Annotated in this window: 96 protein-coding genes, 2 tRNA genes and 1 pseudogene; 54 read left to right on the forward strand and 45 right to left on the reverse strand. The window is 53.4% G+C overall.

From position 1 onward, the window contains the following. The 7 genes from AC2FI9_RS19020 to AC2FI9_RS19050 form a co-directional block, all read left to right on the forward strand. Positions 1-1,233, forward strand: a 1,233-nt coding sequence (locus AC2FI9_RS19020; protein ID WP_496769817.1) for a metal-dependent hydrolase family protein, incomplete at its 5' end; no start/stop codon positions are given. A gap of 62 nt (positions 1,234-1,295) precedes the next feature. After that, positions 1,296-2,687 carry a metal-dependent hydrolase family protein gene (locus AC2FI9_RS19025; RefSeq protein ID WP_496769819.1) on the forward strand — a complete coding sequence of 464 codons (1,392 nt, stop codon included), beginning with the start codon at positions 1,296-1,298 and terminating at the stop codon, positions 2,685-2,687. A 72-nt stretch (positions 2,688-2,759) separates the two neighbouring features. Further along, complete coding sequence (locus AC2FI9_RS19030) at positions 2,760-3,161, forward strand: hypothetical protein (protein WP_496769821.1); 402 nt, start codon at positions 2,760-2,762, stop codon at positions 3,159-3,161. A gap of 227 nt (positions 3,162-3,388) precedes the next feature. Next, the gene (locus tag AC2FI9_RS19035) at positions 3,389-4,447 is read left to right on the forward strand and encodes a carbohydrate porin (RefSeq protein ID WP_496769823.1); all 1,059 of its coding nucleotides are present in this window, start codon (positions 3,389-3,391) and stop codon (positions 4,445-4,447) included. Between the two features lie 150 nt (positions 4,448-4,597). Then, complete coding sequence (locus tag AC2FI9_RS19040) at positions 4,598-5,920, forward strand: mechanosensitive ion channel family protein (RefSeq protein WP_496769825.1); 1,323 nt, start codon at positions 4,598-4,600, stop codon at positions 5,918-5,920. Continuing rightward, positions 5,917-7,530: a mechanosensitive ion channel family protein gene (locus AC2FI9_RS19045; RefSeq protein ID WP_496769827.1), complete on the forward strand. Its 1,614-nt coding sequence runs from the start codon at positions 5,917-5,919 to the stop codon at positions 7,528-7,530. The genes AC2FI9_RS19040 and AC2FI9_RS19045 overlap by 4 nt, the downstream gene beginning before the upstream one ends. A gap of 124 nt (positions 7,531-7,654) precedes the next feature. Beyond that, positions 7,655-8,155, forward strand: a complete 501-nt coding sequence (locus tag AC2FI9_RS19050) for a hypothetical protein (protein WP_282171046.1) — start codon at positions 7,655-7,657, stop codon at positions 8,153-8,155. Positions 8,156-8,166: 11 nt separating this feature from the next. Here the strand turns inward: AC2FI9_RS19050 and AC2FI9_RS19055 are convergent, their stop codons facing one another. Together AC2FI9_RS19055 and AC2FI9_RS19060 are read right to left on the reverse strand one after the other, a co-directional pair. Beyond that, positions 8,167-10,911 carry an AsmA family protein gene (locus tag AC2FI9_RS19055; RefSeq protein WP_496769829.1) on the reverse strand — a complete coding sequence of 915 codons (2,745 nt, stop codon included), beginning with the start codon at positions 10,909-10,911 and terminating at the stop codon, positions 8,167-8,169. 112 nt (positions 10,912-11,023) lie between these two features. After that, a complete protein-coding gene (locus tag AC2FI9_RS19060) occupies positions 11,024-12,649 on the reverse strand; it encodes a L,D-transpeptidase family protein (protein ID WP_496769831.1) in 1,626 nt (541 codons plus the stop codon). Between the two features lie 228 nt (positions 12,650-12,877). Here AC2FI9_RS19060 and AC2FI9_RS19065 point away from each other — a divergent pair, with 228 nt between their 5' ends. After that, positions 12,878-13,573, forward strand: coding sequence for an alpha/beta fold hydrolase (locus tag AC2FI9_RS19065; protein WP_496705767.1), 696 nt, complete (start codon positions 12,878-12,880; stop codon positions 13,571-13,573). A gap of 989 nt (positions 13,574-14,562) precedes the next feature. On the opposite strand, the gene AC2FI9_RS19070 is transcribed toward AC2FI9_RS19065, so the two are convergent. Genes AC2FI9_RS19070 through AC2FI9_RS19080 form a run of 3 tightly spaced genes read right to left on the reverse strand, consistent with a single transcriptional unit; the run spans position 14,563 to position 17,196 of the window. Then, complete coding sequence (locus tag AC2FI9_RS19070) at positions 14,563-15,474, reverse strand: PhzF family phenazine biosynthesis protein (RefSeq protein WP_496769832.1); 912 nt, start codon at positions 15,472-15,474, stop codon at positions 14,563-14,565. Positions 15,475-15,528: 54 nt separating this feature from the next. After that, positions 15,529-16,509: an alpha/beta fold hydrolase gene (locus tag AC2FI9_RS19075; RefSeq protein ID WP_281995597.1), complete on the reverse strand. Its 981-nt coding sequence runs from the start codon at positions 16,507-16,509 to the stop codon at positions 15,529-15,531. A gap of 60 nt (positions 16,510-16,569) precedes the next feature. Then, entirely contained in the window at positions 16,570-17,196 is a 627-nt protein-coding gene (locus AC2FI9_RS19080; RefSeq protein WP_496769834.1) for a pyridoxamine 5'-phosphate oxidase family protein, read from the reverse strand. An 82-nt stretch (positions 17,197-17,278) separates the two neighbouring features. Between AC2FI9_RS19080 and AC2FI9_RS19085 the strand changes: the two genes are divergently transcribed. After that, entirely contained in the window at positions 17,279-18,244 is a 966-nt protein-coding gene (locus AC2FI9_RS19085; protein WP_496769836.1) for a LysR family transcriptional regulator, read from the forward strand. 19 nt (positions 18,245-18,263) lie between these two features. Here the strand turns inward: AC2FI9_RS19085 and AC2FI9_RS19090 are convergent, their stop codons facing one another. The 4 genes from AC2FI9_RS19090 to AC2FI9_RS19105 form a co-directional block, all read right to left on the reverse strand. Further along, entirely contained in the window at positions 18,264-18,833 is a 570-nt protein-coding gene (locus AC2FI9_RS19090) for a carboxymuconolactone decarboxylase family protein (protein ID WP_496769838.1), read from the reverse strand. Between the two features lie 137 nt (positions 18,834-18,970). After that, positions 18,971-19,456: a YHS domain-containing (seleno)protein gene (locus tag AC2FI9_RS19095; protein ID WP_010443192.1), complete on the reverse strand. Its 486-nt coding sequence runs from the start codon at positions 19,454-19,456 to the stop codon at positions 18,971-18,973. A gap of 48 nt (positions 19,457-19,504) precedes the next feature. Continuing rightward, a complete protein-coding gene (locus AC2FI9_RS19100; RefSeq protein ID WP_010443191.1) occupies positions 19,505-20,371 on the reverse strand; it encodes a cysteine hydrolase family protein in 867 nt (288 codons plus the stop codon). Positions 20,372-20,532: 161 nt separating this feature from the next. Continuing rightward, positions 20,533-21,543 (reverse strand): AraC family transcriptional regulator, encoded by a 1,011-nt coding sequence (locus tag AC2FI9_RS19105; RefSeq protein ID WP_170686482.1) that lies wholly within the window; start codon positions 21,541-21,543, stop codon positions 20,533-20,535. Positions 21,544-21,737: 194 nt separating this feature from the next. On the opposite strand from AC2FI9_RS19105, the gene AC2FI9_RS19110 reads away from it, so the two are divergent. Continuing rightward, a complete protein-coding gene (locus AC2FI9_RS19110) occupies positions 21,738-22,610 on the forward strand; it encodes a bile acid:sodium symporter family protein (protein WP_496769840.1) in 873 nt (290 codons plus the stop codon). Between the two features lie 520 nt (positions 22,611-23,130). Here AC2FI9_RS19110 and AC2FI9_RS19115 read toward each other — a convergent pair. Next, on the reverse strand, positions 23,131-23,712 hold the full coding sequence (locus AC2FI9_RS19115) for a TetR/AcrR family transcriptional regulator (protein ID WP_496769842.1): 582 nt from the start codon (positions 23,710-23,712) through the stop codon (positions 23,131-23,133). Positions 23,713-23,836: 124 nt separating this feature from the next. Between AC2FI9_RS19115 and AC2FI9_RS19120 the strand changes: the two genes are divergently transcribed. The 3 genes from AC2FI9_RS19120 (at position 23,837) to AC2FI9_RS19130 (ending at position 26,875) form a co-directional block, all read left to right on the forward strand. Then, the gene (locus AC2FI9_RS19120; RefSeq protein WP_496726648.1) at positions 23,837-24,427 is read left to right on the forward strand and encodes a YceI family protein; all 591 of its coding nucleotides are present in this window, start codon (positions 23,837-23,839) and stop codon (positions 24,425-24,427) included. 65 nt (positions 24,428-24,492) lie between these two features. Continuing rightward, positions 24,493-25,032: a luciferase domain-containing protein gene (locus tag AC2FI9_RS19125; protein ID WP_029622210.1), complete on the forward strand. Its 540-nt coding sequence runs from the start codon at positions 24,493-24,495 to the stop codon at positions 25,030-25,032. A gap of 478 nt (positions 25,033-25,510) precedes the next feature. Next, positions 25,511-26,875, forward strand: coding sequence for an alpha/beta fold hydrolase (locus tag AC2FI9_RS19130; RefSeq protein ID WP_170806685.1), 1,365 nt, complete (start codon positions 25,511-25,513; stop codon positions 26,873-26,875). Positions 26,876-27,236: 361 nt separating this feature from the next. On the opposite strand, the gene AC2FI9_RS19135 is transcribed toward AC2FI9_RS19130, so the two are convergent. The 9 genes from AC2FI9_RS19135 to AC2FI9_RS19175 all read right to left on the reverse strand — a co-directional run bounded on the left by AC2FI9_RS19135 (position 27,237) and on the right by AC2FI9_RS19175 (position 30,503). Continuing rightward, the gene (locus AC2FI9_RS19135) at positions 27,237-27,488 is read right to left on the reverse strand and encodes a hypothetical protein (RefSeq protein WP_496769846.1); all 252 of its coding nucleotides are present in this window, start codon (positions 27,486-27,488) and stop codon (positions 27,237-27,239) included. Positions 27,489-27,530: 42 nt separating this feature from the next. Then, positions 27,531-27,833, reverse strand: a complete 303-nt coding sequence (locus AC2FI9_RS19140; RefSeq protein ID WP_496769848.1) for a hypothetical protein — start codon at positions 27,831-27,833, stop codon at positions 27,531-27,533. Between the two features lie 195 nt (positions 27,834-28,028). Beyond that, entirely contained in the window at positions 28,029-28,340 is a 312-nt protein-coding gene (locus tag AC2FI9_RS19145; protein ID WP_496769850.1) for a hypothetical protein, read from the reverse strand. After that, the gene (locus AC2FI9_RS19150) at positions 28,337-28,492 is read right to left on the reverse strand and encodes a hypothetical protein (RefSeq protein WP_496769854.1); all 156 of its coding nucleotides are present in this window, start codon (positions 28,490-28,492) and stop codon (positions 28,337-28,339) included. The genes AC2FI9_RS19145 and AC2FI9_RS19150 overlap by 4 nt, the downstream gene beginning before the upstream one ends. Then, positions 28,485-28,649: a hypothetical protein gene (locus AC2FI9_RS19155; RefSeq protein ID WP_170334772.1), complete on the reverse strand. Its 165-nt coding sequence runs from the start codon at positions 28,647-28,649 to the stop codon at positions 28,485-28,487. Before AC2FI9_RS19155 ends, AC2FI9_RS19150 begins: the two co-directional genes overlap by 8 nt. 416 nt (positions 28,650-29,065) lie before the next feature. Beyond that, entirely contained in the window at positions 29,066-29,701 is a 636-nt protein-coding gene (locus tag AC2FI9_RS19160) for a hypothetical protein (protein ID WP_496769855.1), read from the reverse strand. Positions 29,702-29,704: 3 nt separating this feature from the next. Next, on the reverse strand, positions 29,705-29,905 hold the full coding sequence (locus AC2FI9_RS19165; protein WP_496769857.1) for a hypothetical protein: 201 nt from the start codon (positions 29,903-29,905) through the stop codon (positions 29,705-29,707). Beyond that, complete coding sequence (locus tag AC2FI9_RS19170; protein ID WP_496769859.1) at positions 29,884-30,390, reverse strand: hypothetical protein; 507 nt, start codon at positions 30,388-30,390, stop codon at positions 29,884-29,886. The genes AC2FI9_RS19165 and AC2FI9_RS19170 overlap by 22 nt, the downstream gene beginning before the upstream one ends. A gap of 19 nt (positions 30,391-30,409) precedes the next feature. Continuing rightward, positions 30,410-30,503 (reverse strand) — tRNA-OTHER (locus AC2FI9_RS19175). 464 nt (positions 30,504-30,967) lie between these two features. On the opposite strand from AC2FI9_RS19175, the gene AC2FI9_RS19180 reads away from it, so the two are divergent. The 3 genes from AC2FI9_RS19180 to AC2FI9_RS19190 all read left to right on the forward strand — a co-directional run bounded on the left by AC2FI9_RS19180 (position 30,968) and on the right by AC2FI9_RS19190 (position 33,442). Then, complete coding sequence (locus AC2FI9_RS19180) at positions 30,968-31,942, forward strand: adenylate/guanylate cyclase domain-containing protein (protein ID WP_496769860.1); 975 nt, start codon at positions 30,968-30,970, stop codon at positions 31,940-31,942. Positions 31,943-32,206: 264 nt separating this feature from the next. Next, the gene (locus AC2FI9_RS19185; RefSeq protein ID WP_496769862.1) at positions 32,207-32,524 is read left to right on the forward strand and encodes a hypothetical protein; all 318 of its coding nucleotides are present in this window, start codon (positions 32,207-32,209) and stop codon (positions 32,522-32,524) included. A 141-nt stretch (positions 32,525-32,665) separates the two neighbouring features. Next, the gene (locus tag AC2FI9_RS19190; RefSeq protein WP_496769864.1) at positions 32,666-33,442 is read left to right on the forward strand and encodes an adenylate/guanylate cyclase domain-containing protein; all 777 of its coding nucleotides are present in this window, start codon (positions 32,666-32,668) and stop codon (positions 33,440-33,442) included. A gap of 204 nt (positions 33,443-33,646) precedes the next feature. Here the strand turns inward: AC2FI9_RS19190 and AC2FI9_RS19195 are convergent, their stop codons facing one another. From AC2FI9_RS19195 to AC2FI9_RS19210, 4 genes are all read right to left on the reverse strand, one after another. Beyond that, complete coding sequence (locus AC2FI9_RS19195; RefSeq protein ID WP_321250554.1) at positions 33,647-34,267, reverse strand: isochorismatase family protein; 621 nt, start codon at positions 34,265-34,267, stop codon at positions 33,647-33,649. A gap of 276 nt (positions 34,268-34,543) precedes the next feature. Then, complete coding sequence (locus AC2FI9_RS19200; protein WP_496769866.1) at positions 34,544-35,374, reverse strand: DUF302 domain-containing protein; 831 nt, start codon at positions 35,372-35,374, stop codon at positions 34,544-34,546. A 43-nt stretch (positions 35,375-35,417) separates the two neighbouring features. Further along, positions 35,418-35,792 carry a DUF4345 domain-containing protein gene (locus AC2FI9_RS19205; RefSeq protein ID WP_496769868.1) on the reverse strand — a complete coding sequence of 125 codons (375 nt, stop codon included), beginning with the start codon at positions 35,790-35,792 and terminating at the stop codon, positions 35,418-35,420. Positions 35,793-35,977: 185 nt separating this feature from the next. Then, positions 35,978-36,277, reverse strand: a complete 300-nt coding sequence (locus tag AC2FI9_RS19210) for a hypothetical protein (RefSeq protein ID WP_117870867.1) — start codon at positions 36,275-36,277, stop codon at positions 35,978-35,980. Between the two features lie 560 nt (positions 36,278-36,837). On the opposite strand from AC2FI9_RS19210, the gene AC2FI9_RS19215 reads away from it, so the two are divergent. The 3 genes from AC2FI9_RS19215 (at position 36,838) to AC2FI9_RS19225 (ending at position 39,498) form a co-directional block, all read left to right on the forward strand. Further along, positions 36,838-37,353: a DUF805 domain-containing protein gene (locus AC2FI9_RS19215; protein ID WP_496769870.1), complete on the forward strand. Its 516-nt coding sequence runs from the start codon at positions 36,838-36,840 to the stop codon at positions 37,351-37,353. A 74-nt stretch (positions 37,354-37,427) separates the two neighbouring features. Beyond that, positions 37,428-38,198, forward strand: a complete 771-nt coding sequence (locus AC2FI9_RS19220) for a hypothetical protein (RefSeq protein ID WP_496769872.1) — start codon at positions 37,428-37,430, stop codon at positions 38,196-38,198. Positions 38,199-38,727: 529 nt separating this feature from the next. Next, positions 38,728-39,498 (forward strand): lysophospholipid acyltransferase family protein, encoded by a 771-nt coding sequence (locus tag AC2FI9_RS19225; protein ID WP_058282256.1) that lies wholly within the window; start codon positions 38,728-38,730, stop codon positions 39,496-39,498. 329 nt (positions 39,499-39,827) lie between these two features. Here the strand turns inward: AC2FI9_RS19225 and AC2FI9_RS19230 are convergent, their stop codons facing one another. Beyond that, positions 39,828-40,196 carry a hypothetical protein gene (locus tag AC2FI9_RS19230; protein WP_298855186.1) on the reverse strand — a complete coding sequence of 123 codons (369 nt, stop codon included), beginning with the start codon at positions 40,194-40,196 and terminating at the stop codon, positions 39,828-39,830. A 621-nt stretch (positions 40,197-40,817) separates the two neighbouring features. Here AC2FI9_RS19230 and AC2FI9_RS19235 point away from each other — a divergent pair. The 5 genes from AC2FI9_RS19235 (at position 40,818) to AC2FI9_RS19255 (ending at position 45,856) form a co-directional block, all read left to right on the forward strand. Beyond that, entirely contained in the window at positions 40,818-41,414 is a 597-nt protein-coding gene (locus tag AC2FI9_RS19235; RefSeq protein ID WP_209834485.1) for a TetR/AcrR family transcriptional regulator, read from the forward strand. 122 nt (positions 41,415-41,536) lie between these two features. Next, on the forward strand, positions 41,537-42,643 hold the full coding sequence (locus AC2FI9_RS19240; RefSeq protein ID WP_496769875.1) for an alkene reductase: 1,107 nt from the start codon (positions 41,537-41,539) through the stop codon (positions 42,641-42,643). Positions 42,644-42,983: 340 nt separating this feature from the next. Next, complete coding sequence (locus AC2FI9_RS19245) at positions 42,984-44,873, forward strand: SLC13 family permease (RefSeq protein ID WP_496741305.1); 1,890 nt, start codon at positions 42,984-42,986, stop codon at positions 44,871-44,873. A gap of 254 nt (positions 44,874-45,127) precedes the next feature. Continuing rightward, positions 45,128-45,493 (forward strand): alpha/beta fold hydrolase, encoded by a 366-nt coding sequence (locus AC2FI9_RS19250; RefSeq protein WP_496769877.1) that lies wholly within the window; start codon positions 45,128-45,130, stop codon positions 45,491-45,493. Between the two features lie 21 nt (positions 45,494-45,514). Further along, a complete protein-coding gene (locus tag AC2FI9_RS19255) occupies positions 45,515-45,856 on the forward strand; it encodes an alpha/beta hydrolase family protein (protein WP_496769879.1) in 342 nt (113 codons plus the stop codon). Positions 45,857-46,242: 386 nt separating this feature from the next. Here the strand turns inward: AC2FI9_RS19255 and AC2FI9_RS19260 are convergent, their stop codons facing one another. Further along, a complete protein-coding gene (locus AC2FI9_RS19260; RefSeq protein ID WP_496769880.1) occupies positions 46,243-47,130 on the reverse strand; it encodes a LysR family transcriptional regulator in 888 nt (295 codons plus the stop codon). A gap of 104 nt (positions 47,131-47,234) precedes the next feature. On the opposite strand from AC2FI9_RS19260, the gene AC2FI9_RS19265 reads away from it, so the two are divergent. The 8 genes from AC2FI9_RS19265 to AC2FI9_RS19300 all read left to right on the forward strand — a co-directional run bounded on the left by AC2FI9_RS19265 (position 47,235) and on the right by AC2FI9_RS19300 (position 52,437). Continuing rightward, complete coding sequence (locus AC2FI9_RS19265; RefSeq protein WP_496769882.1) at positions 47,235-47,525, forward strand: putative quinol monooxygenase; 291 nt, start codon at positions 47,235-47,237, stop codon at positions 47,523-47,525. 26 nt (positions 47,526-47,551) lie between these two features. Next, entirely contained in the window at positions 47,552-48,565 is a 1,014-nt protein-coding gene (locus tag AC2FI9_RS19270) for a zinc-binding alcohol dehydrogenase family protein (RefSeq protein ID WP_496769885.1), read from the forward strand. Next, a complete protein-coding gene (locus AC2FI9_RS19275) occupies positions 48,566-48,946 on the forward strand; it encodes a VOC family protein (RefSeq protein ID WP_496727397.1) in 381 nt (126 codons plus the stop codon). A gap of 136 nt (positions 48,947-49,082) precedes the next feature. After that, positions 49,083-49,466 (forward strand): nuclear transport factor 2 family protein, encoded by a 384-nt coding sequence (locus AC2FI9_RS19280; RefSeq protein ID WP_496769887.1) that lies wholly within the window; start codon positions 49,083-49,085, stop codon positions 49,464-49,466. A gap of 136 nt (positions 49,467-49,602) precedes the next feature. Next, entirely contained in the window at positions 49,603-50,106 is a 504-nt protein-coding gene (locus AC2FI9_RS19285) for an aggregation factor core (RefSeq protein ID WP_496769889.1), read from the forward strand. Between the two features lie 13 nt (positions 50,107-50,119). After that, positions 50,120-50,572 carry a TspO/MBR family protein gene (locus AC2FI9_RS19290; protein ID WP_496769891.1) on the forward strand — a complete coding sequence of 151 codons (453 nt, stop codon included), beginning with the start codon at positions 50,120-50,122 and terminating at the stop codon, positions 50,570-50,572. Between the two features lie 11 nt (positions 50,573-50,583). Continuing rightward, positions 50,584-51,138: a CIA30 family protein gene (locus AC2FI9_RS19295; RefSeq protein ID WP_496769893.1), complete on the forward strand. Its 555-nt coding sequence runs from the start codon at positions 50,584-50,586 to the stop codon at positions 51,136-51,138. Between the two features lie 126 nt (positions 51,139-51,264). Then, complete coding sequence (locus AC2FI9_RS19300; protein ID WP_496769895.1) at positions 51,265-52,437, forward strand: adenylate/guanylate cyclase domain-containing protein; 1,173 nt, start codon at positions 51,265-51,267, stop codon at positions 52,435-52,437. A 216-nt stretch (positions 52,438-52,653) separates the two neighbouring features. On the opposite strand, the gene AC2FI9_RS19305 is transcribed toward AC2FI9_RS19300, so the two are convergent. The 5 genes from AC2FI9_RS19305 to AC2FI9_RS19325 form a co-directional block, all read right to left on the reverse strand. Then, the gene (locus tag AC2FI9_RS19305; protein WP_496769897.1) at positions 52,654-53,103 is read right to left on the reverse strand and encodes a MarR family winged helix-turn-helix transcriptional regulator; all 450 of its coding nucleotides are present in this window, start codon (positions 53,101-53,103) and stop codon (positions 52,654-52,656) included. Further along, entirely contained in the window at positions 53,093-54,193 is a 1,101-nt protein-coding gene (locus tag AC2FI9_RS19310; RefSeq protein WP_496769899.1) for an Acg family FMN-binding oxidoreductase, read from the reverse strand. Before AC2FI9_RS19310 ends, AC2FI9_RS19305 begins: the two co-directional genes overlap by 11 nt. Positions 54,194-54,408: 215 nt before the next feature. Then, positions 54,409-55,086, reverse strand: a complete 678-nt coding sequence (locus AC2FI9_RS19315; protein ID WP_496769901.1) for a GntR family transcriptional regulator — start codon at positions 55,084-55,086, stop codon at positions 54,409-54,411. Further along, positions 55,083-56,114, reverse strand: a complete 1,032-nt coding sequence (locus AC2FI9_RS19320) for a Gfo/Idh/MocA family protein (protein WP_496769903.1) — start codon at positions 56,112-56,114, stop codon at positions 55,083-55,085. The genes AC2FI9_RS19315 and AC2FI9_RS19320 overlap by 4 nt, the downstream gene beginning before the upstream one ends. Next, positions 56,111-57,199 carry an isocitrate/isopropylmalate dehydrogenase family protein gene (locus AC2FI9_RS19325; RefSeq protein ID WP_496705754.1) on the reverse strand — a complete coding sequence of 363 codons (1,089 nt, stop codon included), beginning with the start codon at positions 57,197-57,199 and terminating at the stop codon, positions 56,111-56,113. The genes AC2FI9_RS19320 and AC2FI9_RS19325 overlap by 4 nt, the downstream gene beginning before the upstream one ends. Positions 57,200-57,334: 135 nt before the next feature. Between AC2FI9_RS19325 and AC2FI9_RS19330 the strand changes: the two genes are divergently transcribed. From AC2FI9_RS19330 to otnC, 7 genes are read left to right on the forward strand one after another with little or no spacing between them, the layout of a single operon-like run. Continuing rightward, on the forward strand, positions 57,335-58,342 hold the full coding sequence (locus AC2FI9_RS19330) for a Bug family tripartite tricarboxylate transporter substrate binding protein (RefSeq protein WP_496769905.1): 1,008 nt from the start codon (positions 57,335-57,337) through the stop codon (positions 58,340-58,342). Between the two features lie 57 nt (positions 58,343-58,399). Continuing rightward, positions 58,400-59,149, forward strand: a complete 750-nt coding sequence (locus AC2FI9_RS19335; protein ID WP_496769907.1) for a hypothetical protein — start codon at positions 58,400-58,402, stop codon at positions 59,147-59,149. 4 nt (positions 59,150-59,153) lie between these two features. Next, positions 59,154-60,665, forward strand: coding sequence for a tripartite tricarboxylate transporter permease (locus AC2FI9_RS19340; protein WP_282121321.1), 1,512 nt, complete (start codon positions 59,154-59,156; stop codon positions 60,663-60,665). Continuing rightward, a complete protein-coding gene (locus AC2FI9_RS19345; protein WP_496769909.1) occupies positions 60,665-60,952 on the forward strand; it encodes a putative quinol monooxygenase in 288 nt (95 codons plus the stop codon). The genes AC2FI9_RS19340 and AC2FI9_RS19345 overlap by 1 nt, the downstream gene beginning before the upstream one ends. Continuing rightward, on the forward strand, positions 60,949-61,746 hold the full coding sequence (locus tag AC2FI9_RS19350; RefSeq protein WP_496769911.1) for an N-acyl homoserine lactonase family protein: 798 nt from the start codon (positions 60,949-60,951) through the stop codon (positions 61,744-61,746). Before AC2FI9_RS19345 ends, AC2FI9_RS19350 begins: the two co-directional genes overlap by 4 nt. Then, positions 61,743-63,020, forward strand: coding sequence for a 3-oxo-tetronate kinase (gene otnK, locus AC2FI9_RS19355; RefSeq protein ID WP_496769912.1), 1,278 nt, complete (start codon positions 61,743-61,745; stop codon positions 63,018-63,020). Before AC2FI9_RS19350 ends, otnK begins: the two co-directional genes overlap by 4 nt. A gap of 17 nt (positions 63,021-63,037) precedes the next feature. Continuing rightward, positions 63,038-63,658: a 3-oxo-tetronate 4-phosphate decarboxylase gene (otnC, locus tag AC2FI9_RS19360; protein ID WP_496769914.1), complete on the forward strand. Its 621-nt coding sequence runs from the start codon at positions 63,038-63,040 to the stop codon at positions 63,656-63,658. A 581-nt stretch (positions 63,659-64,239) separates the two neighbouring features. Here the strand turns inward: otnC and AC2FI9_RS19365 are convergent. From AC2FI9_RS19365 to AC2FI9_RS19380, 4 genes are all read right to left on the reverse strand, one after another. Beyond that, complete coding sequence (locus AC2FI9_RS19365) at positions 64,240-64,395, reverse strand: hypothetical protein (RefSeq protein ID WP_496769916.1); 156 nt, start codon at positions 64,393-64,395, stop codon at positions 64,240-64,242. Between the two features lie 529 nt (positions 64,396-64,924). Next, complete coding sequence (locus AC2FI9_RS19370; protein WP_496769918.1) at positions 64,925-66,097, reverse strand: saccharopine dehydrogenase family protein; 1,173 nt, start codon at positions 66,095-66,097, stop codon at positions 64,925-64,927. After that, a complete protein-coding gene (locus tag AC2FI9_RS19375; RefSeq protein WP_496769920.1) occupies positions 66,094-66,795 on the reverse strand; it encodes a DUF4166 domain-containing protein in 702 nt (233 codons plus the stop codon). Before AC2FI9_RS19375 ends, AC2FI9_RS19370 begins: the two co-directional genes overlap by 4 nt. A 40-nt stretch (positions 66,796-66,835) precedes the next feature. Continuing rightward, complete coding sequence (locus AC2FI9_RS19380; protein WP_496769922.1) at positions 66,836-67,399, reverse strand: GbsR/MarR family transcriptional regulator; 564 nt, start codon at positions 67,397-67,399, stop codon at positions 66,836-66,838. Positions 67,400-67,918: 519 nt separating this feature from the next. Between AC2FI9_RS19380 and AC2FI9_RS19385 the strand changes: the two genes are divergently transcribed. The 5 genes from AC2FI9_RS19385 (at position 67,919) to AC2FI9_RS19405 (ending at position 71,782) form a co-directional block, all read left to right on the forward strand. Next, positions 67,919-68,299: a hypothetical protein gene (locus AC2FI9_RS19385; protein ID WP_496769961.1), complete on the forward strand. Its 381-nt coding sequence runs from the start codon at positions 67,919-67,921 to the stop codon at positions 68,297-68,299. Between the two features lie 79 nt (positions 68,300-68,378). Beyond that, the gene (locus AC2FI9_RS19390; protein ID WP_496769925.1) at positions 68,379-68,810 is read left to right on the forward strand and encodes a TetR-like C-terminal domain-containing protein; all 432 of its coding nucleotides are present in this window, start codon (positions 68,379-68,381) and stop codon (positions 68,808-68,810) included. Between the two features lie 115 nt (positions 68,811-68,925). Then, positions 68,926-69,915: a TRAP transporter substrate-binding protein gene (locus tag AC2FI9_RS19395; protein ID WP_496769927.1), complete on the forward strand. Its 990-nt coding sequence runs from the start codon at positions 68,926-68,928 to the stop codon at positions 69,913-69,915. 73 nt (positions 69,916-69,988) lie between these two features. Next, positions 69,989-70,507 carry a TRAP transporter small permease gene (locus AC2FI9_RS19400; protein WP_496769928.1) on the forward strand — a complete coding sequence of 173 codons (519 nt, stop codon included), beginning with the start codon at positions 69,989-69,991 and terminating at the stop codon, positions 70,505-70,507. Positions 70,508-70,510: 3 nt separating this feature from the next. Continuing rightward, complete coding sequence (locus AC2FI9_RS19405; protein ID WP_496769930.1) at positions 70,511-71,782, forward strand: TRAP transporter large permease; 1,272 nt, start codon at positions 70,511-70,513, stop codon at positions 71,780-71,782. 127 nt (positions 71,783-71,909) lie between these two features. Here AC2FI9_RS19405 and AC2FI9_RS19410 read toward each other — a convergent pair whose 3' ends face one another. The 3 genes from AC2FI9_RS19410 to AC2FI9_RS19420 all read right to left on the reverse strand — a co-directional run bounded on the left by AC2FI9_RS19410 (position 71,910) and on the right by AC2FI9_RS19420 (position 74,390). Further along, on the reverse strand, positions 71,910-72,275 hold the full coding sequence (locus tag AC2FI9_RS19410; protein ID WP_496769932.1) for a cupin domain-containing protein: 366 nt from the start codon (positions 72,273-72,275) through the stop codon (positions 71,910-71,912). Between the two features lie 73 nt (positions 72,276-72,348). Next, on the reverse strand, positions 72,349-73,881 hold the full coding sequence (locus AC2FI9_RS19415) for a phospholipase D family protein (protein ID WP_496769934.1): 1,533 nt from the start codon (positions 73,879-73,881) through the stop codon (positions 72,349-72,351). 293 nt (positions 73,882-74,174) lie between these two features. Beyond that, on the reverse strand, positions 74,175-74,390 hold the full coding sequence (locus tag AC2FI9_RS19420) for a hypothetical protein (protein WP_496737020.1): 216 nt from the start codon (positions 74,388-74,390) through the stop codon (positions 74,175-74,177). Between the two features lie 241 nt (positions 74,391-74,631). On the opposite strand from AC2FI9_RS19420, the gene AC2FI9_RS19425 reads away from it, so the two are divergent. After that, positions 74,632-75,561, forward strand: a complete 930-nt coding sequence (locus tag AC2FI9_RS19425) for an autotransporter domain-containing protein (protein ID WP_496769936.1) — start codon at positions 74,632-74,634, stop codon at positions 75,559-75,561. A gap of 67 nt (positions 75,562-75,628) precedes the next feature. Here the strand turns inward: AC2FI9_RS19425 and AC2FI9_RS19430 are convergent, their stop codons facing one another. Together AC2FI9_RS19430 and AC2FI9_RS19435 are read right to left on the reverse strand one after the other, a co-directional pair. After that, a complete protein-coding gene (locus AC2FI9_RS19430) occupies positions 75,629-76,645 on the reverse strand; it encodes a Fe(3+) ABC transporter substrate-binding protein (protein WP_496769938.1) in 1,017 nt (338 codons plus the stop codon). A 478-nt stretch (positions 76,646-77,123) separates the two neighbouring features. Then, complete coding sequence (locus AC2FI9_RS19435) at positions 77,124-78,023, reverse strand: LysR family transcriptional regulator (RefSeq protein WP_496769940.1); 900 nt, start codon at positions 78,021-78,023, stop codon at positions 77,124-77,126. Between the two features lie 157 nt (positions 78,024-78,180). On the opposite strand from AC2FI9_RS19435, the gene AC2FI9_RS19440 reads away from it, so the two are divergent. The 3 genes and pseudogenes from AC2FI9_RS19440 (at position 78,181) to AC2FI9_RS19450 (ending at position 81,037) form a co-directional block, all read left to right on the forward strand. Then, positions 78,181-79,755: an arylsulfatase gene (locus AC2FI9_RS19440; RefSeq protein ID WP_496769942.1), complete on the forward strand. Its 1,575-nt coding sequence runs from the start codon at positions 78,181-78,183 to the stop codon at positions 79,753-79,755. Between the two features lie 210 nt (positions 79,756-79,965). Next, positions 79,966-80,120, forward strand: a pseudogene (locus tag AC2FI9_RS19445) (integrase); the annotation flags it as partial. 254 nt (positions 80,121-80,374) lie between these two features. Next, positions 80,375-81,037, forward strand: coding sequence for a hypothetical protein (locus AC2FI9_RS19450; protein WP_496769946.1), 663 nt, complete (start codon positions 80,375-80,377; stop codon positions 81,035-81,037). Positions 81,038-81,155: 118 nt separating this feature from the next. On the opposite strand, the gene ykgO is transcribed toward AC2FI9_RS19450, so the two are convergent. Both ykgO and AC2FI9_RS19460 read right to left on the reverse strand, forming a co-directional pair. Continuing rightward, on the reverse strand, positions 81,156-81,281 hold the full coding sequence (gene ykgO / locus AC2FI9_RS19455) for a type B 50S ribosomal protein L36 (RefSeq protein WP_005648635.1): 126 nt from the start codon (positions 81,279-81,281) through the stop codon (positions 81,156-81,158). Between the two features lie 93 nt (positions 81,282-81,374). Then, positions 81,375-81,449, reverse strand: a tRNA-Val gene (locus AC2FI9_RS19460). 149 nt (positions 81,450-81,598) lie between these two features. On the opposite strand from AC2FI9_RS19460, the gene AC2FI9_RS19465 reads away from it, so the two are divergent. Next, complete coding sequence (locus AC2FI9_RS19465; protein WP_496699870.1) at positions 81,599-82,459, forward strand: N-formylglutamate amidohydrolase; 861 nt, start codon at positions 81,599-81,601, stop codon at positions 82,457-82,459. A gap of 2 nt (positions 82,460-82,461) precedes the next feature. Here the strand turns inward: AC2FI9_RS19465 and AC2FI9_RS19470 are convergent, their stop codons facing one another. Continuing rightward, positions 82,462-83,715 (reverse strand): DNA polymerase IV, encoded by a 1,254-nt coding sequence (locus tag AC2FI9_RS19470; protein WP_496769947.1) that lies wholly within the window; start codon positions 83,713-83,715, stop codon positions 82,462-82,464. A gap of 88 nt (positions 83,716-83,803) precedes the next feature. Between AC2FI9_RS19470 and AC2FI9_RS19475 the strand changes: the two genes are divergently transcribed. Continuing rightward, entirely contained in the window at positions 83,804-84,211 is a 408-nt protein-coding gene (locus AC2FI9_RS19475; protein ID WP_496769949.1) for an NUDIX domain-containing protein, read from the forward strand. Between the two features lie 308 nt (positions 84,212-84,519). Here the strand turns inward: AC2FI9_RS19475 and pyrF are convergent, their stop codons facing one another. Further along, a complete protein-coding gene (gene pyrF / locus AC2FI9_RS19480) occupies positions 84,520-85,239 on the reverse strand; it encodes an orotidine-5'-phosphate decarboxylase (protein WP_496769951.1) in 720 nt (239 codons plus the stop codon). A gap of 148 nt (positions 85,240-85,387) precedes the next feature. On the opposite strand from pyrF, the gene AC2FI9_RS19485 reads away from it, so the two are divergent. Further along, a complete protein-coding gene (locus tag AC2FI9_RS19485) occupies positions 85,388-85,708 on the forward strand; it encodes a hypothetical protein (RefSeq protein ID WP_496769952.1) in 321 nt (106 codons plus the stop codon). A gap of 127 nt (positions 85,709-85,835) precedes the next feature. Next, positions 85,836-88,454 carry an ATP-dependent chaperone ClpB gene (gene clpB / locus AC2FI9_RS19490; RefSeq protein ID WP_496769954.1) on the forward strand — a complete coding sequence of 873 codons (2,619 nt, stop codon included), beginning with the start codon at positions 85,836-85,838 and terminating at the stop codon, positions 88,452-88,454. 63 nt (positions 88,455-88,517) lie between these two features. Here clpB and AC2FI9_RS19495 read toward each other — a convergent pair whose 3' ends face one another. Beyond that, positions 88,518-89,444 carry a class I SAM-dependent methyltransferase gene (locus AC2FI9_RS19495; protein ID WP_496769956.1) on the reverse strand — a complete coding sequence of 309 codons (927 nt, stop codon included), beginning with the start codon at positions 89,442-89,444 and terminating at the stop codon, positions 88,518-88,520. A 130-nt stretch (positions 89,445-89,574) separates the two neighbouring features. Next, entirely contained in the window at positions 89,575-90,390 is an 816-nt protein-coding gene (locus tag AC2FI9_RS19500; RefSeq protein ID WP_496727428.1) for a cyclase family protein, read from the reverse strand. 337 nt (positions 90,391-90,727) lie between these two features. Here AC2FI9_RS19500 and msrP point away from each other — a divergent pair, with 337 nt between their 5' ends. Continuing rightward, positions 90,728-91,630, forward strand: coding sequence for a protein-methionine-sulfoxide reductase catalytic subunit MsrP (gene msrP / locus AC2FI9_RS19505; protein WP_496769958.1), 903 nt, complete (start codon positions 90,728-90,730; stop codon positions 91,628-91,630). A gap of 4 nt (positions 91,631-91,634) precedes the next feature. Beyond that, entirely contained in the window at positions 91,635-92,249 is a 615-nt protein-coding gene (msrQ, locus tag AC2FI9_RS19510; protein WP_496769960.1) for a protein-methionine-sulfoxide reductase heme-binding subunit MsrQ, read from the forward strand. Positions 92,250-92,516: the final 267 nt, after the last annotated feature.

Here is a 92,516-nt window from a genome sequence, read left to right on the forward strand (position 1 = left end):
GTTCTGGTCGTTGATAACCTGATCGCCGAGGTCTCGACTAAGCCGCTTGCCGTCGCCAATGCGCAAATCATCGACGGTGGTGGGCGCACACTGATGCCCGGAATGCATGATCAACACGTGCATCTTACGGTGTTCAACCCTCTCAGCGATGGGTTGCGCCAGAATATCACACCCTTTCATCTTGGCGGCGTCGCGACAATTCGGTCTGAACGCATCCTGATGAATGGGTTCACCACTGTCCGGGACCTGGGCGGACCAGCAAAATCCATCGCTCGCATTATAGATTCCGGCATGTTTCCCGGGCCGCGCATTTACTCCTCTGAAGCCTTCATCACCCAGACATCCGGGCACGCGGACTTCCGTAAACTGAACGACCGGCATCCCACACTGTCTGGGCAAGGACCATCACATTGGGTCGAAAGTGAAATGAGCTTTATAGCCGATGGGCCGGATCAGATCCGGATGGCCGTACGCGAGAACCTGCGCCGCGGGGCAACCCAGATCAAAATTATGGTCAGCGGCGGTGTTACGTCCGAGTTCGACCCCCTGCATTCGCTTCAGTACCAAGCCGATGAAATCCAGATGGCAGTCAAAACCGCCGAACAGTGGGGCACATATGTGACCTGCCATGTGTTCACTGAACAGGCGATCCGAAACTGTATCGACAATGGCGCGAAGACCGTCGAACACATCCCGTTTCTGACTCCGGAAGTGGCCGAGGTCATGGTTCAAAAACAGATCATGTTTGCGACCGCCGTGGCTCCGGTCTACTCGGTCTCCACCGAGCAGGCCGAAGCATTTTACACACCAGCGTCGTTTGCGAAGTGGAAGACGGTGCGGGATGCCGCGGCCAACATGATTGAAGTAATTCAAACCACGCCAGGCATGATCGACCTCTATACCCTGGGCACTGACCTCATCAACAACTGGGACCAAACACTAGAGCAGGACAAGAAGATGAGCGACGAGTTCAAATACCTGCTTGAAGCGAATTTCACACCCTTCGACATATTGCGCATCGCAACTTCAAACGGCGCGCGCATGAACCGTCTTACTGGTTTGAACAATCCTTATCAGGACGGCCCGCTGGGTGTGGTCGAAGTGGGTGCATACGCCGATCTTCTATTGGTCGACGGGAACCCGCTGGAGGACATCCTGCTGCTGTCCGATCCCGACACCAATCTGAAGATCATCATGAAGGATGGCGTGATCTACAAGAACACACTCGACTGAGTGTCGCGTGGGGTGAACTTACCTCGGCACCCCGCGCACTAAATTTTAAGGGAGAGAAGGACATGAATATTTCGACAAAGACGGGTGCCGTCGCGAGCCTGGTTTTTTTCACGGCCACTGCCGCGTTTGCGCAGGACACCCTGCCACAAACCCTGTTCACCAACGTCCATGTCTTTGACGGAGTAAATGAGGCGCGGATCGAGAACGCCAGCGTTTTGGTTGAAGGCAACTTGATCAAAGAAGTGTCCACCGAGGCCATCGACGCACCTGGCGCGACGGTTGTGGATGGAGGTGGTCGCACATTGATGCCGGGGCTGATCGACAGCCACGTCCACCTGAACCTAACCGGTCTGTTCACAAGCTTTGGCGGCGCGGAATATGCGAATTGGGACGGCGTCGGCGCGATGGCAGTCGCAAACGCGCGTGATTACCTTATGGATGGGTACACAACGGTTCGCGATGCCTGTGGCCAAGGCGATGCGATGAAAAAGCTGATCGATCAGGATATTCTTGTCGGGCCACGGATTTACCCGAGTGGTGCGTGCATCGGTCCACAATCTGGTCACACGGACTGGCGCAGCCCTCGTGCCCGGGCTGAAGGTGGCCCCGTCGCACAGGTGGAAGAACTCAATCTCGCGGTCGTTGCAGACGGCGTAGACGAAATTAGAACGGCCGCGCGCCGGAACCTCAGCTATGGGGCCACGCAAATCAAACTAACCGTCGGCGGCGGAGTTTCTTCGGAATTAGACCCGCTTTGGTCTGTTGGATACGGCGTGGAAGAGATCAGGGCGGCCGTAGAGGTCGCAGCCTTTTTTGATACTTACGCCTTTACGCATGCATACACGGACGAAACTGTCCAAATGGCACTGGATGCGGGCGTCAAAGTCATTGAGCACGGCCAGATGGTCACAGAAGAAACCGTGAAACGAATGGCTGATGAAGGGATATTCTGGTCCCTCAACACCGCCGGGTTCTCACCGATCCTGTTTGAGCACCCGAACTTTGCACCGGGTACGCCAGCAGGCATCAAGCTTGCGGTTGCACATGACCAAAGCAAGGATCTCATCGCGCTTGTCAAGAAATACAAACCCAAGGTCGTGCACAACGTTGATACAGTACTGTCAACGCTCGATCAGGGCCGTGCCCATCGCGATTTCGAAAAGTACCAGTTTGCTGATTGGTTCGGCAATCATGCCATGCTGGTCTCCGCTACGTCGACCGCGGGCGAACTGGCGCAGCTGACTGGCCAACGTAATCCTTATCCGGAGCAGTTGGGGGTGATCCAAGAAGGAGCCTACGCCGATATCCTGATCGTCGATGGCAACCCGCTGGAAGATCTTTCTGTCTTGGGGGCCCAACCGAAATGGTTTGACGCGGAACCGCGTGAAGAAGGTTTCGACACCATCCGTGTCATCATGAAGGACGGCAAATTCTACAAGAATACGCTGGAATAAAAGGAAAGTGGGGTGGTCTATCTTTGATAACCCCACACTTCAGCCAAGAAACCTTCCCTGAAAGGAAAGACTGTGAAACATCTCAGCCTTGGCGTCTTTATGGCGATCTGTGGTTCAATTGCCGCAGCTGAAGACGCCGAAAGCATTCGTACGTTTTTGTTCATTGGCACGTCCAATAGCACCGCTTGGGAAATGCAGATCGCCAATCCGGGGGATCGCACAGCCTCGGTGAAGGGCGGGATCGAAGCGCTCGGTGGAGAGCTTTTGAGCTATTACTGGGGGCTTGGAAACGGGAAGAACTACATCACCGTTTCCCTGCCAGACGATCCAACCTTTATCCAGGCCTTCTATGTCAGCCGCCTCGGCGATGGCCTGCTTGATGATTACCAGATGATCGAGTTGATGAGCAGCGCCGACATGGCTGCGGCGCTGGAACGTGTTCCCGAAATCAAAGCAGTGGATGACGTAAAGTGATTGGAGGTTTGTCGCACCAGAGGTCGTATCTTCCACCACGACCGACCCTTGCCGCCGCGTTATTGAGCGCCTTTGCACTTTTTAGTAGTGCTGCTGATGCCCAGGAAAATGCTGCTCAGGCGAAACTGGAGGCCGCAGCCCAGGTTTCGTTGGGCGGCCCGGGATCAGCCAGTGCGCAACAGGAGCAAGATAGGCTGCGCAGACTTGAAGACTCTCGATGGCCCGGTTTGGACCGTGCCATTGATCCAACCGAAACCGCTTTGGGTCGATTTAGGGAAAACACCGGATTGGCGCTCAGCTTTGATTACCAAGCGCAATACCAACGCAGTTCTCACAGTCTGACCGGGCAGGACGAATCTGCATCCGGTCAGCTCAGGATGATTGGGACGTGGGAATTGGCAAACCGGGGTGGTGAAAACCCGGGTAGCCTTGTCTTTATTCTGGAGAACCGACACCGGTTGGGCCAGTCCATTGCACCCTCAGCACTGCCTGCGCAAATTGGATATCAAGGGGCAACCGCGGTCACGTTTGGGGACACAAACACGACCTTGTCGGTAGCTTACTGGCAACAAGCCTTCGCAAACGGACGCGGAGGAGTGGTGGCGGGTCGGATCGATCCGGGCGACTACTCCGACATTCTTGGGTACGTGAACCCAAGAACGACCTTTTCGAACTATTCAATCCTGTTTAGCCCTGTACTGCCAATCCCAGATCCAGGCTTTGGCGTCACGGTCGGCGGCTATCTGACGGATCAGATTTACGCGTTAGGGGTGGTCAGCGACGCCAATGGGTCTCTCACAGACATCGAGTGGTTTTCCGGGGGTAGCGAATTTTACAAATACGCCGAGATCGGCTGGACGCCCGAAAAATCAAAACGATTTCTAACAAACGTTCATCTGGGGATGTTTCACACGGATGCGCGCCAACAAGTTGGCGTACCGGAAACATATGGAGCCACACTTTCTGCCAACCATACATTCGACAACCAACTGATGATCTTCGGACGGCTGGGATGGTCCAATGGCGGCGGTGCGTTGGCCAGGCGTGCAGTCAACGCAGGCTTGATGTGGCGACCTGGCACCTATGATGATCTCCTTGGCATAGCGGCCACTGTTGCCGACCTGACGACACCAGGATTGCCCAATCAAACGACACTTGAAGCTTTCTACCGTTTGGACTTGGCCGACAATCTGGCACTGACGGCAGACGTGCAATACCTGAATAATCCCGGATCAAACTCGAACGACCCGCTGGTCTTGGGACTGAGACTGAGGGTCAATCTTTGATGAATGCCGGGTAGCAGTTTCCGTTCGGGCTTCATTTTGGCCGGAACGGGCGGGGGCGGCAAGTGAGTGGGTCGCCCCCAACCATTTGGATGGCAGACCTTTTCGGTCTCCTTATGATCTCTTCAGTCTTTATGTGGGAGCTTTAGTGTCATGACGCGATACATCTACGGTTTGGTTATTTTGCTCTTTGCTGCGGCGGTTTCGACGTCAAACGCTGTTCCAGCGTACGCACAGAACGCGGCGAGTGAACAGGAACCTGCCGAGGTACAGCAAGAAGATCTCTTAACTCAGGTTGCCGACAAATCAATTTCTGCCGGTGACCTGGAGATACTGCTTGTTCCGCTGACGACTGATGAGCTTTCAGAAATTGCTGTTGCCTGGCAAGACCATGTTCGCAACCAACTTGAAGAAATTGCCCGTATCAATCTTAGCCTTCAGGACGGAAACGAAGCGCAAGAAGATGACCTGAGATCACAGCTTTCTTTGATAAACGACACTGGCACTGTAATTTTGGATAATTACACACTGGTCTTGAACGAATGGGCCCTAAAGGGTGCCGCCGAAGAAGACCTGAAACCGCACACCGATTATCTTTTAGCGCTCAAAACTGGCGTGCTTAAAACAACGGATTTACAGACGTTATTTCACAACGCTCTCCAATGGTTGGTTTCCTGGGAGGGAGGCGCTGGTCTTCTATTGGCTGGGTTGGGTGTTTTGGCTGCTGTTTGGGTTATGATGTTTGTAGCCAAAATGGTGCGTCGTTTAACTGAGCGCGGTCTTGAAAAAATACCAACAATATCGCGGATGCTTAAGAAATTCATTGCGACCGCAGTGTTTTGGGCGGTCTTTATTCTCGGAATTCTGGTTGTACTTGCCTTGTTCGGTGTGAACGTCACTCCTTTGTTTGCAATATTTGGTGGTTTGTCTTTCATTCTTGGCTTTGCGCTTCAGGAAACGCTAGGCAATCTCGCCAGCGGTCTGATGATCATGGTTTTGAAGCCATTCGATACCGGAGACTATATTCAGGTTGGCGGGTCATCTGGTTTTGTTGACGACATGTCGGTCGTTTCGACAAAAATCCGAACCTTCGACAACCAGATCATCATTGTGCCGAATAGTAAGATCTGGGGTGACGTAATCACAAATGTCAGCGCATCTGATGAGCGTCGCGTCGATCTGGTTTTTGGGATCGCGTATTCAGACAACGCTGCTCACGCAATCGATGTTCTGAAGGAATTGGTCGCAAGACATGAACTATGCCTGAAGTCGCCTGATCCAGAAATATTTGTTGGTGAACTTGGCGACAATTCAGTCAATATCTTTTGTCGACCGTGGTCCAAGTCTGACGACTATTGGACTGTCTATTGGGACCTCACAGGACAAGCCAAGGAGCGGTTTGACCAAGAGGGAATATCAATACCGTTCCCGCAGCGCGATGTTCACCTGATCCCAGTGGAAGGAGTAAAGACATGAGAGCATTAGTAATGTTGATGATGTCCTTTCTGCTTCTTTGCAGTGTAGCCTCGGCTCAGTCAGAAGAAGTTTTGCTGCCACAGCAGGAGCGAGAAGATCCCGAATTCATAGCACCGGTCATTGTCGACGGGGATGAGCTTTTTGTCGTCCGCGGATCCAGCGCATTGCCCGCAACGGACAGGGCCGCAAAGATTGAAGAAAGAATTGCTCAAGTTGCTGATAGATCAGAGAGCAAAACGGTCGACATCCAAATCTCCCGGGCTGAATTTGGACAACTCGTACGCGTCGACGGCCATATGGTCACTATTACCACTCAGGCTGATGCCGACCACGAACAGATGGACATTGAAGTTCTGGCCGGGCTGCAAGCAGAGGCCATCGAAAATGCCATTTTAAAGTACCGGGAAGCGCGATCCAGCGAAGGCCGCGTTGACAGCGCCTTGGCCGCTGTTGCTTGGACGGCGTTGTTTGCACTGGTGTCATACTTCTTCTTTGCCAAACGGAAGAAGTTTCTGGGCTACGTCAGAAACAACTTGGAAAAGAGAGCGGAAAGCGTCGAGGAAGCTACAAAGTCAATCCTACGAAGCAGGGCAATCGCGTCTATCATCGTTTATTCAATTCATGCTTTGATGTGGGTGCTGTTTCTGTTTTTTCTCTATTACTACCTGTCCTTGGTTTTGCTGTCTTTCGCGGAAACCCAGGCCATCGCTCAAGTTCTTCTAAAGTACGTTAGTGAGCCATTGATAAATGTTGTGCTGGCTGTCGTTGGGTACATCCCAAACCTGATCATGCTGGTGATTATTGCAGCCTTATGTCGATTTGCGATCCGCGGCCTCGATCTGTTCTTTGACAACCTGGAGAACGGTGCATTCGAAATCAAAGATTTCGAGGCGCACTGGATCGCGCCAACGAACATGCTGTTCAGGGCTTTGATCATCGTGATCGCACTGGTGTTCGCCTACCCATACATTCCGGGCTCAGGTTCCCGGGCGTTTCAAGGCCTGACAATTCTTGCCGGTATCATGGTCTCGTTGGGATCTAACACAGTTGTATCGAACATGATGGCAGGTCTGTTTGTCATCTATCGGCGCAGCACGAATGTTGGTGATCGAATAATGGTTGGCGACAAGATAGGGGACGTAACCGAAATCAAGCTTATGGAAACACTTATCAAATCCATCAAAAACGAAATGATCAGTATTCCAAACGCTCAGTTGTTGAACTCAGAGGTCGTGAATTATTCGCGCAAAGTCGATGGTCGAGGCCTTCTCGTGCACACGACGGTCGGGATCGGGTACGAGGAGCCGCCAAAAAAAATCACGGCAATGTTGATAGAGGCGGCTCATCGCACACAGAGTTTGAAGAAAAACCCGGAGCCCTTTGTACTTTGGACACAGTTGGCTGACTATGCCATCAATTACGAAATTAACGCATACACATCTCGAGGATCGAGTTTGCCTAAGATTCTGTCTGATCTACACCAAAACATCGTGGAAGTGTTCAACGAGAACGGTACGCAAATTATGACACCGTCCTACATGGCCGACCCGCCAAGTCCTAAGATTCCCACTGAGGAATGGGATGGAAAGCTTGCTCATATAGCGGAGTAAAAGAATACCAAGTCCACTCTGGGTCTACTAAACCCCGCCCTTGCAGGTTGTCGGATTAGTTTGATTGATCCAGAGCAATGGGTAGGATTAATGCAATAGTTTTCAGAACGTTTTGGGGTTCCAGATGATCAATTGGACATTTACCGCAATAGTAACGCTTCTCGCGAGTGGCGCTCTTGCCGCTGGTATGGAGCGGTGGGGTGAGTCTGGCGACTGGACAATTTTGATCGACCTCGAGAAAGGAAACGGCTGCCTCGCGTGGAAGCCCTTCGAAGACGACATGACAGTTGAAATTGGTGTCGCACCCAATCAGGCTGGCGGTTTCTTTGCCGCCTACAATCCGGCCTGGGTTCAGATTGAGGACGGATCAACCGGTATCGTGAACTTCGATTTCGGTGACGCAAAGTTTGAAGGCGAAGCCGTAGGTGTTTTTAAAAATGGCGTCCCCGGGGGTTACGCCTTTTTCGACAACCCCGCGTTTGTAACCGAATTCGGCAAGCGCCAAAGCGTCACGATAATTGGTGAAAGTGGAACCGAAGTAGAACTTGATCTGAGTGGGTCTTCGAAAGCCATCGAGGCCGTTTTGGCATGTCAGGCAGAACAGCCTGAACCACTCAAGAACTAGGTCGTGACCGACTATTGAAGCTGATTCATGTCTGGCACGCACGGTTGCCTGTCTGCTGGCATCGCATCAGCACCTTCCGGAGCCTTGTTTCTGGATCCACCGACATCCAACTTGAACTTCGGTGACGAAAGTTGACCGGTCACATCAAACGGCCACGCGCTACGGGATAACGGTTTGCCAACTCGACGAGGTTCTGCCCTGATCGCAATAATATCTTTGACCCAATCCACTTGGCCCTTGGCCACCAATTGAACAGAACCCGTTTCAACCACGATGGAGTCTGAGCTTACCCGGCCGGCTTCGATTTTAATTGGTGCCACAACGCATGTTATGTCCGTGTAACCTTGACGGAGTTCCTCTGAAAACAGCCATGGGAAAATACCAAGCCCTGCCAACTCCAGAAGGCTGGTGCTGACATAGCCTTGTGACATCGATAAAGAAGCAGTGCCGCGCATGGAATTCACAAACGCATTGCCAGACGCGGTACTGCCTGAAACGTTGAACTCACCACTCAATCGCCCATATGCATCTATCCCGATACCCAGTTCATCGAGAATCTCTCCGAATTCCCATCCTGAGGTTGACCCCGACAAGGAGAGCCAATCAGGTGAGTCAATCAGATCCATCACTGCCCGTAGGCTGAAGTTTCCACCGCCATAAGCCATCTGGAGCGGGCCAAAATCTACGGTCCCTTCTTTTGCAGACAATTGGCTGGAAACAGAAGTTACGCCTTGTTGGCCAACAATCTCCTTAAAGTCGATCTGTACCTGAACGTCAGCCTCTCTCAGTACGCGCTGCACATCCAGAAGATCGGCTGGCTTTCCTTTCTCCTTTGGTAAAACCAGGGGCTGTACGTTGGTTTCCTTCGGTAGAACCAAGGGCTGTACGTCGGTTTCAGGATCTTTTGAAGCGTCGCCTACCAAGCTTTTAAGCTGGTCCAGCGTAGCGGTCAGGTTTTTTAGATCGTTTAAATCGAGCCTTTTACTCGCAACGTTTCCGCGAATTACAGAAGCGCCCTCGGGAAATTTTGCATCCAAAGCGGCCAGAAGGTGTGACGAACCGGCTTCAAACTCGATTGAGGCAGTGAAGTCCTCGCCCTGCTTCGACGTCACTGCATCGACGGCAAGTGCGCCAATCTCGACAGGTTGCAATTTAAGCGCAGTCAGAAAACTAGCTCCGTCGCTGACATCCAGTTCCACGTCAAAATCAAGGCCTGACAGCCCTTTCAATTCGCTGACCGATAGCGCGAGGTCAAGCGCCCAAATATCTGTGCCATAGGTGGTTGCATTAAACCTGTTGAGCGAAACAGGCCCTCCTTCATTGGACAAGCTGAAGTCGGCATTTATGCCACCGAGCTGATCGACAAAATCTTCATCCATATTTGGCAAAATCAATTTGGCCGGCCCGTTGAGTATGCCTTCGAAAGTCACGTCCTGAAGCTGAAGCAGGTCGAGAATTTCGCCGTCGGCCTTTAGAATTGGGTCCTCAATGGGTCCAGCCTGTAAGGCGATGCCCAGCATCGCAAGCCGACCATCGGGCATGCGGCGAATGCGTTCGATAGAGGCTGGCCCGATCACGTCCAGGCCTTGATCAAATGCGTTAGTTTGGAACAGAAGTTTCTCGAACTCGAAAGACGCAAGTGATCCTACCATGTGCATTTCAAAGGCTGTGAACTTCAGCTCCTGGAAACTCTTTGCTGCGTTCGGCGGCTGCCCCTCAGGATAAAGCCGCGCGTCGAATAGCAGATCAACGCCCCGAGCTGTGTAGAGGTCTTCTATCGATCCTTCTGCTGTAAGTTGCTGTCCGTCCTCAAGGTTTACGGTGGTCGTAAAGGTCTCGATTTTCAGAGCATCCTGAGAAACAAGCTCTGCTTGCAACTGGCCATTCCCTTCCAGAACTCGCTCCAGCCCAATGACTTCAAGAAAGTCACCGAATTCACCAGTGTCCATCTGCAAGACAGCACGATAGCCACCTCCCTCGCTTTCCGAAAAAGGTTCGCCGTCGTAGCTTACCGTCATTTCGCCAAAATTGGCGCGCGTCGCAAACGGCGCACTATGAGGATAGTCACCCTCGATTTCGAAACTTTGGCCGTTGACGGAGCCTGTCCCCGAGACCTTTGTTCTTTGCCCTTTGTCTACCTGTTCCAGAGCGAGAGACTGGAGGTCAAACACGAACGAAAAGCCAGAGGATTGATCATCAATGTTCAACCCAATGGATGTGAAAGTTACATTCTTGTCGCTCAGGAATGAGAGGATTCCACTACCTTCTGGGTCGCCCTCATTGGATCCGCCGGTCTCAGCTATAGCCTCTTGATTGTCCTCTTCCGTGGCGTTTTCGGGTTCAGGTTTTGGCGTCGGTCGGCCTTTTCGCCAACTTGTAGTGCCGTCAGCAGCTGTAAGGAAATTCGCCTGGAGACCGTCAACGACGAGGTTGTCAAAGTGCAGACGTCGATTGGCCAAAGCAGCAACATCCACTTCCAGTTCCAGAAGGTTCAATTCTGCAAGAGATGTTTCCGGCATAGTTTGGCTCGGGATAACCACACCACCGACGTAAATGTGGGTAATGCGTCCAAGCGCGACACTTACATCGTCATTAACCACAATCGGCTGTCCGATTTGTTCAGAAAGGACTTTTTCGACCAGGTCACGTCGCATCTCCGAGAATAGCGGCGCAGCAAGTAGCAACCAAACAAATCCGATTGTTGCAAACACAAGTAGTACGACAATCCCAATTGATCTAAGAAGCCAAGTCCTCATGCATCCCCCTGTCGTCGCCTACGCCGTTTGGTCTATCTGCAATTCGGCGTTCGCCAATCTGCTGGACTAGATGGGCACATAATTCGGTTCGCGCGCGCCGCGCATTTAGTGCTCATCGGTCCAAAGCCGCCAGGATACGAGCATCCCGCTCGTATGGGTCCTCGCGGAAATGAACGACCCCGTCTTCGACCCACGCTGTCCAGTATGTTAAAAGAACCGGCATTGGCTCAGGTAGATCAACGCGCGTTGTCTTTCCGCTATCCAAAATGGACTGCATCTTCTGTCGGCTCCAATCTGGCTCTCCCTCCATCAGAAGGCTCGCGAACTCGAACGGATACTCAAGGCGAACGCAGCCGGAACTGAGATTTCTCTCGTTTCGGTCAAAAAGGGTTTTGTCGTTTGTGTCGTGCAAGTATACAGCGTATTTGTTTGGAAACATGAACTTAACCAAACCCAGCGCATTGTCTGGGCCCGGTTGCTGAACCAGGGTCACGCCGGGGTTCTTCGCCCCCCAGTTTACAGCGTTTGCGGGGATTGTCTGGCCATCCTTGTTCCGAACGACATAATTGTTGCGTGTCAGATAGGCTGGATCCTTGCGGATGCGCGAAAGTTTGTCCTTACGAAAAATCGAGGCGGGAACGGTCCAGGTGGGATTGAATTCCATGTACTCAATTTCATCTCGAAACACCGGGGTCTTTCGATAGGCTGACCCTGTGATTGATCTAGTGGTCCAAAGCGTGCCATCCGATGTAACCAAATATGTGCGGGCTCCTGCAATGTTCACCAGCACGAATTCGTCGTCGACTTCCCGCATAAGCCAGCGGCCGCGTTCCAAGCTGAGACGCAACTTGTTTATGCGATCTTCCACCGGTTTGTTTAGCGATGCGAACGTCTTACCGCCAATGACCCCATCGGCTTCTAATCCATGCCGACTCTGAAAGGATTTGACTATTTTCACCAAGCTATCGTCGTAAACCCAAGCTGGGTTTGTGCCGTTTTCGCCATCTTCAGAAGAACCGCTTGTTTCAACGTAGCCTTCTGCCGCCAGCCTTTCGCGCAGCTTAGCGACGGCAGGGTCCACCATCTCTGGTTTAAGAACGGTTTCATCCGGAACATTGGTCCAACCGCCCTGTAAAGCAATGGCCCTATACTTACTCAGTGCTTCGACAAGCATCACGTACTGCGCATTGTCGATATCAATACGTGCGATTAACGCGCTAAAACCTTCACCTTTAAGAAACTGATTCAGGGCAACGGCTGGGTCTTGTTGAATTACCGGTTTTGAGAAGTTCCAATCGTCGTCCAGTGCATTTGGGTCTACTTTTCCAAACACCAAATGATGGACCAGTTTCACCGCAGCGTCCGTTGCCAGAATATCGAACAAAGCTTGATTAGAAACATCGCCAGTTTGGGCGGCCTTAAATGCGGTTTGAAGCTCCGCTAAGTCAAAATCTTCCGGTCTGAAGCCCTGTTCTATTGCACTATCCAACTCATCAAAGAGTTCGTCTGACAATTCATCGCGTGTCCACGCAGGAGTGAAGTCCCTCTCTTCGTAAAAACGCGGCACTAGGATTTCAGCATCCAAGCTCTTGCTGTCAGGTAGCGTGCTACTCACTTCCAACTCGGCACCGAGTAGAGCAGCAATCTGCTCTGAGATCTCGTTTGCGACGCTTGGGTTGGGGAATATTGTTACCAATGCAGTTAGCGAAATCGCGACTAACGACTTAACGTGACCCACCAATACCTCCTGCGGCTTCGCGCTATATGCTGTCTCTATGTGGAAGGATACTCATACATAATGTATAATCAAATCGTAATTTATGATTTTAGTATGGCCATTTGATTGGAGGGCTCGAGAGCCGTGTGTATATGCAGGGGATCGGCGCTGAACGTCCAAACGATCCTGTGGACGAGGCGGCCCTGTTGAATCTACTGTCATTGCAGTATCGACGGAGTTGGGCGGGTTATGGCGACATTTGTATTGGTCCATGGAGCGTGGCAAGGGGGATGGTGCTGGGCTCGCGTAGCCGCGCTTCTGCGCAGGGAGGGCCACGACGTTTTTACCCCTACACTGACAGGTCTGGGCGAGCGTGCTCATCTCGAGAGTGACGAAACCGATCTGGCCATGCATATCGAGGATGTCCTGGGGGTGATCACGTGCGAAGAACTCTCTGACATTGTTTTGTGCGGTCATAGCTATGGCGGCATGGTTGTCACCGGAGTCGCAAATAGAGCGCCCGACCACATTCGCTCACTTGTGTACCTCGATGCGCTCGTGCCGGGCGATGGGCAGGCCGCCTTGGATGTGTTGCCTGCGGATATCGCGGCAGGGCTTCGTGACAGTGCCGTCGATGGCAAAGTCGCGCCGGGCCCAGCGGAGGCTTTTTCGGTGAATGGAGCAGACTGTGCGTGGGTAGACCGCCGAAATGTCGCGCAACCACTCAAGACATTTGAGCAACCGATTCAACTGGTGAGCGGCGGAACCAAGGTGTTAAAGCGGACCTACATCTATGCCACTGGCTGGGTCCCAGGGCTTGGCCAACCGTTTTTTGAGCGATACCAGCATCAGTCGGGGTGGACAGCGGTTTCGGTGCCATTCGGGCACTACGTGATGATCGATAGGCCTGACGACTTGGCCCGAATGCTAATGTCCGCGATTTGAATTTGGCCGCCGGATCCTGCACGAGCGCGCGGACAGCGAAATCGCCCGCATAGGAATAGTTATTGCTTCTATCCCGATTGTCCTACTTCAATCAGCGCTTCGGGCGAGATGCGCCGTAGCTCCGCAAGTGAATCCGCGTCTCGACTGATCAGCTGGCATTGATCTCAAACCGAAGCTTCAGCTTCAATGGCAGGCAACCGATCTCGGCGCCGTCACTTTCGGATGCTCGATAATGAGTATGCGGTACTAGCTAGGAAAATAAGATCGGCTCAGACAAGGCGCTCGACGTTATCTTGGCCAACAAGTCTCTCACAATTGCCTTAGAACTGTTTCCCACTGACTAGGGTTGAATTTTTTCGACCAGAGTGCACTCTTGATTGTGGATGAGCGTCTAAAGTCGATTGAGCTGAGAGAGGACTACTATAAATTGAACGAATTCTACGCACCGCGCAAACTTATGGGCAAAAAATGCAAACTTATGCGCAAATCTCGCGCAAGGTTATGGGCGTAGAATCCGTAATTTTCTGAATGTAATCAGTGTTGGGCGCGCAACGATATGCGCGCGCCTACAGATTTTTGTAGGTGCGCCCAAAGCTTTGCATTTCGCCTAAAGATTTGCATCTTTGGCCCAAAACATTGGGCGCAAAAGCCGCGCACAGAATTTAGAATTCAAAGCTAATTGCGCACAGCGCAAATTTTGGTTGGTCCCATACCATAGACGTGGCCTCCGTGAAGCTTGAAGTTTGCCGCTTCCAACCCAAAGTGGACAAGAATGATCTACGTCAAGAGCGGAATGCGGACTTCCGCCGTAGTTTTCTCAGATGGCGGCTGTAGGCTACAAGATAAGCGGGTGCTATTGCTTAAGGTCAGCGATGCCCAGGAATCCGGACTTTGCAAAATTTAGCGGACGGCCCAATTCGGACGTGGCCCGATGGGCGTCGTTGCTGCGGTGCAGCCCGCCAAGCCAGCCATTCGCCGCGAGCGCAACGCTAGAAACTAATTCGACGCGAGCACATGACCTTGCCGAAACCACCTGCCAAGAGGCCGGAGATTGTTCCATTGTCGATTTCCAGATCGACTTTTATCAGGCTCGGACTCGCCGGGTTCATAAACACCCCTTGTTCGATTTGAAATGACCGTTGAGATGATACGACAAAGTCGTGCAATACACATGCTAAGGGCCCCGCAGCCATCCCCGTCGCGGCTTCTTCCTCAATCGCGTATCGGGGCGCAAACATGCGGGTTGTAGCGTCTCGGTCGGTCGCCGATGGGTCTCTTGTGAAGACGTAGTAGCCGATCAAATCCAGTCGTTCGCTGATTTGCGTGATTTTGGCAAAATCTGGTTTCACATTGGCAAGACCATCGGCATCAGCGAGGCCGATGACAATGAAACTGTTACCGGTATTGACTAAAACCGGTGGTATTTCCTGATCAAGATGATGTCTGTTGATCCCAAGGGAGTTCAGTACATCGTCGATGCTTACACCTTTTTCCACCCATTCCTCTGGTATCGCGTATTTTGGGGCCAGCTGTTCCATATAGGCGGCACCCTCTTTCATTAGTATGCGCCTTGGCCCATCAACTGTCTCCTTCGAGGTGTTGGGATTGGGAATCCGGCCCAGCGCGTCAAGGTGAGAGAAGGCGGCAATTGTTGCATGACCGCAATGAGCGATGCGCCTGTTCGGTGTGAAGAAATCCAGTTTGAAGCCCTCTGTCTTGGACTGCGACACAAAGGCCGTTTCGGACAATCCAACCCTTGCCGCGACGGTTTGCATATCCTGTTCGCCCAATTCATCAGCATCCAGGACGACGCCTGCGGGATTTCCACCGGCGCCACTGTCGACAAAGCCGTGTACGATTTCAACCGTTACCTGTCTGACAGTATTTGCTTGCGTATTCATTGGTTTTCTCCATGCGTCGGCCGCACCTTTGAGCATGGTGCGGCCAGTTTTACGTCAGTTGCTGGCGGCGGTGATGCGGTTCAGAAAGGCGGTCATTTGCGCCGCAATCTCGGGCCCATATTCTTCCAGCGCGAAGTGACCCGTATCGAGCAGATGAAACTCGAGATCATTCAGATCGCGTTCATAGGGATAGGCGCCTTCGACCGGAAAGATGTGATCATTCTTACCCCACATCAGTAGCGCCGGGGGTTGATGCTTCCGAAACAGCGCTTGCCATTTTGGGTACTCGGCAACATTGGTGCCGTAGTCTAGGAAGAGTTCAAGTTGCACCTCTTGATTACCTTCGCGGTCGAGCAGGTATTGGACATGCCAATAATTGTCGGGACTGATCAGTTCCGGTTTTTTAACGCCGTGGGTGAACTGCCATTTGGTTGCATCCAGAGTGAGGAATCCACGAAGCTGGTCGCCGTTCTCTTGCGATGGCTCGGCCCAATAGGCTTTGATTGGATCCCAGAACTCGCGCAGCCCTTCCTCGTAAGCATTCCCGTTTTGAATGATGAAGCCGGTTACCCGCTCGGGCTGTTCCGCAAACATTCGGAAACCAACCGGGGCACCATAGTCCATCAAATAGACCGAGTACTGTTCGACTCCCTTCCGGTCGAGCAGCGATGTCATCATTTCGGAGATATTCGCGAAGGAATACTCGAAGCCTTCGGCCTTTGGCATCTCCGACGCTCCAAATCCGGGAAAATCGGGTGCGATCACGTGGTAGTGCTTGGCCAGTTCAGGGATAAGGTTGCGGAACATATGTGATGAGGTCGGAAAGCCGTGAAGCAGCAGGACAGTAGGTCTGTTTGGATCTCCTGCTTCACGATAGGCGATAGCGATGTCGCCGATTTCTTCCGTGCGGAAGCTGACAGCCTGCGTAGCTTCAATTCCAGTCTCTGCGGCGATTGCTGGCGCCGGTGTAAATGGCGCAGCAATGGAAAGTGCGAGAATGCTGGCGCTCAGGACGGATTTCAGATTGCGCGACATGGATGTTTCCTTTCTTCAGGTTACGGCGTGCGTGCTTGAACGCGCGGGGCTTGATATCGGTCAGTTTTGCTGACCCAGTGCCTCTTCGAGCCTTGCGTTTCGAGCTTTCAGTGCTTCCAACTCAGTGCGAAGCGGGACGAGGTAATCTTCAAATTCTTCAAGGGTCAGGCGTTGGGGGATGTGCTGCGGGCAGTTCCAGTCCATCGCCTCAAACTTGATCACAATCGCCCGCTCAGGATGAGCGCGATAGCCCGGCTCACTCAGGCGTTGCATCAGCGCCGGATCGGCATTGGCATCAATGAGTTTCGCCCGACCCCAGATCTTGAGGCGCCGCTGATTGGGATAATCCATCAGGATCAGCGAGATTCGGTCATTGCCCAGCAGATTCCCAGTGCTGAGATATTGCCGGTTGCCGCGGAAATCGGCGTAGGCAAGTGTCCGTTCATCCAACACTTTCAGAAAACCCGCTGGTCCACCGCGAAATTGTACATAGGGCCAGCCGGTTTCCGAGACTGTTGCCTGATAGAAGCCGTCTCTTTGCCCGATGAACCTGGCCTCGACCGGGCTGATTGAGTCCTCCTGACGCGTGCCGTCCAGAAACTTCGCGTAGCCGTTAGCTGACCCGTTTTTGGCCTGCGTTTCGCGAACGGAGGACGTGAAGCTGATCTCTGCAAAGGGTCGTGCCATTGAATTCTCCATCTCGGCCTGGGCGATGCCCTGGGACTGAGGTGAAGTTAGTTGGAGCTTTCAAGTTGCGGAATTTGGATACTTGGCAATATATTATTCAAAAATATGGAATAATATCTTGGACAGATTTCACGCGTTAAAAGTCTTTGTGAAGGTCGCCGAACTAAAAGGTTTCGCTGCTGCGGCCCGCGACCTCAACATGTCACCACCGACAGTGACCCGAATGGTTTCTATGCTTGAGGACAGCCTCGGGCTACGTCTTTTTGTACGCACAACGCGCTCAGTGATGCTGACTGATAGCGGGCAAAGGTTTTTTGAGGATGCCAGACGTATTCTGGCTGACCTTGAAGAGGCCGAGCGCGCCGCTGTCGGTTCCTATGCCGAACCGACCGGGGAAATTAGTGTTACTGCATCAGTCCTGTTTGGCCGTATGTTCGTCACTCCAATTTTGGGCGAATTTCTGGATCTGTATCCAAAGCTCTCAGCGCGCACGCTCTATGTGGACCGAGTGGTCAATCTGATTGATGAGGGTCTCGACGTCGGGATCAGAATTGGCAACCTCGCTGATTCCAGTTTGATGGCTGTCAGGTGTGGTACGGTGAGGCAGGTCGCGTTTGCTTCCTGTAAATATCTTGACCAATATGGCGAACCAGATACGCCCGATGATTTATCCTGCCATGCAATCATTAATTCAACTGCCTTGAATGCATCGGCCCAATGGCATTTTCAACGGGGCAGAAAGACTGTCACCAAACGCATGAGCCCACGCATCAGCATGAACACAAATGACGCTGTGATCGAGTTGGCCTTGCAAGGTCATGGTGTCGGGCGGCTTCTGTCCTATCAAGTCGCACCCTACATTGCAGATGGGCGGCTCAAGACTGTTCTAAAGTCGTATGAACCACCCGAAGTCCCCATCCATCTTGTGCATCAAGAGGGACGAACCGTGTCTGCGAAGGTGCGCACCTTTGTTGACTTTGCTGTCGGACGTCTAAAATCAGATCCCCTTCTTGTCGGGAATCAAACACAGGTCCAAAAGCAAGATTAACAAATGGGCGGGCGTCGCGCTATTCAGCCACTGCCGCGACCGAGGCGATCCATGCATTTGGCACAAAGGCATCATCCAACGCGGTGTCCGCCACATGGTTCGTATAGTTCGACAGGGTTTTCAACGCTGTGCCGAGGATGACTTCCAGCATAGATTGGCGTGTGTAACCAGCCGTCAGAAACGCCTCGACCTGTGCGTCGCTGGGCCAGCCTCGGCTTTCGTTGATCACGATGGCGAATTTGCGCAGTGCTTCCAATTTGGGGTCGGCGATAGGGCTGCCATCGCGTAACGCTGCGATCACGTCTTCGGGGATACCAGCCATCTGTGAAAGAGTGGTATGGGCGGCCATGCAGTACTTGCACCCGTTCAACCGGTTGTTAGTCATAAGGATGATCTGGCGCTCAGTCTCTGACAGGCTGGTCTTTCCAAAGATGTTGGCAAGTGTCGTATAGCCTTCCAAAATCGCGGGCGCTTCGGCCATGGCCGCATAAAGGTTGGGCACAAAACCATATCCTTTCAGCGATGCTTCCAGAATTGGTTTCGCGGCATCAGGGGCTGAGGCGATTGTATATGTCTCAAAATCAGTCATGTCTGGTTTCCTTTGGGAAGAGTTTTCGACACACGCGAATTGTCATTGCGGACAGGGCGTCTTGGAGAAATGCCGGCCTTTTGGGGAGGGGAGAGGCAGCGGCGGCTCCGACCGGCAAAAGCCACCAAATTCCTCGATCAAAGGCTGCCGACAGGCGTGTGGTGGATGTCTGCCCACTTGGCATGGGCGCCTTGGATCACGGTCTCTTTGTCCTCAAGGTACTTCTTGAAGATTTCCTCATTCACAAAGAGATAGAGCTTGTCGTCCACGATATCGGCATACCGAACATCGCCATCAAGCTTCTTGCCTACATAGACGCCAAAGGCGCAGAACCCGCCGAATTGAGGCAGATGTGCAGTCGGATCCGCCTCGAATGTGGCTTTCGCTGCCTGCGACGCAAAATAGTAGTCCACTCCATCATGGGCCGATGTAAAAGTGGCGTTGCCCATTTCGGGTTTTTCGGCTTCAAACATCGATACAGGATCGACGCCATGCATGCCGAGGGGCTGCCCGGTCAAGGTAAGACTGTTCGAAACGTTGTATTCATCGTCAGCCAATGCCGCCGCCGCCAGGGCGAGAGTCAACGCTGTTGTAAGCGCGGGAAATGTAAAGATGCGTGTCATGATATGTCCTTTCAGGATGTCAGGATCAAATTTGAAGATCGATTTGGGTCAGGCCGATTGGCCAATGCGCTCAACCGCGTCGTCGGTCCACCAGACGCCGTTGGCGACCATACGGAAGTTGATGATGGCGGCGAGATACCCGTCACCTTCAGGCACCTTAGCCCCGGCTGTGGCATCGCGAACGACAGCGACTTCGTAGCCTAGCTCCAGCAGCTCGTAGAGATGCGCCTGCGTACAAAGGTTCGCCGACATCCCCGCGAGGATAACCTTGTCGATCTTGCGTTTACGCAATTGCAGGTTCAGGTCATTCTGAGCAGGGCTGTAAACCTTGTGTGGCGAGCAAATGATGGTTTCGCCATCCTCGATGTACTTCTTGTATTGCGGCATCCAGTCGGCACCTGAGCCCTCGAAGTTGTCCAAATTGAGCGGTCCCAGGCGGTCAAACATGCCGATGCTGTGCATCGTGGCTTCCAGAGTGCCCTCGAACTCCCACTTGTGGTCATGTGGGTAGTAATAGTGGGGCGAGATGAAGACCGGCATCCCGGCAGCCTTGGCGGCAATGAAAAGCCGTTCGATATTGTCGACCGTGCCCTGTTCGGTCACGCTTTCGCCAACGACACCCCACGTCACACCGTCCTCTGACAAAAAATCAATCTGGGGGTCGGTCACCACAAGCGCAGTACGCCCCGGCTCGATGGTCATGTCGATTTGGGGAAGGCCTGGATTTTCCGGGTCAGCATAGTAGGCGCGTGCTTCGTCGGTCGCGGCATGGGCCTGCCCGCCAGCCACTATTGTTGTACCTGCCGCGGCCGCACCGGCGGCTTGTTGCAAGAGTCGCCGGCGCGCCATATCAACGCGTTCGGGCGTGACGTCGCAAGCGCAGCTTGCTCCATGTTTGTGGTCATGATTGCTCATTGCAAATTTCCTTTGTCTGAGAGGGGCAAATGGGTTTGCTTTACTCGGCAACGCCCCAGGTGGATCTGACAAAGAAGAAGTTATGCACCACATCGATTGAGGTATCGGCCCGCCCTGCCAAGGTTTTGGCCGAACCTGCCATGTGGTCTTGAGGTATGTGCCTAGTCGGAGGTCGCTTGCTGCCTGAATCGTGCCGGAGCCTGGCCAACCCAGCGCTTGAAGGCGCGGCTGAACGTGCTCTGTTCCGAAAACCCGGTCATAAAGGCGATCTCGGCTATGGAAGCCTTACCGTCACGGAGCAGGTCACGGGCAAGTGCAACTTGCGCCTGACCAAGAACGTCGCGATAGGTCAGCCCTTCTTCGGCCAACCTGCGGTAAAGCGTGCGCTCGCTCATTCCCATCTCTTGTGCGACATGCGCTGCTTGCGGCGCGCCGTTACTCAAGGCCGGTGTAAGCCGGTGGACAATTGCTTGGCTCAGTGAGGTGTCGTCATCGCGAGAGTTGAACTCCTCATCCAGGTGCTTCGTCATGAAATCTGACAAGCCCGGATCGCCAAGACGATTTTCGCTTTCCAGCATAGCAGGGCGCATAGCAATGGCGTTGTGGGCGCTCCCAAATCGAACCGGGCACCCGAAATATTCGGCGTAACGCTCTGGTTCTTGTCTGCATGGATGCTGAAACGTGACATATGCAAGCGACAACCCATCACCCACAAACCGATGCATGTTCCTCGCAAAGGCCGCAAGCGCGCATTCGTTGCGCAGCTCCAAGGCAGCGCGATGTGATGTTTGTCCCTCAAAAATCCAAAGGACCGGATCGCCGGTTTCATCAAGTCTGTAAACTGCGGTGTCCGTTACGAGACGAAAATAACGCTCGATCCGTTGCAAAGATTGCCGCAAGGTCGGAGCTGTCTTTACGGCTAGGCCAAGGACGCCGAGATCATCGGTTGCAATCGCGTTCGCATAGGCCTCAACCAACGCGGCCTCGTCCGCTTGTTGCGCACGAATCCAATCGATCAGATCGAAATACGCATCATCCGCCAATTGGCCGTCTTGAGCTTCTGGTAGACGCAGCACGACAGCGCCATTCGAAATCAGGGCGCCATCGTCGTTTAGCGTCATCCCGGCGGCGTTGGCCATCGCGCGGGCGAATGCGTAAGTTACACTTGCCATACAGTGAGATTAGCACTGGAAAGCTCTTTCGCGCCAGATCGTCCAACCCTGTGATAGGTATAATAAATAGAGACAGCCTCGATCTTCGGGCGCTTGAGGATAAATGCGCCAAACTGATAACACTCGTCATCAGGTTTTCTGAACGGTATCGTCCGAAAGCGTGCGGAAGCATGCAGCCATAGAGGTCATGGTAGATGGGCGAAATTTTCATATCTGTGCTGCTGCCGCTCGCAGTTGTTGTCATCATGTTCTGCCTTGGCCTCGGACTCACAGCGGCTGACTTTCAACGTATCGGACGACGTCCACGGGCCTTTTGCGTCGGCGCTCTCAACCAGATCATTTTGCTGCCTTGCATCGCTTTAATGGTGACTTTTATCTTTGGAATTTCCGCTGAGGCAGCCGTTGGCATCATGATTTTAGCGGCCTGTCCGGGCGGGGCGATCAGTAACATCGTGACCAAGCTTTCGAATTGGGATGTCGCTTTGTCCGTTACTCTTACAGCAGTCTTCAGTCTGACTTGTGTCGTTACCTTACCGCTCATCCTGGGGTTTTCGATGCAGATGTTCATGGGGGCAACTGCGCCCGCTATCGACATTTCTTCGACGGCTTTAGCAATGTTTTTTTTAACAGCTTCACCGATCCTAGCCGGGGTGATCGCGCGATCCTTGGCGCCGCGAATTGTAGCTGCGGTCGAACCAATCTTTAGCAAGGTCTCTATGCTACTTTTTGCGATGGTCATCGGAGGCGCTATCATTTCAAACTGGGTGGTGGTCGCGGATAACTACCTTAGGCTTGGACCCGCACTTTTTGTTGTAGGTGCGTCACTCACGTTTATTGGCATCATGAGTTCAGGGATGCTCGGATGCACAGACATCGAGGCGAAGACGATTTCAATTGAGACCGGCGTTCAAAACGGAGCTTTGGGAATCGCAATTGCCACTTTGCTGTTGCCTAACACCAATGGGTTAAGCGAATATGCCATACCATCCGCAATTTATAGCGTGGTCTGGATCGTAACAATGTTGCCTGTCTTCGCCCTGCTTGCGCGAAGAAGCCCAAATTCATGATCCTGACGCCTATTCGCTAGCTTTGGTTATGCGCTGAGCCAAGCCCCTTTGTTTCCATGCCAGAGCGCCGTCTGGTCAAAGAGCGATCAAGGAGCTCCAAAGCCCGTTGTGGAACGGCCGCTTTGGCGATTTTCCCTGTTGAAGGGAAGAGCTGTTGCTGCCAGTGCGGTGGATCCTGCGTCAGCGAAGGTGTAGACGCCAAGGTCAGTTTTGTCCGCAAGTCGGAATTGCAAAGTCTTGGATTAAGTGTCCGGATTGGGCTGGACCTGCCAAACATGCAAGCCGCGGAGAATGGCCGCATAGAGCCCACTTTGGCCGATGCCGCGCGTTGTCCGAATTACAGAAATGCGCAGAACGCGGACTTTGCAAAATTCGAAGAACGATCATTGCGAGTCTTTGCCGAGACCTTTTGGAGCAACCGCTATTGGGAACTAGCTGGATATGCTTTTGATCTAATCTGCTGCTCTGCCGAAATCTCGCGCCTGTTGCAGGTCGCTTTGATTGCAAAGTCAGGCGATGGTCACTGTCCCGAATTGGTTTTCGCGATACTGCAAAGCAGATCAACATGTCGATCCAACCAATCCTCGTCCAGTGCTTCGTGACGTATGAGCTTGCGGAAATAAGGTGCCGCGACTGCTAGTTCTATAAGCTGTTCAACCGGAACATCCGCGGCGATCTCACCGCGGTCTATTGCGGCTGCAAATACTGCTTCAACACTTGCGAACCTGTCTTTCATGAATTCAGTGATCACCAACCGCGCTTCTACGTCGGTGGACGCAGCAGCGACCACCTGAGGCGCGATTTGGCCCCATGGTGTGTCATTCAAGGCTCCCATCAGTACGCCGAGTAACCAGCGCAGGTCAGATCGCAGCGGGCCATCGGTTTTGGGCGGTATGTTCGGCGGTGTGGCGATGCGCCTGAACGCTGCATCACGCAGACTGCGCGCATCTGGCCAGTGCCTGTAAAGTGTGCTGCGCGAAATACCCGTTGCCTTTGAAACCGCGCCATGAGTTACGTGCAACACGCCCTCATCCCTCAGTATCCTTTGCGCCGCATCAAGCGCGGCCTGCCGTGTGGCGATCAGCCTGGGATCTTCTTTCAATCGCCCCTCCTGTAGAACACTTTGTTGCGCTATAGAACATTTTGTTCTATAAGTGTGATCAGCTAAAAACTAAAGCTCAATACTCAATTCCGCAAACAAGTCTTGTCAAAATGGGAGCGTATCAATGTTCAAAGTGGCAGCAACCCCGCTGGCGGTACTCTTATCGATGGGTGCGACAACCGCATTGTCCGAGAGTGGCACCTACGAGCTGGATCCTGGACACAGCCAGGTATTGTTCAGCTACGACCACATCGGGTTCTCAGAAACATTTGGAATGTTCTCAGGTTTTAGCGGCGAGATAGAGTTCAACGAAGATGATCCGTCTGCGTCGTCTGTCACAGTGTCTATGCCTGTAAAATCCATGATCACGGGCTGGGATGCCCGTTTGCAACACTTCATGTCCGATGACTTTTTCAGCGCGAGCGACGGTGACGTGGTCACATTTGCCTCAACCAGCATTGAAGTAACCGGGGACAATTCCGCGGATATTTCTGGCGACTTGACCATGAACGGCGTCACCAAGCCTGTTGTTCTGGAAACAACGCTTAACAAGTCAGCGCCATACCCGTTTGGCCCAAAAGAGGGCACGCCGACCTTGGGGCTGGCTGCCACGGCGACTATCGTGCGGTCTGAATTCGGACTTGGGGCCTTTGCACCTGCGGTGAGCGACGAGATAGAGCTCTTGATCAATATCGAAGCGTTAAAAGCTGAATGATGCGTGCAGGGGCACCGATACGGCGCTGAGCACTCAATCTTTGATTTTGGCGGATGGTCAACACGATGAATGTACACCTGAGAACATTGGCGGTTGCTGTGACGGTAGTGACATTGATGTGCTCGATGGCGTCCGCGCAAGAGCGCTCCTTGCCGGAGCGCATCTCGCCCCGTCCTGAAACGACAAGCGGCGTGCCGCACACTCAGATTGGTGTCGAAATTAATGCCGATTTGGCCCAGCTATTGCTGGAGCGAGTTGCGCAATTCCCGGGGGTCATACTTGGCCCCACACGCATATCATTACCTGGCGCGATTGGCTTTCAGCTTGATCCCGATATGTTGTTGTCCCAACCGAACTCTATCGTCGGTGGGTTTGAGTTTGCGCACATGCATCCTGATGGCAGCTTGCACGCCTCGCTCGACCCAGAAATGGCGCGAAGGGCAATTGAGGCTGGCTGGGCCGTAGCTCACCCTTGGGCCAAGCAACGTCCTGGGTGGAGCGGCTTTGTCATGATCTATACTCCAACCACACCCGAAGAGCTGGATGTCGTCATCGAACTGGTTGAAAGCTCGTACACCTTCATCACCGGAAACACCTTGGGCTAAGCTCGAATTGCGCGAAAGTGTGCGGGGACGCCTGTTTTCTGTCAGAGAGCAGTTTCAGCCACCTTGTTTCTCGCAGTCATTTTTTTCTTAAATTGTCGCCGTGGCGAATGCTCGATACCTTCAAGCCATTCACACTAATGGTAGCTGCCGTCCGCTTGTTAGATTTTGCAAAGCTCGGAGTGGAAGTTCCGCTTCGGGCTGCCATCGGTCACAGATGAGAAGAACTACGGACTGATACCATTAGATTGGATACTTCGAAGTGAACCTTCGTTAGCGACGTGAAATGCGTTAATCATTCACCTTAATTCTAGGTTTCGCCAGCCAATAAGACGTTTTGCTCGGCTGTGTGTTTCAGCGCAAGTTTGGGAACTTGCAGGCTTAGCAAAATGCCCAGGCACAAGTTTTGGTCACAAAAATCTATTCGTCTGTTAATTTTGGTTCAGAGGAATTGGTTTGGCTAAAAGGACCACATCGACTGATGAAGCGGAAAATTGCTGCGATCCTAAGCCTCGATGTCGTCGATTATACCAAGCGCATGTCAGAGGATGCTGAGACCACGCTGAACACTCTACAACGCATTTTGGACGATGTGATCAGACCGTTGGTCCATGAAAACAAAGGACGAATATTCAAGCTGATGGGAGATGGTGCTTTGGTTGAGTTTGTTGCAGCCACAGACGCAATTAATGCTGCCAGCCAGATTTTCAATCAGATGAGAGATGAAGACGTAACACTTCGAGGAGGTCTCCACGTTGGCGACGTAATGCCAAATGGCACAGACTTGTTCGGAGAGGCCGTGAATGTTGCGTCGCGCCTTCAGTCCAGCGCGCATATTGGAAGTTGTCTCGTCAGCAAGACAGCTGCTGAAGTTGCGGGAACTTCGCTGGCGGTTGCTTTGCGACCAGAAAGCTCGATACGGTTGAAGGGAATTCCAAATCCAGTTGAAGCCTACTCTATTGATTTAGATGGTGACAAAAGACGCGCAAAGAACAAGCTGCTGGCTAGCTCTCAAGACGTCCGCTTTGCAAAATCAAAAGACGGTACAACGCTTGCCTGGACATCCACTGGAAGTGGTAGAAAGTTACTGGTCACACCAAACTGGCTTAGGCATCTGGAATACGATTGGACGATGAACACCATCGCCGGGTGGTTGCCGCTGCTTTCTGAAAATCACTGCCTTTATCGGTTTGATGGTAGAAACAATGGCTTGTCCCAGAGGGGCGTGCAGGATGTGTCTTTGAATCGGATCGTCGAAGATGTTGAGGCCGTACTGGACGCAGCCGGGATCGAAAAAGTTCCATTGTTTGGCATTTCTTTTGGGGCAACCATTGCCGCGGCTTTTGCCGCAAATAATCCTGACCGTGTTTCGGGGTTGGTTCTACTCGGTGGATTTGCACAAGGACTCGCGGTGCGTTCACAGCCCGGAATTGCCGCGCTTGGGCAAGCAATGATGGATATGAGTCTTGAAGGCTGGAACGATGAATACCCTTCTGCAAGAGACTTGATGGCGCAATCATTTGCTCCAACCGCAAGTCCGCATGACCAGCGCACTTATGCAGAATTTATGAAAGTGGCAATGGACCATCAGGATTGGCTCAAGATTGGACCACTGGTCGCAGGGGTCGACGTAACCGATCTACTTCTGCGGATCACCTGTCCGGCTCTGGTTATGCACGCTAATCGAGACAGGATGCACAGTGTTGAACAAGGTAGGATTTTCGCCTCCGGTATCCAGAAGGCGCGCTTTATTGGCCTTGAGACAGCAAACAATACGATGCCAGAGTATGATCCTGCCTGGCCTAAAGCCCTAGTGGAAATAGAGCGTTTTTTGAATTCAATTTGAGCAGTGTACGTTGTTCTTCGCCAAAACTTTATTGTTCGAAGGTAAGAGGATGCCGTGCGCCCTTCGATTTTCGATACTGGAATTAAAAAACTCTAGGCTTCTCGTCATCGACCGCTTTGTCCTGATCTCGGAAATTGCAAAGTCTTGTTGCGAATGTCCGGTTTGGGCTGGTTGCGGTCAACCATGCTCATCGTAGAGACTGGTGGTTCATGGTTCCGCAGAGCAGTGTTGGGGAAATGCTTATCCGGGGCGCTTTGGTTCCTAGCAGGAGAGGCGCTTAGAAGAAGCGCGCACTACTACAACGACAGTCGCCATAGACTTCAGATGTCAAAAATTGGGTAATGACGGCAGGTAAGCTGTACTAGCGGTCTGGGTCTGTATCGAGTTTGCCCCAGAAATCGTCAACCAGATCTGAGAAGCCATCATTCGAGGCCGCCTTGGGCAGTAGATCAGCTCCTCGCCGGCGTTCGACCTCGGCCATTAGTTCTTCTTCTGTTACTGTCTCAACCACATCACATCGAAGAGCTTCAATCTCGTCCGCTGTCCACGACTCAAATTTGTCAGTGTAGAAGCCTAGGGAATACGGCTCGTCATCAGAAATCTGCTTGATCACAGCATTCCAATCTTCGCTCTGGTTCGATTCCTTTTCGACCCTCTATTCAGGTTCGCGAATGGACTCACGGATCAACGGCGGCAGCTTTGCCTGAGCGCTTTCCATATCCACTCCGGTTGTTAGCAGCCACATGTCCACGATCTTGCGAACAAGCGACCAAACAGTTTGATTTCGTGGGTGGTCTTCAATTCTGCCGCCAAGGCCTTTTTCCTGAATGCCCAGCTGTTCAGCGGCCCGTTCGTTCATTCGAATATTGTAATCAGACACTTCCGCGAGTTCTGAATCGTTCTCAGCCACAGCTCGGGCGACCTCTTGATCACCAACATAGACAACCACCTTCAACATCCCGCTACCCCTTCCTTCGCCGGTTGATCACTCGGTCCAGGTGGCCGTAGTCCAGATCTCGCATGATCCTTTGCACTTGCTCTGGATCGACTTCGCGATCTTTTCCAGCGGTGTGGACGATGTGTCTGACGTAGATCGCCAACGCGACAATGATCACGGCGGATAAGATCAAGCTGAAATGCTCGGGCCCCATCACTAAGTCTTCTTCCTTGGGTCTTCGTTCCCGAGGTCGTCGAACACGTTGCCGCTACCATCTGTGATCTCAACATCATCGTCGTCAGTCACTAGATCCCAGGTGTTCTCTTTGACCCATTCATCCCGCCATTTGGGCGCGTCGGCCGGACGCTGTGCAAAATCGGCGATTTGCTCGAAAATCATTTTGCGCAATGCAAGCCAGACCTCCGGACCCTCTTTGCGACGAGCTTGCAACTCTGCGATCAAGTCACTTAGAGGAACATCCTTTAACGGGCGCCCGAAGGTCTCTTCTTCTGAAAAATCATCTGTCATCGCTCAACATCCTCGACACTGATCGTCAAGACTAAGATCTTGTTTGGTTTTACAGTGATCTGTTTTCCTTCAATCTCTCGAAGTTGGCCGTTCACCAAAGTCTCGCAGATTACGAAAATTGGGATTTCCTCTTCTGCAGTCTCGTCACTCATCTGGCTTACCCTTCGGATCAGGCACCTTTCGCGACCGGATCTCATCCGAGGTAATCGGCTTGGTAAGTTTTGCTCGACCGGCCGCAATTTCAGCCTCCCGAAGCCTAAGCAAACGCAAGGTTTGTTCATCCAGCTCAACGTCGTCATCATCACCCATCAGACTTCTCCCGAGTACAGTAACAGTGAGAACAGAGCACTTGAGACCTGTCGGCTGTCCGAACGATGTCACCAACGAGGCCCCACTCTTCACACGTCACACCGCATCGAAATTCCATCCAGTCAGCGTACTCCTGGATGAGATCGTGGTATCGACTGAAACCGATGAAAATCTGGCCATCCTGGCCTTTCTTAATATCCGAGATCTGAATAGTTCCAGGGTCCAGTGCCCTGAAATCCTGACTGAAGGAAAGCTTGTGGAGTGCTTGCGAAATCATGGCGAGCCAGCCCTTTCCGACAGCAGGAACAAGAGATGCGCAATCCGGAGAAACGAGGTCTGGATAGTTTTCCACAATGTCTAGCCTAAGGCTGTCGGGCCAGGATTCTTCGGCGCCCTCAAATCGCCGCCGCAGAGCATCATTGTAGCACCAGATGCAAAGCGTCGTCACAAACATCAAGGATGTTCTGGCGTTGGGCAGAATTAGAACAACCTTCACAGGTTTGCTCAATCTGATCGACACGCCATTGAATCTCTTCACTCGCAGCCTGGTTGCAGCCCGGGCGCTCATAGACGCGCAAGCCTCCCCATTTCTGTTTGATCTGAACGATGGACGGGTGTTCATCACCAAACAGGTCGGGCTGCTCGTCGATCAACCTCTTCACTTTCTCAAGTGCAAGCGTAAGCTGCTCCGCCCACCCGGCACGATACTCACCAAGCTGCTTGAAGACGCTTCCATGAATATCATTCCAGCCGACAATACTGCTCATCACTGACCGCCGGGCCCGCGCCTCTTTGAGATCGTGTGAAACCTCCGCCATAGCAGTCATCATACGGTCGACCACTTCGCGGTCATCACACTCGACATGTGGAACCTCGGTCGACCATGTAACGTCAGAGACGTGCGGAGCTGGGTAGTTGTGCGCCATCACCAAACGCATCTCCTCGGCGTACCAGGCGTCAAATGAGCGGAGATCATCTGGCGCTCCATGGTCCTCGATCACACCTCGGACCTTTTCCCGGAATTCCTTCCAGCTCTTTTCGACATCATCCATCAGTCACATTCTCCAGAACTTGGTCTTGTTGAGATGGAAGACCCCTCCCGGGATATGGCAAATGGCAATCGGCGGGACATGACCGGTGGCCCGCGAGCCCGTATTCATGAGCTTCCGGGCGTAGTCCTCATCATCGTAGTCTTCCATAATCTTATTGAAGTTCACTTGTTGTTCGGCGGTCATCACCAGTTCTGCTTCACGCACGCGGGGCACCGATTACGGTCATCCGTTCGGTCGATCTGACCGAAATATCCACAAATTGAGCAGGTCAACCTGTCCCGAACGGGCTTCTTTCGAACGCCAAAGAACCTCTTCCTTTCGGGGTGGCGCTTGCTCGCGACATCATGCGCGCACCAGCAGCAAAGTGTCGTGTACCAGCCGTCCAGAAGTTGGGTCTCAGCAGCGTTTGAGCATCGTTCACAGGTACGAATTGCTCGTGCAATTGTGGCGGTGATCATCGACTGAATTTGTCGATCATCACACCGGTGGTAGATGCGGAGCTCGCCGAGGTTCTCTTTGATCTGGAGGATGAAGGGGTAGGTGGCATCCTTCTGATCACAGTATTCTTTAACCTCTGTGAACAGCGCCGTGACCAAGCCTGACCAGCCTTCGGGTGTGCGACCGAGGCTCTCCTCGACCGATTGCTTGATATCGTTGAAGTCAATTGTGTTAGTAACATCGTCCGCCATGTCGGACTCCTCCAGGGGATGGTAGGAGGCGTCGGAATCGAACCGACTCGTGCACTCTAATCTGGAGCAATTACAAGGATATAAGCCTCGCCCGCATACCAATGCTGCCTCCCACGGATTTTGCGTGGGTTATCGACCTCAGGCCGATATTCGATGGCAGTGGATGCGTGTGAACGTCATGACCGCAAGCTGAACCAGTTCGCATAACCATGTCAAGACAGAGCGTGCTGCACTTAGAAATTCACCGCGTAGTTCTGGGAACCTTCTAGCTTAGCGTGTGCCAAAAAGACTGAAGTATCCTTTTTTGCGGGTCAGTGCAGCGCCGAGTAGCTCTCCGACAGCGAAACGATTCGATACCCTGTGATCCGGACTCGAACTCAGATACTCCGTCGATAGTTCGCTCTGAACCGACGTGCGTCTTTTGATCTGCGTCTTATGCGCTCCGTTTTAGAGAAATACAAAAGTCTTGATCTGACCAAACCTCAGCGGCAGCATTGACCTGCATCTTTCGAAAATGGAGATCCCGGTTGCAAGACCTTGTAAGTCTCATTCCATTTAGCGTCTCGAGTCATTTGTGATGATACGTTCCTCACCTGAACTGCTGGCAGTTTCGAGGCGTTGGTATGAAATACTCAGAACCAAAAAGAATACTGACGAGTTGCAGGATTTTCTGTCGAAGGCAGATGAACTACGGTTTGTTGGGACAGGCGAAGGAGAGTTTTGGAGCGGGCAAGCAGTTCGCGATGGGGTTAGCGGCTTTTTCGCGGAGATCCCCGCTCCCGTCGTTTTCGAAGAAGTTGAAGCTGAGGCCTTCGAAAACGGAGAGACGGGATGGTCATCCTTCGTCCACAAGATTCAGTTTGTCGGCTTTGATGAAGCCGTCTTTTACCGCACCGTTCTGATTTTTGTCCTGGAGGGAGCAGCCTGGAAGATCATCAATCGCCACGCTTCAGTGCCAACTCCAAATATTGAACTCGTGGGTAAAGAGCAGCTGGCCATCCAAAAACTTGTTGATGCTGCGCGCGAAGATGGACCCGAGCTGATCCAAACCGAAGGTTTGGCTTCAGTACTTTTCACTGATGTAGAAGGCAGTACAACGTTGGCGGAGGCGTTGGGCGATCAGCGTTGGTCGGTGCTGATCGAAAATCACTTCCAAGTCTTGGCGGCGATCATTGAAAAGTATCATGGCCAGTTCGTGAAATCCCTTGGAGACGGAACGTTGTCCGTCTTTCCGTCCGCGAAGGAAGCGCTAACGGCCGCTGTCAAGATTCAGAAGGCCATTGCACCGGCTTCCGAGGAGCCGTCTTTCGGTGTGCGGATTGGAATTCACACTGGCGATGTCGTGCAATCTCGTGGAGATTTTTTTGGCACTGTGGTCAACAAAGCTTCACGCATAACCACGGTTGGTGCGGCAGGCGAGATACTCGTTTCAGATGCGACTCGCGCCATGGTCGGAGGACGAACCGATTTCTCATTTTCTGAAATAGAACCCAGACTCCTGAAAGGTCTACGCGGTCACCACGTCTTGTATCGGTTGGAGTGGCAAGATTGAGTATTTCGGTTGCCTCAATGCCGACAGATCACACAGATACCCCGCAAAGCTCAGTCGCAAAAGTCTTGCGGTACGCGCCACAGCTCACATCGCCAGCAATTCCTGATGAATTGCGGCCATTGCCCCGGTGTCGCGTGTGCAATACGCCACAAGATCAGCATATACCTTAGGGCTGCAAGCGCAGTGGGAGAATTGAATTTGATGTGTACTTGAACTGAATTAGACTAGTAACAAACTGTTCAGACATCTCATCGTGAGGTCATCATGGCAGCTCCATTAATCCAAGACTGGGAACTCACAGCCGCCATAAAGGACTTAGCCGATTGGCTGGTTCAACAGGGCTTGGAGAATGCGCCGGTTGAAACCTGGTTGGAAGCATTCTGCAAACGTCTTGTTTCGGCAGGGATTCCGCTTCTGAGAGCAAACATTACTGTGCGCGCTCATCATCCCGAGATTGGGACAGTCGCTTTCCGCTGGCACAGGGATGGCGGTCATGAGCGAGAGAACTTTGTCCGAAGAACGGATGCGCCTGAGGAATACGTTCTAAGCCCGATTTACTATCTTTTGGCAAACAACGTTTAAGAGATCAGACAAGATCTGACAGTCGAAGAACCCGCGCTCAACTTTCCGATCTTCGACGAACTTCGCGAGCGCGGTGCAACTGACTACTTCGCTGTTAAACGGTTTTTCCTTATTCAGGACAATACTACGCCAGTCGATCCAATGCAGGCCTATGAAGGTGCTATAATCTCGTTGACAACCGACGCGAGCGGGGGATTCACAAGCGAGCAACTTGATGGTTTGCGTCAACTGATATCTCCACTTTGCCTGACGCTGAAATGTGGGGCGAACCGACTGATGGCTGAAGACATTACAGCCGCATATCTGGGCAAGGACGCCAGCAGGCGCGTTCTTTCCGGGGACATCACCCGAGGTTCATCGGAAACTATTTCAGCGGTGATTTGGTATTTTGACTTGCAAGGATTTACCAAATTGTCAGAGGCGCTTCCGGGGGACTCAATCATAGAATTGCTAGACGACTACTTCGCGGAAGGTGTTGACGTAGTCGAACGCAATGGCGGTAACGTTTTGAAATTCATGGGAGATGGAATGCTTGCCATCTTCGATATCAATCAAGTTCCGGACGCTCGCCGCGTCGTAATTCACGCGGCAGCGGAGTTGCGAGATACCTTTGAGGAACTCAACCAACGACGGCAAGCGGATGGTTTGCCAATGACCGGCTTCACTCTTTCGTTGCACGCAGGCGATGTTCTTTACGGCAACATCGGCGGTAGATCTCGCTTAGATTTCACAGTGGTCGGCCCAGCGGTAAACACAACTTCGCGCATTTTAGGCATGTGCAGCGCGCTTGATCAGAACATTGTGGTTTCCGATAAGGTGGCAGGCGACTTGGTGGGCTCCATTCCAAGTCTTGTTTCCCTGGGGCAATACAGATTGCGCGGTGTTGCTGAAAGACAGGAGCTGTTCACGATAGACTAGATAAAGCTCAATCCAAAAGTTCTGGCCCATTAGGCCAGGCGCGTAAACAACCGCTAGCGCCGCGCGGGCTTACTCTTGCGACGATCCTACGGTTAAAATCTTCCCATTACTCCAAACCAGAGCCTCATAACAAACCTCGGCTCCTGCGCTTCCGCACCCAAAAAAACTATGCACCCCAACTGGCACTAACGTTTCGATTGCAATTTAGAGCGACGTAATCGCATTGATCACTGCTTCTCGGCTCTGAACAGCGCCAGTTTGTAGATATTCCATAGCTTTGAGAGCAGCTTCATGGGCTTGGACAGATGACCCGCCAACGCAATCTTCTACTACGCGGCAGAAGTAGTCTGATTGGTGGCCATCGACGAATGTGTAGTGCACACAAACATCTGTCAGCCCGCCGCACAACAAAAGTGTGTCTACCTTTAAACCTCGTAGCAGGATTTCGAAATCGGTTCCGAAAAATGCAGAATACCGTCGCTTCGGGACGATGTAGTCACCTTTGCGATATCCCATCTCATCTTTTGCAACCTCCGTTCTTGGATCGCCTTCGAGACAGTGTATGTCTTCGTCACCATCCAGTTCACGGCCGAAGTCTATCCTATCGGGACGATGGACTTCTTGGATGAAAATGACTGGCACATTGTAATCATGTGCGGCATCAACCAAATCACGCGCAGCGATCATGCGCTCTTTGTAGCCCGGCATGTTGTCGATGGAGCGTACTTCGCTGTTATCAATAAACGTGCTCTTTTGAATGTCGATTACGATTAGGGCAGGTCTACCCTCGATCAGTTTCCTAGCTTGTTTGGTTTTAGTTGTCATGTTCGACCTCCAATTTGCCAGGTCGTCCTGAAGAAATGCCCTTGTTGGGCCGGGTCGTCCCAGCGGGCAGATCAATTTTGACTAAATGTGCAACTGAGTATGGTCAAGACCGTGCTGCGTTGTTTTGGAATGAAAACTATATGCTCGCGCCCAGGGCAACATTGCCCGCAAACTGCCGTTAGGGGTTAAGTGTTGCGATGGTCTGTACCCAGCTCAGAATGGGCAGCCAAATACGGAATATAGCAATTCAGAAAAATTGTGACTTCCAACCAGCGGCTACTCAATTGCAGTGCGAAATGTTGCGGTAAGCCGTTTGTTCAAACCGTGATGAGGCTCGGCTGAGGAACCGTAGTGCAACTCTGCCAAGGCAGCGATGTCATTGAAAATGACTACGGAGCCGCCTTCTTCATTCGCGTAAACCAATAGTTTTTGGCAAAAGGCATCCAAACCAATTGCCGGAAAGCCCGCCATAGCCACGCCACCGGGTGCTGGTCCGCCGAACAGTAAGAGAACTGCATCCGGCAGTTCCACCCCCAGATGGGACGCTTCGGTCGCAAAATCGATTTCCCCAAACCAGACAGTATCGTCCTGCCCCATCACGGCTGCCCTGAGACGTTCGACTGCCTCTGGTACGCTGAGCTGAGATCGCAGTTCGATGACCCCATAGTCGGTAAACAACCCGTTGGTCGGCGCTGGTGTTGCATCCAAGTTGTTTAGAACTTCGAGCATCTTGCTATGAAATGTATTTAACGCTTGTGTGTCATTCAGACCATGCCGCACTTTGAGAAACTGAGAGTCTGTATAGGCGATCTGCGGGCGATCATCCTGATCGAAGGAAAGAACGCGAAAAGGAAGGTCCAGACCTGCTCGTACGTTCTCTTCCAGAATGGGCGTGTTTATCTCTGGATCAGAGAAAATGAGTACACGTGATGCTGGCATTGCTACGCCTTCAGCTTTGGCCAAGCGCGCGTGATCTATCGATGCGATTGGAGTAGCTCCCGCTTCGTCAACGGCAGTCTCAAGCGCTAAGAAGTTTTCGTCCACCGCGGTCTGGACAGATGTCGATTGTGCAAAAGCGGATGTCGCAACCGAAAAAGTTGCAATCATCGAGAGAACAAAGCCAAACCTCACCATTTTACCACTTCCTTTTTTATCGTATTTTTGTCAGGGAAACCGCCGCCAGAGCCGCAAAAGCTATCTCGGCCGCAAGGTAAAAGAGAAGTATCCCGTTCGGAACTCCATCGATAAAAATGCTTAGTATGCGTCCAACGGCCAGTCCCGACATAAACAAAAATAGAACCCACAGCGCGGGGCGTTGTAATTCTGGTTTCGAAGCGGCCGCCAACCAAAACAAAGCGTTTGCCAGATAAAGACCCATAATCGCTCGGAACACGTGGGTTTGGTTCGTCCCTTCCACAGGAAAACCCAGCAAAACTGGGATCGAACTGCCGGGCATTAGACCGTATGATAACGCAATTGGCACGAGGCCGACGGCAGCAAGCAGAAGGACAAATCTAGCACTCATGGAGGACTCCTTCTTGTAGAGGTTTCGCTTTGTTTACAAAACTCCTGATCGGTTTATTGAGGCATCCGATGATCCGAAACGGATGCCCACGCTACGCTTTGAAAGGCGTATCCGACAGGCCAAGTCGAGCTTTCTGAAGAGCGAACCGGTACTGCGCAACCGTATTCAGCTGCGCACCAAACAGATCACAATGCGCCTTCGTCGCCCAGGAACTCGATACCAGCTGTCGCGCCATCACTGTAAGCAATGCAATTCCAAGGAGCACGATCCTCGCCAACGCCGACTGTGACCTGTGTTCCCGCCTCGCTAAACGCGGATGAGAGCACCACGACTTGCGAATTGTTTGTCGTATTGGCTACATCTCGCAAACACGCCTGCTGAGCCGGCGTGAGCTCGGCGGACGCGCTTGATGTACTCGTATCGTCGCAGGCCGCAAGCAGTGTGAAACAAGTTGCGCCCGCAATCATCACCATCTTGTTAGACATTTTCTTCTCCCTCTGGTTCCCTTGAAATTAGTGAAATTGGATGCGCTTGTTTGAAGCTCTCGCGCCTGTGCAGCCAATTGAACATACCTTGATCCTGTGACTACCTTTCCCAAAACTTGCCGTGGGGGGCTTGGTCGGCGGGACGATATTTTGTTGACTATCGGGGCCGCCAATAACGTGCGAAGGCTGAATGACGCCACTAGCAAACGCTAGAGCGAATTCAGGAGAGAGGGCGAGTTCGTTAAGTCTAAGCATCGCGTCCTCCCAGCGCTCAATCATTATAAAGTGCCTTCCGACCGCTAGCACTCACTCCAGCAGTCGGAAGGGCTCGGCACAGCGAGCAGCAACGACAACAACGGAAGTAAAATAAAGTTGTGTCGAATTCGCATGTTTGAATCTAATTTTTAATAAATCAATATTTTTTCTGCGCGTAAATTTCTCTACGCTCTCGTACGATAGGCCTCTGCGTTCAAGCAAAAAAGTAAGTGGGAGCTGCGAGTGTGTTCCCCTGAGCAGCGAAGCGATTTGAGGCCGCACAGAAACAATGAAGGGATTGAAAGATGGGATTTGGTGAAGCCGTTAAGACGTGTTTCTCGAAATACTTCCAGTTCTCCGGTCGGGCTATACGCTCAGAATACTGGTGGTTCTTCTTGTTTGTGGTTCTCGTGAGTGCTGGTTTAGCTGTGCTGGATACGATCATATTCGGGACCAACCCAGAAACTGGGCAAGGATCTCGGGTCCTGTCCTCTGTTTTCCAGCTGGCTGTTCTCATACCTATGCTGGCCGCCGGTTGGCGAAGGCTGCATGATACAGGACGACCTGGCTGGTATTTGCTGCTGCCGATGGCGCTCAGCATTACAACGCTATTTGTTATGCTGGGTGGGGTGGCGTTCTTTTCGGTATTGGAGCAAGGGACCGAAAATCCCGATGCATTGCGAGGACCTGCGGCCGTCCTGGGTGTGACCGGTATCGTTGTTGTCTCAATCCTTCAATTGGTTCTGTCCATTCTGATGATCTGGTGGCTGACACGACCTCCCCAAGAAGGCGCAAACGAATACGGCGAACCTGTTTCCTGATCTGGCTGTCCGGGCAATTGGCTGGAACTTCTGCTGAACGACAGTGCGAACCGTAACTCAATGGAGAGAAAAAAATGAGCTGCAAAACCATTTCCATTGGAATGCTACTGATGGCAGTGGCGACCACAGCATCAGCGGAGTGGTCTTTCAGCTCCGGGCCCAACCCCAATGCGTTTATTCAGACAGGAAACATGACGCTGGAACTTCAGTGTGACCGTATTCGCTTTGCTCCGGCTGGATTCGAGGACAGCCAGGACATTGCGGACAAGCAGGGGCTTTCCATTCGTTTCTTGAAGAACGGCACCACCGAAGTTGGAGCATTTCAGGTTGGCGCAGAAAACGCTGCCGTGCAGATCGTCGACAACTATCCCGTCGAGGTCAGTTTCAATAGTCAGCCGGACTATGGTTTTGTTCTGGACCAGCTTGCGGCTAATGCATCGGTTAATCTGTCGATGATTGATCAAGATGTCAGCTACGGAATTTTTGACTTGAAAGGTTCCAGCGCAGCAATTCGGTCCCTTCGTTCTGCGTGCAACTCGGATGTTAGCCAAGAGGCCTCATACGAAGCACCCGAAGGCATCGTCTATTGTGGTGGCGGAGCGATAGAGCGCGTGATCGAACCCGTAATTTTGGACAATCCAGAGGGGGAGTGGGACGCGCGAGTAACGGTTAACGGCGAGCCGATCAGAGCCATGACGGCCTACAGTTACTTCGGAAACTCTGAGCCGCCCGCCGGATTTGTCGTCGCCCTCCTTGGGGAGGACAGGTCCGAGTTTCTGATTTTTAGCGAAGGCTCGGCAAACTGGCTGGAATACGGGGACTACAGGTATGATCAGTGCAATTGATATCTCCTTCCAACCAGCTGCCAAAGTAGTGCGTCAGATGAAATGTTTGGCTTCCGGTATGGTGCTGGTTTCGGGTCTAGGAAGCGTGTGGCATTTCAATTCTCGGGTGGTGATGTCGCCCATGCTCATGCGCATCTGATACCGCTTCTCGACAAGTACGATGTCATCTCGCGACGCTACATCGAGCAAGAAGTAATCACCTTCAAACCAATCCCGAATCCGGGGAACAACGAGCTCCGAACCTTTGCCAAACTAATTGCGGATGCTCTCGACCGATGATGTAACTTTGGGCTCTTACCGATATTCTATGCCAAGGCCGGTCAGTTGTTACTCAAGTCAGACTGAAGCACCAAGATACATTCCGCTACGTCGTCTTTTCTCATTGATCTGGTACTGACTTCGACAGATAGAGAGGTGTGCGGTGGCTGTCTTCCTTCGCAAGTGGCGCATGTCAAAGCGCTGCCGGAGGACCTCCGGTGGCATTTATTCATGGCTTACGCACCAGCCACAGGCCCTATCAGAGGACGTCATGCCCTTTTCACCTGACGGTCAAGACCGCGCTACTCGCGCCATTGACCCATTGCCAATACGCCTTATCAAGCGCGCTATACTGGTTCTTGTCGGCCTGTTTTATTTCCTCTTCGTGGCCTTTGCCCCTCTTCTTTGCGTTCGGCGCAGAGGGTTTCGGGGTTGGTATTGGCGCCTGGTGAAACGGTCATGTTCCCGCCTGCTGTGGCTCCTCAGCATCCGCGTCGAGATGCGTCCTGAGGAAAAGAATGCCCTCGCCGCCGACACCAACAGCATCATCGTGGTTAACCACCGTAGCCATCTCGATGGCTTCAGTCTCATGCATGTGGTGCCCGACACCAAATGGTTCACTTTCGCGGCGAAATCAGAGTTCTGGAACAGCAAACTCCTGCGTACTGGTTTTGATGGAGCGGGTCTCGTCCCTATCAACCGGGATTCCGGTTCAACGGCCATGGATACGCTGACAAAGGCTGTCAGGGAAATGCCTGCCCGTTGTTCCATTGTGCTATTCCCAGAAGGCACCCGGGCCAAAACAGAATCGCTAGGGGACTTTAAGGCGGGTGCTGTATTAGTCGCCCGAGAAACCGGCCGCACGATCACCCCTATTGTCATCCACGACAGCGATAGTCTACTTCCACGCGGCAAACATTTACCGCGCAGCGGGACGATCCGTGTGGAGGCTTTGCCAACATTTACGTGCGATCCTACCGCTAGTGTGGATGAGGATCTGGCGCGATTGCGCAGGCAGATGATGGCTGTATTTGAGCGGTGAAGTCTGTTTGACAGAAATATGCAGAAACCGAGTTTGTTGAGTTTCCGCTACGCGTAGCGGCAGATAACAGATTTGCAGAGCAGTTGTACTTGTTGGTGGGATTTTCTCCAACGGGTATCGATATTCGAAGACCTAGTTAGTACCCGTATTTCAGTATGCTCTTGGCCATTCGTATTTATGGATGGGCTGCTTGGTATTGTCTCTGAATTCTCAGAAGAGAATGGACAATTAAGTGCCCTGATCTCGCGATTCTTGCCGGAGGCAGAAAAAGCAGGGGAGACACGAATTTGCCAGATGCTGTACGACGTATGAGTGACCAAAAGCTAACACTAAGCTGCCATCAGACCACCAGCATCGCCTGCGATACCGACTATGCAATCATCGCCGATCTGAATGCGATTTGCCGGGCTTTCCCCTCCGAGTTCCAGTTTGGGTGAGGTTAACCAGAACGCGCATTGCCACGGGGTCATTTCACGTGGCAGGGCTTTCAACACTTTTTCCATCAAAGGAAGCGGGGTTCCATCCTGAGCAAACTGGAAAGATGGATAGGCGTTGGCTCCTTTGTAAGGTAAAGAAAGTACCTTCCCGGTTCGTGTCCAGATGTCGGCTATCCGCGTGATCTGCCAGGAGCCCTTCTGCCATTGTGCGTGCACGCCTACATCGTCCAGCAACGGATACTCACGCGCAAAGTCATCCATCCGGATGTCATTGACCGCGCAACAATGCCCCTCGAAATTATGCAAATACATCTACTTACTCACTGAACTCACTAACAACTCATGAAACGATACTGCCAAAAAACCGTTCTAACCAAAGTTAAGAAGTTCACATTGGGCAAATTAAACTTCAGCTAACCTCGTTTTTTTTGCCTAACGCGCTGAAATTATTGTTAGTTTGCTTACGACGACCCGCCGTTCTAATGCTCGTAAAACCAGTTCTGAATTCTTGGCTTTGTTACTCATTGGTGTATTAATCCTCACAAGCTGAGGGCATTGGCCATGAATCTACCGAACCAATCTCTGGTTTGTTGGTGATCAACATCATCGCGTTGGACAAAGCCGCCTGTCATTCTGTCCAGTGTTGGAAACTAGTACCGAGCGCGGGCTCTCTTTTCTACGATCACGATCCTCGTCGTCTGACACTCCGGCAAAATGACAAACAGTCCTGATCCTAAGATTAGCGTGACACCAAGCGGGATGGGGAGGTTTTGTATTTCTACCGACCTAAATTCCTTTCTCTGGTCACAATACGGACTGACCATTCCAAAAATTTCCTGCCGCCACCTTGAATTTCTGGACTAATCATTCCAAATCATGCGCATGAGCAAAAAAACTCTCCCAAATGGCGACATCAAATCATCCGCAGGTCCAGGTAGACCTCGTGCCTTTGACGAAGCTGAGGCTTTGGAAAAAGCCTTGTGCGTGTTTTGGCACAAGGGCTACGAGACCGCGTCCGTGGACGATTTGACCAAGGCCATGGGTTTGAGCCGGTCCAGCTTCTATGGAACGTTCGTCAACAAGCAGACTTTATTTCACAAAGCTCTCAGGCACTATTCAAGGCGTGGTTTAAAAAATCTGCGTGACGTTGCAGATGCGAGCGGAAATGACCCCGTTGGTGCGATAATGGAAGCTTTGGCGAACCCACAAGGTGGTCGTGACGGCTGCATGCTGATCAATTGCCTTACGGAGCTTGCTCCTCATGATGATGAAGTGGCGGCTCTCGGGCGACAGCATTTGGAGAGTATTGACGAGATTATTGCGAGAGCGCTTGAGCCTTCAGATCCGGGTGTGGCTCTCGACAAGGCGCGCGCCTATGCCTCCCTTGCAATTGGCACGCTAGCCTTGCGCAAGGCGGGCGTTCCCGATGAGCAGATATCGCAAACCCTGAAACAAGCCCGGTTGGTGATTTCGCCATAAGGCCCCCCGCCACCATAAGGAAATGAAACCTAACACAAACTCAAACAAGAGACAGCGATCCTAATATTGGACTAATTGGTCCAATAATATCTGAACGAAGTTTACCAAAGAAGGAAGCAGCAATGGCTGATGAAAAACTGTTCTCCGGCATCAAAGCTGGTGCAATCGAGCTGAAAAACCGCATTGTCATGGCGCCATTGACCCGCAACCGGGCAAGAGCCGAGGATGACAGTGTCCATGAATTGCAGGCCAAGTACTACGCCCAGCGGGCGGGTGCAGGTCTGATCATCACGGAAGCTTCGCAAGTCTCGCCCCAAGGCAAGGGCTATGCCTGGACGCCCGGCATTTATTCCAAAGCGCAGATCGACGGCTGGAAAAAAGTGACTGAGGCCGTCCATGCCAAGGACGGGAAGATCGTAATCCAGCTTTGGCATGTGGGTCGGATTTCCCATACCAGCTTGCAACAGGACGGTGGCGCCCCTGTTGCACCATCCGCAATTGGAGCTAAGGCCAAGACGTTTGATGGTGAGCAGTTTGTTGAAACATCTGAACCGCGGGCTCTGGCCATCGAAGAAATTGCTGGCATCGTTGCGGACTACCGGAGGGCCGCGGAAAACGCCAAAGAGGCCGGTTTCGACGGTGTCGAGGTCCACGCAGCCAACGGATACCTTATTGATCAATTCCTGCGGGACGAATCCAATAAGCGTGAAGACGAATACGGCGGTCCTGTCGAGAATAGAGCACGGTTCCTGAAAGAGGTCATGGACGTGGTTGTCGATGTCTGGGGCGCCGACCGCGTTGGTGTCCGCCTCAGCCCATTCTCGGACGCCAACAACATCTCCGACAGCGACCCACAGGCGACATTCACCCATGCGGTCAAATTGCTGAATGGTTATGGGCTGGCCTATCTCCATCTCGTGGAGGGACAGACCGGCGGCCCGCGCGATATTCCGGAAGGTGGCGATCTGAAGGCGCTCTATGAATTGTTTGACGGTGCGAAAATGGGCAACAACGCTTATGACCGCGAAATGGCGATTGAATCGGTTAAGACCGGTGCCGTCGATCTGGTGGCTTTCGGCCGACCGTTCATTTCCAACCCGGATCTTGTCAGTCGGCTGGAGAAAGACACCTCGCTGAATGAGCTGGATGCAACTACCCTCTACGGCGGTAATGAAAAAGGATACACCGACTACCCGGCACTGGAAGAGAAAGCGGTTGCCGCAGAGTGATGCATCACTCTTAACTCCTTGGTGACAGGCAATACCAAATAGAGTGAGCGCGCCGGTTTGGACGCGCTCACTTCGCGGGTACGGCAATATCCTTTCTTGAAGCGGGGTTCTGTCAAAAGTCTACGAATGGACTGCTTCTCTCCGATTGCAGCGATTAAGAGAGGCTTTTGAGTTTATCTTCAGCGTCTCTTTGAGTTGGCGAAATCCAGGTTTCAGCAGATACCTCGTCCGAGAAAACGAGCTGCGTAAGTCGGCCTGAAGGATTTTGGCCTTATCTGCTGCGCAGAGTTGGTCCTTCGTATTTGCTGGTAGTCAGGTAACGTTAGGTTGGGAGTACGATATGGAATTACCAACACTGACGTACGAAATGATAGCCGTACTGAGTCTATTGTCTTTTACGGTCTTACTTTTTGTTACCGAGATTATACGAATCGATGTCGCAGCAATTCTTGTAATGGTACTGCTTGGCGCACTGAGCTATCTACCGGGGCTAGGTAATCTAGCCGATGTATCCAAGCTCTTTGAAGGTTTTTCCTCGAACGCCGTGATGTCCATCATCGCAGTTATGGTAATTGGGGCTGGGCTTGATAAGACTGGACTTATGTCAAAGGTCGCTGCCTTGATCCTCAAAAATGGTGGTACGACAGAGGCCCGGATAATTCCCATAATATCAACAACGGTTGGTGTCATCAGTTCTTTCATGCAGAACGTAGGAGCTGCTGCGCTTTTTCTGCCTGTTGTGAGCCGCATCTCAGCACGTACGGAAATCCCGATGAGTAGGTTGCTTATGCCCATGGGGTTTTGCGCGATTCTGGGTGGTACGATCACATTGGTCGGGTCGTCGCCCCTCATCCTGTTGAATGACCTGATTGTTTCGGCAAATTCATCCCTTCCGGCTAATCAACAAATGGAGACATTTGGGTTGTTTTCAGTCACGCCTATCGGTGTGATGCTGGTGCTGACAGGGGTGCTTTATTTTGTGCTCTTTGGTCGTTGGGTTCTCCCTGAACAGCGGGAGCGTGGAGAAGACGCAAGCTCAGCTCGGTCCATGCAGACCTATGTCGAAAACACATATGGGCTCAGGGCTGATATGTTCGAAATTCGTGTTCCTGAAGGCTCGATCTTGATAGGACAAACGCTCGCGGATGTCATGGTCGCCCATAACATTTACATTCTCGGCACATCTTATCGCGGCCACAAGGTCATCGCGCCGATGGCTGATACCAAGATCGAAGCCCCGGCGCGGCTCGCTGTGCTTGGCCTGCGTCGGGTGGTTGAGCAACAGTTCGTTGAGCCTTACGGCTTAGAGATCCTACCGCAACTAGACGTCTTTGCAGATGATTTCGCCGCAACTCAATCGGGGGTGGCAGAGGTTGTTATTCCACCCGGTTCTTCAGTGATCGGCCAGACTCCGATTGATTTGCGTCTCCGTCAGACACATGGGCTATCTTTGTTGGCCATTCAGCGAGGCGAAGAAACACTGAGCCATGTGGAAACTGAAGATCATGCTGCAACGCATATCGGGCAAGTCCCTTTGCAGGCCGGTGATACGTGTGTGGTGCACGTGCAGTGGGACCGTCTGACACGACTGATGTCGGACAGGGATTTTGTCGTCGTAACTTCGGACTTTCCCCAGGAAGAGTTACGGCCACACAAGGTCGGTTGGGCGCTCGCCTTCTTCCTAATAGCGTTGAGCTTAATTCTGTTCTCTGATCTGCGTTTGTCGCTGTGCCTATTAATTGGCGCTGTTGGCATGGTTTTGAGCCGGGTGTTATCGATTGATGAAGCCTACGAGTCGATCAGTTGGAGCACAGTCTTTCTACTGGCTTCGCTGATCCCGTTGGGCCAAGCAGTTCAGAACACTGGCACTGCGGATTGGATTGCCGCGCATGTGTTGGCCCTCCTGAAGGGTTGGCCGATCTGGTCGTTGCAAGCAGGGATCGCCGTTTTGGCGACTGCGTTCACGCTGGTCATGTCCAATGTAGGCGCAACTGTCCTCCTGGTGCCGCTAGCAGTTTCTATTGCCGTATCCGCGGGTGGCAATCCGGCTGTGTTTGCTCTCACCGTGGCAATTTCAACGTCCAACTCATTTTTGATCCCAACACACCAAGTGAACGCGTTGATCATGGGCCCGGCAGGCTACCGGGTGGTCGATTTCGTTCGCTCGGGTGGAATCATGACTCTACTTTTCTTGGTTGTCTCAATGACCGGACTTGCGCTCTTCTTCTGATGCGCTTCTTGGCGATCCGCATTGATGAACTCTGCTTCAGCTGAGAAGAACTGGTAAGATGAGGTCTTTGAGACCAATCCTTTTGTTGGAGCAGCAGATCCGAGATCTATGCAAATGGACCTTCGCTGCGAGCAAGAGAAGAAGGGCGGCGAACAAATGCAAACCTGACGTCGACATACGCTGGTACTGGACCGTTTTTGTTTCATCGATCACTGTTGCTTGGCCAATATCGTCGGCATATTGGAGAGTTCACAATGAAGTTCCTTCGAACACCTGATCATCGGTTTGACGGGTTGCCAGATTTCGCATTCGGCCCGAACTATCTTGATGTGGAAGATACCGAAGGCGGTCGTCTCCGAATGCACTATTGGGACGAGGGACCGGCACAGGCACAGACAGTATTGTTGATGCATGGAGAACCAACCTGGTGCTTCCTGTATCGGCGCATGATTTTGTTGTTCAAAGATGCGGGCCATCGAGTTCTGGCTCCTGATTTGATTGGGTTTGGACGGTCGGACAAGCCAAGTGAGCGATCCGACTTCACCTACCAACGCCATGTAGACTGGATGTCCGAGTGGTTGCGGAAAGTTGACCTAACGGGCATCACATTGATTTGCTAGGAGTGGGGAGGACTCATCGGCTTGCGGCTGGTTGCGAGTATGCCCGAGCGGTTCTCTCGGGTAGTTGTTGCAAACACGGCCTTGCCCACCGGTGACACGCCCTTGGGCGAGGCATTTCTTTCATGGCGGGAATACTCGCAATCCGTTCCTGAATTTAATTCGGGACGCATTGTATTCGGTGGCACAACATCCAAGATTTCCGACGAAGAGGTCGCAGCCTACAACGCACCGTTCCCGGATGCGCGCTATCTGGCATGCGCTCGACAGTTTCCAATGTTGGTGCCCGACAAACCCGACAACCCTGCTTCAGAAGCCAACCGAGCCGCATGGAAAACCCTCAAGACCCTCAACACTCCGTTCTGACCGTTTTTGGAGAAGATGACAGGGTCATGGCAGGAGTAGACAAAGTGTTCCAAAAGTCGATCCCAGGAGCCGCCGGTCGAAACCATACCGTGCTACCAAAAGCCGGGCATTTCATCCAAGAAGATGCTGGCACAGACTTGGTACACGTGACTCTGAAATTCATTGAGCAGTCTTAGCGGCTATCAGTTGGTGCAACCCGCCGGAATGTTCGCCTCTAAAAGATATTCGCCTTTGCAGCAGTTTCCGGCCAAAAGGGCGGTTACTGAAGGTTATCCTGAGCTACGGCTTAGATATTCCTCTTCGATTCAATTGATTCACTAACAGCTAGGACAGGCGTGAACAGCGCAGCCAATCGCAGAAGCGATTTAGTGTCTTCCCCTGCGGCCTTAACTCACACCAAATTTGCGACGCAAATGCTCAGCTAAGGCCGTTATGCGACGTGGTTGGGCTCGGCTAGGCGGAAACATCATTTGCAAAGGTTTCGGCGGTGGGAGGAAGTCGCGCAAGACAGAGACAAGTCTGCCAGATCGAACATCGTCGCCGACATCAAGCTCCGACTTCAATACGACTCCATGGCCTGTAATCGCCCAATCGCGGATGAGTGATCCATCATTGACTATTCGATTTCCTTTTACCGATACGCGCTGGGCACTTGGTCCTGATCCAAACTCCCAAACGTTGTCGATCATGTCGCCAAACCTCATGACCAAGCAGTTGTGGTTTAATAGATCTTCTGGTTTTTCAGGCGTTCCGAATGAGGCCAGGTAACTTGGGGACGCACATACGAAACGTTGGTAGCTTCCTAGATTTCGCAACCTGAGCGAGCTGTCTGTGATGTTGCCGAAGCGAACGGCGAGGTCGAAACCCTGGCCCACAAGGTCGACATAGCCGTCCGAGAGGGACAGTTCGATTGAGACAGCAGGGTTCTCTTCGGTGAATTCGGCAATAACCTCGGAAACAAAGCTACGTCCCAAGTCAATGGGCGCGCTTATGCGAATTGGGCCAGACAGAGTTTCGGCGCCGCGCCGAACAAGTGTATCCAGGTCCGCAACCTCACTGAGTATGCTTCTTGCTCCGTCAGCTAGTGTCCGGCCTTCTTCGGTAAGGCTAATGGAACGGGTGGTGCGGTTGAACAAAACCACTCCGTAATGTGCCTCGAGAGCCGCGAGCCGCTCGGACACTGTCGTGCTCGACATCCCTGTCTCGCGCGCCGCGGCCACAAGACTGCCTTTCTCGGCTATGGTCAGAAACAAGCGAAGATTGTCTAAATGCATTAAACGGAATTTCCGGATTATATGTTCGATTATACCCCGTTTATCCCGAAAGTACTGCGGCGTAAATCTAACGCATCGCGCCAATACACAAGGGACCTATTCTAATGGCCAAGTTGACAATCGTCGCCAACATCAAAGCCAACCCCGACAAGATCGACCTCGTAAAGGGTGAGCTGATCAAGCTCATCGATATAACCTGTGCCGAAGAGGGTTGCATTAACTATGACCTGCACCAGGACAACGACAACCCGGCTCATTTCGTGTTCTACGAAAACTGGGAAAGCCGAGAGCTTTGGCAAACCCACATGGGTGCTCCGCACCTTGCGGCGTACCTGGAAGCAACAGAGGGCGCCGTTGCAGAGTTCACGTTGAATGAGATGACAATCATCAGTTGATACAGAACCGGACAAAGGAGCACGTTATGAAAGCCGTGGGATACCGTGAGACAGGGTCGATTGAGCGGGCGGATGCCTTAATCGACTTCGATACCGACAGACCGACGCCGAAGGGGCACGACTTGTTGGTCAAGGTGCAGGCCGTGTCAGTGAACCCAGTCGATACGAAAATTCGTCAAAAACGAGCGCCTGCAGGTGCAGCACCAGATATTCTGGGGTGGGACGCAGTAGGGATCGTCGAAGCAGTTGGCGAAGCGGTTGAGACTTTTAGTCCGGGACATACAGTTTGGTATGCCGGGGCGATAAACAGACCGGGAACCAATGCTGAGTTTCATCTGGTTGATGAACGTATTGTCGGAGCCGCGCCAAAATCCATACCTGCAAAAGCAGCTGCGGCGATGCCGCTAACGACGCTTACTGCCTTTGAGATGTTGTTCGACCGCTTGCGAGTCCAAGATGCCGTTTTCGGCGGGACCAATACGTTACTGGTTATTGGTGGCGCAGGCGGTGTCGGGTCAATTACCATTCAATTGGCGCGGGCTCTCACTGACTTGACGGTGATTGCCACTGCGTCCCGACCCGAGACACAAGACTGGGTTCGAGAGCTTGGCGCACATCATGTCATCAACCATGCGGAACCTTTTGGCACACAACTCGGGGTTCTCGGTATCGAAAGCGTGGATTTCATCTTTTCAACGAACCATTCCCAGGTTTACGCGGCTCAAGCCGGAGAGGTGATGACACCTCAAGGTCGCTTTGGGTTGATCGATGATCCTGAGACCTTTGACATCGCGCCATTCAAACCCAAATCGATCTCATTGCATTGGGAGTTCATGTACACTCGCTCGCTTTTTGGGACTGAAGATATAAACCGTCAAAGCGAAATTCTGAATCAGGTTGCCGGGTTGATAGACGATGGAAAGATCAGATCCACAGCAACCGATACACTTGGTACAATCAATGCTGCAAACTTAATGAAAGCGCATGCTATCCTCCAAAGTGGCAAGGCCAAAGGAAGGCTCGTGCTTGAGGGTTTTTAGATGAGAATTGAACGTCTAGATCACGTAAATATCGTGACGACAAAATTGCCTGAGATGGTTACTTGGTATGAAGAGGTCCTGGGTTTGAGACCTGGGGCCCGCCCTGATTTTCCGTTTTCCGGGGCTTGGTTGTATGCGGGTAATCACGCCGTGGTTCACCTTGTGGGTCGCGAAGGCACGCCAAATGTCGGCTCCGAAGTGAAGCTCAAGCTCGAGCATTTTGCGCTCTCAGCCACGGGGCTGAGCGCATTCGAAGAAAAACTGATCTCGGGTCAAATCCAGTACCGCAAAACTGACGTCCCAGGGGCTCGAATGGTCCAAATCCATGTGGCCGATCCTGATGGAAATCATATTCATATAGACTTCGAAGAAACCGAGTAAGTGGCTAGCCCTCGAAATAGTTGGAACGCAAAATCAAGCTCCTGCCGACTAGTGGTCGAGATCCTTGCCGGGTTGCTTCCAAGAATTACTCGGACCAACATTTTTGGGCGGTACAAACGTCGATTCGGAGATCAGCATGCCGGACCTCGAAACAAACAAGAAAAACGTCATCGCTTTCTACGAAATGATGTTCAACGAGTGTCGACCTGCCGAGGCCATAGCAACCTTTGTTGGTGAAACCTATACGCAGCACAACCCACATGTTGGCGACGGCAAGCAAGCCTTTGTCGAGTATTTCGAGCGCATGGCTGCCGAATACCCCGGAAAGCGAGTGGACATCAAACGCGCCTTTGCTGAAGACGACCACGTTGTTCTGCATTGCCACCAAATCTGGCCCGATGGTCTTGAGTACGCAGGGATCGATATTTTTCGCCTGGATGTTGAAGGTAAGGTTGTCGAGCACTGGGATGTTCTTCAGGAAATTCCAGCAAAAAGCGCGAATGACAATGGCATGTTTTAACTTAACCGTTCTGACCACGGTGCATGTAACTTTGAAGACTCCTGTCGGCTGAACCACGATAGTCAAACGACGTAAGTCTGATCCAAGAAACCCGCCGAAGCGTATCTATCAAGAACCATTTAGAAAGGAGATAATTATGCTTTCGAAGAGTATTCTTACCGCGACACTTGGATTGTTTGCAGCTACTTCGCTTCAAGCTGGTGTACAAATTCGTTTCATAGAAGGCGCACCCAAGGACCGTTTTGTTTTGACAAATGTCGGAGCGTGCGAAGTAGATGCCTCGACCCTCAAAATCGACTTGTCGCAATCTGCCGGACGTCTGATTTTCGACGTTACCGAAAAAGGCGCAGGTGTAGAGGTATTCCAACCTCTCGAATTCGTTGAGGGTGCAGATGCGCTGCGTCAACTTCCTTCGGTTATGGACGGGCAAAATACAATTGAACTTGAGATCGCCTCCCTCGCAGCCGGAGACACTCTAGCCTTTACCATCGATGTAGATGACACCATCGGGCAACGCGAAATCACCGTAACAGGGTCGGAGATCGAAGGTGCTACGGTGTCTTATTCCGACGCGGATGAGACCTGGACTGCGACCTTCTCTTCGGACGCGCTTGTCCATGTGACGACCAAGGACTGTTGAAAGCTATCCTACAATGTCGAATTGGTTGATCCGCATAACATTTCTTGCGCTTGTGTTGGGAGGTGGCATCCTGATCGGTACACTGACTGCACCTGGCGATTGGTATGCGCAGCTTTCTAAACCTGCTTTCAATCCACCAAATTGGATATTTGGCCCGGTCTGGACGGTGCTTTATGTGTTGATCGCCATGGCGGGTTGGCGCCAGTTCGAAGCAGGCCGAAGCTCCACCAAAATGAAGTTGTGGTGGGCGCAGATGGGTCTGAACTTCTTGTGGTCCCCAACCTTTTTCGTATTGCAAATGCCGTGGGTGGCCCTTGTGGTCATTGTCGCGTTGCTGGCTGTCATCGTCGTGTTCATCGCTGAAGTCAGGCACATTGATCGAGTCTCTGCACTGGCCTTCCTGCCGTATTTAGCATGGGTCGCATTTGCCACGGCGCTTAACCTTTCCATTGCGATATTGAACTGAGGAAGAACAATATGCGTGGCAACTTCGTTGGGCTTGTTTCAGGTCTATTTATCATCGGATCTACTATGGCACAGGCTGATGGAAATCTTGCTGAGGACTTCTCCGAGGCTCCAAAGACGCGTTGGGACTACGTTGCCGACACTGTTATGGGAGGGGTCTCTTCAGGGCAGGTGCAGTTTCGTTCGGAAGGTGAAGTTGCATTCGCGCGGCTGACCGGAACCGTGAGTACAGAAAACAACGGTGGCTTCATCCAGTTTCGACGCAAGTTGCCTGATCGACCAGATGCGAGTGTTTCGGGCGTCAGGCTCTTGGTCCGGGGCAACGGCGAACAATACTTCGTTCACCTCAGGACACGTGGCACGGTGCTTCCATGGCAATACTATCAGGCCCAGTTCGCAACTTCTGAAGAATGGACCGAAGTCTCTTTACCTCTGTCTGACTTCAAGGCTTCAGGTGCTATGTTACGCGCTATTCCCGTTGCTGACGAAATCACTTCAGTTGGAGTTGTAGCCTTCGGGCGCGATCACGAAGTACTCGTAGATATCAGTAGGATTGGTTTCTATTGAAGTTCGCCCAAGCGAGGGGCTGCAATCTTCTGTTGCACCAATCAGATTGGGCGGCTCAATAAATACAAGCGACTATGCAATTTCAATAGTCTTTGCTCATCTTTTTCAAGCGACTAACTTGGTTCCATGGAACAAGTCGCTCGACTAACCGAATGGATGATTACAGAAGGTCGTCGCTCCGGCGATCCCGTAAAGGTGGTGTCACAGTTCTGTTCCTCCTTGATCGAGGCCGGAGTTCCGCTGTGGCGAACAAACATTGGCCAGCGCTTTGCCAACCCATTGCTTATTGCTTGGGGGGTAGTTTGGACGCCTGAAGGCACCGACAGCTACGACGTCACCCATGAGACGATGTTGACAGATGGTTATGTCGGGAGCTCATTCGAGTATATTCTTGCGAACAGAAAGCCACTTCACAAAAGTCTCCGGCAACTGGACTTAGAAACAGAGCATTCATCCTATCTGGAATTTGCAGAGCAGGGCGGCACTGACTACTATGCTACTTTGCTCTATTACGGTGATGGATCGTTGCATGGTTGCACCTTTGTTACGCAGTCGCCGGGCGGATTCTCTCTGGAGCATCTAAGACTGATTGAAGCGGCATTACCGGGCCTTTCTTCCGCTCTTGAGCCCGTAACGATGCGCAAATCGTCTAAAGGTTTACTTCGAACTTATTTAGGAGATGGACCTTCCGAGGCAGTCTGGAGCGGCAATATAAAGCGCGGTGAGCGAACAACTCTGGATGCCGTGGTTATGTTTTCTGATCTGCGAGGCTTTACGGCACTTTCCGAGACCTCTCCGGAAGAAGAAATCTTTGACACGCTTACTGACTATTTTGATCTGGTGGTCAAAGCCGTAGAAGACAACGGTGGAGACGTTCTCAAGTTCATGGGCGACGGCATCCTATCAGTCTTTACTATTGAAACTCAAAATGACCACGCCGACCGATGCCGCATGGCAGCGTTCGCAGCCCAGAGCATATTGAGTGGTTTGACCTCTCTCAATTCACGACGAGACGGCATTCAAAAACCGCCTTTGGACATTGGTGTTGGAATTAACGTTGGGCAGGTCAGTTACGGTAATATCGGCAGCCCCGGCAGGCTTGACTTTACAGTTCTGGGCGGCGCGGTAAACGTCGCAAGCCGAATTGAAGGCTTAACAAAATCAATCGGTCGGAGAGTTTTGGCGACGTCAGCTGTTGCAAGTGCTTCACCAAACATGTTCGTCAGCTGTGGAGATCACGAAATACGTGGCCTTGCTCAGCCAATTGAGCTGTTCTTTCTCTCTGAACGTGCGCCTTAATATGGTTTGTGCTTCTGGTGGTTGTGGCATTGCCAAACGGGAATTGCATACACCATGCGTTGAAGCACATCGTTCATTATCAATTTCCACGTTCTAAGATTGTGACATTTGACTACACGCGCACCTTGCCGGAAGGATCACTGCTGCTTCCCACGGGCGGAGACTTTAAGATGTTTTGAGAATTTTACTGCTTGCTTGAGCTGATGCAGGTTGCGCCTAGTCCCGCTCACGGTCCAATGTTTCGCGAATGAGGGTCAGATTAGGTAAAGAACTGTGAAACGGTTCAGGCCCCAGTTCGAACAAAACTGGACCAAGAGCTTCTGACATCTGCTCCATACAAGCTTTCAATAACTCTACGCCTTCCGGTGTAGACCGAGCAATTTTCGAACGCTTATCATTGGGGTTGGATTCAAGGGTAATCAGGGCATGATTTTCAAGACTGGAGAGCATGTGCGTCATCGAAGTTTTGGGCACTTGAAACGCTTTCGAAAGTTGCAGTGGTGTCTCTCCCTCGGGGCGCCGGACCAGGTGGCCCAATATGCCAAATTGGGTTGCGGTCATTCTGCCAGGTAAGAACGCTTCAAGCTTGGTCGAGATCAACTGATTGATGATCCCGACCTCGGTGAAGAACCGGTAGACTTCGTTGGGCTCATCCTCAGGCTTCATTCAGAATTCGTGTCTCCAGCGGCCAGCGGGGTGTGGCAATTGGTTCAGGCCCATACCCCAAACGCAGCAACATTTGCACCGTGTGGCCCGGCGACGCAAGAAGCTCATGCGCCAGAGCGTATTCATCGGCCATCTCAGGATACTCCTGAAGGGCCTGACTGACCGGATGAACGCCCAGGCCCATTTCGGTTGTCTTCAGATAAAAACGCATCAATTGACGTCCGGCATCGAGTTGATCGCTTCGCGTATTTGTGGCTGTCGTAAGGATTGCGTATTGCGGCGTCGCGTCTAGCATGGCGAAGTAGCCTCGCATGTGTGACTGAGTGCCTGGGTGGTCAACGTTCATAAGGGTCTCATTATCCAACAAGCCGGTAAGTCGCAGCGTTTCCAGCATGGGATCACGTAATTCAATCCCGTCCGGGTTGGCGTTGATTTCTGCTTTCCCGATCCGCATGAGGTCGACGGACTCTTTCAAGGTCTGCGGTGTACGCATTTCGATTTCAAAAGCGCGTTTCGTTAGGTCTCGAACACGGGCCACTAGATCCTCATCGGAAATCAGAGTGGCATAGTTTTCAAGGACCGAGGTTTCCGCCTCGGACAGCCGCTGTTCAGTGTATGGTTCTTTGTTGGAATGCCGTTTGAGGATTTGATCTGATAGTGGATCGGATGTCCCGCCCGGCACGAACACTGCTTCTGCGATGGGTCCGTCATCCCCATCTGGCAGTAACTTGACCTCGGTATCGAACCCGAGAGCACCTGCTGCTAGAATCATCGTCTCAACAAAGGCGCCGAGGCCAATAAAGAGCTGGCGGTGGTAAGGATCGGTTTCCGGAAGCTCGCGATCAGGATCACGTTGGATGCGCACCTTGTCTTGTCCAACCAACTCGACCAGCCAAGGTTGCAAGTTGTGTGGATTGGGGGCGAGAATTGCGTAGGACAAAGCGGCTTTGCGTGGGTCGTCATACGGTTTTGGCGTCCACGGAGCCAGCGCGGCATGCGGCGTGCGTGTAGCGAGGAACGCAACCGCACCGCTTGCCGCCAGTATTGTGCCTCCGCCTAGAATCTTGAGAAAACGTCTTCGGTTTGGCATCTTGACTCTCCAATAGTACGATATCGAACTAATTTAATACGAATCCGTACTATATCAACCCCAATCGATGCAGTGATTGGTTGAGTGACTTGAAAAAAGTAAATCAAAACAGCCGAAGGCAACGGCGGACTGCCGTTGTAGACAAGTATTCGTAGCGCCTTTTATGCCGAAAATAGGCAGTTATTTTAGTTGATTAACGACCGGACACGAGAAGATCAGAGGCTGGTGAGCCGATGCTTTTCGAGTATCCCGCAAAGCATAGCCTGTGCTTGCAGCCTGTGTTCTCGATGACGTTCGCGGGCGGCATCTGGACGACCTTCACTAATCGCTTGAAAAACAACCCGGTGATCTTCATTGGATTTGACGGGCAGGGGTCTGATAAACAACGTCGTTGCGCGCGCGCGACGCACTTGATCGCTCATCATGGCGACAATCGCTTCGACACGTTTGTTGCCGCCCAACCGAACGAGCTCCTGATGAAACAACTCGTCGGCCTCGGCCCAGGCTTCAAGGTCTTCGGCTTCGATGGCTTGGTCCATCTTTGCAATTGATCCGGCAAGTACTGCCAGTTCATCCTCTGAATAACCCGCTTCGGCAGCGCGCTGTGCTGCGAGACTCTCGAGTTCCGTCAGTATGTCGTAAATTTCACGCATATCATCTGATGAAACAGGCAGTATCCGAACGCCCTTTCGGGGCCGCATTTCCAGCAAGCCCTTACTTTCCAACATCAGCGCAGCTTCCCGTATCGGGGTGCGGGACATGCCAAGGGTCTCGGCGAGTTCCGACTCCAGATGGTCAGTTCCGGCTGCAAGTTCGCCGGACAGGATCATCTTTCGCAAATCCCTGACAGCGCGTTGCGTATTGGAAAGAGTTTTTGCGTCCTGATCCTTCACGGCGTCTCCAGGTTGATCTTTCGTCCCTCCGCGGCCGAGAGATAGATGTTCTCTTCGATGCGGATCACGTCCAAATAGTCGCGAGCCGTGTTTTCCAACGGCGTGCCCCGTAGAAGGCCTGAAACGACGTGACTTTGCAAGGCGTGGACACAGTCTCCTCCAAATCCATCGTGATCGCTTGGAGGTAGAATCTGCTGTCGCTCCTGTTTTCCAAAAGCGCGGAGCTCGACTGAACCGTCGCCGTTAAGAACCAGTGATCCTTCCGTTCCTTCGATGAGCGCTTCGCCCATGGTCTGACGCAGGTTTTCGGCGCTGTGGTCAAGGCATCTATTGCCATCGAACAGAGCTCTTAAACCGTTGGCGTGGTCAAACAGGATGTAACCTGCGTCCTCGCCTGCGATAACTGGGTTAACTTGGCGCAAGTCCGCATAAACTGCGCTGGGCGCATCGAATAGAAACCGGAACGTGTCTACCCAGTGAACCGCTGTTTCATGAACCAGGAAACGCGGCATGTCCTGAAAGTACGGCTGCCGGTCTAGGTAGGCTCGTGGTCCCTGTCCGTCGCCGGGCCGAAGCCGGAAAGTAGCTTGGAGAGGTGTACCAATTCGACCCTCGGTCATCGCCTCTTTGATTGCGCGATACCAAGGCTGGAAGCGGAAGTTCTCGTGTACAACAATAGTTGCCCCAACCGCTTCAGCCTCTGAAACAATCTTCTCAGCTTCATCCAGAGATAAGCAAAATGGCTTTTGGCAGATCAGCCACTTGATACCAAATCGCAGTGCCGAGCGGATTGCCTCGGCCTGCGCCACAGGCGGAAGGATAATGTCTACGAGATCCGGTTCTTCCGCCTCCAGCATTTTTGACAGATCATCGTAAGCGGCCAGTCCTGTTTCTTTCGCCTTGTTGATATCACGGTTGCAGGATGCAATCGGAACCGCTCCGGGCATTCGGGACCAGCTTTCGTAGTGGAATTTGCTGAAGTATCCCGCTCCAACACACGCAACCCTGATGGCTTGTTGAGTATTCATGCCCGCAATGCTTCAGATACTGACGCGGCTGCATCCTGCGTTCCGGCGGTGCCACCTAGGTCGCGGGTCAAGTTCTGTCCGTTCGCCGTCACCTTTTCCACGGCTTCACGCAATCGTTCGCCGTCGCTGGACAGGTCTGGATGATCATGGGTGAACCCCAACCATTCAAGCATCATTGCTGCGGACAGGATCATCGCAAACGGGTTGGCAATACCCTGTCCAGCAATGTCCGGAGCGGAGCCGTGGCAGGGTTGGAATACAGCGTGGTTCAACCCGATATCCGCTGACGGAGCCAGTCCAAGACCACCCATGAGACCCGCACCAAGGTCTGAGAGGATGTCTCCGAACATGTTCTCAGTCACCAAGACATCAAATTCCCAAGGCTTCTGGACCATCCACAGAGCGGTAGCATCAACATAAGCATGGTCTGCTTGTAATTCGGGATGGTGGGCGGCTTCTGCATCAAACATCGATCTGAAGAACGCAAAGGCGCGGAATACATTGGCTTTGTCGACACATGTAACTCGACCCCGACCGCGCCCGGTTCTTTTGCGGTTCTGGGCGAGTTCAAACGCGAACCGGAACAGTTTTTCGGACACCTCACGAGTGATCAGCAGAGTTTCACGTGCTTCGTCATCGGTAACTTCGCCAGCGCCTTGGGTGAAGAACAGCCCTTCTGTGCTTTCGCGTATCAAGACAAAGTCGATCTCTTTTCCACTGGGGAGCGACAAAGGGGTCATTTGTCCGCTGCTTACCTTTACTGGCCGCACACCAGCAAAAAGTCCCAGTTGCTTTCGCAGATCAATCTGCGGTGAAATCTCGGTTCCGTCAGGATATCGAACATCCGGCAAACCCATTGCAGACAGCAGAATTGCGTCAGCATTGCGTGCAGTTTCGAGTGATCCAGCCGGAAACGATTCTCCTGTTTTGGCGTAGTGGCCTGCGCCTGCCGGCGCGTCTGTAAACGCCAGCTCGTAGCTGGGACTGTTGCCCGAGAGCTGGCGCAGGATTTCAAGCGTAGGGGCCATAATTTCCGGGCCGATCCCGTCCCCGTGGAACACCGCAACATCGTACATTTTTTTCATCTTGGCCCGTTTCCTTCCCGTTTCGCATTCATAGCGCGATAGCAGCTTCCACTACAGTACGTTGACAATGCATTCTTTAATGTATACGCAAATAAATGCAATAATAAACGCAAAGATGTTTGGGAGGACTTGGAAATGAAACTAAAGCTAGGGCGGTTGGCGGCCGCAGCCGTGATGGCGACCGGGATTGCAGGGGCAGCTGTCGCGCAGGATTACCCCTATCGTGATATCACCACAGCTGTGGTCTGGGGGGCCGGTGGTGGCACGGACACGATCAACCGAATGATTATGGCCGAGATGGAAAAACACCTTCCGGTCTCGATCAATGTGATCAATCAAACAGGTGGTGTCGCAGGCTCCAACGGTATGGTTTATGTGATGAACCAACCAGACGATGGCTATACATTGGTTGGTTTGTCAGAGTCTAACGTCACCGCTGCTGTGCAGGGTGGTTGGGATAAGAAATTTGATTTTTGGTATCCGTTCATTGTTGGCGGATCACCTGATCTGATCTCGGTTCCGGTGGACAGCCCGTACAATACTCTGGAAGAACTGGTCGACGCTGCGAAAGCTGCTCCTGGCACTATTCCCGCGGCGGCTTCCGGCGCAGGTTCGATCCACCACTTGAATCTTCTGGCCATCGAAAAAGGGTCAGGGACTGAGTTCAAATTTGTTCCATACAAAGGCTCAGCGCCCGGGCAGGAAGCAGCGATAGCGGGTGAAGTTGCGTTGGTTGTGACGTCACTGGCTGAACAGGCTCCATTGATTGAAGGCGGTCAACTTAAACCGCTCGCGATGTTGACGCCCGAAGATGCGCAGATTGCAGGGGCAACAGTGCCTTCTGCCTTTGGCATCTATGACGGTCTTGATCAGTATTTGCCGCTCAAACAGGCCATCGGGTTTGCAGTTCACAGTTCAGCCGGGGACGATGTAAAGGCCGCGCTTGGTGATGCCTTCGAGCAAGCTATTGCCTCCGACACCGTCGCCGAATGGGCCTCTGCAAACAACTATGATGTCGGTGGTCAACACGGTGAAGAAGCTCAAGAACTGTTTGCGAACCTCGAGGCTACTTTTGCCTACACCTTGCAGGGCCTTGGCGCTGCCACAGTGGATCCGGCCTCGCTGGGTATCGAGCAGCCCTAATCCGATCAATTTTGAAGGGGCGCGCTTGATCGCGCCCTTTCCCTCAGGAGGCAGGCAATGGACAAACCTGACGAAACACTGGTCATGCGGTCGCGCGACTTTTGGGCAGCAATTGTTCTTATAACAGTGTCCGTCTTTTTTCTTTGGAAGACATCGGACATTCCACTTTGGGGCGAAAACCGCGCAGGTGTAAGTGGATCGGATTGGTACAACTCGGCTGCAATTGTACCGCTGTTCATCTTCGGTGGATTGCTTAGCTTGTCCTTCGTTTTGCTGGCTATTTCAATCCGCTCAGGTGGGGCCCAAAACGCGCTCAGTGCTTTGGGCATCGGATGGGATAAGTCGGAAGCCTATCGAGCTTCTACAATAGGCCTGATCCTTCTTGCATATGTCGTCGGACTGGTTCCCAGAGTGGACTTCATTCTGTGTTCTGGGTTGCTGATTACAGCTCTGACTTACGGCTACTGCGGGGGTCATGCGCGGCGTGCTTTGGTGGCCTGTAGCGCGGTTGTCTCTGCCGGGCTATTTGCGTTTGCTGTATTTCCCGCGCAGGCGGACTGGAACGCACACAGTGATGATTGGTTTACACTGGCCTTATGGGTCTCGCTCACACTTGTGGTGTTGAGCAAGGCGGTTTCCGAACGCGTTTTGCGATTCGTTCCGTTGGTGGCAGTACTTGCCCCGTTCATTCTGGTTTGCGCGATGGCCTTTGTTTTCCGACAGAACGTGCCCGCGCGCGGCGGGCTGATCTTCGAGCAAATCGAATACCACTACTACGTGACGCTTCGTCCGCTATGGAAAGATTGACCGGATGGACTTTATCCTTTCGCAACTGGCTGGATTTGGGACCGCATTCGTGGGCCTGGCAGTAGACCCGCTGACCTATCTGTATTTGATCGCATCCGTGTTCCTGGGCATCACATTCGGCGCATTGCCCGGCCTGACCGCAACGCTGGCAGTGACGATCCTGACGGGTTTCTTCGGCAACAAGATCCCATTGGACTATTCGCTTATCGCTTTGCTCGGGGCCTATGTCGGCGCGATTTACGGTGGCTCTTATCCGTCAATCCTGCTGAACATTCCGGGCACGGCGGCCAGCGCGGCGACAGCCATGGATGGATACCCTCTGGCCAAAGCGGGTCGAGGGGGCGAAGCACTAGGGCTGACCACAACGGCCAGTTTCATTGGCACAGTTATCGGGACCATCACGCTTTTGATTTTCGTGTGGGCGCTGCTTTTGGTTTCAAAGAACATCGCAAGCCCGGAGAAAGCGTTGCTGGCCCTTTTCGGCATTCTGCTTTCTGGCACTTTGATGAGCGAAGACCTGGTGATTAAGGGATGGATCGCTGGTTTGATCGGGCTTGCGATGTCCATGGTGGGACTCGACCCTTTGTTGTCTGAGCCGCGCTATACCTTCGGCTGGTCTTACTTGATGAGCGGGTTTCAGGTCGTGCCAGTTTTGATGGGGGCCTTCGCCATTCCCCAAATCATCGACGGTTTAAGGCACGTTGAGGCCGGGAAAGCTCTGGCCCTGAAAGGTCGCATCCTTCCGAACCTACGCTCCATCCGACGTTACTTGCCGACCATTGGCCGTTCAGGAGTGATCGGGACCGGGGTAGGAGCGCTTCCCGGCGTGGGCGAAGATGTCGCCGGTTGGGTCAGTTACGGTGTCGGCAAGACCGTATCTGCCGAGGGCGACAAGTTTGGAAAAGGCTCTTTGGAAGGTCTGCTGTGCTCTGAAACGGCAAACAACGCCTGCATTGGGGGCGCGCTAATCCCGCTTTTGGTTTTGGGCATTCCCGGCTCACCACCCGCCGCGGCTTTGATGGGGGCTTTCAAGATTAACAACGTGATCCCAGGTCCGACGATAGATCCCGAGATCATTCTGCGCGTGGTTGCAATTTTAGTGCTGGCCTCCCTGACAATGTTCTTGATGGGCCTGTTCACTGCTCGGGTCTTTATCAAAATACTCGCCATCCCGCAGACCATCTTCTTGCCCGTCGTTATGGTTCTGACAACAATTGGGTCTTTCAGCGTTGGTGGTGGTATCAATGATCTTTACCTGATGCTTGGCGTCGGCGCCGTTGCCTATTTCATGAACCTGATGAAATACCCAATCGCGCCGTTGGTGATCGGGGTTATTCTAGGCAGCCTGTTTGACGAAACCTTCCGCCGGTCGCTGTTCTTGTCGGACGGGGATCTTTCGGTCTTCTTTTCGCGGCCCGGTGCGGCCATTCTGCTGGTGCTCAACATTGGTCTGATCCTCAGCCAACTGCCTGTCGCGAAGCGCGCTTTCTCACGTCTGAAAGGACTTTCCGTCTGATGTTTGTGGTTACTGTCACCTTCACTCTCAAGCCCGGTACGAGAGACACCTTTTTGCCGCTGATGGTCGAAAACGCTTCGACCTCTTTGTGTGAAGAGCCCGGATGCCAGCAGTTTGACGTTTGCCTCGGCGACGATCCCGAGACAGTTTTTCTCTATGAGGTTTATGATGACAGCGCGGCCTTCTCTGTACACCTAGAAAGTGCGCATTTTCGGTCCTTCGATACGGCTGTGGCTGATATGATCGCCACCAAGGTGGTTCACCAGTATTCCGAGGTCATCCGATGAACGATTGGGAAATCCATGCCGTGAAATACGCGGATCGCAACGCCCGGACGCGAGCTGATAGTTTCATCATCGATGATAATCACGACGCGTCTCACGCGATGGACTATTTCGTTTGGGTATTGAAGCGCGGCAACGAAGTCATTCTGGTCGATACCGGCTACGACTCCGATGAGGCCGCCGCCCGTGGTCGTCCCATTGCGATGGACCCACGCGAGGCTCTGCGCCCCTTGGACATCACGCCGGAAGCGGTGACAGACATCATCGTGACCCATCTTCATTATGACCACGCGGGGGGGCTGCATATGTTCCCGAGCGCGAAGTTGCATATGCAATCGGCGGAGATGGCCTTCGCCACAGGCCCCTGCATGTGCCACGACGATCTGCGCGCACCTTTCACGGCGGGCCATATTTGCGAGGTCGTAAAGCGTCTCTATTCAGGGAAGGTCGTGTTCTACGATGGAGAAGTCGAGATTATAGATGGGATCACGGTGCACTGCATTGGTGGGCATTCGCGAGGGTTGCAATGCGTTCGCGTAAGGACGGAAGCCGGGTGGATGGTGCTCGCCTCTGATGCCTCGCATTACTATGAGAATTTCATGGCGCGCAAAGCCTTTCCCATTGTCGTCGACCTGCAGGACATGATGGATGGATTTAAGACGCTCGAGAGGTTGGCCTCGCATCCTCGACTTATCGTGCCCGGCCATGATCCACTTGTGCGTGAGGTTTTTCCCGTCGGAGCGGCACCACATATCCATAGGCTGGATTTCGGGCCAACCAGGGACATCGAACTATGAAAATTGGTGTCATAGCGGATGATTTTACTGGTGCGAGTGATATTGCGAACACCTTGGCGAAGGGCATGGAGCCAGAAGGTGGGATACGAACCGCGCAGTTTCCGGGTGTTCCTAATATCCCGGTCGACGAAGAGATCGAAGCGGGTGTGATCTCACTCAAAAGCCGCACTGCACCGGTTGAAGAAGCCATTGCAGACAGTCTGAGTGCTTTGCGGTGGCTCGCGGATCAAGGATGCCAGCAGTTCATCTTCAAGTATTGTTCGACCTTCGATTCCACGACGGAAGGAAATATCGGCCCAGTTGCGAAAGCGCTTGCCGACGAACTGGGCGCGGAAAAAGTGATTTTCTGTCCGGCCTTTCCGACAACGGGGCGTACTATCTATTACAGTCATCTCTTTGTGCTTGGTAAGCTGTTGCACGAGTCTGGGATGGAAAATCACCCTCTTACTCCGATGACGGATGCCAATATCAGGCGATGGTTGCAGTATCAGACTGAAGAAGCGGTTGGGTTGGTGCCAATTGACACTGTGAAGCTAGGTTCAAAGGCGATTGCTGATGCTTTGCAGAAAGCCGACGAACGATTTGTGATTGGCGATGCGATTTCGGATGAAGATTTGTTGGTCTGGGGCAAGGCTCTAAAGGATGCCAAGCTCATTACAGGGGGATCCGGGATAGCGCTGGGGCTACCCAGAAATTTCCTGAGAGAGACTTCATCCAAAAGTGCTGGCAGTGCGTTCACTGGTGTCGCAGGGCCTGCCGCGATCCTTGCGGGTTCTTGTTCAGGTGCGACCCGCGGGCAGATCGATGTTCATGCGAAATCCCATCCAACCTTCGCCATTGATGTTCCGGGTGTCATGGCCGGGGATGTGACCACGCAAACGCTTCTGGATTTCTTTGAAACGCATCCGGGTCAGGCGCCACTCGCGTATTCATCGGGAAGCCCGGATGATGTGGGCGCGATCCAAAACAAATTTGGTCAGGAAGCTGTGGCGAAAAAACTGGATAGTCTCTTTGCAGATACAGCACGAAAACTTGCCGAAACGGGGTACAAGCGCCTTGTGGTGGCAGGAGGAGAGACGTCGGGAGCTGTCGCCAAGGCTGTCTCTGAGGCACTGGGGTCACCGGCCATGTCAATTGGGCCAGAAATTGACCCTGGCGTGCCAGTCCTGAGCGTTGGAAAAACTGAACCCATTGCGATGGCACTAAAGTCTGGGAACTTTGGCGCTCCAGACTTTTTCGCGAAAGCGCTGAGAATGATGGAGGCAGGCCGATGAGTTCGGATGAATGGGCTATGCGGCAGCAGATGTCGGAGTTGTGTGCATCTCTGTTTGCGCGTGGATTTTCTGTCGGTACTGCGGGCAATGTCTCTGCCCGTCTGAACGAAGGCATCCTTATGACACCCACCAATTCGACATTGGGGAATATCGACCCCGAGCGCATTGCCAAAATTGATTTGGATGGCAACCACGTCTCCGGAGACAAGCCGACCAAGGAAGTCTTTCTGCATCACGCCTTCTATGAAACGAGATCGGAAGCGGCTGCCGTAGTTCATCTGCACTCGACCTGGGCGACCGCACTGTCGTGCCTGGAAGACACTGATCCAGATGACTGTATTCCACCGCTGACGCCGTATATGGTCATGCGTGTTGGTACGGTCAAACTGGTTCCATACGTCAAGCCGGGTGACCCGAAATCCGGTGAATTGATCCGCGAACTGGGCGGCAAATATAGTGCTGTTCTATTAGCCAATCACGGTCCCGTCGTATCAGGAAAGGATCTCTTCTCAGCTGTCTGTGCAGCTGAAGAGCTGGAAGAAACGGCTAAGCTGCTAGTGGCTTTGCGCGGCCTGCCAACCCGCCTATTGGATGCTGGACAAGTAGCAGAACTCAATGAGACTTTCAGAAGGATGTAATCAGACACCGAAAGGGGGAGTGTGCCTACTTTTGGGCAAATCGTGCTAAATTATTCGCGAATACCGCGCAAAGTTTTGGGCAAGCACATTTGAATTTAATGCACGAAATCAATAGCAGGAGCGCATCGTTATGAGCGCGCCTACAATCTTGTAGGATTGCGTATGACACTTCGCACACCCCATAGGTTTGCTTAGTTTGCCTATAGTTTTTCGCTGCGCGATTACCTGCCGTACCGATAAACTTAATCAGTTTATGACGTAGTCGTTACGGTTATGGACTCTTGCGGCGCTCGACTCGCTAGGGGCACTCACTGAGGAACATTGGGTTCCATGCGGCCATTTTGCTGGGGTTCTCGTGAACGTCTGCGATGCGCAGAAATCGGAATTTGCAAAGTTTGGCGGGCATGCGTCGAGATACTTCAGCCTGTCCGTTTTGGCGATCACGATCAGCCCGCCATTCGGGAATAACAGCTTTCCGTGATTCTTACCGTGTACGGAATGCGCGCGCGCTTTTACATTCTGGGAAATGATCTTGTTCAAGTCTTTGTCTCTGGAATAGTGCATGTCGCATCCCGACAAGCTCACTTCTTGGAATTGGTCCGGTTGGCGTTTTTTGCGGCGGCGCTTTGCGCGCGTGCGGTGAAACTGCCTTTTGCCAATTGGCCGCCAGTCTTGGTTGAGGTTGCGGATTGAATGCGCGCGGCTGCTTTGGCGGTCATGGCTTTAGTTTTCGGCATCCTGTTTTCCTTTCGAGTTTGAGGATGCCTTGGTTGTCTCAGTTTTAGGCCGGCCATTCACCAGATAAGCTGGGGACACCATTTTGAGATTTTGCAAAGGTAGCGCTATGCACATCGATACAGCTTGAGCCCTGTTCAGTTCCGAAACTTACCAATTGCTTCCAAACGAACCAATGCCCCTTGGTCCAGGCAGCGGAATAACAGCTCCTTTTTGATGCCGTGCCAGATCTACAGTGCTGCGTATTTTGTTGAATCTGTCCTGATAAGCGATGTCGGGTTCGGAAATCTGCGGTCAAACGTTTCATGCCGCTAGAAGTGACCGGCGAATGCGCATTTCCCTTGCCCAAGATTTGCAGATTTTGATGACGTACATCTTAGCAGATGTCCTTGCCGCGACTGTTATCACGACTGAAATATAAGGTGCGCACCAGCCTATCAGTCAAAGCGTCGCATTTGAATTAAATGAACTCTATCGCGTATAATAAAAAGCCCTTTTTCCGCACTGCTTTCGAGTCGAGTTCCAGTGCTCTCAAGGTGTTGCAGGATTTAGGCGCCGCCTGTTCAAATTTCCTGAGCGCTTGCCCTTTTGCACGTCGCCTCTTGGGTCAGTTGTGCCATGATCCATCAGTTCGACGATCTCAGTACGAATTTCCAGATCTGCCATAGCGCCTTCAACCAGGGGCCTTGTCAGCTCTGCCAGGCAGGGTCGCGCACCTGCAATCACGTTGTCATGTTCTCGCAGGATCGCGCGGCACATGACACCGGGAACAAAAGGACCGTGCCCCTTTTCCGCGATCAGCTTCCAATTTCGGGTCAGGCTCTGCCCGGCGCGCTTGCCGGAAACACTTACCTGCATACCGCCTCGGTCACTTCCGAAGGGATAAAGCGCTTTTGAAAGAACGTAGAGCGCAGAATAGGCAATGGCCGGTAATTCAAAGTGCCCGTACTGCCTGAGTTTAGCCAGCAGATGTAATGCCCAGTTCATCAACGGAAGTTCCAGACCCGCACGAAACATGACGCTTTTCGCGCCTGTCATTTCCGGGAGCAATGCGATGTCGGGAACGTCGACGCTGTATCCGGCGCGCCTCATACCCGATTCCAACTCATACAACTTGCGATCTGTCCATCCGCTAGTTGTTTGCCAGGCACCATTGCGCCACACCTGATGCCGCCGTCCGACACCGCTGACAATACTCTTGATAACGGACATGCCTCGCGGTGCCCGGTTACCTGGCAGGATAGCGATGTCGATAACATCAACTTCATCCAGATCTTCGATCAAATCTTCGACGATACAGGAAGACAGACCGGGTACGCTGGATGCACCGGAAAGGGCAAAAACACCTGCGGCCGTTGCTTCGGTGTTCAAAGCACCAATACCCTTCGTGAACGTGGCGCTGTCCGACAGATCAAGATAGTGGCAGCCATGAGCGATACAGAGTTTCGGGACTTTATACGGATCATCACCATAGTGTTGGAACGGTCCTGCCGCATCAATCACAACGTCTGGCTTAACGTCGAAAACAGCCTCTGGTGCTTTGCCAATGTCCAACTTCTGGGTTTGCGCCCCGAGGTCCTGAGCCAGAGAGCGACCTTTTTCAGGGTGTCGCCCGGCCAGCCAAAGCTGATGCCCATCACGTGCCAGCAATCGGGCCGTCAGGGATCCGAAAACACCGTATCCGCCGATAACCACGACCTTCATGACGGGACACTCCCGATAATCTCAGCATCATGAAAGGTTGCGTCCTGCCAGATCAGCTGACCAAAAAGCGGATGCACCAGTTCCAGAGTGAACCGGAACTGCCCACCCCCAAGTTCTTCATGGCCCACCACAAGCCCTCCAGGACAGACCCACCGTGGCAGAGGCAGTCGTTTTTGCCCTAGTTTCAGGAAGTAACGGTCGCTAACGAAATAGAGACCATTCGCTGTGCTTTCGAGCTTTAGCGAGATGCCAATCCCAAAGCCGATATATTCTTCCAATCCGGTTGGCCCGGCAAAGCGTTTTGAGCTGCCGACCATTTGTGGAAAACCGGCCGCCCGACCATATTGCCGGATCCAAAACTGCCCGCCCGTTGCCGCATCTTCGGTGACGGTGACCACAGCGGATCGACCGACAGAGGTGCGATCAAACGGCAGCGGTGCCCCGATCACGCGCAGAGCAAAGGCCAGGGCCCGCCCGACGGGGTTCATCCGCATTTGGGTCACGCGGCCCTGATAGGCAAGGCTGGCATCCCCCCGCAGACGCTTGCTGAACCGGCGTTGAATTGCCTTGGGCAGGCGCGACCATGCCGAAGCCCCCAGCAAGTTCTTGAAGCGATCATCCAGACTGCTGATCGCATCGGATTGCGGTTGAGCCGGCTTCGCACCTGGTGGCGCTATCCTTTTGTTAATTTCGATCATTCTGTTTTTTCCGTCAAAAGAGAAATTAAAGGTCAAATTTTTAGGTGCTTTTTTTGCCTCCGGTGAAGCTGAGCAGGGAAACGACTTTGGTTCCCATTTTCATCAACATCACCAGTTTCGGACGGGGCACCGTAAGCATGTCCCTGAACCACGTATCGGCGGTTGCCAGAAACTCTTGCATGTCCTGCATGCGCCGCAACGCGGTTGGGTCAAGATTGCTTTCGGTTTCAGCCTGAGCCACGCAGGCGCGCAGGGCTTGTGCTGCCGGATCAATCTCGCGTTCCTTGCGCCCTTGGGCGATGCGGATCCCCATTTCCCAGACATCCACTTCGGCCTCATAATGCTCGCGCCGGTCACCTGGCACCGGAATGCGGCGAATGAGGCGCCAACTCACCAATTCTTTGAGCGAGTTGGACACGTTGGATCGCGCAATACCCAACGACTCGGCGATCTGCTCGGCATTAAGGGGTTTGGAGCTAAGATAAAGTAGCGCGTGAATCTGCGCCACAGAGCGATTGACGCCCCATTGATTGCCCATATCACCCCAATAAAGAATGAACTGGCTTGCAGCGTCTGATTTCGTTATGTCATAAATTTCTGTCATAACAGAAATATCAGACAAGATGGAGCAAAAATCAAGACCATTGTTGATTCATGAATGCAAATCACGTGCTGACGCGACGGCCAAATGTCCAAACACGATCAAACAGCTGATTTAAAGGGATTTCTCCCCACAGCATTCATGCAGTCGCTCAACATTAAGACCCGCGCCGGTGAACGACAGGTACAGGTACGGCGGCCATCAACAAGAAATGACATGGCAAGCAACCGGTATGGGCGTCGAAGAGCTGTATCAAGTGATCTTGAATGATTGGGCCAGGCTAACAAAAGAACAATAGGTGGATGTGTCAGTACGATCGCTTGATCAGATCGGTCAGCTAGAAGCACCAGCTGGTGACCCGCCAACAGCGCAAGACTTCACGCGTTTCTAAACAGCCTACCGAAAGTAGTCTTGGGTGCGGGCATATCGCTAGATCTGACTTTTTTGTCCTTCTGGTGCGCAAGCAAGGCTTGGCGATCAATAACAAGCACTCCTGAAAAGACCATCGATCCGAAACTCGGGATGCTGGAACTGGTTGGGCAGCTCGGCAGTGTTTTGCAGACCTGTGAAGTGATGGGATACAGCCGGGACAGTTTCGACCGGTTCAAGGAGCGCCCTATGCTCTACTTGTACTTTGTCAGGGTGGCGAGGTTTGAACGCGAGCCGACAAAAAAGGATGACATTCGGGCGTGCGACTTAGGCAAAAACATCCCTGCCGACCTCCTTTGCTATCCTGCGGTACAAGCAGCGGATATGTCGACGAACTGTTGGTGGCAGAAAGAGAAGCTGGTTGGACGCTGGCGGAATTCAGGACTTGCGCCAAAAAGAAAAAACCAGGTTGATGACGAAGCGATGCGACTGCAGGCAAGGTTGATCTCAGAAATGGGCTTTACCGAAACATAGTTCGGATCCGGAGTTGAGCAGACATTAACGGGAACGGAATTTGATAAGTGCCATAATTAACGCGGCTTCGCAGCGTTACATGGATATTCGTCTGAACTCGCGCACACTGGCGCGTTTGCACGTCTCACTACAAAACGCCCCCGCATCACAAGAGACGCCCAAGGCAAAGCTGCTTGCACTTGCGTTGGCCTACCTGGATTTCGGTAACGAAAACCGAAACCTATGGGCCGCTTTATTCGATCACCGGATGCAGCCGGGTGTACCGGTCCCGCAATGGCACCTTGAGGAACACGCGGTGCTCATCGCCGAGATCATCGCTCCGTTATCGCAATTGAACCCTCAGTTGGATGACGACACATTGGCTTCGCGTGCACGAACTGTGTTTTCTGCTGTGCACGGCATAGTAAAGCTATCGCTGGAAGGCCGGTTCGTCGCGTTGGACGCGGATGCGGTACAAGCTGAATTGTCCGAGTTCATGACCCAATATCTGCAGGGGTATCAGTCAGGGTAAGTGTCCTCGTTTTCTCGAAAGTGATTGCATATGGAATTGACATCAATGCCACCGCATTACGACGCTGCCAAACAAGTTAAGAAAGCGGAAAATCCGAAAATTCGACGGAGGTATCATGCGTAACATGTTTAAGGCGGCGTTGGCTGCAACACTCATAGTGTCTGCTCCGATCATCGTGCAGGCCGAAACCATCATCCGAGTGACGTTACAGTTGCCAGAGACTCATTCGTTGGGACAGAACTGGATCGCGTTCAAGGATATCGTTGAAGAGAAGTCCGGCGGTGAGCTATCGGTTCAGCTGTTCCCGTCAGCGCAGCTTTACAAAGATAAGGAAGTTCCAGAAGCAGTGGGTACAGGCGCTGTCGAGGCCGGTTCGGCGTTTAATGGCCGGTTTACCGGGGCGGTCCCGGCAGTAGACGTCGTGAACCTGCCCTTCTTTTTCCGTGATGAGGACCATCTGCGGGCGGCCGTTGCCACTGGATCACCGATGCGCAACATTCTGGATGCCGCTGTGCTTGAGGAAACGGGGGCCAAGGTTCTGTGGTGGCAGGCGTTTGGGCGTAATGTCTATTTGTCGAACGGGTCTGCCATCCGAACACCCGCCGATCTCAAGGACCAAAAAGTCCGGACCTACGGTAAGGTGATTGGTTGGACCGTCGAGGCGCTTGGTGGCGCACCCACGCTGATGTCGGGGTCAAAACAGTTTCTGGCCTATCAGCAGGGTGCTGTCGATGTGGGCATGACAGGTGCGTCTGCCGTGAAGTCGCGAAAACTGCACGAAGTGATGGATCACATGACCTTGTCATATGACAGCGCCATCGAATTTGTGGCCGTCATGAACAACGACTTTTTCGAAAGCCTTTCGCCCGAGCATCAGCAGATCATTCTGGACGCCGCCGCTGAGGTCGAACAGCAATTGCGTGACGCGATCTACGCAGAAGAAGACGCAACCATTGACGAAATGCGCGGCCTGATGACCGTGGTTGATCTGACCGATGAAGAGCGTCAGCAATGGATTGAGGCGACCTCGAGCGTTTCTCAGCGTTTTGTCGATGACGCAGGCGATACTGCCGCCGAAGTGATTTCAGCCGTGTCCGGAATGTAATCCCTTCTTCATATTGTCAAAGCAAGCGGACATCCCACGTTCGGTTGCTTCTTCTATTGGCGAGGCACCCCGAATGCTGCAAGCCCTGACCAGAACCGTCGATTGGCTGTCTGAACTCTTTGGTATTGTCGCCGGATGGATGTTCTTCGCCATAGGCATATTTGTGGCTTACGAGGTCTTCATGCGCTACGCGCTCACCAGCCCGACGGTCTGGGTGGATGAGATCGCAAGGATCTTTCAGGTTTGGGCTACCTTTGGCGCGACGGCATATGTTCTAAAGCACCGCCAGCACATCGTCATTGATTTGGCGTTCCGGGATGCGAACACGCTTAGGCGCAGGGTTGTCGAGACGTTTTCGTTGCTTGTTATCGTGTTTTTCGGATGCGTCGCCGCGCGATATGGTTGGGACATCTGGCTGAAATCCACGCTCGCCGGGCACACGACGGACAGCTACCTTGCTGTACCCAAGGCCTATACTCAATCCGCGATCTGGGTTGGGTTTGGTTTGCTGTCGCTTCAGGCTTTGGTGGAAATCTACCGAGTGTGGACGAGTCAGGCGAACCTGCAAAACCATGAACTTGGGGGTCACTGACCCTTGGAAACCATTCTGATCATCGGAGCCCTGCTGGGTTTGCTGCTTTTGCGCGTGCCCGTCGCCTTTTCCATGGGCGCCCTCGGGGTTGTGCTGTTATGGCTGAAAGGGCTCCCATTGATTGCCGTGCCGCAGCGCCTGTTCGGGACGATGGACAGTTTTGAACTTTTGGCCGTGCCTTTGTTCCTGCTCATGTCAAACGTGCTGTTGAAAGGCGGCGTCGGACGGGATCTCTTTGCCGGTGTGCAGGCTTGGGTCGGGCATTGGCCCGGGGGATTGGGCGTCGCTACGATCAAAAGCTGCACGCTTTTTTCGGCGATTTCGGGATCCTCGGTGGCGACGGCAGCCACAATTGGCACCGTCGCCATCCCCGAGATGGAAAAGCGCGGCTATGACCGTCCATTCATCTTGGGACAACTCGCCGCCGGAGGAACCCTGGGCATTCTGATCCCCCCATCGATCCCGCTGATCATCTATGGCGTCATTACCGAGACTTCGATTCCAACGCTTTTCCTTGCCGGAATTGGACCTGGATTGTTCCTTGCAACGCTCTTTATCATCTACGCCATGCTTTATGCGCGCGGCAAAAAGAGCTTAAAAGTCGAGCGCATGCCAATGAAACAACGGCTGCTGGTGACATTAAGTGCGCTTCCGACTGTCGTCTTGGCTATAGCAATCATTGGATCGATCTATGCAGGAATAGCGACGCCATCAGAAAGCGCGGGCATCGGGTTCGTGATCGCGATAGTCATAACATTCGCGATGCGAAGAATGACCTTCGCAAAACTGCGAGAAGCCGTGCACGATTCACTGATAACCACTGTGATGATTTTCATCATCGTCGCAGGGGCTAAGGTTTTTTCTTACGCCATTACTTTGTATCTGATTCCGCAATCGATCAGCAGCTTTCTCACTGAAAACATCTCAAACCCGACGATTTTTATTTTCGCGGTCGGGCTCGTGTTGTTGATTATCGGCTTTTTCCTCGAAGCACTTTCCATGATGCTGATTATGGTTCCGGTGCTTTTCCCTGCGCTTGAAGTCATGGGAATTGATCCGATCTGGTTCGGCATCTTTTTCGTCGTCCTGATCGAGACAGCGCTAATCACTCCGCCGGTCGGATTAAACCTGTTTGTCCTTCAAGCTGTCGGAAAGGCGCGCCTTGAAGAGGTTATTCAAGGGGCCATCCCTTTTGCGTTCATCATGTTAGCGACGGCCGTGCTGTTGTGGTTCTGGCAGGATTTGGCGCTTTGGATTCCTTACAAGCTGTTCTGACGGAACAAGCGGCGCACTCAATTGGTTCTTACAAACTGCCATACCGGGATACAGTCAGGCCGAAACGGTGCCATCCTCCAGTGAAGGTTCCGTCTGGGGTTTCGTATATGGCCTCGGATCGGCGAAGTTACTCAAACTGAATTATGACCGCTTCAAAGTCCTGATCGCTTGTGACCCTGGTGTGGTGACCCTTTCCCACTTTGTCTTCCATGTGCCACACGTCGCCGGGGCCGATGTCACGATAGTTTCCATCACTTGCAGTGACGCGGATTGTGCCTGCAAGGCATATCAGCCTTTGCGCCACCGGGGTCGGATGGATGGGCTCGTTCCAACCGGATCGAAGCCGCAGGAACATTGTCTGTTTGACGCGCTCTGGCTCGGATACCTCGATGGCCTGCGCGGGCGGGGCGAAACTCCGTTCCTCGAGGTTGACGTCAATGTCATCCCAATGGCTTTCGCCAGCAGCATCGGCATAAAGCTTGCAATACTTCACGGTGAACGTCCTTTCGGCTTTTTGCAGCGGTAAACCTAAGAATGATCGGTCGCGTTAGTCGTTACTTGCGGGCCTAAAGCTGTGACCCGATCGGTAAAATACTCAGAAAACCAGAGACGATGTGATCCCAGACCGACCCTGTGGGCTCGGAATTGTATTCCAGTATTTCCCCGTCCGGTCCTCGTGTTCTCCATTTAAGCTGGCCTGCGCGTTCCAACGTCACCTGGTAGGTGTAGGCGGGCAGGGCCGCGTCCAATGCACCCATCGTTTGAACGGCCATCGCGGGAGAGTCGATCAGAATGCCCATTTCGGTATTGATGTTCACAGACCGCGGGTCCCAATTGAATGAGCCAACAAAGAGGTAACGGTCGTCGATGGCAAAAGCCTTGGAATGCAGGCCGGATCGGGATTGTGCCCAGTTGATACCGCGACGCTGAACCTGATAGGCGTCTGGCCGCAATTCATAAAGCTCAACACCACCGCGCAGCAACGCTCTGCGTTTCTTGGCGTAATGGGCATAGACCGGCACGACGTCGTTCGACCCTAAGGAATTGGTCACGACTTTGACGTCCACACCGCGATTTTCCAACTCGGTCATCCATCGGACGCCATTGTTGCGCGGCACGAAATAGGCCGAGATGATATTTACCTCGCTGCTGGCAATTTCAAAATACGGCAGCAATTGCGATGCAAGAATGGGGTCGGACGTTTCAACGCCCGCAGCTTTTGAAGGCGGGTCAGCATACAAACGCGCGGGGACCCAATTCAGCCGCAGCGCGCCGTCGGCAAAATTCTCTTGCGCGGATTTCCTGAGCGCAGCGCCGTACTGGGTCTGTTTTGCTTCCTCCACCAACTCATTCAGCCTTGTGCGCGCATCGTTCAGGTCAAACGATTCCGGTTGTCCAACAACCACGCGTGCGGGAACGGCAAATTCACTGTTCCAATAGGCGTCAAAGCTCTGGGAAACCTCATTCACGACGGGGCCTGCCGCCAGCACGTCCAGATCGGCATAGTTCATTTCTTCCCGGGCCAGGAAATACTCGGCCCCGATGTTGCGCCCCCCGACGATCGTGAAGGTGTTGTCTGCGGTCATGGATTTATTGTGCATCCGGCGATTGATGCGTTTGATGTCTGTCAGGCCCGCAATCAGCAGGCTTTGATCCCGCCAAAAGGGATTGAAAAGCCGGATCTCGATATTCTCGTGATAGTCCAGCGCTGCGGTCATAGCGTCGTAGCTGGACGTGTCCATGTCATCTAAAAGCAGCCGGACACGAACGCCCCTGTCTGCCGCCTGCAAAAGGCTGGCTGCAAACAGGTGGCCCGTGGGGTCATTGTGCAAAAGGTAGTACTGCGCGTCGATGGTATGCTCGGCCGCAGCGGCCAGCAAAAGCCTTGAAACCAGCGCTTGTTCCCCATCACTGATCAGTTTTACCCCGGACCGCCCATCCTTGGGATCGCCAAGCCGGTTGGCTGCGCGCACAAGGGCGCTGTTTGCGGGGGTCGCAAAGGACGACGAAACAGACTTTTCATAGCTGCGCGTTTTGGGGGCGCATGCAGCAAGAGCCAGCGTACTGCACAGACAAACCACGACGGCCCATGGCTTCATCGACATTCTCCCCCCATTCTATCTCAGGTGACTACGCTTGTAGGGGTGATTGCAAGTTTGTTTCCGTATTCACCGGGTCGTTTCTCAAGCCTGTGTTGTTTGGGCGAAACCCCAAAAGGGCCCGCGCAGGGGTGTTCGCTGACCGCGTCGTTTTAAATTGAAGACGGAGTCTCGGATACTGAGGTTGAAGGGGTGTCGCCGGGTTTTGCAGGTCCGATCGGCCCCCAATTCTGATCATAAAGCACCTAACTGGTTCAAGGCACCTGCGCCGTCCCACAAATGGGTGACGATTTTCAGGTTCGGGGTTTGCGGCTCAGCAACCCGTATTTCATGGCCCAGGATCGGAATGAACGACGTTTGCGTCTTTCCGATTTCACTGCACGCTTGGACTGTGCGCCGCCCTGTCGGTTGAATTCGAACACATCAATCACCTTCTCGGCACAGCCGCAGGCTTCGCCCATGCCAACCTTGGCAAAGTAGAATTTCTCGAAACTATCCCGGTTTTTCATGGCGAGCCTCCTGACGTGATTGAACCCGTTTTGGGGGAAAACTCCAAATCACATTCCGGATGGTTGTTGAAAACGCCACGATGACCGGGTGTTTCCAAAATGCAAGCCATCAGATTTCGTGACCGCGAATTTGTTGTTTTCGTTTTTCGTAAACTAAGACTGGGTTACGGTTCGCTTAACGTCTAGCGCGTCTACAAGGATGCGCTTGCCGGCCGACAACATACGACAGGCGAACCTGCGATTGAAAAGACTTGTTGCGTACACACTGCCATTGTTCTGTGGTTTCGCCGCGTCGACCAACGCGCAAAACCTGGATCCAGACGCCTCGGAAACCGCCGCCCGGGCCGCTCTTGCGGTGCTGAGTATTGCCGCCACACCGAACGAAACACTGTCGTCCCTATCCTTTCTGAGCGCAGCCGGTGACGCGCGAAATCTGCGGTCCACACAGTTGCGCGGCGGGTTCAAACCATTGGACAACGGCCTGTATCTGGAAGGTCAGTTCGCCTATCAGAACTATAATCCGGTGGTGATATTCCCCGAAATCGGGTCTGATACCGAACTGGATGTGAAATGGTCAAGCATCGCCGCGACCCTTGGTGTCGGATGGGAATTTCCGCTCACAAATGATTGGCACATCCGGCCAGCCGCGCATCTGTCCCTTGGCCATGTCACAACGGACGCCGTGTTTTCCGACTTCCCGTTGTTTCCGACCCGCTCGAACGGAGTGGGCGAGGTGGATGGCAATCTGAACGCCTTTGGCTTCGGCGCGTCCCTGAGTCTTTTTCGCGAGGCACAGTTCGGCCGTTGGCACGCAGAATACAAACTGCGCCAAACATTTCTGGAGTTTCACCCGATAGACGAACCCGAGGTTGGGAATGCGCGCGCAAACTCGAATCAGACCACGTTGTTTTCGCGCTATCGCTATCCGCTGGACAAGGTCAAACTACTGGGCAGTCCGTCAAAGCTGGTTTTGGACGGGGGTGTTGTCCTCTATCACGGCGACAGCGCGATGGTGTTGGATACGGATTGGCTCGCGACGGTAGGTGTCGGAATTGAGGTCGATACCACAAAGATCGGGTTGCCCGCCGTCGAGGGCGCGCGCGTCATGCTGAACGGCGTTATCGCGGATTCGTTTTCGGGGTTTTCGGTCGGGTTCGGGGTTCGGTTCTGAACCTGCCACCAAAGGAGAAGGGCGCAGAAAACCTGCGCCCTTCTTACTGCTCTGGTTTTTGCCCAGATTATTTCCAGCCGGCTTCGTTAAAGATCTTTTGCGCTGTCGGCAGGTTTTCGGCGACGTCGGACAGGACGACCTCATCCGCTTTGAACTCACCCAGCGATTTCACCGAGTCCGCAAGCGCGACGCCTTCAACCGCGGGGAATTCGTCATTCCCGGCCGAGAAATATTGCTGGGCGCTGTCGCTTGCCAAATATTCGAGGAAGAGAACGGCATTCTCTTTGTTCGGCGCATTTGCAGCCACACCTGCACCGGACAGGTTCATATGCGCGCCATAGCTGTCCTGGTTCGGGAAGACCCAACCGATTGCATCGATATCGGCCGAGACGCCTTTTACATCTTTGCGGATTGCGCGAGCAAAGTAATAAGTGTTTGAAACCGCGATGTCGCATTCGCCGGATACGATACCCCGCAGCTGATCGGTATCACCGCCCTGTGGTTCGCGGGCCATGTTGGCCACGATGCCTTCGGCCCAGGCCTTTGCTGCTTCGGGGCCTTCATGGGTGATGATCGACGCCAGAAGGGTCTGGTTATAGGTGTTGCTGGACGACCGGATACAGACCTGCCCCTTGTATTCGGGCTTGGCAAGATCGGCATATGTCGCTGGAGGGTTAGCGACGTTTTCCTTGTCGTAGAAAATGATGCGACCACGTTGCGAGAAGCCGAACCATTCATTGTCGCTGTCCTGAAGGTTGTTCGGGATGCGTTCTTCAAGAACGGCGGTTTCGATCGGTTGCAGAATGCCGGCATTCTTGGCCCGTGAAAGGCGCGAGGTGTCGACTGTCAGCAGAATATCCGCGGGCGAGTTCGCGCCTTCGGCTTCCATCCGCGCGATCAGCTCATCGGCTTTGCCTTCGATGCGGTTGATGGTGATGCCAGTGGCCTTTTCGAAATCACTGTACAGGTTTTCGTCGGTGTCATAGTGGCGCGAGGAATAAAGGTTCAACTCACCCTCGGCAGCGGCAGAAGTGGCAATCAGGGCCGACAATGCGGCGGCGAAGCAGGTAGAGGATTTGAGCATCATAACTCCCAACATTGAAATGTGCGGCGTAGTAATCCGACTGAAATTGTCAATTAAACGATTCCCGAGTGGATGCAAGGAAATCTGACAAAATTAGTTGGTCAAATGGTCGCTATTGTCCGGTGGGGGCAAGATGCGGAAAGTACGATGCAGAAAAAGTTGGTGGGTAGGATTGTTAAGGGTCCAATGTGTGAATTGGATTCTACGCTGTGAGTGCACGCCGCACCAAACATGCTGCAACTGCGTAGTTCTTGGTCCCGCCATGCAAGGAAGAAGTCAGCCATTCGGACTGCGTGCCGCGATTTTAGAACCGCGAGTTCACACAGCGCGCAGCATTGCCACCATTGGCCATTTTCAAACAAAAAGCCGCTCTGCGGTGTAATCCGAGACATTGCCAAGCTAACTGAGCTCGCGAAAACGTTTTAGTCGAACCACGATACGTCCCAGTTGGGCGTCTTTGTGTTCTTCAAATCACCGGTCACGCCCGGTGTTTGGCCAGTTCACTCCAACACAATTCAAGAGCAGCCGAAGTGTTTTGGGATTTGCGCGCCGCGCAGATGTTCCATGAAAGGCTCTGTTTCATCGACACCGGTTTGATTTTCTTTGTGCTGATCAGTTCTGCGAAAGTGTCCGGCATCCCTCCTACGATATAGTCTGGCTCTGCCAATAATCCGGTCAGAAAGTTGTAGTCGTCGCATTCAATATTCGGCTGGGCATTGACCTTATTGACCGCCTCGGTGTTGCCACCAAGTGACTTTATCAGGGTCGCTCTCCAGTGTTTATGAAGATGCGGTGATGCAAAGGGAAAGTCGAAAACACCTGCCATTGTTTGTGGGCCGCGTTGGTGAATTTCATGATCGGGGTGCGCAACAAACTGAATTTGCCGTTTTTCCATCACCATGATTTCGACATTGTCGGCATCCGGTGTGTAGGTCAGATCGCCCAGAAACACATCGAACTGCCCCGCTTGCAACAAGTCGAGCGGACGCGCGTAGGCGCTCACCAGTATTCTGAATCGAAGGTCGGGCATTACCTGCCGCACAGATCGCAGGACGGGCACGATCAGAGATCTTGTGGTCAGAGGCCCGCAACCGATCAGCAAAGTACCAGGTCCGGCGTCACGCAAACTGGCAACACGCGTCGCATAGCGATCCAGGTCTTGCCGCAGAGCCTTAGCGATGGGCAAAAACTCCTGCCCCGCCCGCGTCAGCGTACTGCTGTTGCGCCTTCGATGAAACAGCACGAGCCCTGCATGGTCCTCGGCTTGCCCAATATAGCGGGAAAACGACGCGTTGGAGGCACCCATCACGCGGGCCGCGTGTTGGAAGCTGCCAGTTTCAGCCAAAGTAAGAAAGGCGGTTAAGGCGTTTTCATTCATCGAGCGGTCAATTTCATCTCAGTTATCGGTTTTTAACTTTCATAATGTGAAATCCTAGTAAAGCTCTGTTGCAGCATTAAAGTTTCGACCGTTATCCCTGATGAACCTTCCGATATTTCCATCATCGGTATCGCCTTCCACTTCCGCAGAGGTCAAAATGTTCAACCTTCGATCCATTGCGTTTTCGGCAACGGTGACCACAGCTTCGGTCTGTGCTACGCCTGTTTTGGCCGAAACCGACCAACCCAATATCCTTGTCATCATGGCCGACGATGTGGGGTGGGCCAGTCTTGGCAGCTATCATCAGGGGGTTAAAAGCATCAAAACCCCCAATCTCGATCAACTGGCAGCGGATGGCATGCGCCTGACGGATTATTATGCTCAGCCAAGCTGCACGGCGGGGCGTTCGGCCTTTATCACCGGGCAGTTGCCGGTTCGTACCGGGATGCATACCGTCGGCCTACCCGGAGACCCCGAAAAGGGTCTGAGTGATGACGATCCCACCTTGGCCAACATGCTGAAATCCTTGGGTTACACGACCGGCCAATTCGGTAAGAACCACTTGGGCGATATGAACAAGTTTCTGCCAACAGTGAAAGGCTTTGATGAATATTGGGGTTGGCTCTATCACTTGAACGCGATGGAATACACGTCTGACCCGGACTGGCCCAAAGATCAGAAATTCAACGACACTTTTGGTCCTCGGAATATCATCCACGCCTATGCGACAGATACGGTTGATGAAACGGTAGACCCGCGTTGGGGTCTGGTCGGCAAGCAACGCATCATCGACGATGGCCCCGCTCCGCCTGAACGGCAAAAGACGCTGGATGACGAAGTGACGGCCCATACACTGGGCTTCATCAACCGCGCGGTTGAAAGCAACACTCCGTTCTTTGTTTGGATGGCACCAGCGCGTGCGCATGTCTGGACACACCTGAGCCCTGAATACGAAGCCATGCTCGGCGATGGGCGTGGGCTGCAAGATGTGGTGATGAAGGAACTTGACGACAACGTAGGAAAAGTCATGGCTCGGCTGGAAGAACTGGGCGTTTCCGACAATACGATTGTTGTATTCACGTCCGACAACGGCCCCGAAACCATGACTTGGCCCGACGGGGGAACAACGCCGTTCCACGGTGAAAAGGGCACGACCTGGGAAGGCGGTTTCCGCGTGCCTGCCATTATTCGCTGGCCCGGGAAAGTTCCCGCCGGAACCGTGAGTAATGGCATCTTTGCCGGGCTCGACTGGATGCCAACCCTGGTCGCGGCTGCTGGTGGACCGGATGACTTGCCGGATGCTTTGTTAGAGGGTCACGAAGGCTATCAGGTGCATCTTGATGGTTACAATCAGTTGTCGTTCTTGACCGGCGCAGGCGACAGCAGTCGCGAAGAAATCGTCTACTACGAGGGGCCGGACCTGCAGGCCGTACGTCACGGTGACTGGAAAGCGCATTTCACAATTCAAACCGAAGGGTGGGCTGGACCCAAAGAGGAACTGAATGCTCCGCTTCTATTCAACTTGCGCCGTGATCCTTATGAAAAGGCGGCCGAGGAGTCGGGGATGTATACCCGGTGGATGGGCAACAAGATGTGGGCCTTTGGTCCTGCGGCTAAGATCGTTCAGAACCACCTGTCTACGTTCAAGGACTATCCTCCGCGGGGATCGGACGTAACCAATCAAACTCATGTGGAAGAACAAATCTCGACCGAAGGCGGGATGTCACAGTAAAACAAACAATAGTCGGGAGGCATCCAATTGTGCCTCTCGATCTTCTTAATCGAGTACTTGAAAACACCTGCGCACGTGGGTCCGCTTTGATACTTTGCTCGGGCACTCGTGTATGCCGCAGCGTCAAAAAGTCTGGGCTCGACGCCAATGTAGGAGCAATCGTGACATCGATTCGACCGCCCCAACCTCGCTCAGCTTTGGATCGGTTCTTACAGCACGCGTTCACTCCGACGGGCGAAAGCCTCAAAAATCTAACGCAAGACCGGAATCCTTCGCGCTGTGCAGCTTTTGCTGGGTCACACGAAAGTCGACAGCCGGGGCGCTACCCAGGCATTGAACTGGAGGGCGCGTTGAGCATCCGGCAACAGTCGGCGAGCGGCTCCGCCATTCCAGAACGGTTCTTTATCTTCTGTGCGTCATTGGGCCGTTTTGAGCCCAAAGTGTTGACAGCAATGCATCCTTTGAATGTCTGCTTCAAAGTATCCTATAAGCCATCTACTGTGACAGCGAGACGAGTTAACTAGCTATTGAAAGCGGCAAAATGCGTAAACCACAGGGTCGCCTTACTGACGTGTTTAGCCTTCCCAAAGATGAGACCGGTCAATCTCGGACAGTCCTCATGTTGGACCAGCTTACCCATGTTCCGGAAGCGGGGGATTTGCTAAGAGTGGCCGAATGCAACCTGTCGATTGCACAAATTGACAAACAGCGGACACGAAGCTGCTTGACGGGATGGAAACTGTCTGGTCGTGGCAGCATCGCCGTATTGGCCAACGAACCTGCTGAGGAGCTAAGTTCGTTAGTGAAGCGCCCAAATCGACTTTCGGTCACTTGGACCCCAAAAGCCGAATTGCCTTGGCACTTTAAGAAAGATGACTTGCCTACGTTTAAACGCCTAAACGAAGATTGGAACGCCCACCCAAACGATGCGAGCCTCAGCCTCGAACAAAAAGGTCAGACACTTCTGACGCGTGTGAAGCCAAATCACTACGTTTACCGTCAGTACGAGAATGTCCCAGAAATCACTGTTCGCTTTGAAGGGTGCGCGTTGTATCGCGTTACGCCCATAAACGACGAGGGATGGTATCGAGGGCAGTGCCGTTTCAGCGGCCTTGCGCCATCATGGGGAGAATTCTACGAAATTTCAGGCAATACACGAGATAACATGGACCCTACTCCTTGGATCAAGATGGAAGGAAACGGATCACGCCATTTTCATTTCTACCTGAGAGATCAAACTCTGGAAGTCAAAGCACAAGACTGGGCGCTGAATGATGTATAGCTGACGTTCGTGGCAATACTTCGAACGGCAACTCTGTCCCGCATAGCAGACATTAACACCGCAAACAAAAAAAGCCGCGCTCGAAAGCGCGGCTTTAAAATTCGGTAGAGTGCAGTTCTTAGCCCTGGCGAGCTTTAAACTTGCGCTGCGTCTTGTTGATCACGTAGACGCGGCCTTTGCGACGCACAACACGGCAATCACGGTGCCGGTTCTTGAGCGAGCGGAGCGAGTTCTTGACCTTCATGGGTCTGTCTCCAATCTGCGGCGCCTTCATCAAGGACGTGGCCAGCGCCTGGGTTTGCGGGTGTCCCGGGTCAGACCCGAAACAGTGAATAGATGGTGGGCGGTACAAGGATCGAACTTGTGACCCCTTCGATGTCAACGAAGTGCTCTACCGCTGAGCTAACCGCCCACTTAACCTTTGCGGTGCCCTGCCCCATAACGAAATGGGGCGCGGAACCCCGCGCCGGTAGCGGGGTCTATAAAAGGAGTCGCAAAGGGGTTCAAGGGGTTTGGTAGAACTATTTTCCGGTCTATGTTCAATGCGAACAAGGAGTCACCATGAAGAACGCTGCTTACGTATTGGATATGCCCGTCAAGCGCACGTCTTGCGTTGTATTTTCTTCTCCTCACAGTGGCCGGAACTACCCCGAAGCGATGCTGAACCGGACGGTTCTGAGCCAGAATGTGATTCGATCTTCGGAAGATGCATTCGTGGATCAGTTGTTTTCCGCAGCGACTGACCATGGTGCGCCCCTAATATCCGCAACAAAATCAAGAGCCTACCTGGATCTTAACCGCAGTGCTGAGGAGTTGGACCCGGCTTTGATCCAGGGCGCGCGCCGCCACGGCCATAACCCGCGTGTCGCTTCGGGGCTGGGCGTGATTCCCAGGGTCGTCGCCAATGGGCGCGCAATCTATCGCGGGAAGCTGACGATGGATGAGGCGCGTCTGCGCATCGACACCTGCTGGCGTCCTTATCATGCGCGTCTCAAGTCGCTGCTGGCCGAATCGCACGCGGCTTTTGGTCAGGCCATTTTGATTGATTGCCATTCGATGCCGCATGAAGCGGTTTCGATGGCCAGTACGACCACGTCCCAGCGCCCGCAGATCGTGTTGGGTGACAGATTTGGCGCTTCGGCTTCGACCGAGATTGTGGACCGGATCGAATCCGCGTTTGCCTCGGCGGGTCTGATCGTGGCGCGCAACGCGCCCTTCGCCGGCGCATACGTTACGCAGACCTACGGGCGGCCAGGGCGCAATCAGCACGCTATCCAGATTGAGATCGACCGATCTTTGTATATGGATGAGGTCAAAATCGCGCCGAACGGCAATTTCGCAGCGTTTCAGGACATGTTGCGGCAGGTCATACGGGAAATCTCGGGTATAGGCCGCGATCCGTTGCGTCTGGCGGCTGAGTAACCTCAGCGCAAAGCCCGGCCTTTGACAATCGCATCCGTTCCGAATCTGCGCCGGATTTCATCCGTTGCGCGTTCCGCCTGAGACCGCCTTGACGCGTCGGGATCCAAAAGGTCTCCCGAGATGTCCGCCTGATCTTCGGGGCACAGATCGGATATTCCGCAACCCAACAGACGATATGGCCCTTTGTCGCCGACCTGATCGAATAGCCCACGTGCGGTGCGGTAGATGCGGTCCGCGATCTGCGTGGCGTCCCGCAACGAGACACGTCGGGTGATGATCTTGTGGTTTGCTTGTTTAAGTTTCAGGGTTACGACCCGTCCGGCCAGCCCTTTGGCTTTGGCGCGATCCGCAACTTTTTCGGACATGCGCCACAGATGCCCATCAAGGATGTCCAGGCTGGCTGTATCCTCGAAAAACGTGGTTTCGTTGCTGATCGACTTCATTGGCTCGTGCGAAGACACGCGCCGTTTGTCCTGACCGCGCGCCAGATGCCATAGCCGATACCCCATAGATCCGAAGCGGGCTGTCAGTGCCTCCTGATCCCAGCGTAATAAATCCGAGAAGGCGCGGATGCCGGCACGATCCAGCGATTCCTGTGCCGCCGGGCCGATCCCCCAGATCAAGCGCACTGGTTTATCGTACAGAAACTCGGCGGTCTCAGCTTTGCCTATCACTGAAAACCCACGCGGTTTGTCCAGATCCGAGGCGACTTTGGCCAGAAACTTGTTGTGCGACAGACCGATTGAGCCTGTTACGCCCAGCTCGTCCTTCATCCGCTTAACCAGTCTTGCCAGCATGGCTGCCGGTGGCGCGCCATGCAGCCGCTGCGTACCGGACAGATCCATGAATGCTTCGTCCAGTGACAGTGGTTCGATTACAGGGGTCAATTCGTCCATCATGGCTCTGATCTGTCGTGACACCTCGGCGTAGACCGACATGCGAGGCTTGATGACCACGGCGTCCGGGCACAGTTGCAAGGCTTTGAACATCGGCATCGCAGAGCGGACACCCCGAATACGCGCCACATAACACGCGGTTGACACGACACCGCGTTTGCCGCCTCCGATGATCACCGGTTTGTCGGCCAGATCGGGATTGTCCCGCTTTTCAACCGAGGCATAGAATGCGTCGCAATCCATATGCGCGATGGACAGGTCGAACAGCTCGGGGTGCGTCTTGATCCGCGGGCTGCCGCAGGAAGGGCAGCGCGCTTCCTGTTCCAGAATCGAAAAGCAGTCGCGGCATAAAGCGGGCATTACATTTACATCTCAGTTTTATGCGCTTTGTCATATCAGGCGTTACTGGCTAAAATTTATCCGGTTGGGCAACAAAGAGAAAGCGCTCATGCAGTTCACGGGGGCGAAGGTCGCGCTGTTTCTTGGACCAGACCTTTTGGTCATTCAAAGGGACGACAAGAAGGACATTCCATTCCCGGGCCATTTCGACTTTCCCGGCGGAGGGCGCGAAGGGTCAGAGACGCCGCTGCAATGCGTCAGGCGCGAAACACTGGAAGAAGTCGGGCTGCACCTCGCCAAGGCTGATTTTGTCTGGTCGCGCATGTATGGGCAAAACTGGTTCTTCGCAGCACACCGGCCACCCAGCGACGTCAACCTGATCAGGTTTGGCGATGAGGGGCAAGGATGGTGTTTGATGTCGCCGGATATTTACCTTGAGAATGCGTTGACGGTGCCGAATTTCGCGATCCGCCTACGTGACTACTTGGCCCAAGGTAGGCCGTCTTTTGACATGTGAGGTTTTCAGAAGAAGACCCCCCGCGATTGGCGGGGGGAGGTGACGGACCTCAGGAAGAGATGGTCCGCGGGGAGTATCACGTCCCCAGAATCGCGCAAATTCCGAGATTTAGATAGGACCCAGGTCACACAACGAAAACTCGCATATTTCATGTGTGTTTTGGGGCACAGGGACGATTTGGCGCGGAATTGGCAAAAAGTGACGTTGGGTCAACTGCTTGAGCCGCAGAAACCGTCAGAAATTGTCTGCGCGGACGCGACCACCCGGCATCAAGCCCTAAAAAATTTTAGCCTGCAATGCGTCGAGAATTAAGCCCTGTTCGGTGCTTTTGCCTGCGGTGAGGACAATTCGGCAAGGATTGCCTCGGCAGCAGCTTTAGGGTCGTCGGCCTGATAGACAGGTCGGCCCACGACGATGTGGTCCACGCCATCTGCGACGGCATTTGCGGGTGTAGCAACTCGTTTCTGATCGCCAAGCGCGGCACCTGCGGGGCGGACGCCCGGGGTCACGATCAGACGACCTTCGGCCTGGGGCAGGGCACGGATTAGCGCGGCTTCTTGCGGGCTGGCGATGACGCCGTCGGCACCAGCCTCAAGCGCGCGTGCAGCGCGTTCGACAACCAGATCCTGAACGTCGCCCTCTTTTAGTAGGCTGGCATCCAGGTCGTCGCGGTTCAGCGAGGTTAAGATGGTAACGGCCAAAATCTTGAGGTCTTTGCCAGCGGCCCCTTCTTTCGCGGCCCGAACCACATGCGGATCACCATGCACCGTCAGGAAATCCAGATCGAATTGCGCCAGCCCGCGAACGGCGTTTTCGACGGTGTTACCGATATCGAACAGCTTCATGTCCAGAAAGATGCGCTTGCCGTGTTCCTGTTTCAGTTCATTGGCCAAAGCCAACCCGCCACCGGTCAGCATCCCCAGCCCGATCTTGTAAAAGGAAACGCTGTCGCCCAGCTGTTCTGCCATTGCCAGACCCTGAAGGGCATTGGGAACATCTAGGGCTACGATCAGGCGATCATCGGACATGGTGCGGGCTCCTTTTTGGCAAACGTCTGCGTCCTAGCGGTTTCGGGCGGCCGTGTCCATGCAGCGCGCGCGTGATCGAGATCACGCAGCTTTGGCCGGACTGTGATATGGTGCCGATCATTCATAAGAATTTCTCGATGGGGGGACTATGAAACAGGTATTTAGTGTTGGGATACTTCTGGCCCTGATGGGATGTCAGGATATGCCATTGGAAAATGAGGCCGCGGATACGGTCATCAAATCCCCGACAAATGACAATTTGCGCCTGGTGGGGGGGTATCGTTCGACCGACGATGATTGCCAATTGACCGGCGAGACGTCTTTTACAGTCAATTTTCTGGATGATGCAGCAGACCTTGTTTCCTGCCCGACGGGCAGCGACGCCGCACAATCGTTGGTGGAAATGTACCCTGCACGCGAGGTCGCGCAGACGGGCGGATACAATGTCTACACCGTACCCCGACGATAAGTCTGAATCTGCGCTCCAGCCTCTTGAACGGGCAAAGATATTTCCCAGATTGAATGTGAGGCCCAGACCGACGCGTGCCGCCAAGCGGGCGCATCACATTCAGGGCGCTTAGGAAAAGGAGAATACTATGGACTTAAACAAGTTCACCGAGCGGGCACGGGGATTCGTGCAGGCATCGCAGACCATTGCGCTGCGTGAGGGGCACCAACGATTGATGCCCGAACACCTTTTGAAAGCATTGATGGATGACGATCAGGGGCTGGCCAGCAACCTGATCACACGCGCCGGCGGCGCGCCGACCCGCGTGGTCGAAGCACTGGACGCCGCGCTGTCAAAGATTCCGAAGGTCAGCGGTGATGCGAGCCAGATCTATATGGATGGCCAGACGGCCAAGGTTTTTGCCGAGGCTGAAAAAATCGCCACCAAAGCAGGCGACAGCTTTGTGCCGGTCGAACGCGTTCTGATGGCCCTGTGCATGGTGAAATCCAAGGCCAAAGAGGCGTTGGAAGCCGGTGCTGTATCCGCCCAAAAGCTGAATGAAGCGATCAATGACATCCGCAAGGGTCGCACGGCTGACACCGCATCGGCGGAAGAAGGCTATGACGCGCTCAAGAAATACGCGCGTGACCTGACCGAAGCCGCAGCTGAGGGCAAGATCGACCCGATCATCGGACGGGATGAAGAAATCCGCCGCTCGATGCAGGTTCTGTCGCGCCGCACCAAAAACAACCCGGTTCTGATCGGTGAACCCGGCGTCGGTAAAACCGCGATTGCCGAGGGCATGGCCCTGCGCATCGTGAACGGAGACGTGCCGGAATCGCTGAAGGATAAGAAACTGCTCGCGCTCGACATGGGCGCACTGATCGCCGGTGCGAAATACCGTGGTGAGTTCGAAGAACGCCTCAAGGCCGTTCTGACCGAGGTCACCGAGGCCGCCGGTGAAATCATCCTGTTCATCGACGAGATGCACACGCTGGTCGGTGCCGGGAAATCCGATGGCGCGATGGACGCCGCGAACCTGATCAAGCCCGCGCTTGCCCGGGGTGAGCTGCATTGTATCGGCGCGACCACGCTGGATGAGTATCGCAAATACGTGGAAAAAGACGCGGCCCTTGCGCGCCGGTTCCAGCCGGTTGTGGTACAGGAGCCGACTGTCGAGGACACAATCAGCATCCTGCGCGGCATCAAGGAAAAGTACGAGCTACACCACGGTGTGCGTATCTCAGACTCGGCTTTGGTGTCGGCAGCGACCCTGTCGCATCGCTACATCACTGATCGCTTCCTGCCCGACAAGGCCATCGACTTAGTCGATGAAGCGTCGGCTCGCTTGCGGATGGAAGTGGACAGCAAGCCAGAGGAACTCGATCAACTGGATCGTCAGATTTTGCAGATGCAGATCGAGGAACAGGCGCTGAAGCTCGAAGATGATGCGGCCTCCAAGGACCGTCTGGAAACCTTGCAAAAGGATCTGGCCGATCTGCAGGAGAAATCTGCCGAGATGACCGCCCAGTGGCAGGCTGAACGCGACAAACTTGCTGGCGCGCGCGATCTGAAAGAGCAGCTCGACAAGGCGCGCGCTGATCTCGAGATTGCCAAGCGTGAAGGCAACCTCGCCAAAGCGGGTGAGCTGTCTTACGGCGTCATCCCAGAGCTTGAGAAAAAGCTGACCGAGGCCGAAAATGCCGAAAGCAGCCAGATGATGGCCGAGGAAACGGTGCGTCCGGAACAGATCGCTTCGGTGGTTGAACGCTGGACTGGTATCCCGACCTCGAAGATGCTGGAAGGTGAGCGCGAGAAACTGCTGCGGATGGAAGACGATCTGCATTCCCGCGTGATCGGTCAGGATGCGGCGGTCACTGCTGTGGCCAATGCTGTACGTCGTGCGCGTGCGGGCCTGAACGACGAAGGCCGCCCGCTGGGCTCGTTCCTGTTCCTCGGGCCCACGGGTGTAGGTAAGACCGAGCTGACCAAAGCCGTGGCGAACTTCCTGTTCGACGACGACAACGCGATGGTGCGTATCGATATGTCCGAGTTCATGGAGAAACACGCGGTTGCCCGTCTGATCGGTGCCCCTCCGGGCTATGTCGGTTATGACGAAGGTGGTGTGCTGACCGAAGCCGTACGACGCCGGCCCTATCAGGTTGTGCTGTTTGACGAGGTCGAAAAGGCGCACCCGGATGTGTTCAACGTTCTGCTGCAGGTTCTCGATGACGGCGTTCTGACCGACGGTCAGGGCCGCACCGTGGACTTCAAGCAGACGCTGATCATCCTGACGTCGAACCTTGGGTCTCAGGCGCTCAGCCAGTTGCCAGAAGGTGCCGACAGTGCGCAGGCCAAGCGTGACGTGATGGACGCGGTCCGGGCGCATTTCCGGCCTGAGTTCCTGAACCGTCTGGACGAAACGATCATCTTTGATCGCCTAAAGCGGGCCGATATGGATGGTATTGTCGATATCCAGATGGCTCGTCTGCAGAAACGTCTGGCCGCCCGCAAGATCGAGCTGGTCTTGGATGGCGGCGCCAAGGAATGGCTTGCCGACGAGGGCTATGACCCGGTCTTCGGTGCACGCCCGCTGAAACGCGTTATCCAGCGTGCCTTGCAAAACCCGCTGGCCGAGGCTCTGCTTGCCGGTGAGATCAAGGATGGTGAGACCGTCCCTGTGACCGCAGGCTCAGACGGTCTGATTATCGGCGACCGGCTGGGTACGTCAGAGCGGCCCCGTCCGGATGATGCCGTGGTGCATTAAACCAAACAAAGGCCCGCCACACCGGCGGGCCTTCTTTTTTAAGTCACTTCAAAAGCAACTTGTTCAAGTGGGTCGCAGTTGAACAAGTGAGAAAGACGAGGCGTCCAAAGAATCCATAGGGAAATCCATCGTCTCTGGACCCAGGCCCAATTCGCTCAAGTATTTTTCGGTCCCTCTGCGCCCAAATATGTGCTCAAGCACAGAAAACCCTTGTTCAGACGCGTAGGCGCTGACCTCAGTGGGAGAGATGTTGAAACGAAAGGGTTCGCCGACTCCGGCCACCGCATTTCCGATACTGTCGACTTCCTTTTGCGCTTGCGACGTTGCGGCGGTTGACGCGTATGTCGTCAGAAAACGCGTTTCATTTGAACCATTCGACCGGATCATTGTGTAGACATCTGCAACTTCGGGCGGTGCTACATATTCCAGCGAAACCTCAGCAATAAAGACCGTGCCCAGTTCATGGTCGTAACCGAGCGACTGCAACTTATCGAGCGTTGTCTCACGAGAGAAATCAACCGCCGTATATCGAACGTTTGGTGGAACGCCAAAATTTGAACTGATCAAAGACCGCTTGGCTTCGATGGTCTCGGGGCGGTCGACCTCGAAAACCGGAATGTGGCTGTGACTGTTGGACAGCCTCAGACCCAGCGTATCAAGACCTGCGCCAAGTACTACGATCTGACGTGCACCATTCTTGATTGCAGTAAGCGCGCGGCTTTGCATGAATGTCTTGCGCCACAGGACCGACGCGACGAGACGGCGCGCCACTGAACGGTCATCGGCGAACTTGAGCACGGCATCCCAGTCGGTAGCTTGATCCAGGACCTCGGGCCCCTCGGTAGAACCGTTGCGAAACAGCTGCTCGGCAAATGGGTCATAGAATACACGCCGATATGTTGGGTTGCGGTTTACCAAGGCGCAAAAGGCGCAAACCCCAAGAGCGGTGCGGCTTAGGCCGGGAATGGCACTTTGCGGAACATAAAACATGAAAAGCTCGCTTCAATTGTCTGTATGACAACGTAGCCTGAATACCCTACCAATTGGCAGAGTTCAGATTATCCGGTCAAAGTCGCCAGTCTTTTGGAGATAAGGCCCGCCAGCAGGCGGGCCACTTCGTTCAAACCATTGCAAAAATGCGCGCAGGCCCGCCGGTGCCACCGGCATGTTTTGGCGCACCGATCACCAGCGTTGCGCCAGCCGCCGGTACGCGATCCAGTCCCGCGATATTCTCAATCCCGAAACGGCCCGTGGGCAGCCAAGCATAATGGGTGGCGAAGTCGGTCGATATGCCGTGGTCCAGGGACAGCGTGTCGGATGCGATCGAGCGTGCACCGGTCTCTTCGATCAGCATCATTGCGGCTTCGGGGTGGAAACCCGGGTAATGTTGTGCCTGACCGTCGAAACCGCGATACGCGTCGCTGTCAGCTTTGGCGGCCCAACCGGAATACAAGGCCACGCAAGCGCCATCCGGAATGTCTCCGTTGGCAGACATCCATGCCTTCAGGTCATCTGGTGTCAGCAGCGTATCGACATCCTCGGCTGCGCGGGCGGCAATGTCGACAACGCAAAGCGGTGCCACAAGATCGGACACGGGGATTTCGTCCACCGAAGCACCATCCGCTGAAAAGTGCAGCGGCGCGTCGATATGTGTGCCTGTGTGTTCATTGACTGTCAGGCGCTGCAGGTTAAAGCCGTGTTCGCCAAAATTGAAAACCTGTTCGGACGCGTACCCCGGTTCGCCAAAATAGGTTGGGAAATCGGCACTGATCGTATGGGTCATATCCTCGACCTTACCCTCACCAGCGGCGAGGGCGAACGATGCACTGGTGCCAGTTGCGGCAACAGCCACACCAGAGGCAGCGGCAGCTTTGAAGAACCCTCTTCTAGACAGCATACGGTCTTTGACCGCGTTCATCACGCAGATGTCACACATTCGTCTTCTCCCTTTAGTCTTGCCCGACAATCGGGTGGACAGCGGATCTAAGGGCCTGTTGGCCAATCCTGGCAACAAGACTGCAAGTTGCGTGAAGCAGTTGTAAAGATTGAAGGCCTTGGTGTACCGCCTAAATTGGGCGGGATGCGATCAACTTGGCGTGACAGGTATCAACGGTATTGCCGCAATTGGTTCCCGGGGATTGTCATAGGTAATTTGTATTTGATTTGGCGTGAAACGTTACAGTCTCTTCTCCCAATCGTGACGCATGTTGCCTTGGCGGTGTGGTATCAGCGGATTATCTGGAATCTCAGGCTAGCTTACCAAGGAGACTTAAATGGCGCATCGCTGGACCAATACACTGACACATGCCGACGTCACGCCACAGGCGGCGTTCTTGAACCGGCGGCAGGTGATGGCCGGCCTGGCAGGTGTGGGATTGGCGGGGCTAGCCAGACCGGCGGCGGCACAGGAAGTTCTGGAACCCAACACCTGGGAAGAGATCACCTCGTACAATAACTTTTATGAGTTCGGCACTCGCAAGGACGATCCCGCAAAATACGCGCATACTCTGGTGACCGAGCCCTGGAGCGTCACAATCGACGGTTTGGTCGACAAACCGGGTGACTATGATATCAAAGACATCATGTCCGAGATGACGGTTGAAGAGCGCATCTACAGATTCCGGTGTGTTGAGGCTTGGTCGATGGTGGTCCCGTGGAACGGGTTTGAACTGGCTGATCTGCTGAATATGGCTGGTGTGCAGGAAGGCGCCAAGTACGTGGCGTTTGAAACAGCATACCGTCCCGATGAGATGCCGGGCGTTCAATTTCCGATCCTCGAATGGCCCTACCGGGAAGGTTTGCGCCTGGACGAGGCGATGCACCCACTGACCATCATGGCGACCGGCATCTATGACAAACCCATTCCCAACCAGAATGGCGCGCCTCTGCGTCTGGTGGTGCCGTGGAAATACGGTTTCAAGTCTATCAAGTCTATTGTTCGCATCACCGTTTCGGATGTTGAACCGCCCACCAGTTGGAACATGTCCGCTCCGCGCGAGTATGGTTTCTATAGTAACGTGAACCCCAACGTGGATCACCCACGCTGGTCACAGGCCGCGGAACGTCAGATTGGCGGCGGTCTCTTTGCCAAGCGTATCCCGACGCTGATGTTCAATGGATACGAAGAAGAGGTCGCCGAACTTTACGACGGTATGGATCTGAAGGAATTCTACTAAGACCATGCAGACGCTGAATCAGATATTGCGCCGCATTCCGGTGTGGCTGGTCTACCTGTTGGGGGCGCTTCCGGCCCCTTGGCTGTTTTACCAGGGGCTGACCGGCGGTCTGGGCGTGGATCCGATTGAGGCTTTGGAACACCGGTATGGCGAACTGGCGCTTCAACTGTTGATCGTCGTGTTGGCAATATCGCCGCTGCGGCGATTCTTTGGGCTGAACCTGCTCAAGTTTCGCCGGGCGCTGGGCGTGCTGACCTTTGCCTATATCAGCCTGCATCTTTTGGTGTGGCTGGTGTTGGACGTGCAGCTGCCCAGTCAGATCTGGGCGGATATCTTGAAGCGTCCCTATATTACAGTCGGCATGGCAGCGTTTATCCTGATGATCCCGCTGGCGGTAACGTCAAACAACCTGTCCCTGCGCAAATTGGGGGCCCGTTGGCGCATCCTGCAGCGGCTTGTCTTTCCCGCCGCGATTCTGGGCGGGCTGCACTATGTTATGCTTGCCAAGGGATTTCAGATCGAACCGCTGGTCTACCTGTCTCTGATCGTTAGCTTGATTCTGCTGCGCATTCCGGTTTCCGGCCTGCTGACTCGGTTCCGCGCGGCCGATTCCGCCTGACTCAGTACCGAGTCTGTGGGTAACTCTGTCTAATACTCCAGATTCGCTGCCAGCTACTCTGTCGATCGCTTTGTTTGGAATAGTCGTCACTTATTAATATATTGTTTTTATGCAATAAATTAAGAAAATTCGGTTTTTCGTAAGTTTGTCCAATTTTCTGCTTGCGGACTTATGCGGTTATACTTAGAACCCCCTTCACCGGCGCTGCTGAGGCGGTGCTGACGGGTCGGAGAGACGGCCGGACGGGTTGGAGAGACAGCCGGACGC

This window comes from Ruegeria sp. CDSA246, from assembly GCF_059611225.1.

Bases quoted from the DNA above. Each gene is read 5' to 3' on its own strand.
- AC2FI9_RS19105 (WP_170686482.1), bottom strand. From the start codon at position 21,543: ATGGCAAGTGTAACTTACGCATTCGCCCGCGCGATGGCCAACGCCGCC.
- AC2FI9_RS19380 (WP_496769922.1), bottom strand. From the start codon at position 67,399: ATGACAGAAATTTATGACATAACGAAATCAGACGCTGCAAGCCAGTTC.
- AC2FI9_RS19170 (WP_496769859.1), bottom strand. From the start codon at position 30,390: ATGGCGGACGATGTTACTAACACAATTGACTTCAACGATATCAAGCAA.
- AC2FI9_RS19065 (WP_496705767.1), top strand. From the start codon at position 12,878: ATGGCGACATTTGTATTGGTCCATGGAGCGTGGCAAGGGGGATGGTGC.
- AC2FI9_RS19125 (WP_029622210.1), top strand. From the start codon at position 24,493: ATGAATGTACACCTGAGAACATTGGCGGTTGCTGTGACGGTAGTGACA.
- AC2FI9_RS19215 (WP_496769870.1), top strand. From the start codon at position 36,838: ATGGGATTTGGTGAAGCCGTTAAGACGTGTTTCTCGAAATACTTCCAG.
- AC2FI9_RS19310 (WP_496769899.1), bottom strand. From the start codon at position 54,193: ATGCCAAACCGAAGACGTTTTCTCAAGATTCTAGGCGGAGGCACAATA.
- AC2FI9_RS19185 (WP_496769862.1), top strand. From the start codon at position 32,207: ATGGCAGCTCCATTAATCCAAGACTGGGAACTCACAGCCGCCATAAAG.
- AC2FI9_RS19130 (WP_170806685.1), top strand. From the start codon at position 25,511: ATGAAGCGGAAAATTGCTGCGATCCTAAGCCTCGATGTCGTCGATTAT.
- AC2FI9_RS19265 (WP_496769882.1), top strand. From the start codon at position 47,235: ATGGCCAAGTTGACAATCGTCGCCAACATCAAAGCCAACCCCGACAAG.
- AC2FI9_RS19280 (WP_496769887.1), top strand. From the start codon at position 49,083: ATGCCGGACCTCGAAACAAACAAGAAAAACGTCATCGCTTTCTACGAA.
- AC2FI9_RS19090 (WP_496769838.1), bottom strand. From the start codon at position 18,833: ATGACTGATTTTGAGACATATACAATCGCCTCAGCCCCTGATGCCGCG.
- AC2FI9_RS19240 (WP_496769875.1), top strand. From the start codon at position 41,537: ATGGCTGATGAAAAACTGTTCTCCGGCATCAAAGCTGGTGCAATCGAG.
- AC2FI9_RS19440 (WP_496769942.1), top strand. From the start codon at position 78,181: ATGTTCAACCTTCGATCCATTGCGTTTTCGGCAACGGTGACCACAGCT.
- pyrF (WP_496769951.1), bottom strand. From the start codon at position 85,239: ATGTCCGATGATCGCCTGATCGTAGCCCTAGATGTTCCCAATGCCCTT.
- AC2FI9_RS19295 (WP_496769893.1), top strand. From the start codon at position 50,584: ATGCGTGGCAACTTCGTTGGGCTTGTTTCAGGTCTATTTATCATCGGA.
- AC2FI9_RS19285 (WP_496769889.1), top strand. From the start codon at position 49,603: ATGCTTTCGAAGAGTATTCTTACCGCGACACTTGGATTGTTTGCAGCT.
- AC2FI9_RS19040 (WP_496769825.1), top strand. From the start codon at position 4,598: ATGACGCGATACATCTACGGTTTGGTTATTTTGCTCTTTGCTGCGGCG.
- AC2FI9_RS19210 (WP_117870867.1), bottom strand. From the start codon at position 36,277: ATGTCTAACAAGATGGTGATGATTGCGGGCGCAACTTGTTTCACACTG.
- AC2FI9_RS19230 (WP_298855186.1), bottom strand. From the start codon at position 40,196: ATGGATGACTTTGCGCGTGAGTATCCGTTGCTGGACGATGTAGGCGTG.
- AC2FI9_RS19120 (WP_496726648.1), top strand. From the start codon at position 23,837: ATGTTCAAAGTGGCAGCAACCCCGCTGGCGGTACTCTTATCGATGGGT.
- AC2FI9_RS19275 (WP_496727397.1), top strand. From the start codon at position 48,566: ATGAGAATTGAACGTCTAGATCACGTAAATATCGTGACGACAAAATTG.
- AC2FI9_RS19055 (WP_496769829.1), bottom strand. From the start codon at position 10,911: ATGAGGACTTGGCTTCTTAGATCAATTGGGATTGTCGTACTACTTGTG.
- AC2FI9_RS19070 (WP_496769832.1), bottom strand. From the start codon at position 15,474: ATGAATACGCAAGCAAATACTGTCAGACAGGTAACGGTTGAAATCGTA.
- AC2FI9_RS19145 (WP_496769850.1), bottom strand. From the start codon at position 28,340: ATGACAGATGATTTTTCAGAAGAAGAGACCTTCGGGCGCCCGTTAAAG.
- AC2FI9_RS19415 (WP_496769934.1), bottom strand. From the start codon at position 73,881: ATGAAGCCATGGGCCGTCGTGGTTTGTCTGTGCAGTACGCTGGCTCTT.
- AC2FI9_RS19340 (WP_282121321.1), top strand. From the start codon at position 59,154: ATGGACTTTATCCTTTCGCAACTGGCTGGATTTGGGACCGCATTCGTG.
- AC2FI9_RS19325 (WP_496705754.1), bottom strand. From the start codon at position 57,199: ATGAAAAAAATGTACGATGTTGCGGTGTTCCACGGGGACGGGATCGGC.
- AC2FI9_RS19290 (WP_496769891.1), top strand. From the start codon at position 50,120: ATGTCGAATTGGTTGATCCGCATAACATTTCTTGCGCTTGTGTTGGGA.
- ykgO (WP_005648635.1), bottom strand. From the start codon at position 81,281: ATGAAGGTCAAGAACTCGCTCCGCTCGCTCAAGAACCGGCACCGTGAT.
- AC2FI9_RS19205 (WP_496769868.1), bottom strand. From the start codon at position 35,792: ATGAGTGCTAGATTTGTCCTTCTGCTTGCTGCCGTCGGCCTCGTGCCA.
- AC2FI9_RS19050 (WP_282171046.1), top strand. From the start codon at position 7,655: ATGATCAATTGGACATTTACCGCAATAGTAACGCTTCTCGCGAGTGGC.
- AC2FI9_RS19495 (WP_496769956.1), bottom strand. From the start codon at position 89,444: ATGTTTTATGTTCCGCAAAGTGCCATTCCCGGCCTAAGCCGCACCGCT.
- AC2FI9_RS19335 (WP_496769907.1), top strand. From the start codon at position 58,400: ATGGACAAACCTGACGAAACACTGGTCATGCGGTCGCGCGACTTTTGG.
- AC2FI9_RS19395 (WP_496769927.1), top strand. From the start codon at position 68,926: ATGCGTAACATGTTTAAGGCGGCGTTGGCTGCAACACTCATAGTGTCT.
- AC2FI9_RS19270 (WP_496769885.1), top strand. From the start codon at position 47,552: ATGAAAGCCGTGGGATACCGTGAGACAGGGTCGATTGAGCGGGCGGAT.
- AC2FI9_RS19200 (WP_496769866.1), bottom strand. From the start codon at position 35,374: ATGATTGCAACTTTTTCGGTTGCGACATCCGCTTTTGCACAATCGACA.
- AC2FI9_RS19305 (WP_496769897.1), bottom strand. From the start codon at position 53,103: ATGAAGCCTGAGGATGAGCCCAACGAAGTCTACCGGTTCTTCACCGAG.
- AC2FI9_RS19100 (WP_010443191.1), bottom strand. From the start codon at position 20,371: ATGAGCAATCATGACCACAAACATGGAGCAAGCTGCGCTTGCGACGTC.
- AC2FI9_RS19400 (WP_496769928.1), top strand. From the start codon at position 69,989: ATGCTGCAAGCCCTGACCAGAACCGTCGATTGGCTGTCTGAACTCTTT.
- AC2FI9_RS19190 (WP_496769864.1), top strand. From the start codon at position 32,666: ATGCAGGCCTATGAAGGTGCTATAATCTCGTTGACAACCGACGCGAGC.
- AC2FI9_RS19075 (WP_281995597.1), bottom strand. From the start codon at position 16,509: ATGTCGCGCAATCTGAAATCCGTCCTGAGCGCCAGCATTCTCGCACTT.
- AC2FI9_RS19435 (WP_496769940.1), bottom strand. From the start codon at position 78,023: ATGAATGAAAACGCCTTAACCGCCTTTCTTACTTTGGCTGAAACTGGC.
- AC2FI9_RS19450 (WP_496769946.1), top strand. From the start codon at position 80,375: ATGTTGGACCAGCTTACCCATGTTCCGGAAGCGGGGGATTTGCTAAGA.
- otnC (WP_496769914.1), top strand. From the start codon at position 63,038: ATGCGGCAGCAGATGTCGGAGTTGTGTGCATCTCTGTTTGCGCGTGGA.
- msrQ (WP_496769960.1), top strand. From the start codon at position 91,635: ATGCAGACGCTGAATCAGATATTGCGCCGCATTCCGGTGTGGCTGGTC.
- AC2FI9_RS19155 (WP_170334772.1), bottom strand. From the start codon at position 28,649: ATGGGTGATGATGACGACGTTGAGCTGGATGAACAAACCTTGCGTTTG.
- AC2FI9_RS19430 (WP_496769938.1), bottom strand. From the start codon at position 76,645: ATGCTCAAATCCTCTACCTGCTTCGCCGCCGCATTGTCGGCCCTGATT.
- clpB (WP_496769954.1), top strand. From the start codon at position 85,836: ATGGACTTAAACAAGTTCACCGAGCGGGCACGGGGATTCGTGCAGGCA.
- AC2FI9_RS19140 (WP_496769848.1), bottom strand. From the start codon at position 27,833: ATGTTGAAGGTGGTTGTCTATGTTGGTGATCAAGAGGTCGCCCGAGCT.
- AC2FI9_RS19420 (WP_496737020.1), bottom strand. From the start codon at position 74,390: ATGAAAAACCGGGATAGTTTCGAGAAATTCTACTTTGCCAAGGTTGGC.
- AC2FI9_RS19390 (WP_496769925.1), top strand. From the start codon at position 68,379: ATGGATATTCGTCTGAACTCGCGCACACTGGCGCGTTTGCACGTCTCA.
- AC2FI9_RS19180 (WP_496769860.1), top strand. From the start codon at position 30,968: ATGATACGTTCCTCACCTGAACTGCTGGCAGTTTCGAGGCGTTGGTAT.
- AC2FI9_RS19470 (WP_496769947.1), bottom strand. From the start codon at position 83,715: ATGCCCGCTTTATGCCGCGACTGCTTTTCGATTCTGGAACAGGAAGCG.
- AC2FI9_RS19260 (WP_496769880.1), bottom strand. From the start codon at position 47,130: ATGCATTTAGACAATCTTCGCTTGTTTCTGACCATAGCCGAGAAAGGC.
- AC2FI9_RS19385 (WP_496769961.1), top strand. From the start codon at position 67,919: ATGCTGGAACTGGTTGGGCAGCTCGGCAGTGTTTTGCAGACCTGTGAA.
- AC2FI9_RS19375 (WP_496769920.1), bottom strand. From the start codon at position 66,795: ATGATCGAAATTAACAAAAGGATAGCGCCACCAGGTGCGAAGCCGGCT.
- AC2FI9_RS19110 (WP_496769840.1), top strand. From the start codon at position 21,738: ATGGGCGAAATTTTCATATCTGTGCTGCTGCCGCTCGCAGTTGTTGTC.
- AC2FI9_RS19465 (WP_496699870.1), top strand. From the start codon at position 81,599: ATGAAGAACGCTGCTTACGTATTGGATATGCCCGTCAAGCGCACGTCT.
- AC2FI9_RS19160 (WP_496769855.1), bottom strand. From the start codon at position 29,701: ATGGATGATGTCGAAAAGAGCTGGAAGGAATTCCGGGAAAAGGTCCGA.
- msrP (WP_496769958.1), top strand. From the start codon at position 90,728: ATGGCGCATCGCTGGACCAATACACTGACACATGCCGACGTCACGCCA.
- AC2FI9_RS19080 (WP_496769834.1), bottom strand. From the start codon at position 17,196: ATGGCACGACCCTTTGCAGAGATCAGCTTCACGTCCTCCGTTCGCGAA.
- AC2FI9_RS19330 (WP_496769905.1), top strand. From the start codon at position 57,335: ATGAAACTAAAGCTAGGGCGGTTGGCGGCCGCAGCCGTGATGGCGACC.
- AC2FI9_RS19235 (WP_209834485.1), top strand. From the start codon at position 40,818: ATGAGCAAAAAAACTCTCCCAAATGGCGACATCAAATCATCCGCAGGT.
- AC2FI9_RS19245 (WP_496741305.1), top strand. From the start codon at position 42,984: ATGGAATTACCAACACTGACGTACGAAATGATAGCCGTACTGAGTCTA.
- AC2FI9_RS19345 (WP_496769909.1), top strand. From the start codon at position 60,665: ATGTTTGTGGTTACTGTCACCTTCACTCTCAAGCCCGGTACGAGAGAC.
- AC2FI9_RS19045 (WP_496769827.1), top strand. From the start codon at position 5,917: ATGAGAGCATTAGTAATGTTGATGATGTCCTTTCTGCTTCTTTGCAGT.
- AC2FI9_RS19220 (WP_496769872.1), top strand. From the start codon at position 37,428: ATGAGCTGCAAAACCATTTCCATTGGAATGCTACTGATGGCAGTGGCG.
- AC2FI9_RS19350 (WP_496769911.1), top strand. From the start codon at position 60,949: ATGAACGATTGGGAAATCCATGCCGTGAAATACGCGGATCGCAACGCC.
- AC2FI9_RS19225 (WP_058282256.1), top strand. From the start codon at position 38,728: ATGCCCTTTTCACCTGACGGTCAAGACCGCGCTACTCGCGCCATTGAC.
- AC2FI9_RS19475 (WP_496769949.1), top strand. From the start codon at position 83,804: ATGCAGTTCACGGGGGCGAAGGTCGCGCTGTTTCTTGGACCAGACCTT.
- AC2FI9_RS19300 (WP_496769895.1), top strand. From the start codon at position 51,265: ATGGAACAAGTCGCTCGACTAACCGAATGGATGATTACAGAAGGTCGT.
- AC2FI9_RS19095 (WP_010443192.1), bottom strand. From the start codon at position 19,456: ATGACACGCATCTTTACATTTCCCGCGCTTACAACAGCGTTGACTCTC.
- AC2FI9_RS19320 (WP_496769903.1), bottom strand. From the start codon at position 56,114: ATGAATACTCAACAAGCCATCAGGGTTGCGTGTGTTGGAGCGGGATAC.
- AC2FI9_RS19150 (WP_496769854.1), bottom strand. From the start codon at position 28,492: ATGAGTGACGAGACTGCAGAAGAGGAAATCCCAATTTTCGTAATCTGC.
- AC2FI9_RS19370 (WP_496769918.1), bottom strand. From the start codon at position 66,097: ATGAAGGTCGTGGTTATCGGCGGATACGGTGTTTTCGGATCCCTGACG.
- AC2FI9_RS19485 (WP_496769952.1), top strand. From the start codon at position 85,388: ATGAAACAGGTATTTAGTGTTGGGATACTTCTGGCCCTGATGGGATGT.
- AC2FI9_RS19250 (WP_496769877.1), top strand. From the start codon at position 45,128: ATGAAGTTCCTTCGAACACCTGATCATCGGTTTGACGGGTTGCCAGAT.
- AC2FI9_RS19195 (WP_321250554.1), bottom strand. From the start codon at position 34,267: ATGACAACTAAAACCAAACAAGCTAGGAAACTGATCGAGGGTAGACCT.
- AC2FI9_RS19500 (WP_496727428.1), bottom strand. From the start codon at position 90,390: ATGTGTGACATCTGCGTGATGAACGCGGTCAAAGACCGTATGCTGTCT.
- AC2FI9_RS19365 (WP_496769916.1), bottom strand. From the start codon at position 64,395: ATGCCGAAAACTAAAGCCATGACCGCCAAAGCAGCCGCGCGCATTCAA.
- otnK (WP_496769912.1), top strand. From the start codon at position 61,743: ATGAAAATTGGTGTCATAGCGGATGATTTTACTGGTGCGAGTGATATT.
- AC2FI9_RS19025 (WP_496769819.1), top strand. From the start codon at position 1,296: ATGAATATTTCGACAAAGACGGGTGCCGTCGCGAGCCTGGTTTTTTTC.